The organism is Gardnerella sp. DNF01151 (assembly GCF_049244235.1).
Classification (GTDB): Bacteria; Actinomycetota; Actinomycetes; order Actinomycetales; family Bifidobacteriaceae; genus Bifidobacterium; species Bifidobacterium swidsinskii.
In genome coordinates, this window is sequence record NZ_CP058389.1 from 1,441,786 (window position 1) to 1,557,128 (window position 115,343).

The following is a 115,343-nucleotide window of genomic DNA, read 5'->3' on the forward strand; positions in this document are numbered from 1 at the left end:
CCACCATCTTTAATAGCGGTGAGCGGGATGGAAATATCCCAACCCATAGTCGTCGTAGTGCCATCAATGAATGGCTTGTTTGGAGCAGTCTGAGCTTTCTTCTCTACCTTGCTGGTGCTAACGTCGTTTTTTGGATAAATCTTTAAATTGTAAATCCAAGTATGAGTCTGCGTATCTGGAAGAGGAACCGTTACAAGGAATGGGTTAACTTGCTTAGTAACCTTAATAGGTTTCCCATCTTTCTTAGGCGCACTATTAGCCAAGTCTTCTTCTACCAAGTACAAGCCGTACGTAGCACCAAGATTGAATGTTGTAGAACCATCTGTACCAGTCTCTTGTTCTACAACGTCAGCTTTTGCTTCAGAAGCCTTCAATCCTGCATCTTGCAAAGCCTTAGCAGCAGTCTTATTCTCAACATTTAAATCTTTGATAGCTGTCCAACCAGTTGTCTTGGACAAATCAATCTTGTTGCCATTAGTATCAACAATTGGAGTAATCTTGAACTTCACGCCTGAAATTGGTTTTTGTGCATCTGGAATTTTCTGCTCTTTACCATTATTCCTAACAGAACCCTCAGGACCTTCATACTTGTAAATGGTAATAGAGGTAGCCTGACCAGATTTAATATTCGCGGTATTTTCACCTTGAGTAGGAGTATTAGAAGCCGACTCACCACCAGCCCACGCTATGGATCCAGCGATGCAGCAGGTACCGAGCGTGCAGGAGGCAGCTACGAGTGCCACGGCGCGTTTTAACTTTGAAGTCTGTAGACGCATATTTCCTCTCTTCAATAAGTAAACTAATCGTCTTACATCTTTATTTAGGCTCAACAGCAGGTTACAAGCTAAACAAAAGGTTATGACATACTGACAATTATGTCGTTATGACATACTGACAATTGCATTGACGACAGCATCAGTGCAAACACACAGATGCGAACGCAGAAATACAACTGCAAACTTTCATCATTTAGCTATTCTTCGCAAATTGTGCGATAACGCTCAACCGTGAGTACATATAATATTAATCGATATTTAGACGAAAAATGAGATGTAGTATAACACAGTCAAATGTTTATGTTTCTGAGCATCTACCCCCCCCCCGGTACAAAAATCGTTGAAAAACAACGGATTTGGGGGTGACAAATAACCAGCTCTTTTTGTTTTTTGCGTTTTTTATTTTTTCTCAAAACCCAAACCATCGGCGTGTCGCATTGCCCTTGCTTGAAGCTGCATTGCGTGCTTCAAGCAAGCTCAATGCGGTAGCGCTTGCTGAGGGTTGAAAGCACGGTGTGCTTTCAACGCAAGCGAGGTCTACCTTCGTCTCGATTGACGAAGGCAGGACAGGTTCGTGTGGCTGTGCTTTAGAAATTATGTTGTGCTTTACGCACAACCGCGCGCACGATTGTGCTTTCTTTATATTCCTAACGAAAAGTCAACCTGTCGGAATTTCCAACAAGTTCGTTTGGAAAGTACAAGGCAAGTTGAGCGCTAAATCGCAGCGCTAAAACACGTCAACGCGCATTCGGCACAAACTCAATCCTGCAAGTCGCATTCAAAGCATTTGCAATACGATTCAAAAGCGCAATAGTCGGATTCCTCGAACCATTTTCCAACCTGCTAATATCCGACTGACTTATACCCGTCTTCTCCGACAGCTCAGCCTGAGTCAAACCAGCCCTTTTTCTCGCCATCACAAGCGACATAGTCAAGTCTCTTTCCGGCTGAAGCGCATCATACTCTTTCTTGAACTCGGGATCCTTCATAAGCTCGTCCGTGAGTTCATGCAAATCATTCATTCGCGTTTCCTGCACTGCGCGCGTTTCCTGCACTGCGCGCATTCGCCGCAACTCTTGCTTTCTCTGCATTACTCGTGTTCCCCGCACTACGTGCATCTCCTGCACTGCGCACGATCGCAGCAACTCTTGCTTTCTCTGCATTACTCGCGTTCCTCGCACTACGCACGTTCCCTGCAACTCTTGCTTTTCCATCACAAGCCCATCTTTCTATTAAAATATTCAGCCCTTCTCTGCATAGCGACCTATATTTCACTACGCGGAGTTTTCTGCTGCTTTTTAACGAATCCGTTGGTGGCAACAATGATCTTATCCGCATCAAAAAAGTATAAAATACGCACTATGTTGCTACCTAAAATAGTGCGAAGCTCAAAAATATGGTTGCCAACATGCTTACTAAGCGGCTCCCTCGCATCGTTTCCCAACATCTCCAAGCGATGCAAATCAGAAACCACCTTCGCGCGCAACTTGACATCTAAACTTTTAATAAACTCGCGTACTGGCTTATCACCATCCTTATCACTGTAAAAAATCACATCAAACAATTCCACAACCCCCTGCTTATGTTATATATAGCATAATCGCTTGTATACATCTTGTCAAAACAAGCAACCAGCAACCCTAACGCAGAAACAGTACTGCGCCAGTGTCCCAAAACAAGCAAAATCAGACACTAACGCAGAAAACACGCGCTCTCTAATTTGCAGTAATTAAAAAGACGATAGATTTTCGCTTCTACCGCCTTTTAAAGTTCATACAACTTCCTACTTTGCTCTTTGTGTATTAAATTTTCAAATTCTTATTGTTTAACATTCCAGCAAACATTGTATGATACATATCCTTAGATGATTCTTCTATTTGAGTAATACTTGATATTTTATTTCCCGCATCCTTTGATGATGCTCCACAAAGATAAAAGACTTCATTTTCTGTCCCAAAATCTAGTGCAATATATCTATCGTGGTATTTTTTATCGGATACCTTCAGATTCAGGTCTATATTAGGATAATCTTTTCTAAAATCATCTAAAATATTTTTTGTAAGCATATCTTTATTTCTTACATTATCGCTAAAAACTATGATTTGTATGTTATCTCTTGCAGCCCTTAAAAGTTCCAAAGTTTTAAGCCCTATATAGTTATCTATAACATAAATGCTTTTCTTTGCTGACTTATATATTTTTGTATAGGCAACATCTGCTTCTATCTTATCTCCATTCAGCAAAAGAAAATGCTTGTAGGTGTTACTATCTATAAAATTATCCATTACCTTTTTCAAATCTTCTTTTGTTGCCAAGGTGCTAATTTTATCGTTTATATTTGCTATTTCTTTTGAATGCTGCATTATATCATTTGTATTTTGACTTGTTTGCAATAACAGTTGCGTCATTTCTTTTGAACTAAGAAAGTCTCTATTTTCAACAATGAAGTCTTTCATCTGCTTAAACATTCGTATTAAAGCCTTGCTCTGTTTAACTGCCAGTTCTCCCCTTAATACAGTCATAAGCATATAGATGCCCTGTTCCGTAAAGGCATAAGGTTTGTATTTAATATTACTGCCTCTGCCTTGCGCTTTGTTCAAGGTCGCAAAATGCGACCTTGAAAGTTCAGATACTTCCTCATCGGTTAATTGGAACATAAAATCGTCATCAAATTTTTCAATATTCCTTTTAACCTGTTCGTTAAATCTTTTTGTAGAATATCCATAAATCTCAGCTAAATCCGAATCAAGCATAACTTTTTGATTTCTTATATAGTAAATCTTACTTTTAAGTGTAGTTTCATCTATTATCACAATCTCTTTCTTCTCTTCTGCCATAATGCCCCCAACATTATCTAAATATCTTTCCCAATACGCCACGTACTGCGTAACTTTTACTGCGTAACTTTTTTAAATCAACTGCGCCAGCAACAAATAAACAACATCGTGCGTAGATTTATTAGTTTTTGAGCTGAATTAATAGGTAGGATGCATCTATGCTCTATTTCAGCGTCTCTTATCATACGTATCATTTCGTTGTTAGTTTTAGGCATACTACTGAAGTTATTTGAGAATACGATGAATAGACAATAAATTTATAACATTGTGGTTAAAAGGTGTTGTAGTACGATTCATGTGTTACTCATGCAGTAAGCCGACTGCGCCAGTGTCCGAAAGTAGGCAAAATCAGACACGCACGCAGAAACAGTACTGCACTAGTGTCCCAAAACAAGCAAAATCAGACACGCACGCAGTTAATGCTCGCGCAGATTGCGCGCTCGCTTGCGAAACTCGCGTTGAAAGCACACTGTGCTTTCAACTTAAGCGAGTTTCCGCTCCGAATTGCTTTCGCGCGCTACGCTCTATGCGCGAAAGCAGGTCGTCACGCTGCCCAGTAACGAAAAAACGGCATTATACGTTATTAACGCAGAAAGCATACTGTGCCAGTAACAAAATGGGGCTTCAAGCCCGAAAGCTTGAAGCCCCATTTTTATATCAGACTAGCGTCACTCAGCTTCGTCGCCGTAATCACCCTGACCACCCTGATCATCAAGGTAATCATCTGGATTAAAGTCGTCGCCGAGCTTCATGTCGCCAAAATCAATGTTGGAGAAGTCAACATCGCCCATATCGCTCTCACCGAAGTTCGAAGGCGTGCTATCTGCACCACCCAAACCAAAGTTCGGATAAATAGAGTCACGCACCTGAGGATCCGGCTCCACGTTAGCGTTGCGGTAACGCGCCAAACCGGTACCAGCTGGGATGAGCTTACCGATAATCACGTTCTCCTTCAAGCCCTTGAGGTCATCTTCCTTCTGGCTTAAGGCGGCCTCAGTAAGCACGCGCGTAGTCTCCTGGAACGATGCTGCAGAAAGCCAAGAATCCGTAGCCAAAGAAGCCTTGGTAATACCCATAAGCTCTGGTCGACCAGCAGCAGGCTTGCCACCGTTCTTAACGGCAGCCAAGTTTGCCTCACGGAACTTTGCCTGATCCACAAGCTCACCTGGAAGAAGATCCGTATCGCCAGAATCGATCACCGTAATACGGCGAAGCATCTGGTGCACAATAACTTCAATGTGCTTGTCGTGAATATCAACGCCCTGAGAACGGTAAACGTTGTGAACTTCTTCCACAATATTCACCTGAGCTGCGCGCGGACCAAGGATTCGCAAAATCTTCTTAGGATCCACAGAACCCTCAATCAGCTGCGTACCAACGTCAACATGCTCGCCATCCTTTACCAGCATTGGCGCACGACGCGTCACAGGGTAAACGATTGGCTCAACCGTAGTGTCGTCTGGAGTCAAAGTCACCTGACGACCATGGTCAGTATCCTCAACCTTCACAACGCCTGGGAACTCAGCGATTGGAGCCTCACCCTTAGGAGTACGAGCCTCGAAAAGCTCCGTAACACGAGGAAGACCCTGAGTAATATCAGAAGCCGAAGCGACGCCACCAGAGTGGAAGGAACGAAGCGTAAGCTGCGTACCAGGCTCACCAATGGACTGTGCTGCAACAATACCAACAGCCTCGCCAACATCCACGAGTCGGCTCGTAGCCAAGGACCATCCGTAGCACTTTGCGCAAACGCCGCGCTTAGATTCGCAAGTAAGCACAGAACGCGCCTTAACTTCCTCAACGCCGTGCGCAACCAAATCGCGCAAAACGTCCATAGAAAGCGCATCTCCGCACTTTGCCAAAACTGTAGTGCCGTCAGCAGGATCGAGCACGTCTGCAGCAAGCAAGCGCGAGTATGGACCGCCATCAGCAGCCTTAACAAGCGTCAAATTGCCGTTTTCGTCGCGATCAGCAATCTTCATCATAAGACCGCGCTTAGTGCCACAATCTTCTTCGCGAACGATTACTTCCTGCGAAACGTCCACAAGACGACGAGTCAAGTAGCCAGATTCTGCCGTACGAAGTGCGGTATCTGCCAGGCCCTTACGAGCGCCGTGCTGGGAGATGAAGTACTCCAACACAGACAAGCCGTCGCGGTAGTTTGACTTAACAGGTCGAGGAATAATCTCGCCCTTAGGGTTTGCCACGAGGCCTCGCATACCAGCAATCTGGCGAATCTGCATCCAGTTACCACGTGCGCCTGACTGAACCATGATGTTCACGTTGTTGTCGTCGTGGAAGTTTTCGCGCATTGCGTCTGCAACCTTGTCGGTGCATTCAGTCCACAAGTTAATCAACTCTTGACGACGTTCTTCGTCGGTAAGAAGACCCATATCGTACTGGGAGTTGATTTTTGCAGCCTGATCCTCGTAATCTTGCGCGATTTGTTCGCGATTTGGAGGAAGCACAATGTCGGAGAATGCCATCGTTACGCCAGACCAAGGAGCGCGAGTAAAGCCGAGATCCTTCAAAGCGTCGAGTGTTGCTGCAACTTGAGCTGTAGAATAGCGGGTTGCAATTTCGTCGACGATCTTAGAAAGTACGCCCTTTGGCACCTGCTCGTTTACGAACGGATAGTCGACTGGCAAAGTTCCGTTGAACAAAATGCGTCCGCAAGAAGTTGCAAACAGTACAGTTCCGTCCTTAAAACGCTCTTCGCGCACAACGTCCGGGCTGCCTGGCTCAGGGTCGACAACCTTAAGCTCAGCAGGCTCCCAATTCTTTGGCAATACGAAGTCTGCAGGAACTCGAATCAGCACCTTAGCTTGCATGTCAATCTCATGCTTGTCGAGAGCCATTTCAGCTTCAGCAAGCGAGGAGAAAATACGACCCTGACCCTTTGCTCCGTCAATTACGGTAGACAAGTAGTAAAGACCCAGAATCATATCCTGAGAAGGCATTGTAACGGTGTGACCGTCTGCTGGCTTCAAGATATTGTCGGAAGCCATCATCAAAGTGCGTGCTTCGGCTTGAGCTTCTGCAGAAAGCGGAAGATGCACTGCCATCTGGTCACCATCGAAGTCTGCGTTGAATGCTGCGCAGGCAAGTGGTGGCAGGTGGATTGCTTTACCTTCAACCAAAATTGGCTCAAATGCTTGAATACCCAAGCGGTGAAGTGTAGGTGCGCGGTTAAGAAGCACAGGATGCTCGGAAATAACTTCCTCCAAGACGCCCCAAACTTCGGAGTCGCCGCGGTCAACCAAACGCTTTGCGCTCTTCATATTCTGAGCAAAGCCCTGATCTACCAAACGCTTAATAACGAACGGCTTAAACAGCTCCAATGCCATTGGCTTTGGCAAACCGCACTGATGCATGCGAAGACTTGGACCAACGACGATTACGGAACGGCCGGAGTAATCAACACGCTTACCGAGCAAGTTCTGACGGAATCGACCTTGCTTACCCTTAAGCATGTCGGAAAGCGACTTTAATGGTCGGTTGGATGCGCCGGTTACTGGGCGTCCGCGGCGACCGTTGTCGAAGAGCGAATCGACTGCTTCCTGAAGCATGCGCTTTTCGTTATTAAGCATGATTTCAGGAGCGCCGAGCTCAATAAGTCGCTTCAAACGGTTGTTACGGTTGATTACGCGACGGTACAAATCGTTCAAATCGGAAGTTGCAAAACGACCACCATCGAGCTGAACCATTGGTCGCAAATCTGGTGGGATTACTGGAATTACGTCCAAAACCATAGCTTCTGGCTTGTTTCCAGTAGTCAAGAATGCGTTTACAACCTTCAGTCGCTTCAAAGCGCGAGCCTTGCGCTGACCGGTTCCGTTGTCGATTTCTGCGCGAAGCTCCTCTGCGGCAGACTTCAAATCGAAGTCCTGCAAACGCTTCTTAATAGCTTCAGCACCCATGCAGCCTTCGAAGTAGTCACCGTAGCGATCTTCCATCTCGCGCCACAAGTCAACGTCGCCTTCCATGTCTCCGGCACGCAAGCCCTTGAAGCGGTCGAACACGGCATTCAAACGCTGAATCTGCTCGTCGTAACGGGTGCGAATAGCAGACATTTCGCGTTCTGCACTAGCGCGCAGCTTAGATTTTGCAGCACCTTTGCTTTCGCCAGATTCTTCCAGCTCGTGCAAGTCTTCTTCAACTTTCTTTGCGCGCGCTTCAATTTCGTTATCGCGGCGCTTGCGAAGGTTGCCGATTTCGGTATCGAATTCGTCTTGCAAATCTGGAAGATCTTGATGACGCTGTTCTTCGTCGACTTTCGTAACCATGTAGGCTGCGAAGTAGATTACTTTTTCAAGATCCTTAGGTGCAATGTCGAGCAAGTAGCCCAAACGGCTTGGCACACCCTTGAAGAACCAAATGTGCGTTACCGGAGCTGCAAGCTCAATATGACCCATGCGTTCGCGGCGAACGCGGCTGCGGGTAACTTCCACGCCGCATCGCTCGCACACGATTCCCTTAAAGCGCACGCGCTTATACTTACCACACGCGCACTCCCAATCGCGAGTTGGACCGAAGATCTGCTCACCGAACAGACCGTCCTTCTCTGGCTTTAGGGTACGGTAATTAATGGTTTCTGGCTTCTTTACTTCGCCGTGGCTCCAGCTACGGATATCTTCGGCGGTGGCCAGTCCAATCCTCAGTTTGTCAAATGCGTTGACGTCCAGCACTCTTATCGTCCTGTCTCATGAAATTGTTTTCTAATGTTTCTTAATTTCTTAAAGTGTGTTCGTTACCGAATCACTGGTATTCAGGTTCAACAGCAATCTGATCTTCCTTGGCGGACGAATCTGGTCGAGCGCCAATATTGAAGCCAAGATCGTCGGAAGATGAAACTGGGTCGTCCTCTTCATCCTTCATGTCGATTGCAACGCCTTCAGCGTTCAACACTTCAACATTAAGGGAAAGCGACTGCATTTCCTTAAGCAACACCTTGAAGGATTCAGGAATGCCAGCTGGTGGCAGGTTATCGCCCTTGACGATAGCACCATACACGCGCACGCGACCGTCGACGTCATCAGACTTCGTAGTCATCATTTCGTGCAATGTGTAAGCAGCACCATAAGCCTCGAGCGCCCACACTTCCATTTCGCCGAAGCGCTGGCCGCCGAACTGAGCCTTACCACCCAACGGCTGCTGGGTAATCATGGAGTAAGGACCAGTGGAACGTGCGTGAATCTTATCATCAACCAAGTGATGCAGCTTCAAAATGTACATGTAGCCCACAGAAATTGGCTTCGGGAATGGTTCACCAGTACGACCGTCGAATAAGGTTGCCTTACCGTCGGAGCCAACAAGCTTGTCACCATCGCGATTTGCGAGTGTTGTAGAAAGCAAGCCCTTCAAAGTTTCTGGGCGCACACCGTCGAATACTGGTGTTGCAACTGGAGTGCATGGATCGCCATGCTCAGCACCTTGTGGCACGTACTTCTTCCAAGCTGCTTCCAAATCTGGATCCAAGTTAATATCCCAGCCAGCGTGAGCAATCCAGCCCAAGTGAAGCTCGAGCACCTGACCCAAGTTCATTCGAGAAGGCACGCCCAACGGGTTAAGCATGATGTCAACTGGAGTACCATCAGCCAAGAATGGCATATCTTCTTCTGGCAAAATGCGGGAAATAACACCCTTGTTGCCGTGACGACCGGAAAGCTTATCGCCTTGCGTAATCTTACGATGCTGAGCAATGTAAACGCGAATCATTTGGTTCACGCCGTTTGGAAGCTCGTCACCGTCATCTTCAGCGTCTTCACGAGTGATTTCCTTAACTGCAATCACAGTACCAGTCTCACCGTGTGGCACGCGCAAAGAAGTATCGCGCACTTCGCGGCTCTTTTCGCCGAAGATTGCGCGGAGCAAACGCTCTTCTGGAGTAAGCTCGGTTTCGCCCTTAGGAGTTACCTTACCAACCAAAATATCGCCAGCTTCGACTTCAGCGCCAATGCGAATAATGCCGCGCTCGTCAAGATTTGCAATCGCATCTTCACCAACGTTTGGCAAATCGCGAGTAATCTCTTCGGAACCAAGCTTGGTTTCACGAGCGTCGATTTCGTACTCTTCAATATGAATAGAAGAAAGCGTATCATCTTGCACAAGACGCTGGGAAATAATCACAGCATCCTCGTAGTTGTAACCGTTCCAAGGCATGAATGCAACGAGCAAATTCTTACCCAATGCAAGTTCGCCCTTTTCGGTTGCAGGACCGTCTGCCAAAACAGTACCAGCTTCAACACGCTCGCCATCTTTAATAAGCGGCACTTGGTTGTAGCAAGTAGTCTGGTTAGAACGCTGGAACTTTGAAAGCTTGTAGCTGGACTGAGTTCCATCGTCGTTCATAACGCGAATAATATCTGCAGAAACGTAAGTTACTACGCCCGGCTTTTCGGCTAAGATTACGTCGCCAGAATCAACTGCTGCACGCCATTCAGAGCCGGTACCAACAAGTGGTCGCTCCGACTTAATAAGCGGCACAGCCTGACGCTGCATGTTCGTACCCATCAATGCACGGTGACCTTCATCGTGCTCCAAGAATGGAATCAAGGAAGCACCAAGGGAAACCATCTGACGTGGGGAAACATCCATGTAATCTACAGTGCTTACAGGCACATCGACTGCTTCTTCTTCGTCCACGCGAGCAAGTGCTTGAGTGCCAACGAAGTTGCCGTTTTCGTCGAGTTCCTGGTTTGCTTGAGCAATAACGTGCTCGGCTTCGCGGTCTGCAGTCATGTATTCAACTTCGTTAGTTACGTGACCATTCACAACCTTGCGGTATGGGGTTTCGATGAAGCCGAATGGGTTGATGCGTCCGAAGGTTGCCAAAGAACCGATAAGACCGATGTTTGGACCTTCTGGGGATTCGATTGGGCACATACGTCCGAAGTGGGATGGGTGCACGTCTCGAACTTCCATAGAAGCGCGATCGCGAGAAAGACCACCAGGACCAAGTGCGGAAAGACGACGCTTGTTCGTAACTCCTGCCAAAGGATTGTTTTGATCCATAAACTGGCTGAGCTGGGAAGTTCCGAAGAATTCCTTAATAGTTGCGTTTACTGGACGAATGTTAATCAAGGACTGAGGAGTAATTGCCTCTGCATCCTGAGTTGTCATACGTTCGCGCACAACGCGCTCCATGCGGCTTAAGCCGGTACGAAGCTGATTCTGCACAAGCTCGCCAACCTGACGAATACGACGGTTGCCGAAATGATCGATATCGTCAACGTCAACGCGCAACTGCACGTCTTGACCGTCGCGCTTACCTGGGAAGGTTTTTTCGCCGGAATGCAACGTTACCAAGTACTTAATAGTTGCGATAATATCTTCGCGGTTCAAGCTACGATCGCTGTAATCTGCTTCAATGCCGAGCTTGCGGTTGATCTTATAGCGACCAACGCGAGCCAAATCGTAACGCTTTGTGTTGAAGTAGAAGGAATCGAGAAGGTTGCGACCAGCTTCTGGAGTTGCAGTATCTGCAGGGCGAATCTTACGGTACAAATCGGTAAGTGCATCGTCTTGCGTTTCGATAGGCTCTTTTGCGAGCGCATCCAAAACAAGTGGGTATCCTTGGAAAGCATCGGCAATTTCGTCTTTCGTCATGCCAATAGCCATAAGGAATACGATTGCAGACTGCTTACGCTTGCGGTCAACGCGAACGCCTAAAACGTCACGCTTGTCGATCTCAAATTCCAGCCATGCACCGCGGCTTGGAATAATCTTCGCACCGAAAACATCCTTGTCGGAAGTGCGATCCTGCGTGCGATCAAAATACACGCCTGGAGAGCGCACAAGCTGCGAAACAATTACTCGCTCGGTGCCGCCAATAATAAAAGTACCGTGTGGAGTTTGAAGTGGGAAATCACCCATGAAAACAGTTTGGCTCTTAATTTCACCAGTTTCGCCGTTTTCAAACTCAGCATTCACATAAAGTGGAGCAGAATAGGTGTAATCCTTTTCCTTGCACTCGAGCACAGTGTGGCGTGGCTCTTCAAAGTATGGATCAGAGAATGTGAGACTCATTGTCTCAGCAAAGTTCTCAATTGGGGAAATCTCCTGGAAGACTTCATCGAGACCAGAAACATGAGGCACGGTGTGAGTTCCGTTTGCTTCATCTTCTGCAACGCGCTTCTTCCAGCGTTCAGAGCCGATCAACCAATCAAAGCTGTCGGTTTGCACGCCGAGGAGGTATGGCACATCAATAGGCTCACAAATGGAGCCAAAATTCACACGATCTGACGCTTTATGCAACTTAATATCATGTTCGTCAGCACGTGCGATGACTTTCGTGGTGCTCGTCATAGCTTGTTCAGCAGCCAATGGACGTTCCTTTATCACTCGCTAGTTAACTATTTAATCTTTGAAAAACTAAAGAAAATCGCGGCAAACGAAACTGCCAAATAAGCAAGTTGCGATGCGCGGGCGCCTTCTTCGGTTCCATGAGCATGCCCGCTATATGACACACCTTACACAGAATCTCTACTTTACCAAAAACTAAAGACTTCCTTATTAATAAAAAAAGTCCGCTCTAGCGCTTGCAATTTCTGGGATGCTTAATATTCTCTACTTCAGTGGAACGAATATTCGTGTGGTGAGATTTGAGATTTTTCGCACTGAGCGAGGCGAACGTCAGAGCCGTAGGCTGCTGATTCGCCGAGTGAAGAAGAAAAATCGAAAAATCTCTGCGATAAGGCACGGTTATTAACGAATTAGCATGCAGAGTTTGGGGGATTTCTTTACGAGCACTAAAAGAGGACTGCGCATTGACTTGCCGGAGCGCTTAAAGCGTAGTGCGCGGAGGCACTTCAATGCGGAAACTCGCTTAAGTTGGAAGTCCAGTGGACTTCCAACGCGAGTTTCGCAAGCGAGCGTAATAAAACGCGAGCTTATCGTTAAAAAAGTTTAAGAATAGAGCGACGAAGGAACGCTCACGCGCAAAGCGCGCTCGCTACTGAGCTTGCGTTGAAAGCACACCGTGCTTTCAACTTGAGCAAGCTCACGCTCCGAGTTGCTTTCGCGCGCACAATGCTGCGCTCAAGCAGGTCGTAGCACATGCGAAGAGAGAAATCCCCCAAAACTCGCGCCACGGCAAACGATACAAGTTGCGAGTAAACTAAATACGTTACGATTACGAAGTTACGTAAAGATACTTAAAAAGCTAAGGAATAGCATGAATAACAGCGAGAATACGCAAGAAGCCGCAGCCAAAACCGAAAAGCAAACAGAAGCACACAAAGCAGCAGCAAGCCGCGTAGAGCAAATGTACGAGTACGGCTACCGCAAATCAAATTATGGCCCAGACGAGCTTGTAACCGACGCTCACGGAAATCCAATTAGCGTTATGGACGCAATGCTCAGCGCCGACGACGCAGCGCGCGCAGAAACGCACACTCCTCACCTTTGCTTCTACTCCCCTCGTATTCCAGGAAATACAGGTTCCGCAATTCGACTTTGCGCTGTAACTGGCACTATTTTGCACTTGGTTGAGCCGCTTGGTTTTAATTTGCACGATACTAAATTACGTCGCGCAGGCTTGGATTATCACGATATGGCTCACGTTGTTTTGCACCCAAATTTTGAGAATTTAGTTGAGTCAATGCCAAATTCGCGAATTATTGCGTTTACTGCGAATGCTACGAAACTTTACACTGAAATTGAATATAAGCCGAACGATATTCTGCTTTTTGGACCAGAACCAGGAGATATTCCTGATCCAATGGATGTTATGGCAGGCCCGCACGTGGCAGAGCAGGTGCGTCTTCCTATGCGCCCGTCACTTCGTAGTTTGAATCTTACAAATTGCGCTTCTATTGCAGTGTATGAAGCGTGGAGACAACTCGGTTTTACAGGCGGAAAGTAATCACAAAAGTATACGACGTTTACATAATTAAGCATGCAACAAGATTCACAATCTCTCCCCGAAGAACATCTCACCGAAGAAACTTCTCAGCCATTGCGCGAATTGGCAACACTTACGCGCGATAATGTTGCACTTTTTTGGCATAGTTGTGCACGCGATTTGCCTTGGAGGTTTGGGCACACTACCCCTTGGGGTGTGCTTGTGTGTGAAGTAATGAGCCAGCAAACGCAAATGAGCCGTGTTGTACCCTATTGGCTCACTTGGATGCAAACTTGGCCAGATGCACAATCACTAGCTCACGCTACGAGTGCTGAAATTATTACAGCTTGGGGTCGCCTCGGCTACCCTCGACGCGCGTTACGTTTACAATCTTGTGCTCAAGTTGTAGCAACAAGATATCGCAATAAGCTGCCATGCACCTATGAAGAACTTATTGCCTTGCCAGGTGTAGGCGATTACACAGCAAGTGCAATACTCAGCTTTGCTTATGGCAAGCACATTGCGGTGATTGATACAAATATTCGCCGCGTACTTATGCGCGCTTTTACTGGAACTGAATCGCATGGTGGCAGCACAACGCAATCTGACCGCGAGCTTGCTGCCGCAGTATTGCCAGAAGATAATCATGTTACTACTGCCACTGCTAACGCTACTAACACCACCAACACTACCTGCACTTCATCCGTTTGGAATCAGGCAATTATGGAAATTGGTGCTACCATTTGCACAGCACGATCTCCGCAATGCACTGCATGTCCTTTGCAAACATGGTGCCGTTTCAAAGCTGCTGGATTTCCAGGTCTTGGCCGCCATACCCGCCCCCAGCAGCATTTTGCCGGCACTAATCGGCAAGTGCGCGGCATTATTTTGCAGGCATTGCGTGAAGCACATAAAAAACAGCAGGTATTGCAACGTTGCGAGATCAACAATTTATGGTCGAATCAAACACAACTTGGCGAATGCATTGCTTCGCTCGATCATGACAGTCTTATCACTATATTGCCAGATGGCACTTTAACATTACCTTAAGTAACTAACTCATTACGCTGCTTTTGTAACTCTTTAATTAACAGCTTAATTACTTTGTATGAGAGTCTACCTTGTGTAGTGAGTACAGTTCATCTCATCGACTTATGTATTACAATGGTAAATATGTCAATGCCAACTACGTCACCACGTGAGTCGCATCGCAATGCGAGTGCAACATCGGTTCGCAACCCGATGCGCAAACCCGTGCGTAAGACCGTACGTAACATGAGCGCAGCAAAACGAAGAATGTATCGTCGTCGCAGAATTGTTGTCGGTATTGCTTTGTTGCTTTTGATTATGTTGGCAATATTTTGTGTTATTAGCTTGAGCAAGGGTATTGCCGCTATTAGTAAAGCGATTGCTGGTCATGAAGTTACCATTGTTCGTCATTCAGTGCCAGACCCCCGTCCTGTTGGATTAACACCTCATTGCACTGATAAAGATATTCGTCTTGAGCTTTCTACTAAGTCACAAACTGTTCCTATGGGCGGTAGTGTTGAGTTGACAGAACGATTTGTGCACGAAGGAAACTCTTCTTGCCTTATTGACGCATCGGATATGAATGCTGTTCTAACTATTAATAGTAGTGAAGAAGTTACGCAAGGTAAGCAAGAAACTAAAGATAATAAAAAGAAAGATAATAAAGACAACAAAGACTTTAAAGACGCAAGTAAGAGCGTTGACTACTTATCACATGCAGTATGGCGTTCTGATAGTTGTGACACTGCATTAAAGCCGCTGCTTATGGCGAAGGGTGATCATTTCGAAAAGAAAATCACTTGGAATACCAATACTACCGTCGGAAAAGGCTGTGTTGCAGATGACGATTTACCGAAGGTGGATCGCGGCACATACGTTGCGCGGCTTGAGCATAAGCGCGTGCCAGGGCTTCACAGCGAGCCAGTGATCATTAATGTGCAGTAGGATTTATGCGTGCGACGACCTGCCGAAGCGCTGCGCTCGTTTTTGTGGACTTATGTGGGGTGTAAGTCCCCAATTGCGCGCATGTTCTCCGGCATTTGCGCTGACGACTGCACCAGTAACGAAAAAACGGTGACGCTCGCGCGGGTAACGCGCTCGCTACGAAACTCGCGTTGGAAGTCCCCCGGACTTCCAACTTAAGCGAGTTTCCGCTTTGAAGGAGCTTGAAATCCTGTGATTTCAAGCTCGGTCAAAGCGCACGCTAATTCTTGAAGCTGTGTACTGGAGCAGGAATACGTCCACCGCGAGTTACGAAAGCTTCGCAGCTTGTTTGGTTTACTGGCATAATCGGCGCATATCCCATTAATCCGCCGAAGTTCGCCATTTCGCCTACACCTTTTCCAATTACTGGAATAATTCGCACAGCGGTAGTTTTTTGATTAATCATGCCGATTGCAGATTCATCCGCAATCATGCCAGAAATCGTTGCAGCGGAAGTGTTTCCAGGAATTGCAATCATGTCAAGACCGACTGAGCAAACGCAAGTCATTGCTTCAAGCTTTTCAATAGTCAAGCAGCCAGACTTCGCAGCAGCAATCATATTTGCATCTTCCGAAACGGGTATAAACGCTCCAGAAAGACCGCCAACATAGCTACTTGCCATAATGCCGCCCTTCTTAACTTGATCGTTCAGCATAGCGAGCGCTGCAGTTGTGCCGGGAGCACCAACCTGATCCAAACCGATTTTCTCAAGCACTTCGCCAACAGAATCGCCAACTGCAGGAGTTGGAGCAAGCGACAAGTCTATAATTCCAAACGGCACACCAAGCCTGCGAGAAGCCTCTTGCGCAACCAACTGACCTACGCGAGTAATTTTAAACGCAGTGCGTTTAATAGTTTCGCACAGAAAAGCAAAGTCTTTTCCTCTAGCAGCATCGAGTGCACTCGAAACAACGCCAGGACCAGACACGCCAACATTGATCACAGCATCGCCTTCAGTTACACCATGGAAGCCGCCTGCCATGAACGGATTGTCGTCCGGAGCATTGCAAAAAGCCACGAATTTAACGCAACCGTAAGAATCGTTTCCAGCTGTAGCTTCAGCAATCTTTTTAATCGTACGTCCGAGCAGCTCTACGCAATCCATGTCTATACCGGTTCGTGTTGAGCCAACATTCACAGACGAGCACACAATTTCCGTCTCGCTTAAGGCTTGCGGAAGCGACTCAATAAGCATGCGGTCTGCTGCAGTCATCGACTTTGCAGGAAGCGCAGAATACCCACCAATTAAATCAACTCCAACAGTGTGTGCTGCTCTGTCTAATGCGTGCGCAATTTGCACAAAATCTTCAGACTTTTTACAAGATGACGCTCCAACAAGCGAAATCGGAGTTACAGTAATTCGCTTGTTTACAATTGGAATTCCGTAGTCGCGCGAAATATCGTTACCGGTTTTTACTAAATCTTTCGCAAGACGTGTGATTTTTGCTTCAACTTTACAACAAACGTCCTGCACGTTTTCGCAAGCGCAATCTAGTAGGTTGATTCCCATGGTGATTGTGCGAACGTCGAGCTGTTCTTGCTCAATCATCGAATTAGTTTCGCTTACTTCCATCAGGTTGAGCATTATGTACTTCCTTACGTTTACTTAGATTGCTGCGGATTTTAGATTCTGTGCATTGCAGTGAAAATATTGCTACGCTGGCAGCGAATACGCACGCCAATTTCGTCTCCTAGCGTTTCTAATCCTGCAGCAAAATTGCCAAATTCGCAATCAACAGTAGACACGTCAACAATCATCATCATGTTGAAGAATCCGTCGACAATTGTTTGAGAAATATTCAAAATATTTACATTATGCTCGGCAGCATGTGAAGTAACTTTTGCAATAATACCAACGGTATCGCAGCCGACAACGGTAATAATCGCCCTGAAAGCATCAGATTGCAACGCTTCTTGCGATTCATTATTCTCTGCAACTGCTGTTGTGTTATTGGCGACCATATTTGCCTCCTGCCGTTTTGAACCCGCATGTTAATGCATAAAGTTTATGCATTAACGCAAATTATGCGGTTATTTGTTTCAATTTTACACATCATACGTTTTTATGCGCTTTATGCGCTTTTATACATTTTTTATGCGTAAATATTATGCTGCTTCATATCTTCCGGAAGTGCATTGCGAAGCGACACAAGCGATCCAGAGCGGAACACGGAACGAATGCCAGCAGCAAGAAGCGGCGCAATCGAAAGAACCGTCATATTATCAAGACGCTTCTCTTCAGGCACAGGAACTGTATCCGTCACAATAATCTCGCGAACTCCAGCAGCTTTCAAACGCTCAACAGCAGGTCCAGAAAGCAAAGCATGCGTTGCAACCAAAGTAACAGATTTTGCTCCAGCCTCACGCAAAGTACGTACAGCTTCGCAAATAGTGCCAGCAGTATCGATCATATCGTCTACAACAATGCAATCGCGTCCTTTAATCTCACCAATGATGCCGTGAGCTTCAGCATGGTTAGGGCGCGTAATATCGCGCGTTTTATGAATAAAAGCAAGAGGTAAATCTCCGAGTTTTGCAGCCCATTGCTCAGAGACTTTGATGCGACCAGCATCAGGAGACACAATAGTTGCATTATCGAGCTTCATAGAGTTTCGCACATAATCAATAAGCACAGGCATCGCAGTCAAATGGTCAACAGGCCCGTCAAAGAAACCCTGCTCCTGAGTTGCGTGCATGTCAACAGTCAAAATGCGCGTGGCACCAGCAGCGCGGAATAAGTCAAACATGAGTCGAGCAGTAATAGGCTCACGTCCCTGATGCTTCTTATCTTGGCGAGAATATCCAAAGAACGGTGCAACCACGTTAATACTGCGAGCAGATGCGCGTCGCAAAGAATCGACCATAAGCAGCTGTTCCATAATCCAATTGTTAATAGGATTCGTGTGTGCCTGAAGCACAAACACATCCGAACCACGAACAGGCTGAGTAAAGCGCACATACATTTCGCCATTCGCAAAATCGTAGGCAGTAGTCTCAAGCACATCAATACCAAGATACTGTGCAGTCTCATTAGCAAGTTCTGGGTATGCGCGACCCGTAACTAACATCATCTGCTTTTTTGGATTGCCTTCAAGAATTGTTGACATAATTGCCTTCCCGTTTGCAAACTGGTGTTGCGCGACATAGTCGCTTTCTATTTTAGCAGCTTGTGCGCCTCGTACGACACAACAAGCGTTTTATTTTAGCGCGTTACTTTAAAATCATTAAGAACTACGCTTGCAAAGCAAAATCATCATTACGAAAATAAGCCCGAATCCCACAAAATCTGCCCATGAAAAAACAGCTCCAGTAAACATAACAGCAGTAATTGCAGCAGTAACAGGCTCGCTAGCTCCAAGCAAAGTGCCACGAACAGAACCTACTCGCATAATGCCCTCTAAGAACAGCCAATATGCTCCAAAAGTTCCAGCAATAACGGTAAAAGCAAAAAGCAGCATAGCGCGCAAATCTAATGCAGGCATCGTTTCCCACGGTCGCACAAACGGGAGCATAATACAACCAGAAATAATAAACGTAATGCCATTAACAGTCAGATTTCCCCATTTTGCAATCAATTTCACAGGCATAATAGCAAGCGCCGCTGTAGACGCAGCATCTGCAAGCCCCCAAAGCAAACCCATAACAGGCAAAGACAGTGAAGAAAGATTACCACCTGTAGCCATTAAAGCAGTTCCTGCAAAAGCTAGCACAACTCCAATAGTTTCGCGCATAGTTGGCACGCGGCGAGTGTGGAAACACGCATAAACCAAAACAAACAGTAAGTTAAGGCTTTGAAGCACAGTAGCAGTGCCAGAATTAGTCCAATCAATAGTACATAAATACGAAACTTGCGTAAGAAGAACGCACACAATTCCCGTAATAGCCATTGAAATCCAAGTACGACCAGTTTTCACAGCACCACTTAACTGCTTAGGAGTGCAAGCTGCAGCAGTAATGACAAATAACATGCCAGCAGCAATTTGACGAACGCAAGCGATTTGCAAAGGAGATACGTGATACGTCGACATGAGGATTTTCGAAACTGTTGCGTTTGCACCCCAAAATGCGCCACCTAAAAGAGTTAAAAATATTCCTACAAGAATAGCGTTTGTAGAATGATTTAACGCTGGATTAGGTTTATTTGGAGTACCTTCGATTGCTTTTGTTGCAGATTTTGATGTGTCAAAAGTCTTTGAACCTGTTGATTGCAATTTTGAAGATTGTTGCTTTTTTGTTGAAGAGGAATCAATATTTGATGAATCCAAATCATGCGCACTGCTACGCCAAGAAAACTTAACCATTATTAGATTCACCTCGCATCCCCAAAACAAGCAAACATGCAGTAATTATTGCACATCTACTCAACTAATTTGCTGGTAAACAACACTTTAGAAAAACATACTCTACTTGCACACACGAAAGAAATGTATAGTATTAAAAAATTACAATTCAAAACGCGCGCATTAAACAATAAAATCAACGAAATAAACCAAAATAACAACGTGACTTAAGCCATAAACCAACGCACTAGTCATATGAAGGCGGAAACATGCACAACTACGCATCAAACAGTAATATTTTTCAACCACACCACATTTTAGTTACTGGCGGCGCAGGTTTTATTGGATCTAATTTTGTGCATTACATAGCTAAATATCATGTAACGGTTGCTGTTACGGTACTTGATTTGCTTACTTACGCTGGGAATATGGCAAATCTTTACGACTTACCTCAAGATTTTGCAAACAACCGATACGCTTTTATTCGCGGAGATATTCGAGACGAAAATATAGTTGATCAGCTATTAGATCCGCATAATCCAATTAAAACTGCAGAAGGAACAACACTTCCTGCTATAGACGCAATCGTAAATTTTGCTGCAGAATCACACAACGATAATGCAATCGAGTTTTCTGACCCGTTTATAAGCACAAATATTTTAGGAACGCATACACTCATTAAATTCGCACACAAATATAATATTCGCTTCCATCAAGTAAGCACCGATGAAATTTACGGAGATTTTCCTATTGACAGCGTGCTTAAATTCGACGAGTCAAGTCCATATTGTCCATCTAGTCCATATTCTGCAAGCAAAGCTGCAGGCGATCTCTTGGTAAAAGCATGGTGTAGAACTTACGGTTTGCGCGCAACTATTTCGAATAGCAGCAATAATTACGGGCCACGACAGCATATTGAAAAGTTTATTCCTCGCCAAATTACAAACATTATGTGCAATATGCCAGCAAAATTGTACGGCGTAGGAGATTCGATACGCGATTGGATCCACGTTGAAGATAATTGCGACGCAATATGGCATGTTCTAACGCGTGGAACAATCGGTGAAACATATAATATTGGCGCTAACTGTGAAATTAACAACATAAATATTTTGCGGATTTTGATGCAACTCATGGGCGTGCCAGAATCAAATATAACGTATGTAAATCCCAGAATAGGCGAGGATAGGCGTTACGCACTAGATACTACGAAAATTCGAACACAATTAAAATGGGAGCCTAAGCACGATAATTTGAAGCAAGAATTGCAAGAAACAATATCGTGGTACGACTCTCACACTGATTTATGGAAGCCTATTAAAGCGCAAGTCGAGCAGCATTACGCTGAATTAGGGCACTGAATTTGCGTGACGAAATTGCGCTCGACGACCTGCATGAGTGATTAGAGCGTAACATGCGCGACGTCGGGTAAGCGGCAATCGGGTTTTCGGCATGAAAAAAGGGCTTCTAGCGATTGGCTAGAAACCCTAGGCGCGGAGAATACGAGATTCGAACTCGTGAGGCTGTTACACCAACACGCTTTCCAAGCGTGCGCCATAGACCACTAGGCGAATTCTCCAAACTGCTAACTTAGCAATCAAACTGCTTGCCAAGCAAACAACTTAAATAGAATACCACGAATCGCGGATATTGCAAACTCGCGCGCGCCGACAACCTTTTTGGGAACACTCGCGCAGATCGCGTTCTGCATTAGGGCCGGATTTTGCTTGTTTTGGGACACTCGCGCAGTCAGCAAACTGCATCCGTGTCCCTGATTGCCGTTTTAGCGCGCGCTCAGGTTACGTGCTTTCAGGTTACGCGCGCGGCGGCTAATCGCAAGAACGCCCACCAAACCACCTAAGCCAGCAACGGCGCTACTTGAGATTCGTAAGCGCGCAAAGCCATGTCGATTACGTTGTGCATGTCGTAATAGCTGTAAGTTCCCAAGCGACCGCCGAAAACTGTGCGAGGCTCAGCCGCAGCAAGCTCCGCATAGCGCGCGTACAAGGCTTTATCTGCATCAGTATTCACAGGATAGTAAGGCTCATCGTCGCGAGTTGCAGCGCGAGAATACTCCTGCCACACTACAGTTTCCCCAGCTTTCACGCTTTTGCCCGGCACGAAAGTTGCGCAATCGTCAGCATCGCCACTAGCCTCTCCGCCAACTTCCTCGCGCTCTGGATTAAAGTTCTTAAACTCAATCGCGCGCGTAAACGGCACATCAGCATCCGAATAGTTCATAACTGGGCAGCCAAAGTGGTCACTCTCCTCGTAACGCACTTCCTTAAAGTCCACAGTCCTCCACTTCAACTCGCCAAGAGCGTAGTCAAAATACCTATCAACCGGACCGGTATAAACAACCGGCACTCCAGCTTCCGCCAGCGCGCGCTTATTAAACGGCTGAGATTCGTCGAAGAAGTCTACACCAAGCGAAACGTGAATACGCGGATCGTCAATCATGCGCTGCATCCAAGCCGTGTAGCCGTCCGTAGGCAAGCCTTCCCAAGTGTCCTTAAAGTAGCGATTATTATAGTTAAATCTCACAGGCAAGCGCTTAATAATTCCAGCAGGAAGCTCGGAAGGATCCGTCTGCCACTGCTTTGCCGTGTAGTTTTTAATAAACGCTTCATAAAGCGGACGACCAATTAAGCTAATGCCCTTATCGTTCAAATTTTGCGGATCTTTGCCAGCCAACTCCCCCGCTTGGCTTGCAATCAAAGCCTTTGCTTCCTCTGGCGTGTAGTGCGCGTGGAAGAACTGGTTAATTGTACCCAAGTTGATTGGCAGCGGATACACTTCGCCGTCGTGCGTTGCGTACACGCGATGTACGTAGTTAGTAAACGACGTAAAACGATTCACATAATCCCACACGCGCTTGTTGCTTGTGTGGAAAAGATGCGCTCCGTACTTGTGAATTTCGATTCCTGTGCGCTCGTCAAAATACGAGTAAGCGTTTCCACCGATGTGATTTCGAACGTCAATAATTTCAACGCGAGCGCCCGTATGCTCCACTGCTTGCTGAGCTACAGTTAAGCCGAACAATCCTGCTCCAACAACTACTAAATCTGGGTAAGTTGCTGATTTTGCTTTTTCGTACATTTTATTCCTTTATAAGATACGTCTATTTTGAAATTATGCTTTATATATTCCCGTTATTAAGCTATTCCAGTTATTAACCTAGCATTTCGCTTGTTGCGCTACTTATTTTTAGGAAAATCAACTTTTGGATTAAATCTAATCGCTTTTAGCATTTGACCAATCATTTTGCGGCGCAACTTTCTCTCAACATGCCCTCTTCGCATTTGACGAACTACATTTGCGCAGAAAAGCAAGTATTTTGCTTTACCTTCGTGATGCAAACGGTAAGATGCTTGATTACGCACGCCGTATGCGAATTTCCAAGCATTCTTTTTGTCAATCATTGTAAAGTTCACACCCTTGTTTGCTCCCATGTCATGCATAATTACACTATCGAGAACCTGCACGCCCGGGCATACACGCGTAATACGAAGTGTATATTCGGCATCATCGAACCAAATAAAGTATTCTTTAAATGGCAATCCGTACTTTTCTATAACCCAACGAGGAATAAGCACCGACACAAACGAACAGCTTGTAACCATAACGAGATTGTTAAATCCTTTAGCAATAAGCCTTCCCCAATCCCACGTTGGTACTGGATTGTTCATTTCGCAAATCGATCCGTCCACGAACTTCACCATTGAGCAAGCATACGGAACATCCGCACCAAGCTCACCTACGGCAGCATTAAATCCATCTAGAAGCTTTTCCAAAGCTTGTGGCTGAGGATAGCCATCGTCGTCAAAAATCCACACGAAATCTGCGCCAAGCTCGTACCCTTTACGCATACCAGCACTAAAACCGCCTGCACCGCCAACGTTTTCTGGCAAATTTACAACAGTAAGATTTACTCGATTCTCCAAATGACCATTCGCAAAATCGCGAGTGTACTCTTCCAAATATTTATCCGTGCCATCAGTTGAAGCATTGTTGACAATGATTAGTTGATTTGGAAGTCGCGTTTGAGATTCTAACGAAGCCAATACGGTTTTTAGTTTCTCTAACCTGTTAAAAGTTACTACAACAGCCGCAACATTAACGCTATCTTTTGATTTATTAGCATCCACTACTTGAGCATTTGACATTACTTGCTCCATTCTTCAAATAACTTAGTAAATAACGTTTCTGCAGATTCGAGTTTTGCAAAATTGCGCAATTTTTCAACTTCTTCTTTTAACAATAATGAACGATATGAATCATTCTCCATAATCTTAAACAATTCCTTTACAGACGCTTTAACAAAACTAGAAGTCATTCTTGGCAATAACGCACTTTTTGCTATAACAGTTTTTTGCGATCCAACATCCGATGAAATTACTGGAACTCCATTAGAAAGCGCTTCAATAGTTGTAAGCGTAATACCCTCGTTTACAGAGCTAATAAGTAGCACGTCCGCATCATCATACGTTTTTTGAGCTGGAATTTTCATAGATCTGCGCTCAATAACGTTTTCAAGACCATACCTAGATATAAGTTCTGAAACATATGTGTCTAATTCGCCATCTCCATGCAAAATGAAGTGGAATTTTCCTGGATATTTTTTGTTTAAAGCTTTTGCAACAAGAACAAACGCTTCTGGACGTTTTTGTCTTGCAATCCTTCCAACAAAAGCAACATTCAGAACATTTTTATTTTTTCTCGGCGATACGCAATCGTTTCCAATTCCAGCAGTAAGACCAATAAGTGGAGCGTCAACAATCTTGGAAGATTCAATACCATGCACATCATGCAACCAATTTTCAAGTTGTGGAGAAATAACATGGTGCAAATCAATCCACTTATCGTGTGTTACAGCTTCATGCGGATATCCTCCACAATTTATGTATTCAACAATATGCAGCGAATCAATAATATGTGTTTCTGGGAAGAATTGTTTAGCCCACCAAATATGGTCGTAAAGCCATTGGCAATGGTGTATTGCTATTGCTTTAATGTCAAATTGCTCAAACAAAGATCTTAAAAGTGGAACATCCGCCCAATATTCTCTAATTGGTGGAGTAAGTGGTAATACAAGAGCATCATCACAGAAATCTTTCGTAATCCACGGCTGGTGACCGTCTCTATCTGTGATAACAATTGGCACAAAACCAGCTTTTTTGGCAAGTTTTATTGTTTCTACAGCCCATCTTTCTGCACCACCAGCTTGCAGCCAATGCAAACCTATAATAATAGCTTTTTTAGCTCCTTCAACTCTTTTAGCAGGAGAAACACAGTCCAATCTAGCATCTTTTATATTTGATAAATCCCAATTTTCTTGTTTTGCAATTTCTCTTTGGTGAGCATTTGCAACATAATCAAACTTCTTTTTATTCCAAGGACAATACGCTTCAACAAGTTTCTTCGAATCACACTCGCGTTTTTTGCGCATTACTTCCCTAACAACATCAAACATAGAAGGTGCGTGTAATTCACACTCTTTGTAAATGTGCTGCTTTAACGTATCAGAAGCCCAGTGAGACATCACATCATCGTCGGTTGCATCATCTGGTGTCAGCAACAAATACCTAACGCCATTATCTTTAAACAGTTTGCCTTCATTCCAAAATTCTTTTGTGTATTCGCTATTAGTTTTAACAGTTGATTGTGCACTAAAAGTTGCGATTGGTTTCAATCCTTCGTTTTTTGTACAAGCACCGTCAAAAACTGAGAAATCAGCTAAACGAGGATACTGCCATTTTTGACCCATGTAAACTTGATATTGCAAAGTTCTAGACGGTGCAGTTAATGAATGATAGTTTATAGCGCCCACAATAAGCCTGCGTTGACGCTCGCTTAAAGAGTCTATATAAGTTTTTGCATTAACATCTAGATTAAAGAAATTCATTACTAAAACACCCTTATTTTTAGCCTTTAGCACATATAAAACCAGCAATAAATAAAGCTAGCATTTATAATGCTTTAAGCAAGTAAAAGTCATTGCATTGTCATTTAAGAGCGCATACTCACGGTTTTGACTATCTCTTACAGCAAACATGCACGAATTACTGTCGTTAGTAAACGCAACCATATCTGTTAATTCAGGATCAGTTTTGCTTCTAGTACGAAGAGAGGCAACAAGCTTAAATTCGCCATTATTTAAGATTTTAAGAGGCACTTCAAATTCAACTTTTTGTCTTCCTGTTCCTTCGAGCTCAATTTTATCTGCTCCAGAATCATACGTGATTCCTCCACGTTTTATGTCGTGCATTGCTACAGCTATAAAATATTTCCCAGGCTCATTGAATTCATATTCAATAGCAAAACGGAATTTTTCTTTACAATTGAGCAACTGCTTACTCAAAGGAACAATGCGCATAAATGGCACTCGCTCATTCAAGCCAACAGCATAACTATCTTCACTTTCTCCGCCATTTTGGCTAGAAAGATTTTCTAGAGTATAACGATTTGCAACATCGTCTTTATCTCCGTTAACAATCACTTCGCCATTCTTAATAAGAATAGCTTTATTGCAATAACGCTTTACTGCGTTCATATCGTGCGTAACGAGAATAACTGTTTTACTTACGTCTTTTTTAACCTTTGCAAAATATTCATCGCATTTTCTTTGAAAAGCTTCATCTCCAACTGCAAGAACTTCATCAAGTACTAGAATATCTCCCTGAGCTTGAATTGCAACTGAAAATGCAAGACGCACTTGCATACCAGAAGAGTAGTTTTTAAGTTTTTGATCCATAAACTCTTCAAGTTCTGCAAAATGCACTATATCGTCATACATGTTTTCAATTTGCGAGCGCGTAAAACCTAATAGTGCTCCATTTAAAAACACGTTTTCGCGACCGGTTAGTTCTGGGTTGAAGCCTACGCCAAGCTCAATGAATGGCACGAGTTTTCCGTTGACGTGTATGCGTCCGGAGTCTGGTACGTAGATTCCAGAGATGAGTTTGAGTAGGGTTGATTTGCCGCTTCCGTTGCGTCCTACGATGCCGAAGAAGTCGCCTTTGCGTACTTCAAAGTTGATATCACGCAGAACGTGCTGTTCTTTGTAGCCTTTGATACCACGCGTCCAATTAATAAACGCCTGTTTCAAACCGCTTGCTTGCTCAGTTGGTAGCTTAAAGTATTTGCCTACGTGTTCTACTGAAAGTACGACTGGTTGCAACTCTTCTTTTTCAGTATTTGTCAACTCAATCTCGCTCATTACATCACCTCAGCAAACTTACGATTGCACTTGCGGAACACTGCGACGCCGAGCACACACAAGATTACGGTTAATACTACCGGAACCATCATCAGCAAAGGAGACCCTACTAAATTCCACACAGTAGGCTGAGTAAGAGGTGCTACAAGATTGTGGCGCAAATCTTGAATACATTGTGCAATAGGGTTAAGTAACTGCACTTTTGCAATAACCGTTCCCCATCTTCCTAAAGAATTATTACCAATCACCATGCTTAGAGGGTAAATGATTGGCATTGCGTAAAACAGTACTTGTTGCGCCACGTCCCACAAGTGCGCAATGTCGCGAAAATACACGTACATAGTTGCTAGCAGCAGCGTTACGCCTAATGCTAATGCGTACAACTGTATACAATTCAAAGGAACTAATAGCACCCACCACGTAAATTGCACGCCTGAGCAGATGGCAAAAATGATTACTACCACAAGATTTATTGCAAAACTGATTAACGCGCCAACAGTTGCCGAAACCACCACAATATAGTTAGGAAAATGGATTTTACGCAGCAAATCTCCACGGTCTACCACCGCACGTAAACCAATCGAAGTAGCCTCGCCAAAGAACTGCCATGCGCTAATGCCAAGCAAAAGCACAACTGGATAGGTGGGCGTGCCATCCGACATTCGCAAAAACTTTGCAAACACTGCATACATTACGCAAAACAGCATAAGCGGTCGCAAAACCGACCACGCAACTCCCAAGAAAGACCCTTGGTAGCGCAATTTGAAATCAGTTTTCACCAGCTCTTTAAGAACCACCCACGAATAGTGGTATCTTGCGCGCAACTTATCTACAATGTTTTTCACAAGATATATAGTTTACCAGTTACTTACTCCATTTTGGATTGCGAATCCGTTTTGTGCACAGAACATACGCAATTGGCGACATGCTCCAAAGTTAGCGCAATTCGGTTGGAAATTGGTTTGATAACGAGATCTATTACAACTGCAACAACTGAAAGTGCTGCGTACGTACAAATTAAAGTAATTGCGTAAAGTAGCACTATGAGTGCGCTTGAGGAAGTTGTAGGAAGCATCCACGCCACGAACGTCCACAACGCTATGAAAATAAACATGTGCTCGTGAAGAAGGTACACTCCGAAAGTTGCTTTGGAAACGCGCAAAATTACAGTTCTTGCTAGTCCTTTAATTCGCAGCATATTTATTCGGTGTACGAGAATGAAAATACACATTGCAATAATCATTGGCAGTATTCCAATGCCGCCATGGATCTGCTGATCCCACGTAAGAACTCGCACAAACTTATTCCCGGATGAAGCAACATAGTCGAAAGCGAGCATAAGAACAGTAGATATTGCTACGCACGCACAAAGTCGCTTCGTAGTAAGTTTTTTTATTCCGCTACCGTACTGCGCAATAAAAGCTCCGGCTAAATATCCAAAAATTGCGTAAATAATATCGTTCCAAGTATAATTTTTGCCAAAATATAGCGGAATAAGTGAGATTGACGCAAGAAGTACCAGCAGCATAGCATGATTGCGCTGAGTCATGTGACTTATAAGAATGTTGATAAAAGGCATGAACATGAGCATGATTAAGTACGCGCTCATGAACCAATAGCTTCGGTAAGTAAATGGCGTCACATTCCATAACAGCGTGTAGACAAGTTCTTTTCCGTGAAGTAAGTTGCTCAAATTTTCCGGAAGTAAGCCAAAGCAGTCTGCTACGAAGGTTACTGCCAGCACGATAATGCAGTAGAAGAACATTTGCGCCCACGCTGCAAAAACGCGTCGGTAGCGGAAGGTTTTGCGACATAAAAAGTAGCCGGAAATAATAAAGAAGGTTGAGACACCAACTTGACCGTATTGTACGACTAAGAATTTAAGTGCTGAACGCAAGCCTGGAGCCGGCAAAAGTTCCATATTGAAACTGCGCTCGCGAATGTTCAAATGTATGATCATGTGGCAGGCCACAATCATAAGCATTGCAATAATTCGCAAGACTTCAACTTGCAGGTCTTTTTGCGTGCCATTTTGCAGGTCTTTGCTCGATTGTAATACCGCTTGAGCTTGTGCAGAAGACGCTACTTTTTGCGCTGATTGTTTCTGTTCTACTACCATATTTTCTTCTTCAAAATTTTTTTATTCAAATTATCTGAATTGTAATTTACTAATAGTAACCAAATTGCAACTGATTCGTCTGTTACGTAAGTGGCGAGAACCAGGATTCGATACTTCTGTATATACTCGGCCTAGTGCCTTGAAGGTCTGAGTATCGTCCGTTGGCAAGGAGGTTTAAGGAACACAAGCCCACGCTGGAAATCACCAGAATAATCAAAACTTTGTGCATTAACTTAAAGTTGGCTTTAGAAGGCGACTCCTCGCCTGTTTCGTTGACGCAACCAGAAGGAACGTCAACCATGTGCGCGCAAGACGAGACTTTGTCTACAAGACTTGCAATCACCATAATTGCACACAACGCTAGCAGCCAGCCAAAATCACTAAAGTACCTGCTGGAAATTCCTACTACTTCCGCATCTAATACCATAAGCAGTATCGACAATGTTAAGCCGAGCGTAAAGAATCCAGCAAGCTGCTTTTTGCGTAATTGTTGCTTTACTACCGGGTACAGTACTACGGCTGCGCATACAGGAGAGTAAGCGAGTAGGCCGCCAAAGAATGGCTCCATAATGATTTGCCCGTGGAACATTGACGGCAGCACGGATTGTTCCATAAACGGAAAAACTGGCGTAATAGTAATAGGCTGGAACAGGTACATCCATACTCCCCATGGGATTCGCGCCCAAGAGTAGGAGCGGTGAACCATGTCAAAACCGGTGAGATTGTAGGTTGCACCAAAATCGAGTGGAGAACCGAAACGCGCGTAGTTGTACCAGCAGGCGGCTAAGCCTATAAGAATCATTGGTGCGATTACGCATATAGTATTGATTACGCTGCTTCGTTTGAAGGCAAAAAATAGACGGTACTTTACGATTTCTTCCTTAAAAATTACGAAAGCAAACAGTGACGCCAGAATAAATTGCGGTCTACACCATAGGTTTAGTGCAATACATACTGCTCCCAGAATGAGTAGCGACTTCCGTAAGTACGGGGTTTCAGAAAGAGCATCTTGAGTAGTTCGCGCTTGTAGCCACAATCCCAGTCCTAAGCAGGTGAAACACAATGATGACAGCATAGGAAGCGAGTAGATTTGCGGCAGATACACCTGAATTAGCACTCCGCTGGACATGAGCATAACGAGATGCGACAGCACAAGGAAGCCGAAGGATCGCTTTGGGAAGAAGCGTCGAAGTAATTGCACCATAAGATAGATAGAAGCAATTGCGAAAGCGACAGCAAAGAAGGCGACGGCGTAATCTGTACGCAAATCGTGGCCGGTAAGTACTTTGAACGGCACAAAAAGTAACAGTGCAGGAAGTGCGCCGAAGTAAGTAAAGTAGTGGCTTCCGTGGAACGCATAATCCCAGTAAGTTGGTTGACCAGTTTTTATCGACATGGCGTAGCGCGCGCCTGCATCGTAAGGGTTGCTCATATTCGGCAGCCAGTCAGGAACCGGCAGATCCAAGTACAGGTGACCTTTGAGCAGACTGTTGGCGAGGTGATTGTACTGGTTGGCGTCACATATAAAGCCGCCGTTATTACACACACCAGCTGTAAACATGTGTTGAGTACCAGTAACTTTCGTTACTCCAATAAGTATTGCGCACTGCACTAGCATTAACGCAACAAGCCACAACTGCTGCTTGCGCACACGCAAATCAAGTGCTTCTTTATAAATGCGCGAACGCGGAGCCAACGCGTATATCGCGTAAGCAATCAGCAACAACATCACGACACGAATAAGTGAAATATGTAACGGTCTACGCTGGTTCAACGCAAGATTAGCAATTGTAAAAGAATCGCCTTTCTGAAGCTTCGTGCTCAAACGCAAGCCCGCAACTTTATCAACCGCATGCACGCGCACATACTTCGTATCGTTCACATTCGACGTAACTGGCTGAGACGCAACTTGAATATAGGAAGTACTATTGCCGCCATCCAACACATACACAGCAATATCGAGTGTGCGAGTGTGAGGCGAGCGCGTATCGACGTAAATGTTATTTATTTGAGAAGGCTGAGCGTAATGCAATTGTATGTATTGATCGTTTTTGCCGGTAACTGTATACACGTCGCCGTGACGCGTCAAACCTGCACCGGTTGAAACTCTCTGAACAGGAGTTGGCTTGAATCCTGACGATTCGATTGCCGGAAAGTTGAACCATACAAGTTCCAGCAGAAGCACAATAATAAGCGGCATAATTAGCGATATGCGTCGTAAAACAGAACGCGTAGCGCGAGCACAATCGCGACTGCACTGTATCGCACTGCTTATTGCACCACTTATTGTGCTACTTACTGCACTACCCGCCATCGTTACGTTTCTTTCTGCCGCCACATCATTTACAGCAGTCGCATTACCGTTACTATTGCTCGTATCGCCCATATGCACACCTGTTAATTCCTTCGTACTATTGCCATTCTTAACGTTACTGTTTTGTAGAGTTACCGTTTTGTAGCGTTACATAACTCACTCAAGTCTGCCACAATCGATCGCATACGGATTTGAACGAATATCCTGCTCGATTACATCGTCAGCATGGCTGCTATGCAACGATTCACAGTCGACATGACGGAAGTGCGTAATAATATCCGACGGCAGCTGATAAATATCACCATACACGCGTTCCAAAATATCTTCCGATAACTGCGGTATAGCAACAGAAAAATCTTCAAAAGTTGCCATTTTTACTGGAAACATTTCGGCACATCGTGCAATATACAAATTCTCAGCATCAACATTATCCAAACCGTACACCACGTTGCGCGCGCAAGACTTACTCACCACAAGCCCCTGGTTTACAGCCTTCTTTTGGAAACTCTGAAAAATCTGTTCAATCTCCGCAGTATATTCGCCGCCCTGCTCAACATAACCGCGGTCAAGCCATGTGTTGAAAAAAGTCTGCGAACGCAACTCTTGCTGCAAATCCTTACGCAAAGACACAAAACTCTGCTGCTGTTCAGGCGTCAAATCAGGCGCGTAATCGTAGAAGAAAATATCCAAAAAACAAGGATTACTATTATTCGCGTAACGGAACCGCAACTGACGGCAGCACACGTACGGATCGTACACGAGCACCGCACGGTAGCGCGCGCACAACGCGGCATCCTCGCGCAACATCGTTAGCAGCTTATCAATATCCTCTCGCATCATACCCAAGTCAACATCGTCATCCCAAGGTATAAACCCACGATGACGCACGCAACCGAGCAGCGTACCAAAATCAGCCCAATACTGAAGATTATGCTGCTGCGCAATCTGCGCAAACTCGCTCAGCAGCGACGCGCAACCACGTTGTATAACGCGCATAGAACCTGTAGCTTTCGGCAAACTAAGGAAGAAACGCTTATGTGCATCCACGCTACTTTCGCCATCTTTCCTATAGTTTGACCAAGCCATAATCGAAGACTGCTCACGATTCGTCAAAATCTCCGCACGCAACGACTTCTCAACGTTATACTGCCCAACCTCAAGATGAGCGCAGCGAGCGTCGACACATTCTTGCAATCGAGAAATTTGCGTTTGAATAGCACTCAGCTGCTCGCGCACTTCCACAATAGAGCGTTTTGACGAAGGGAGTCTGCCTATTATCCAACTCACTATGCGACGTAACTGCGAAACCATAAGTTCATTACTCCCTCATTATTTAAAAACATACTTGCTATAGCGTACTGCTATAAACTGTTGCCACAATGCAATACAGGTTTATCATACTCCGTTGCGATTATTTTTCGGAAGCCACCACTACCGTCCCCGCAATTATCACCACGCAACAAACCCACGCAATAAGCGGCGGAATCGTTTGAGAAAGTAACGCTGCTGCAATCATGCTCCACGCCGCGTACGTAATATTTCCAGCCATAGCGCGCGTCGCACCAACCTGAGCAATACCGCGGTAGTAGCACAAGTAGGAAGCAGCACCAAGTAACGCTATAAATATAGCTAACGCAATAAAGCCGGCTGATTGCATAATCTTTACGCTAAAAACCGGCAGTATCGTACACAACGGCACAATGAGTAAGGCGTACGACAGTGCGGAAACAGTTTCGCGCACGTGCAGCATTACTTCGTCGTCCACGCTTTGCTTTCTGGTAGCCCACGCGCAAGCAACGGCTTCACTTCCCCAACCAATAACACTGAAAATAGCCGCAATCAAACCTAAGACTATGCTGCCCGGAGAGAAGACAGTTGCGGTTGAAGATTCCGCGCAAGAACAGTAGCCAAGCACTCCTACCGCAATAAGCGTTACAGCAAAAGCACAATATTTCAACGCACTTAAGCGTTCGCGCAACACAATAGAAGAAAGTACTATGCCAAAAGCCGGGTACAGTGCGGAAATCGCAGCAGCGTAACCGGCACCAATATTGCTTGCCGCAATAGCGTAACCGGTCATACCAATTGGGCCTCCAAGAAGCGAACTCAACACAATAGGCACAATCAATTTCGTACGTTTGCAAAGAGCAACAGTTTCGCGCAACTTTGAACGACAAGCCATATAAATCCACAATATTACAGCACACACAACATCGTGAACGCAAGCGCCCACAACGCCCACATACCATACTGCAGAAGGTGTTAAACCATGAACAGATAACGCAACCAATACCGCAAGCAAAGCAGTATCAAGTCCCCAAAACAGTCCGCTTATTAAGGAATATTTCATAAATCACACCTTTACTACAGAGCCTGCAGACCCGTCACAACCAGCAGATTCAGAGGATTCAGCGGATACGGCACCATATTCGCTCGAAGCGCGGTCGACATAACGTTTCGCATAACGGTAATACAAATAACGACAGTCACCTACAGGCTCCCCCTCAGCCTCTTTTACCAACGACCACAAATACCAACACCACCCCGCAAAACCAACGTACGCCATGCAATGACGACGCTCAGCACAAGTAGGATTGCGCTCAAAATACTCCGCTAGAACCGCGTCAAATTCCTGCTCATTAAGCGCGTCAGACACGCACAACGTACCCAAATCCTGCGCATAATCCGACATCCCCGCATACTCCCAATCAATCAGATGGTAGCGTCCAGCAACATCCACAAGCACATTCGCACCCAATATATCGTTGTGCGCCAAGCAAATTTTTTGACAAGCATCTTTACTCACGCACTCATGCAAACAATCAACCTTATGAAGCAAAGCGTCAGCACCCTCAGGCAACGCAACACGGCGAGCGCGCAAATCGCGCAAATAACGCTGAGATTCCTCATAAAAATCGAAGCATCTACTCACCGTAGCACCACTGTTGTGAAGCTTACGAATCAGACACATACCTTCGCGCAAATCGCAAGAATCGTGAAAATCAGCGGTACGACAACCTTTCAAAAAATGCGAAATTTTCCAGCCGTATTTCGGATCATCCGCAACCAACGTACCGTCCAAACCAAGGCGCTGCGCCGCACGCAAAGCCTCATCCTCAGCCTGGCGATTCACCAACACATCCGTGCCAACCCCCGGATGACGGTACACATACTCGTTAGAACCAACCATAAAATGGCAAGAAAGATTCGTCAAACCATTTTTCAACGGGTAAACGTCGCGAATATCCGACTTTTTGCAACCAAGCACCTTAACGATGCGGTCAAAAACTTCACTGTCAACATTTTCCAAAAACAGCGGATCAAACTCGCGAAGCTCATCTAACGAATCGAACTCGTGAATAATCGGCGCATCGTAGCGGCGCATGCGCATATCAAGCTCGTCTAAATGCTCAATCAAAATGTCTTCCCACAACTTGCCAGCAGTCTGCGGCAAATCATATTCCGCACGCAAAATTCGCACAAACTTAGCCGAAAATTCGCTGTCAAAATACACGTGACCAATCATGTACCACGCATCACTGCCACCAATAGTTACCGAAGTAATGCGATCGTGCGCACCTACACTCATACACCACTCTTTAGTGCGGCCCCGCTGATATTGCGCAGAATAGTAAGCCTTCCACACGTATGGTTCAAAAGGATTTTCGTCGAAATAATTGTCAGAAGAACAAATATACGTGTTACTTAAAAGGTGAGCAACAGCCATGATTGAACTGTTGTTGTTACGCTCACGATATTCCTTATTTGGCACGATTTTTACGCAAAAATCGCCTTTAGTAAACTTGTCTTCCAAATAGAAGAAACGTTCCTGCTTGTAGCCAACCACCACGCTAATATCTTTAATTCCTGCCGCTTGTAATTGACGAATTTGTCGTTCAATAAGCACTTCGCCGCGCACAGTGAGTAAACCTTTTGGCAATTCGTAAGAAATCGGGGAAAAGCGGGAGGAAAGGCCAGCTGCCATGATCACCGCATTGTGGACGCGATGCGGTTCGAGTGCGGTAAGACCTTTTGATGTAACTTCACCATTAACAACAAACCCATGCTGAATAGCATCGCGTAACGCACTATTTACTGTGCCTAATGAAAGCTTCGTATGCTCAGCTATAGTACGTTGATTACTTCCTGGCAAACGTTGCAATGCTGATATTACAGCAAATTCGTTATGAGTTAATGCTGAATATGCTTCCATAACAGTGTCTCCATGCACTAGTCGAGGTGCATAATGATGACTCTATACATTTTGTTGCATTAGTATAGTATGCACAAAGGTGTTCAAAAAATAATTATTATTAGTTTATTTTGAACATTTGACACTGTTTGCAGCATACACTTTTATACGTATTGCATGCCACCATAACTATTCTTAATACTCACATTCATTACATAACTTGAAAAAATTACATAACACTTGCCACGCAGTATAGCAGACTATATGCGCAAGTACTACGCACAGTACTGCACACTGCCACATAAACGCAAATAGATTGTTGCACTACAATCCACAACAATAGGTAAGATAACAGTGATATGCACATAGTATAAGAACATTACTGCTCATTCCATGCGCACCATTCGCCATTATGAAGGGACATATTATGACTTCTGTCGCAGTGCTGCTGCCGTGCTATAACGAGGCAATCACCATTGGAAAAGTTGTTAAAGACTTTAAGGCGGCACTTCCAGAAGCAACGATATACGTGTACGACAACAACTCAACGGACAATACTGCAAAAATAGCCAAAGAAGCAGGTGCTGTGGTTCGTAAAGAGCCAAGACAAGGCAAAGGCAATGTGATTCGTGCAATGTTCCAAGACATAGACGCAGATGTTTACGTAATGGCAGACGGCGACGACACATATCCTGCTGAAGCGGCACCAGATATGGTTGCAAAAATCGTTGAAGGCTACGACATGGTTATTGGCGACCGTCTAAGTTCTACGTATTTCCAAGAGAATAAGCGACCATTCCACAATTTTGGAAATCGTTTAGTTAGAGGCGCAATTAACACGCTTTTCCACGCAAAAGTAACTGATATTATGACAGGCTACCGTGCTTTTTCTTTTTCATTCGTAAAGACTTATCCTGTACTTTCGCGCGGATTTGAAGTTGAAACAGAAATGACAATTCATTCGCTTAACAACAATATAAAACTGTACGAAATGCCAATTCAGTATCGTGACCGCCCAGAAGGATCAGTTAGCAAGCTAGACACAGTTGGAGACGGTATTCGAGTGCTTTCAACCATTTTTCACATGATTCGCGAATACAAACCAATGCCTTTCTTTGGAACACTTGGCGTAATAATAACACTGTGCGGAGTAGGAGCATGCATGCTTCCATTCATAGAATTTTGGCGCACACACCTAGTAACACGCTTCCCTACTCTAATTGGTGCTGTAATGCTAATTATTACAGGATTACTATTCTTTATTTCCGGAATTATTCTTGAGATTTTAGCCAAAAATGAGCGCAAACGTTTTATAGAACAAGTAAACCTTTTTGATTACATAAAAAGAAATAGAAAGTAGCAACCTGTGCGAGCCGTCATAAAAAACAATCTTAAACTAAAAACTTATTTGCCATATATAGTGTGCTTTGTTATAAGCGGACTAATAACACTAATGTTTTTTAGTAACTTATTTCAAGCATCCGAATTAGGATTTAAAACACAAAGCATAAATTTAAGCACAGTAAAAGAACTAAAAGCTGAACAAGCAGAAGACTCTACAAACGCAAGCCGTGATGAAATATATGCAAAATACAAAAATGACGGCGTACATATATCTAAAAATGGCGCAGATGTAGAATTCACAAACTTAAACACGTACAGCAAAACATTAGAGATTTCGCTACAACAAACAAAACCAGTTTATTACGTAACTGGAAGCGTAGAATTAGAAGACTTTGGTGTAGCTCCTGGATACGCTTTAGCTAGCCAATTTAAAATAACAACAGGAAAATTTAATACGACTAAAGTACGTTTAGAAAGTCACGGAAAACTAAACAAAATAAAATTACACTTTAATGAAACGCCAAACGGAATCGTTGTTAAAAATATAACAATTAATCCAAAATACAAGTTGCACATAAACTATGGAAAATGGGCTATATTATTCGTTTTTGGATCCGCGATTATAACTATACGTAAGAAAAAATGGCACAAAATAGCCTATATTCAAGGAGATCGAGCTCAAACCATAATTTTTTGGGCTTTGTGCGCAATAGTAACCGGATTCTCACTGTATATTTGGCTCCGATTAAACACTTATAATCGAATACGCGTTCCACTCTCCTACGATAAATACGATTTTATAGACGGAAACCCATATACAGAGCAGTTAAAAGCCTGGAAACAAGGATCGCTATCTTTGCTACAAGACCCACCAAATGGCTTATTGCATTCAACAAACCCATTTAGCATTGGCAAAAGAATGCAATTAGTGCGCGAGGGAACTCCTGCAATATGGGATGTTGTGCTGCATAATGGCAAATATTATTGCTACTTTGGAATAGTACCGTTTATTTTAACTTATTTGCCGTTTAACGCTTTGTTCCCAGCTTGGATGCCGAGCGCAATAATGGTCACAACATTATTTGCAGCAATTACAATACCAGCATTATTTGCATTGTGGAAAGAAATAATAACATTCTTTGAAATACGAATAAACTACTGCTCAATGCTGCTTATAGGAGCAGCCTTACCATTTGGATGCCTTGTTTTTTATCTGCAAGCATCTGCATCGATTTACTACATTCCTATGGTAAGCGCTATATTTTTCGGAACATTATTTGTTTACGCATCACTGAAAGCCGTAAGGCTTAAGACTAAATTTACTCAGTATGCATTATTTGCTTTAGCTGGATTAAGCTTAGCTTTGCAATGCGGTTGTAGACCAAATTCTTGCATTTCCACAGTTGCGTTTATAGCTCCACTGTTTATTGCTTTACTGCTTAACAACTCCAGAAGCGTAGTAAATAAAGTATCTGCAGCTTTAAGCTTCCTAACTCCTGCAATAGCTGGGTTTGCCGGAATCTTAGTATATAACTACTTGCGTTTTGGTTCATTCTTTAACTTTGGTAACAAAGAACAATTAACAAATTTTGACTTGCGATTTAATCGTATAGCATTTGACCCTCTAAAAATCAAAGACCTGTTAATAAACTTCTTTATAAAGCCACCAAGCATAGATACGGAATTCCCGTATATTACAATAACCAGCTCAAACATTTCGGATTATGGAAATAGTTTCTTTAATCACATGACATTTGGTCTGCTATCAATACCACTTATTTGGGGCATTTTCTTAATAAGACGCAAGTACATGCAAAAAATCGAATACATAATGTGCTTAAGCGGAATAACATTCTCGATTATGTTAATCTACGTAAACTACTGCTTAGGCGGCAGCCTTTACCGTTATTATTGCGATTCAATAATAATTCTTATGATTATTGCATCTATTGGTTTTGCTAGAAGAAATTGCTCAGCTAATCAAGATGCGCAGTTGCAATTAGATAAAGAAAATGCATGCAACAATATCGAATTGAATAGGAACCAAATGTCTACTCAAACTCTAATCGTTGCATGCACTACATTAACGATAGTATTAGGATTCTTGCTTGTATTTGCAAATCACACAGAAGCTGCGAATGAAATACAATACACGAATCCAGATGCTTTTATTGCATGGAGCCAAATGCTATCAGTGGGCTTCTAACACAACATTCTGGCACTTTTGATGCCATAAGCCATTGCCATCATTGTGTTCATCTTCAATAGGCGCGCCGAGCTTCTTAAAGTCACCGCGCGCATAATAATCCTTGCGAAGATTGAACATGATAACGAACTTCTTGTCTGTGCCATGCGTCCAAACATCACCATTCTGGCAACGCTGACGCCACCAGCCAGCACCCAAATTCTCCTCATCAGCAACAGGAGCACCAAGCCAACCAGCACCGCGATGCCTATAGTAAGAATCACGAAGAGCAAACATGATAACAAACTTCTTATCCTTACCATGCGTCCAAACATCACCATTCTGGCAACGCTGACGCCACCAGCCAGCACCCAAATTCTCCTCATCAGCAACAGGAGCACCAAGCCAACCAGCACCGCGATGCCTATAGTAAGAATCACGAAGAGCAAACATGATAACAAACTTCTTATCCTTACCATGCGTCCAAACATCACCATTCTGACAACGCTGACGCCACCAGCCACCGCCCATGTTTTCCTCTTCGGCAACAGGAGCACCAAGCCAAGCAGCACCACGATGTCCTTGGTAAGAGTCGCGTAACTCAAACTGAATCACGTACTTAATGTCTCTGCCATGCGTCCAGACGTCGCCGTGCTGGCAGTGCTGACGCCACCAGCCGCCACCCATGTTTTCCTCGTCGGAAATAGGCGAGCCAAGTCGCGAATAGCTTCCGTGCTTGTAGTAGGAGTCGCGCAATTCGTACTGGATTACGTACTTCTTATCTCGGCCTTGCGTAAACACATCGCCGTGCTGGCAGTGCTGACGCCACCAGCCAGCACCCAAATTCTCCTCATCAGCAACAGGAGCACCAAGACGACCAGGACCGCCATGAGCATAATATGAATCGCGAAGCTCGTACTGGAGCACAAACTTCTTGTCTCCATTAGTCCATACTTCACGACGACCAGAACTCTTTACAGTCCAGCTACCATAGTTGCGCGTTTCTCCAGAAGGCTTAGAAGAATTAGGCTTAGTAATAGTGCTACCAAACTCAGAAACACCATTGATTTCGCCGCCACCAGCCATGCCGAATGCGTTCAAATCGACGCGACCATCAATTCCGTCAACGCTGCCGTCGGAAGTGTACTGCCATCCGCGCAATGCTGTAGAAATAGGGAAGCCTACGCGAGAACCGTAGCTAGCAACCCAGCTTGTACGCTCGTGAATATACTGAGAATTTAATGGTCCTCTCAAATAATTTGCATAAGAGTAAACGCCGAGCTTATGGTAGCCTGCAGAAACTAACTGATTCCACCAGGAAGCAACAATATCCTGGTAAACGTATGGTGATGTTGGTGGTTTATGACCACTCCAGCTCCACTTTTCCAAATCATAATAAACAGGATACGTTAAATCTTGAGGACTTACTCCAGCACCCTGCAAAAGATTTACAATGTCGGCACCTTCAGCAGCACCATCTTCAGCTTTTTCAGCATAGGAATACATGTAAATGCCGAATGGAATACCAAGACGCTTGCATTCGCTAATATTGCGCAAAGCTTGCTTGTCATATCCATTATCCCAGCCATAGCTAATACGAATAATCGCACCATCTACTCCAGAAGCTTTTACAGCATCCCAATCAATTTCTTTTTGATGCTCAGAAACATCAATAACCGCCTTAGCGTTATTAACGAACACATCATCATTTCCATCAATAAAAGCCGTAGTGCCATCAGCATCGCTCCAATGCGCACCATACTCATTATCAATAAACGAGCTTTGATACACAGTGCCAGAATGTGATTGAATAATAGGTTTAACAACACTTTTAGTATGCACATTGGTATACACATTAGCACGCACATTTGCATGCACATGTTCAATCGATGAAGATTTTTGCGGCGCAACGACATTCATAGTGAAAGCAGTAGCAGCCGACACTAATCCAGCTAATACACGTACGATAATCTGTCCCACGAGTCCTCCAGACATGTTTTTTACGTGTCTCTCCGCTATTACCATAGCAATAGCACCCTAATAGCAAGCATAAATTCAATGAAAATGTGAAAACAATATGCAAAACATGTGATTTTCACAAAAAACTGAAATAAATAAACCATTAAAAAGAAAATTGCAAAACGTAAAGCAAAAATAAAAAATGGAGCGGACGACGGGAATCGAACCCGCGTAATCAGTTTGGAAGACTGAGACTCTACCATTGAGCTACGTCCGCAACTACGCACCATATTTGCACGAAATATTCACGCACAAATATCGACTCGTTCAAGTATACAGATGCTTGTGACATCGACACAAGTGCACAAAACATATTTTTCTTATAATGTAGCTTTTCTTATAAGACTTCAAGCATTACAACAGCTGATGCAAAAGCTGAATTATCGTCTAATAATCCGTCATGACTAAGCGAAATATGCCAACGAATATTATCTATGTACTCACTACTATCTACACACTCGCTGGACGCACTGAAAAGCGATTTTACAAGTTGCGAATGCACATCTGAGCTGAGAATAATGCGTGGGCAACCATGGGAATCGTTAAGAATCTCAATACTCGCCCATGGCATGTTATCCAGAGTATATGGATAAGGGTTATTTATTGTGCATAATACCTCGGACCACGCTTTAATCACAGCTTCTTTGCCAGCCCAGCGTGCTGCAATATGTAAAGCTCTCTCATCATTCTTCACTTGCGCACGAAGATCACATTGTCGAAGCTCTCGCACAGAAAACAGCGCACGCCAACCATTGCCATCCTGCATCTGCTCAGCAAACTGCGCAACGTTTACCAAGTCGTGCCCTATTCCTGCAATCATACACACCTACTTTTAACACACATACCTACTTTTTTATGTTCTACGCAAAAATACTATATAAAATCTTATATAAAATATATTTAAATCAACAATCACTTACGCGCTTTTACTGCAGTAGCAAACGCCGAAAAATCACCGGCAAATGTTTTCCAAAACTACAAAAACGACAGCAAACGCCAGAAAATTACGCACGCTACGACCTGCTTAAGCATGTGCACAAGAAACGCTACAAGCGTGATTAATTCATATACGAATAAATTACTATAAAACGATAAACTTTTAGATAATTTTAAATAATTCGTCGTTATGACAATATTTTATACATAGAGCACCCCCCCCCGGCAGGAAATTTTACAGTTATGGAATACTTAACAATAAAAAAATTACGACAAAATAGCAAAAATACGATATAATATTATGCAGCATGTGTATAAGCGTACTTATTGTCTACCGTTGCTTTATGTAAACACAGAATTAGTATTTGAAGAAGAACTAGACACACGTTTATATACGACGCACATTAGGGAACGCTAAATTAAAAAGCACAAGAATAAAGGATTACAGATTATTATGGCAAATAACACTCGCAAAAAGCACGCACACGAGCAAGTTGAGAGCTCGTTTAAAAACGTTGATTCATCTTCTGCGTATGCAACCATGCGAAAGGTGTCATTGAGCACACTTGCCACAGTTCTTACTGCAGCCACTTGCTTGGGCGGTCAGCCAATCCTCGCATCCTCTAATATTCTTCTTCCTCCAACTACAGCGGCTTTTGCGCAAGAAGTGCGTAACGCAGACCCTACTCCTTGGCTACATACGCCAAACATTCTTGAGTTCCAAAGGTATCGCTTTGCTAACAGCAATGGAACAATCGGTCAAATAGGATCCGACGGTTTGGGTGATTACAGTAATGTTACTAAAAAGTCGGATATGTATGCACACCTTGAAGAAAACAACGGTGCTAAGTATTTAGTCTTCGATGTGTTCTTTAACAACGACGGTAAAGATATGACTGGCGCTTCCAAACAACAACAGTATGTTTGGCAAATTCCTTTTGCAGTTGCTGACTTAAATAATGGTTATTACAATGGAGACACATTAAGTGATTTAAGCTTTGATTTTTATAAACGAAATGGCACTAGTCCACAAACAACAAACGCTGTTCTTTCACGCGATTTTTCATTATTCACTAAAGAAAATAGCCAGTCAAAAAATCTTAATGATCCCTTGAAAGATGATCAGCACCTTGGAAACTCTTTATACAAAATAACCTTAGGCATAAGAGGAGGAAACAGCAACAAGCAAGATTTGAGTGATACTTTCCACAATAATGCAGGCGACGGGGTTATTAGCAATGCTACAACATTGAGAGGCGTATATAGCGGCAAGAGCTACGGCATCGGCTTAAGAACTACAAACGTCGACTATGCAGTACACATGCATTGCAAAGTAAAGTTACGTCAAGGAGTCACTCTTGACGACATCCAAGATGCTTATACATGGGCAAATACAAGTACTTATGGTAGAACGACTAACTCAGCATACACCTTTATTTCTGGTCGCGAGCGCTGGACTGAACAAAATCTTAAGCGCACAAAAAGCGATAAAATCCCTCCAAAGCTGTATTTAAACGGCAAGGAGATTGACGACTCCAACAACAGCATTACCGTGTATCAGGGAGATATTCCTACAATCACTTTCGGCACATCAGATGACAGCGGAAAGGTTAATAGCTTCTCAGTTAAGGGTCTTCCTAACGGTAATGGAGATGCCACTGAAAACAGTAATGGCATGGAAGCAACTGAAGCTAAGCATCACAACCATGTTGTTAATAGAGTTAAGTTTGAATATAAGAACGGCAACACGCCAGCAAATACTGACTACACGGTTACTGTCTCTGCAACCGACGCTTCTGGAAACAAAGTAGAAAAGAAAGTTACAGTACATCTTAAAAATCTGAACCAGAAGTACAAGGCTCCAACCACTACACCGATTACTGTTGATTGGGGACATAAGGCAACTAATGAAGAATTAAAGAAACATGTTTCTAATATTGAAGGCGGTGGACAACTAGATTTCAATACTTTCCCAGAGACTAAACTACCAGATATAGCTTTTAATGGGAAAGATACTGCTACAACATCCACATCAGCAAAAGTAATATATTCAGACAATTCGTACCATATTGTTACGATTCCTGTAATTGTCAGAAAGCCGCTCGCATTGCAACACAAAAGCGAGCTGAAAGATCACGAAGTTAAAGTAAATGTTGGCGACACTCTTACTAAAACAGAAAACAAGGTTGACGCTAAGGAATATCTTGGTATAACCGATAAGAAGGTTAAAGATAACATCAAGAGTGCAGAGTGGGTTAATGGCGAGCCTTCCACAGACGTTGCAGGAAAGAGAACTTACACTGCTAAAGTCACGTTTAATGACGGCAGCACAGCGGAAGAAAAGGTTACTTTCACGGTTCGCCCTCAAAAGCCTAAGATTGAAACTGATTTGACTGGTGTTGCAGGCGTAAAGGGCAAGGAAGTTGTAGTTAATGCAGGCCCTGGCACAGCTGGAAGCACTGTAACTCTTAAGGATAACGGTAAGAATGCAATCGGCACTGGAAAAGTTGGAGCCGATGGCAAAGTTACGATTACTGTTAAAGACGGCATTCCTGCTGGAAATGTAACTGCCGTAACGTCTACAAATCCTGCAGATCCAACTAAGGAGCAGTCGGTCCAGTCGCCAGTAAGCGACCCTAAGAATGCTACTAAGGATGACAAAGCGCCAACATTAACTGGTCCTGATAGTGTTACCGTAAAAGTTGGCGAAGATCTGAAGATTCAGCTTACTGCAAAAGATGATGTAAAGATTGAGTCTATTGACACAGCAACAGCAACGATGGCTTTTGCTCGAAATGATTTCAGTAAGATGATGGCTGTCGCAGCGCGTGCAAAAACTGATTACACGAAGAATAGTGATAAGGAAAAGGTTTTCACTTATAGCTTCTCCGGCTTTAAGCCTGAAGAAGTTGGCACTTATACTCTTACGTTCTCCGCAACTGATGCTGCTGGTCACAAAACAGAAAAAACTGTGACTGTAAAAGTGGAGAAAAAAGAAGACATTAAGTCAAAGAATATTGCTGTTGACTTAGGTCACAAGCTCACCGAAAAAGACGCCGAAAAAGCTATTGCCAACGGAAGAAAGCTTAAAAAAGCAGGCGCAACCTTCAAGTGGAGCACTGAAACTGGCGGAACTCCAGACACTTCCACTGTTGGCAAGGAAAAGACTGGAAAAGTTATTGTAACTATTCCTACTAACGATCCAAAGAATCCGCGCGTTGAAACTGTTGACGTTAAGGTAACTGTTAAGGATCATAAAGAGCCTGAAGTTACGATTAAGCAAAAAGGCAATGATGGCAACTATAACAATGTTCCGATTACTGTTGATAGTTCACAAAAAGTCGTTACTAAAACAGCAACTATTACTACATACCGCGGTGATAAGAACGATATTAAGATTACTGCAACAGACAACAGTGGCAACGTTACAACTCTTACTTTAACGCCTAAAACTCCAGGAGAAACAGAAAAAGCTCCTACCGGAACTGGCACAACTACAGATCCTAAGACTTTGACGCTTGATGGCACTACTCCGCTCAACACTAAGCCTGGCGAGTATACGCGTACCTTAAAAGCGGTGGATCCTTCGGGCAATCTTAATGAAGTAACTGTTAAGTTTATTGTTAAGCCGCAATCCGACAAATATGGTGATGTTAAAGGCAGGCCTGTTACGTACAACATGGGCAGCGGCACAAAGCATCCAGATCCTAAGAGCGGTATTAATGCAGATGATCTAAAGAAACTACCTAGCGACGCTACCTACTCTTGGGCTAAGGAACCAGATTGGAATAAGCCTGGCGAGCAGAAAGATGCTAAAGTTCGCATAACATTTAAGGACGGTTCAACTAAAGACGTTACTACAACCGTTACCGTTAAGGACGATATCGCGCCTGTTATTAACACACCTAGTACCAATAAGGCAAAGAGAGCAGATACCGATAAAACACCTGAGTACTACCAGTTCAAGGTACATAATGGCAAACCGTTCAGCATTGATATCAACGCTTATGACAACAGCGGAAAGATTAAGAGTGCAACAATAGCAACATTCCCAGGTCATGACGGAAAAATCACTATTGACAATCAAAACGGGAATTCTGCAGAAAAGCCTGCGACTATTCATATTAAAGGCACTGCTCAGCGAGATGCGAATATAACCAATTCGTCAGACAATAAGTGGTCTCGTGAGCTTGTTGTTACAGACGAAGCTGGCAACGAGTCTAAGCTTAAGGTTCAGATTTCCGTATACACGGATGCTGAAGAGCATAATGCTGCTCCTAATGCTACACCAAAGAATCCTGACCAAAACGCAATTACCAACGCAATTACTATTACCAAGAAGGATGACCCGAAGAAGACCCCAATTGATAAGAAAGATTTGACTTTCACAGTTGGAAATATTCCTCAAGATGATGGTGTTCACACTGTTCCTGTAACAATTACATACCCGGATCATTCAACTACAATAGTTAATGTTCCTGTGTTGATTCATAAGGATGCTAAGGATTATGATCCAAAGGGTCAAACAGTTGAAGTTCCATGGAACACTAAGCCAGAAGAATTGACTAAGAAAATTAAGTCGTTTGGCAGTGGCAATGGCTTGAAGTGGAACGGCAACTCTCCAAAGCAAGATCCAACAGTAGAAATCGTCAACACGAAAGACGTTCCAAGCACCGATAAGCCTGGCGAGAGACAAGTACAAGTTAAAGTTACGTATAAGGATGGCTCTAGTGACGTTGCAACAGTAACTGTTAAAGTGCTGAAGCCACAAAGCGAAACTTATACGCCAGAAGGTCAAACAATTAACATTGACTACAATAAGACGCCGAATACTACCATTGAAAACAAGATTACTGGAATTGGAAACGGCAATGGCATTAAGCTAAAGCAGGGAGATAAAGAACTTACTTCTCTTCCAGAAGGCGCAAGTATTGCTATTGACGACAAAGCTAAGACTGTTCCAGATGGCACTCAGCCTGGTACTTTCGATATTCCTGTAACCATTACATATAAGGATGGTTCTAAAGATCACGCAACAGTAAAGGTTACTGTAGGAAAGCCTCAGAGTGAAACTCATACGCCAAAGGTTGACGGCGGAATCACTAAGAAGTATGGAGAAAGTGGTCCTTCTGACAGTGACATCATTACTAAAGTCACTGTTCCAAACCAACCAGACGGTACAAGAATTACGGTTGATAAAGGTCAAACACCTATCGACACTAAGACTCCTGGAACCGTAAACGTTAAGGTTACTGTTAAGTATCCTGACGGTTCTGAGGATCACGTGGAAGTTCCTGTAACAGTTGGCAATCCAGATAACGAAACCTACAAACCAGGCGCAGAAGCTATCAACAAGAAGCGTAACGAGAAAGCTCCTGATGCTGATGAAATCAAGAAGGCTGTAAAGACTTCTACAGTTAAGGACAAGACTGCTCCAAAGGAAACAAAAGTAGAACTTGTAGATCCAAAAACTCCTCTACCAACTACAGATAAGACTGGCACAACTAACGTACCTGTTAAGGTAACATACCCAGATGGTTCCAGCACTGTTGTGCAAGTGCCTGTAGTAGTTACAGACACTGATGCCACTGCGAACACTCCTGCAGTTGACCCTGTGGAAGAGCCGTATGGCACTGGTAAAGAAAAGACCAAGGAAGCTGTTAAGAAGGCTGTAACTGTTCCTGATTTTAAGCCAAAGAAGGACGGCGATAAGCCAACAGTCGCCATTACAAGCGACGATAAGGATATTCCAGACGGCACAAAGCCTGGCACTTATCACGTTAAGGTTAAGGTCACGTACCCAGATAACACAACTGATGAAGTTACTGTTGATGTGACTATTAAGAACAAGCAGTCGGATACTTTCGAGCCAAAGGTAACACCTGTTGTTAAGCCGTTTGGCAAGCAGGTTACATCTGATGATGTAACAGGCAATGTAACTGTTCCTAATTGGTCAAAAGATTCAAAGGAACAACCAAAGATTGAGTTGAACGAGCCTAACACAAAGCTTCCAGATGGTAAGACTCCTGGAAACTCTACTGTTAAGGTTAAAGTCACCTACCCAGATGGCACGACTGACATTGTTGACGTGCCAGTAACTATTAGCGATAAGCAGTCTGAACTTTACCCACCTAAGGCAGATAATCTTGAAAAAGATAATGGTCAAAAGCCTTCGGACGACGAAATTATCGGCAAAGTAAGTGTTCCTACCTGGCCAACGAACGAAACAAATAAGCCAACTTACTCTATTGCTGAGGGAGATAAGTCTAAGATCCCTACTGGAGATAAGGCTGGCAAGTTTGAAGTGCCTGTAACAGTTACGTATCCGGATGGATCAACAACTGTTATTAACGTACCTGTAACTATCAAGGCTCCGACTCCAAAACCGCAAGTTGTGACTGTGCCAAAGGGCGTGGAGCCTAAGCCAGAGGACAGCATTGCCAATAAGGATAAGTTCCCTAATGGCACTAAGTTCGAGTGGGATAACAACGGAAAACCAGACACATCTAAGGAAGGTAACAGCGTAAAAGGCAAAGTAAAGATTACTATTCCTGGATCTGATACTCCTCAAGAAGTTGAAGTAACGGTTAACGTTGTTGACCCAAGTGCATCTGAAGTCAACGTGCCACAGGGCAAGGATTTGCCAGAAGCTAAGGATGTTATTAAGGATTCTCACGATACTAGTAAGTTCCATAATGGCACTACGTTCGAGTGGAAACCTGAAGATAAACCAGATACTAACAATCCTGGCGCAAAGAATGGCAAGATTATTGTTACCCTCCCAGGTCAATCCCCTGTAGAAGTGCCTGTAACAGTGAACGTTTTGCCAAAGCCAGAAGCGAATGTTGTGAACGTGAAGGTTGGCGACAACCTTCCAGACGCATCGAAGGGTATCGCTAATAAAGATAAGTTCCCTGAGGGAACCACATTCGAGTGGAAGAAAGATGCTGCTCCAAAGACCGACAAGCCAGGCACCACTAACGGCACTGTGCTCGTTCATATTCCAGGTGTGAAAGATCCAGCGGAAGTCATAGTTACTGTGAACGTAAATCCTGCGCCTATCGCGAAGGAAACCACCGTCCCACAGAACAGCAATCCTGATCCTAAGAACAGCATTGATAACAACAACAAACTCCCTAAGGGAACCACATTCGAGTGGAAGAAAGATGCTGCTCCAAAGACCGACAAGCCAGGCACCACTAACGGCACTGTGATTGTAAAGATTCCAGGGCAAGATCCTCAAGAAGTGCCTGTAACAATTACTGTTACAGCATCGCCTGAAGGAAATGACGTAACTGTGCTGCAAAAGACTGACGGCAAGGACAACACTCCTCAGCCAAAGGATGTTATTAAGAATAACGGAGATTTGCCTGAGAATGCCAAGACTTCTTGGAAGAAGAAGCCTGATACGTCAAAGACTGGCAACCAACCAGGAATTGTGACTGTTACAGTGCCAGGCGAGCCAGATGTTGACATTCCAGTCAACGTGCTCGTTGTGCCAAATCCAGCCGGTAAAACGGTGAGCGTGCATGTTGGTGATTCTCCAAGTGCCGAAAACAGCATTGCCAATAAGGATGAGTTACCTAACGGAACCAAGTTTGCTTGGGCAACTAACGGTACGCCAGATACCAAGACAGCTGGAAACAATAAGAACGGCACTGTCGTGGTAACTATTCCAGGTATCGCAAATCCTGTGAACGTACCAGTAATAGTAAACGTTGTGGAACAGAACAAGCCATTTATTAATGGTGGCAAAGCAGAAAACACACCAGATAAGTCTGATAAGACAACTATTACTGGTAAAACTCAGCCAGGAAACACAGTAACTGTCAAAGACAATGACGGTAATACTGTTGGTACTGGAGATGCCAACAAAGACGGAAACTTCACTATCGAAATCGATAAGAAGGATCCTGGCACAACACTCAAGCTTGTTCCAAGCAAGGGTGGAGTTGATGGTGACGCAACTACTGTAACCGTCACAGCTAAGCCACAAAAGCCAACGATTACGGTACCAACCGACAACCAGAAGAACGACGGAAACGTAACTGTAACTCCGCCAACTGATGACACAACGGTTGTGAAAATTGAAATCAATGCTAAGCCAAATTCAATCAATGGTCCAGAACAGCCAGTTCGCACAATTATTACTAAGAAGGATAACGATGGTAAGTGGAAGATTGACGGAGACGCTCCAGAAGGCGTAATCGTTAATCCAGATACTGGCGTTGTTACTATTCCAACAAAGAATTTGGAAGACGGTAGCACTATTACTGCAGTATCTAAGAACAAGACGGACAAACCATCTGATCCTGCTACTGCTGTAACTGGCTTTAAGACTCCACAGATTAGTGAGCAAACGCTAAAAGACAATCCAGATGATTCTACTAAACAAATCATCACTGGAAAGACTCTTCCGGGCGCAACAGTAACTGTTACCGACAAAGATAGAAAGCAAATCGGAACTGGTACTGCAGATGCTCATGGCGACTTCACTATTACTATCGACAAGCAAAAGCCTGGTGCCATCGTCACCCTCACACCAACCAACGGTAAGGGTGATGGTGCAAAGACAGGCGATAGCGTAAATATTACTGTCAGCGGAAATATAACTAAGCCAAAGATTGACACTCCAGCCGAGGGTGGCGCTAGCGTGACGCCTGATCTCACGGATACGCGTGTGAACAAGGTTGTAGTTACTTACACTCCAGAAGGCAGTGAAACAACCGCAACGATTACTGTTGTTGCTGAAGGCGACAAGCATGAGTGGAAGATTGACGGAGACGCTCCAGAAGGCGTAACCGTTAATCCGCAAACTGGCGTTGTTACGATTCCAGCAAACAAGATTAAGCGCGGTAGCACTATTACTGCGCAATCAGAAGACAGTAGCGATAAGACTGGCAAGAGCAAGTCAGAAGTGGTAACTGCTAAAGTTGGCGAAAAGGAGCAGCCTGCACCAGAACCAGAACCAGAACCAACACCAACGCCTGCGGGTGAGCCGACTATACTCACGCCACAAGATGGTGTTGAGCAAGGTTCCGCAACTGTTACCCCACCAGCAGATGCTGATACTCTAGAAATCACGTATACTCCAGAAGGCGATACAACGACTCCTGTAACAATTACCGTGAAGAAAGATAAGAATGGTAACTGGACTATTGACGGTAACACTCCAACCGGCGTGACTGTTGATCCTAAGACTGGTAAAGTCACCATCCCTGCAACCCAAATCAAGGATGGTAGTACGATTACCGCGCAAGCCAAGAAGAATGGTCAACCATCCAACACGGCAAACGGTAAAGTCGGAAACAACCCAACCAAGAAACCAGAACCAACACCTGCACCGACCCCTGCTCCAACCCCAGAACATGAATCTGGTTCTCATGATTCTGATGAACACACTGGCAACAGTGAAAACAACAGGAATAAGAGCAATAACACTCAGTTACAAGCTCCTAAGTCTCCTGCACGTCACTCCTCCGGCCAGGTTGCGCAATCAAAGTTAACCAATACAGGCTCTGCAATTGCTGCAGCAGGCGCTGTTGCTGCACTCGCAGCCGCAATAGGTGCTGCACTCGCAGTCATTATTCGCAGGAAGAAGCGCGACTAAACGTTGGTGTTGCAACAAATATTAAAATTGAATAAATAATATACATATGCTCCGTGATAAAAGGGTTCGCGAAATTTACGACAACTCTTCAACCACGGAGCATTGTTATATCTGTAAAGCTATAGAACTGTAGGCTACAGAGGTATAAGCTACAGAGATATAGGTGCGACAAATAGATGCCGTTAAATGATCTGGGTACTGATAGCGGGTACTGGTAGCGAAATAGCATACCACTGCGATAATGACAGCGTACTACTGGCATTAGGTAATATCAGGCGACATACGCAATGCTACACGTACTAAATATGGCATACTGAACTACAGAGCTACTTACGTGATTGTTAACGCAACTCCAATCGCCTTACATTTTCCCGGCAAATGTGGTCAAATAAAGCCAGAGCGAAAACAAATGCCGTGGAATAACACAGCAAATGTTTCCACATAACGCCAAAACGACTACAAACGCCGGAGAAAATTCCCCGGCGTTTGTAAGTCAAAACCAGCTAAAGCAGCAGCTTGGCAGTAGCAGCAACTCAGCAGTAGTATCCGTTCGCGTTAAGGCGAGCTTCAGGATTAAGCAGCATCGCCTTTTCTGCTTCGTGATCGTCGTAGCGAGTGCCATCCGGAAGGCGCGTGCCATCCTTCAGCAAGTGACGATTCTCAACAGGCTCGAACAGTACAGATCGACCCATCATGCCTTCCTCAAATCGCCTCTGACCCGCAGCCAAACGCGCATTCGCCTTGGTACGCCAATTCTTAAGCACATTAACACCTGCGCTAGCAGCTACAGCAGCCTCAAAAGCACCAGGATGAACCAATGCCACAAATCCGCTAACATGACCGAAGCCGAGCGAAGTTGCGAGAGCAGCCTTCACTGCACAAGAACCTGCACCATCGCCAATGCGCATCGACTCACGCAACCAAACCATGTGGTCGTCGCGCGCAAGCTTAGGATCCACGCAGTCAAGTGATGCGTTTCCAGGGATTACGCCACTTCTAAACAGTTGAGTCAAACCGTTGATTTGGAAGATGCACGCGCCGCCCTTTGCATGTCCAGTCAGCGTCTTTTGGCTGATTACGAACAGCGGATTTCCGTCCGTGCGTCCGATTGCGTGCGCAAGAGTATTGTGCAGCTCAGATTCGTTCGGATCGTTTGCATTCGTAGACGTATCATGCTTAGAAACCACAGCAATATCGTCCGGAGTAACGCCGAGAGCTGCCAAATCACGCACGAGCTTAGACTTAGCTCCACCCATGCCCGCAGCCAAAGCACCCAAGCCCGGAGCAGGAATAGAAGTGTGAATGCCATCAGCGTAGGAGTGAATGAAACCAACCACACCAGCAACAGGCAAGCCAAGCTTCAAAGCAATATCGCCGCGCGTAACCAAAATCGTACCGCCGCCTTGTGCTTCAAGGAAGCCTCCACGTCTGCGATCGTTTGCGCGAGAGAAGAATCGTGGATTGATGCCCTTCGCATACATTTCTTCGCTATTGGCAGTTGCGTTCATATTGCCGAAGCCAACTACGGATTCCACGCCGATATCGTCAATTGCGCCAGTTACTACGAAATCAGCTTTGCCGAGAGCAATCTTGTCGACGCCTTCTTCGAGCGAAACCGCCGCAGTTGCGCATGCCGACACCGGCTGAACCATATTTCCGTAGCCGCCGATATAGGTTTGCATTACGTGAGCTGCAACAACGTTTGGAAGCGCCTCTTGCAATACGTCCGTAGGAATTTCGTGGTTAAGGAAGCGATCCAAATACAGTTTTCGCATTGAACTCATGCCGCCGAAACCGGTTCCTTGCGTGGAAGCAACCATTGACGGATGCACAGATTGCAAAATCTCCGAAGGCGTGAAACCAGCAGAAATATAAGCGTCTACAGTTGTGACAATATTCCACAGCGCAATCGTGTCAACACTTCCAACCATTGAAGCTGGAATACCCCACTTCAGCGGATCGAAGCCCTTAGGGAATTGTCCACCGACGGTTCTGGTCATTGCAGCCCTACGCGGCACGCGAATCATAGAACCTGCCTTGCGCGTAACAGTCCATTCGCCAGATTCTGCATCGCGAGCAATCTCAGTATGCGATTCGTCAAGTGCCACGTATTCGCGCGCAATTGTTTCTGTTGGAACGCTGAAACTCACGTCGTGATCGAGGAAGATTTCTGCTTCTTCTTCGTTTGCTCCATCCTTGTAATCGCCGCCCATACCGGTTTCGAATGGTCGAATACCGGAACGTGCTACTACTTCATCGCGATATTTCTCTGCAATATCTTCTTCTGGAACAAGCGTGCCGTCCGCATCATACCAGCCTGGCTTTGGCGAATCCTGCCAAGTAAGCAAGCCCATATTCCAAGCCAATTCCAGTACTGCTCCTGCAGAAAGCTCCACGGAACCGTCTTCACGAATTCCAAGTTCTGCTTCGAAACGAGTACGTCCGGAACCCCATGGTCCAAGCTCGCCAACGGAGACGATCACAATTTCGTCTTCTGGACGCGCTGTTACGTTCTTCCAATCAGCCAAGTTGACTCGCGGCTGAGTTGGCACGTAAGGAGTTGGAAGTGCTTTGTTGGTTGATTTAGCAGAAGATTCTGCAGCTTCTTCTACAGCTTCCACCGCTTCTTCCGCAACTTCAGCACGCTTCTGATCTTCCAACGCTTCTGCACGAAGCGCGTTCAAATCAAGAGGCTCCTTGCCTAATCCGCCCGTAAAATCAACATCCAAAGGCGCAATTGCTGCCTGCTCTCGCGCTTCCTTCGTGCACAAATCGAGCAAACGATCTGCCATTTCTTGCGTAGAGTAGGTAGTTAATCCGTGACGCTCAACTACAGCCACAAGCGGATCATTTCCGCCCATTAAGCCGGTTCCACGCACCCATCCAATCTTAGGATGCGCGAAAGTCACGCGATCCGACCACACGCTTTCCGCATGCGCACGGTTCACAATCGCGTCGAAAGCACTCTTGACTTCGCCGTAAGCACCGTCGCCGCCGAACATACCTCGGTTTGGAGAGCCAGGTAACACAACGTGCATACGATGTTGTACATCTGTATCTGCTCCAATCTGCGCAAATCCAGCGATTGCACGCTCCACTCCCCACAGCATTAAGCGCGATTGCGATTCAAAAAGCGAACCAGAATCAGACAAAGTACCGTGAACTGGAGGAGCTGCAAACGGGAAGAACATGCTCGGCTCATAAGCAGGCTTCAAAATAGTAGTAGTTGCGCCACTTACTTTCTTTGAAACCGTGCCAACCCACTTTACAAGCGCATCGACATCGCGATAACTAGACAAGTTTGCTGGCACAAGCCACAACTTTGCGCCCATTTGAGCGTTTTCGCGATACGCTTTCTTCGCCCAAGACTTAACGCTCGGCTTGAAACTGTGCGAAGTTGCAATAACCGTAGCTCCACCCTTAAGCAAACCCGTTACTACGCGAGCAGCAATCGAGTTAGGAGCAACGCCTGTAACTACTGCAACTTCTCCTGCAAAACGAGTTGCTTGAGCAGTATCGGCGTTGTTTTGTGCAAGTTTAGTGCGAGAATCGCGAGCAATACCATTAAATATTGTTGCAAGATTGTTTAATTCGCGAGATTTAGAAAGACTTGCAAACCACTCAGCTTCCGAAGCTACTGCTTCCCCGGCACCGAGGAAACTACCAAAATCATTTAAGATTTCAGAAACTTCATTTACCTGAATATCAACATTCTTTCCGGCATACTTGTAGTACAAGCGAGCAACGTCTTCGCGAGCCGAAGCCCAGCGGTCGTCGAAAAGAATCGCTTTTCGCTCATCAAATCGAGGAGCCACTTGCTTTGGCCAATCCGCACCTAATTCTGCTTCAACAGCAGCTACAACAGCAGCATTTTCGTCACTTTCAGTTTCTGCTTTAGGAGCTTCAACACCAAGCTTTGCTAGCACAAACTTAGCAGTTGCAGCAAGTACGCCGTCTGCGCCAACAACTTGCTGCGCAAAAGCGTCAAGAGCTGCAGAATCAACAACAGCACCACCGGCTGCGCCAGCAGCGCCAGGCCGAGAAACGCTAACGCCGTGAGCTTGTGCAACTTGCGCAATTGCTGCGTCGATTAAAGCGTCAGCTGCAGCAGTATTCTTTGCAGGATCAGTTGAAAGTTGCGCAAGATTTTCACCGCGCACGCTAGCACCTTCACGCGTTTGCAAAACCAAAGCCGCAAGCACGTGCGCACGCCAGCCTTCGCCAAGCTGCCAGACTTCCGAAATACGCTTGTCAATTTGCGCTGGCTTCACACCTGCTGCACCGAAAAGTGCACGCAAACGTTCGCGCACAATATCGGAAAGCACTGCACCAAAAGCCTTATAGCGCGGAGCAACCGAATCAACTAACTTTTTAAGCGCACTCATTGGAGCTTCTGCAGCACCGTCCACGCTAGCCACGCCAAGCTCGGAACTAATATCCATAAGAAGCTGGTTTCTGCGCGAAGATACGCCGTTTGTAAGCGTATCAGTTGTGTCAGTGTCGCCGATTTGGTCAAGACGGATTTTTGCACTATACGCAATCAGCATTGAGATTGCGTCGGATGCTTTGAATGGCAAGTCTGCTACAGGTCCGCTTGCTGCTGCGTTAGCAACTTGAGCAGAAGGAGCAGCCGCAGGAGCAGCAGAGACAACATTTGCGGCAGGAGCTGCAGGAGCAGCAGCTGCATCAGCAGTGCTACTTACTTCTTGACTATCTTCCTCAGTAAACACTTCAGGCACAAGCGAATCCGTGTCAGTCATATAAACGCGACCTTCGTCACGACCAACGTTGTAAACAGTCACTTTTTCGCCACTAAACTCCGGCAAAGCAAGAGTTTTAGCGCCAAGATTTGCCAAAGTTGGCGCGTTTCCTAAACCAACTTCAACGTACTCTTCAACGCCAAGACCGCCGCGAGCGCGATCGGCAAACATAAGAGCCTGCGTTTCAATCCAGCGAACTGGAGAAGCAAATTGCCATGAAAGAAGCTCCGTAAGAAGCAATCTACCGAGCTTTTGCTCATCCTCTGCATAAGATTTCCATGTAGTTTCATCTTCCAAAGCTGCTTCAATGCGCTCAGATGGCACAACATCCAAAATCTTTTGCGCAAATTCTCGCGTAAGCTCAAACGGGCAAGCCACGAGGTTTGGAATGTAACGGTCTACAAGCACAGAGTAATCAATATGCTTCGGCAGCAGCGAATCGAGCTTGTCGCGGAATTCCGGCACTCCCTTTCGAAGAATTCGAGAGTGGAACGGCACGTCAATTCCTGGAACAAACATGAATGGAGGCTTGCCGCCATACTCCTTAGCGCGCTTAGAAGCGTCTGCAGCCAATGCCTTCAAACCTTTAATAGTTCCAGCAATTGCGTACTGCTGACCTGCCAAGTTGTAGTTTACAATTTGCAAGAATTCGCCAGTAGCCTTGGAAATGCCCTCAACGTAAGCATTCACGCCTTCGTCTGACACTCCAAACTGGTTTGGTCGAAGCGCACCCATGCGGTAGTTCGAGCGACCTTGTGCATCGCGCTCAATCAAGTGATGCATTGTAGATCCGCGGTGGAACACCAATTCAAGCACAGTTTCGAGTGGAATAATTTGCGCGAAGGAGCTCAAAGCATTGTATTCGCCAAGCGAGTGTCCTGCAAAGTAAGCAGGCCAAATATCGCATCCTGCTTCACGCAAACGCGCGGTTTGCGCAAAGGCAACTGTTGCGAGCGCAACTTGCGTAAATTGTGTTAAGTTAAGCAATCCTTCAGGATGGTGATAAGTTACGCCGTGAGCAGTAAGCTCCTTTGGATTATCGCGCACGACTGCGAGGATTGAGAATCCAAGCTTTTCGCGAGTAAGCTTGTCTGCTCGCTCCCAAGTATCGCGCACAGCAGGCGACTTTGCGCGCTCATCCAGCGACATTCCTTGCTTTTGGATACCCTGACCTGGGTATACGAATGCTGCACGTGGAGCGCGTGTAAGCGCGCTTGCTTTAGACACGATTTGCCCATCAACTCTGCACGTAACTTCCAAAGCAAGTCCGCCGCGACGAACTTTTCCAACGCGCTCAACTGTGATTTCTACTTCGTCATCAAGCTGAACCATGCCGTACATGTTGTAGGACCAGCCAATGAGCTCGTAGCGAGCACCTTTTTCATCAACTGCTTGAGCCACATGTTGAGCTGTTGCAGAAAGCCACATACCGTGTACCAAAGGAGCAGAAAGACCGGAAATTGCAGCACCTCGCTTAGAAGTGTGGATTGGGTTGAAATCTCCAGAAGTACGCGCAAAAGCGGTCATATCGTGAGGAGCGCGAACTACTACTCTGCGCAAAGCTCTGCGAGGCGTGTCTTCAATTTCATATCCATGCAATCCTGCAGCTTCGCCATATTGCGCAGCTGGAGCAGGAAGCGCGTTGCTGAAGCTTCGTCCACGAATAGCGAAACGCTCAGTTTCGTGCGCAAGTCGCGTGCCGTCAGCTGCAGTGTGCACAACGTGAATAGTTACCACGCGTCCGGAAGCAGATTCTGCATACGGCTCAGCCCAGCCGAGCAAATTAATTCGCTTGTCGACGTACTTTTTAAAATCTTCAGCATCGACGTCAAGCTCTACTAAATGATCTAGGTGAACAGCGTTAAGCAGACCCTCAATAATCGGGTAGCCATCAACCATTACGGAACCCAAAGCTGAGTAAATAGTTGGCCAAGCAGGACCTACTAACGCGTCTGGCACAATGCGAGAAGCAAGCAATCCATCTGGAAGTCTTCCAGCAGTAGCAGACTCGTGGTCAATTCCAAGATTTCTTGAGAAAGTATAGGAAGAATGAACCAATCCAAACGGGAAATCTCTATAACCTTCTGCAAGCAAATCTTCCGGCAATTTTGCCAAACTGCCATCTTCTTTTACTGTTTCAACCTTAGGCATAGCATCAAGCACATCGCCAGTAATCGCAGTATTTCCAATACCTGCGGTTGCTGCAAGCATTTCGTACACGTGCTTTGGCAAACGTTCGCGGTCAACTACTGGTATGATTCCAGCTTGACTTGCATCAACAGTTAGCGGAATTACAATATCTCGTACCGCGTGCTTGCGTTTTGGCGAGTTTGCAGCGTTTTTTGTAGAGTGTTTTGCTTCCTGATTTTCTTGATTATCCCAGAATGTATCTAGCTTAATATCTAAATCAAGCGAAATTACGTCATTATTACTAGAAGTTACTGTAATTACGTAATTTTCGTCTCCTAAAGACGTTCCGTAAGCAGGGTTTGCAGTTACATGACCAACCCAAGAAATATTCGGGCATGCGCGCACGTAAGCTTCAACGTTTTTAGCATCAGCAATCTGACTAAAAGCAGATTTTGAAGACTTGCTCGCCGCATTTTCCTTATTTTCTGCTTCTACTCCAGTTTCCGAGCCAGATTCTGCACGATTGAGCATAGCTGCTTCAAAACGTCCCAGAATATCGGCAATCGGCTCATCCATAGTCGTAATTCCAGCCACGGAAATCGGTCCTGGAATTACACGCACAGCGTCTGCCGAGTAACGCGAATCTTCCGACTGCCAAAGCTGATCTTGACCCCACCAACGCAACAAATCGTTGTCAATAACTGGCACGAATGGCATTGGCTTAGGGTATTCGCGCACCAAAGTTGGGAACCAAGCGGCATCCATTGGCACAACGTTCATCTCGCGAGCTTGAGGCAACGCGTCAATCAGCGTATATAAAGCAGCTTGAGGGTGCTTAGAAACTTCTTCGATAGAAGGCAGAATAGAAGTAAATTCGCCTGAATCTTGATTAATTAAACGCGCTTCAATACGCTGCAACAAATGCATGTAGCGATCTACGTAAGTCGGATCCACCCAAGGGTATGCCAAATCTAGGAAACGTTGAGCAAATTGTGCGTAAGTCATGCTTTCTACGTCACCAAAATATGGTTTTGCAGTAGAGTTAAGTGCTTCGATTACTTCATCGCGACGCGCTTCAAGCTCTTCAGGATGTTTCATCATATGAACGAGCAATCGACCGCAGCGAGCAGAAGCGTTTTCTAACTCGTAAATATCTGCGTGCAAATGGCTTAAACCACTCGTCACACCGCCAATCACTTTGCCAGAAGGCACCCAACGCTCACCCAAAGGTGCGAACGAATCCTCATCAAAACCTTCAATGCTAGAAGATTTCGGCATCGCAATACCCGGAGTTTCCACAAGCATACGCTTTACTTCAGGACTTGTATGTGCTTCCTTAGCTGTCATTGCAGCTGTGCCAATCATTACAGCATCAACTGGCATATTTGGCAAACCGTATTCATTCGCCCATTCGCCAGAAATGTAGTCTGCAGCACGCTCAGGAGTGCCAATACCACCGCCTGCAACAAGCACCAAATTTTCGCACTCGCGCACTTGCGCGTAAGTTGTCATAAGCAAATCGTCAAGAGATTCCCACGAATGGTGACCACCTGCAGCACCGCCCTCAACCTGTACAATAATCGTGGCTGGAGCAACAGCCTTAGCAATTCGCACAACTTGACGAATTTGGTCAACTGTTCCAGGCTTAAACGTTACGTAAGGGAATCCATCAGCTTGTAAAGATGCTACTAATTCCTTGGCTTCGTCAAGTTCTGGAATGCCAGCAGAAATAACTACACCATCAATAGGAGCTCCCGACTGCCTCTTTTTTGGCACGATTCGCTTCGAACCAAATTGCAAATTCCACAGATAGCGATCCATAAACATGGCGTTAAATTCGATAGTTGCGCCTTCGCGAAGCTGATTTTCAAGCGACTTCATATGACGATCGAAAACTTCTGCAGTTACTTGACCGCCGCCAGCAAGCTCAGCCCAGTAGCCTGCATTTGCTGCTGCAGCAACGATTTCCGGCTCTACTGTCGTTGGTGTCATTCCTGCAAGAAGCACAGGAGCTTTGCCTGTAAGCTTGCTAAATTTGGTAAGCACTTTGCGTCCTGCAGGCGTGTTGATTACTCGAGGCGCAAAATCAGCCCAGCAGCCTGTACGCTCTGGTTCAGAAGCTGAGTCAGCTGTTGAAAGCTCAGCGCGAGAGCGCAATGTAGCAGCCTCTACGATTCCAGCGCCGGTTCCTTGCACAAGCACTCCAGTAAGCTTTCCGAGCACCTCGCTAGGACCCATGTCTAAAATCCAAAGCGAGCGCGCGTCGTTCTGCTCCAAAACTTCGCCAATTTGCGCAGCCCAATCAACAGGAGTTACAAGCACTGCATCCGCCAATTCGCGAGCAACTGTAGTGTTCAAGCCAGCCTCGCTCGCCCACTCTACTACCTGCTCAACTGCAGATTGAAGCATTGGCGAATGGAATGGCACTGTAACATCCAAATATTCAGCAACTGGCGCAAATACAGCTCCACCGCGAACTTTCATTTCGCGCAATTTTTTCGAACGCTTTGTTTCTTTTTGCGCTTCGTTTGCAACAGCTTCCATATCTTCCGGGTATCCTGCAATAACCACGTGATTGTAAGCGTTTTTAACAGCAATTGACACTTCACCGCGCGTGCGCTCTACGCGTGAAATTAACGCTTCTGCCTGCTTTTTAGTAACTCCTTTAAGTGACAGCATTGGCGTGTGCTCGCCGTCACCAGTAATTTCAAGCATTCGAGATTCACGATCTCCTGCAGCTCCAATTAAGTAGGCAATTGCAAGTAATTCTTCGATTTGCGCGCGAGCTTTTTGCCAAGACTTTGCTTTTATGCGAGCTTTTACCATTTCTGCTGCGATTACGCCTTGAGAATGACCCAAAACTGCGCACGGCTTGTTTACTTCAAAGTTGTATCCAAGATTTGTTAAGTCGCGCACTGCACCGAACTGTGCAAGCGTAATTCCAGGCACACTAAGAAGCGCGTTTGCAGCGTTAATATGCTTATTTTCTAGCGCGTCAAACACGTTTATGTCGCCGCCTGCATTTGCTAAAAGCTCAGAATAAATTGGCGATAGCAAAGCTTTTGCGCCTACTTCGTACTCGTGAAGTTCTGCGTTTAATTCTTCGTCTGAACCAAGCTCGCGCAAAGCTTCAACCCACGGAGTTGACTGACCTGCAAACACGAGTGCGTGCGGATTATTAGCGAGTTGGTCGAAAAAGTATGTTGTCATGATGTTTCCTTCTCGTTGATTTGGATAAGTTTTATAAATTCTGTAAGTTTTGTAAGGTTTATAAGTTTTGTAAGTTCTATAGTTTTTAGTTATAAGTTTGATAATTCCTATAATTTTTATAAATCACTTACATTGGCTGATTTCCGTGATGCTTTCCAGTTCTGGAAACTCGCTTTTTACTGCGCAAAAGTTTCAATGAGCCAGCAATCATATCGCGAGTCTGCTCCGGGTCAATCATTGCGTCAATCTGACCAGTTTCCAACGAAAGATTTGCGTTAACAGTAGTCACCTCATACTCGTCAACCAGCTGTTTTCTAAGAGCCGCAACGTCTTGTCCACGCTCTTTAGCTTTTTGCAAATCTTTACGATGAATAATATTTACGGCACCTTGCGCACCCAAAACCGCAATCTGGCTGGTTGGCCACGCGTAATTTACGTCCGCGCCCATCGACTTGGAACCCATAACGATATAAGCTCCACCGAAAGCTTTGCGCAAAATCACCGTAACCAGCGGAACTTGCGCGTTCGCGTACGCATAAATCACTTTCGCACCTCGGCGAATAATTCCTGCGTGCTCTTGATCTGAACCAGGCTTATAACCAGGAGTATCCACTAGAGTCACCACAGGCAAATTAAACGCGTCGCACAATCGCACAAATCGCGCGACTTTTTCGGAAGAATTTACATCCAAAATACCAGCGTTCACCTTCGGCTGATTTGCTACGATTCCAACAGGATGACCCTCAATGCAAGCAAAACCAACCACTGCAGAAGCAGCATACAATTCCTGCACTTGCACGAACTCACCGTAGTCAACTATTCTGCGAATCACGTCGAGCACATCGTAAGGCTGACGGTCGTTATCCGGCACAATATTCGCCAACTCGCGCGCAGTTTCGCGATCCGCGCGCGTTGCAGCGTAGGCAAAAGTTGGAGGATCTACTTCGCAGCTAGATGGCAAATAAGCCAAAACTGTGCGCGCGTAGTCGATTGCGTCAGCTTCATCCTCTCCCAAATAGTGAGCGACACCGGAAGTTGCGTTATGCACAAGACCGCCGCCCAAATCGTCCATGCTAATAGCCTCGCCGGTTGCAGCTTTAACAACATCCGGACCAGTTACGAACATATTTGAGTGCTCGCGAGTCATAATAATCAAATCCGTCAATGCAGGGCAATACACAGCACCGCCAGCGCAAGGACCCAGAATAATTGAGATTTGCGGAATCAAGCCGCTTGCTTCGCAAGTTTTTTTGAAGATACGCCCGTATTGCATAAGCGCGCTCACGCCTTCTTGAATGCGAGCGCCGCCGGAATCAATTACGGCAACAACTGGCACGCGAAGTTCAACAGCCATATCTAAAAGATGGCAGATTTTCTCGCCCTCAGCTTTGCCTAAAGTTCCACCGCGCACAGAAAAGTCTTGTGCGTAAACTGCAACTTTTCTGCCATAGACTTCGCCAAAACCGGTGATTACAGCGCATCCTGCAACGTCGTTATTTATGTCACCGCCGTTAAAACGTCCGATTTCCACGAACGATCCGGTGTCAAAAAGCAAGTCAAGACGCTCTCTTGCAGTTGACTTTCCTTTTGCGTGCTGACGTTCTAAAGCTTTTTGTTCTGCGTCACGAGCAAGTTGTGCTGCGTGCTGAACTGCAGCTTTTCCGCGACGAGGCTGCAAGTTTGTATCGTCAGCAGAGCTATTAACAGAAGAGTTATTAACTATTTTCGCTGAAGTTTCAGAGATTTCAGACTTTTCTTTTACTAAAGCGCTCATTTCTGCTCTCCTTCCGGCTTTTCGGAAGACTTTTCAGAAGATTCAGAAGACTTATCTGCGCTCTTATCCGCGCTTTTATCTCCAGCAAGATCAATCGTCACAAGCTTTGCACCCGATTCCACACCGTCACCAGGACCCACAAAGATTCCAGTAACAGTACCAGCTGCAGGAGCGTAAACGTAATTTTCCATTTTCATAGACTCAAGCACCACAAGCAAATCACCCTTGGCAACCTGCTGACCTTCAGCCACATTCACGCGCGTAATAACAGCTTGCATAGGCGCTGCGATTACGCCAGGAATCTGCTTTTGTTCTTCAGATTTGTGAGTACTTCCGCGAAGCGAACGTCCACGCAAAGGCTGCGAAGCTCTAGAAACGCTACGAACTCGCGCAGAGCCGGTCAAATTGTCAACAATATCTTGCGGAATCGTAAGCTTTACGCGCTTATTATCAACCTCAATAATGAAGGATTCCATTGCAGGCTGCTTATTTTCGGATTCATCCGCAGACTTTCCAGAAACAAGCGAAGCCGGCTGGCCACCCAAAGAAGCTGCAGGAACGCGGTTCAAATACTTTCGTTCCATCCACTTAGTAGACACGTCAAAACTGTGATTTTCCGCAGTAAACTCAGGGTCGTTAAAAATCTGCTCAAAAAGTTTTGCTGGAGTTGGCACGCCCTCAATACAAAGTTCCTTCAAAGCGCGACGCACACGAGCGACAGCAGTTTCACGACTTTGCGCAGTAATAATAAGTTTGCCCATCATCGAATCGAATTTTGGCGAAATATTATCGCCAACTTCAACGCCAAAATCGACGCGAATACCAGGACCGGAAGGCCACTTTATTTTCGTCAAAGTGCCGGAACTTGGAGTCAAATTCGTAGCAGGATCTTCCGAAGTAATGCGAAGCTCGAAGCTGTGTCCGCGAGGTTCTGGATCCTTAATCAACTCGCCGCCGTCAGCAATATTGAGCTGTTCTCGCACTAAATCAAGTCCACTAACTTCCTCACTAACCGTGTGCTCAACTTGCAATCGCGGATTAACTTCCAAGAAGTAGACTTTATGCTGAGAAGTCACCATATATTCGCACGTGCCAAGACCAACGTAATCAACAGCTTCAAATAGGTTACGAGAATATCGGTAAAGCTGATCCTTTTCATCGTCAGTCAAGAACGGTGCAGGAGCTTCCTCAACCAGCTTTTGGTTTCGGCGCTGCACCGAGCAATCGCGTGTGGAATATACGGTGAAATTTCCGTGAGCGTCGCGGCCGCACTGCGTTTCTACGTGGCGAGCTTTATCAATAAAACGCTCAATAAAATATTCGTCTAAGTCGCCGCCCTGAAGAGCGTCGTGATTCATATAAAAGCCTCGCAACTCGTCATCGTTACGAACGACTGTAATTCCGCGTCCGCCGCCGCCATCCGTGCGCTTCATCATCACTGGATAGCCGTGAGTTTGCGCAAAAGTTAAAAGTTCTCGAATATCTTTTACAGGCTCCGAAATTCCTGGAACTGGCGGCACTTTCGCACGAACTGCCACGCGACGAGCCGTAATCTTATCTCCCAAATCAATAAGCGCTTCCGGACGAGGACCAATCCAAATAACTCCAGCATCGTTGACTTTTTTCGCAAAAGACGCAACTTCCGAAAGGAAACCGTAACCCGGATGCACAGCATCCGTGCCGCTTCTTTTAATAATGTCAAGAATCGCATCTTCGTTTAAATAAGTATCGCGATATGTGTCTCCGGAAAGTGCGTACGCTTCGTCTGCCATTTCTACAAACTGCGCGTTGCGATCAGTCGGTGCGTAAATAGCAACGGTAGAAATGCCCATTTCGTGAGCCGTGCGAATAACTCGCAAGGCAATTTCACCGCGGTTTGCGATGAGGATTTTTTTGATATTCGTAACCATACGTTACAAGATATTAGAAAAGTTGCGTTTACGGATGAGTCGACATACACAAAAGCTAGAGCAAAATTTTGTACACTTCTCCAATGCACATGATTTTTATAACACGTAATGTGATTAGCGAAACGGAAAACAACCGGCAAAACCGTTTAATTGACAACCTATTAGCTGCAAACGGCAAACCGGAAATAACCAAAAGAAGGTTTTCATGACTAACATAAATCAAAATAATGCAACAACAGCATCAGCAAATTCAAACGTTGCGAATAAGTTGAAAGTAGCTGCAGCATGGCTTGCAAAGCCAGCGCTTCTCACTGTGCTTTTGGCTCTTTCTACTATGGCAGGCGCAATTTATCTTCCTATTACTCCTGTGCCTATTACGTTGCAAACTCTTGTTTTGTGCATTATTGGTTTAACGTTGAGCTGGCGCGAAGGCGTAGCTTCTGTGGTTATGTATCTTGCTGTTGGCGCAGCAGGTTTGCCTGTGTTTGCTGGCTTTAAGGGCGGCTGGGCTGTTTTTGTTGGCCCTACTGCAGGATTCTTAGCCGGTTTCATTTTTGGCGTTGCTGCAACCGCAGCTTTGAAGCGCGTATTTGACGTAGCTCTTGACGCAATGATGCCAGAAAACTCCTTCAAGAAGACTTTCGCACGCTTCTGCACTTACTCTGTAGCTTCTATAATCGGCACGATCGTGATTTACGCATTCGGCATTTTCGGCCAAAGCTACCTAACTGGCATGCCACTTTCAACTGCCGCCGCAACCTTGATTATCTTCATGATTGGCGATTTGATTAAGGCTTTTGTTGCGAGCGCAGCTTGCTCCGGCTTGTACAACGCACTTAACAAAAAGCGCGCGTAACAACTAAACCTAAATGCTCTAAACGGGAACATTTGTCGGAAAATTTCCGGCAAATGTTTCCACAAAACACAAAAACGACAACAAACGCCGGGAATTTTCCCGGCGTTTGTTGTCGCTCGCTTTCTTTAAATCTCACTCTTCATACGAAACGGCCTGCACATCGCCGCTTTTTACCACAATCTCCTCGCCAGATGCCTCACGAATCGTAAGCGACGCATCTTCTCCAAGCCGCACAGCAGTTCCTGTCACCACGCTTCCGTCAACTGGATGCACGTTAACTTCGCGCCCAAGAGTCCAACACACACCATTTACTTCTTGAAGCAAATCTGCAGCGTTGCTTGGATAATCGCGCATAAAATCACCAAGTCTAGAACGCAATCCAGTAACGATTTTCGCAGCAATCGTATCACGCAATTCTTTAGCTTCCGGCAAATCAGTCATATGCATTTGCAGCGAAGTTGCCATTTTAATTGGCAGCACTTCTTTAGGCACACACAAGTTCAATCCGATTCCAAAAATTACTCCAACAACATCATCCTTGCTTGGATCAGCTACAATTTCTGTTAATATTCCGCCTTCTTTACAATCGTGCAAAAACACGTCGTTAGGCCATTTAAGTTTTATCGCGCAAGCATCACCGTGCATCGGCGAGCTTCCGCACTCTTTAAACGTTTCTAGAAGTGCGTCACGCGCTGCAAGCCCTGCAATAATAGGCAGCCACCCATTGTGACTTGCGTCCATAACAATTGACTTCGGCAGCAACGTTACGAATGAAACTAAAAAGCTTTCTCCCGCACGACTTACCCACGCACGCCCTAATCGTCCTCTTCCTGCTGTTTGCTCGTCTGCCACAATCGCAACTATTGCTGGCTTTCCGTCATCTCGCGCGATTATTTCGCCTTTTTGTATCATTTCTCGCGCAATATTTTGCGTAGAATCTGTAATTGCGAAATATTCTACCAAATCTGCTACTTCTGATGTCTGCGGCATCAATGCCACACTTTGCGAAGAAAAAATACTCATATGTATAATTTACATCAGATTATATTTTTGCGCGCGTCATTGCATGTTTTGCGCGCAATAGCAAACAAAATAGCTAGGCATCAATTAAGCAGGTGTTAACACATGGAGCGCATACGTCGCAAAACGCAGTACGAAAAGCCGCGCAAATTGCGTGCAGTTGTAGCACGTTTTTTAGATTACACTCTTGCTGCTTTGTTATGCTTTGTACTTGCTTTTTGCACTAGCTTGGGACCAATTTTCCGCAGTCAAGATATTAAAGTTCATTTAGGATCAATCGCTGATTTTTCGTTGGTTAATGCTTTTATTTTCGTTGCTGCCTTCATAATATACGCATTAATACTGACTGCGCTTATTTACTACGGTAAAAATAAAAAGTTTTTGCCTAAATATCAACGTTTTACGAAATTAATAAAGTCAATTGCGTTAAGAAAAAATAGCGAAAATAAAAAACAGTCAAAATTACAAAAATTTACTACTAAACACACTATTTTCCGCAATATTTCGCATTTTCTTTTAAAATTTGCAAAACTATTTTTTAATTGCGCTAAATGGTTCATTAACCACTCCACTCGCAACAGAAGAAACCTACTTCTTACTTTTTTCGTGGGCTGGATTTGGGTTCCAGCTACGTTACTTGCCGCATACGGTGCAGATATATGCTCGCAAATTCGCGAGTACAGTTGGACTTGGAATAAAATTACAGGCTTAGATCAGCCTTATATCGGCTTCTTTAGCTTTGTCCCAATGGATATTTACCCAACTGCGCACTACTTGTGGCCAACTTATCCAACTTATTTAACAGATCAGCACAACATTGTTCTAACTGTTATTTATGGCGCAACAACAGCAGTCTCCAGATACTTTACCGACTCAAACGACGCTGGAATTGCACTTCTTGCCTTTGCACAATTTGTATTTGCAGCATGGTGCGTTTCTGCAACAGCACACCGCTTCTTAAACAAACCTTGGCTTGATGCAGAATCTAGCTCAACAAATTGCAGCACAACAACTTTTGCAAGATTCGTTATTCTGCTTATGTTTTTACTTAATCCGCTTGTGTTGTGCTCAACTATTGCGCTTACAAAATCTCCGCTTTTTGCATTCGCTTTTGTTTGGTGGTTTGGTATAAATTACGAGTTAACTAATTGCTATCATGCGAAGGACACTAAAAATACACTTAGCACAAAGCCAAATGCGCAAAAGCCTAGACTTCACACTGTTTTGGAATTAATTGTTTCAGTGTGCGTAATGCTTATTGCTGCAAAATACGCTTGGTATATTCTGGTTGTTCAATTCGTGCTTTTGATTATTTTTGAGCGCAAACGCTGGCGTTTGTGGGTTTGCGGAATTTTGCTTCCAATCGTTGTGATTCACGGCTCGTTAATTATGCTTATTTCGAGCGGTGCTATTATTAGCGGCGATCCTATTGAGAGTCGCGGCATTCAGTTACAACAAATTGCACGTATAGCTAAGCTCGATCCGCATAGCATACCGCGTAGTGCAAAGCGCATTATTGCACCAATTTTTAATCTGGATCAAACTGCAGAAGCATACAAACCTTATGACGCAGACCCTGTGAAATCTTCCGGATTGCAGTCTAAAAAAGTGAGTTATCGTTGGCGATACGTTACTAAAGATAATATTCGTAAATTAGATTTCGCTTGGTGGCAAATGATTACGCATAGTCCACTCGTTGCAACTGACGCTTTTCTTGCGAAGACTTACGGATACTTTGATATTTTTGACCGCCCGTATGTTGGGCCAGAATATTACATAGACACTGACAGCATACACAAATCTGATTGGATTAAATATTGGAATCCTAAGTGGCGAACTAAATTTGCAGAAGATATTAGCACGTTTAGTGATATTCCTGTTTTAAGTTGGCCAATTCACGGAAATACTTTCGTTATTTTTACACTACTTATTGGTGTTGCAGAAATTATTCTTCGCCGTTGGCGCACATTGTTATGGCACATTCCACTTGCCTTGCTGGTTGGAGTTATGATTCTTGCTCCAGCTAATAATTTTGAGCGACACATGCTACCGTTAGCTTTTGTTTTCTGCTTTGTAGCACTTACTTTTTGGCGAGATACTTTTACTCAATCGCGCTATAATAGTAGAGAATGTTAGGATCAAAGGCATAAGATGGACGAGAAGAATACACCTCAGTTTGCGCAAGATAGCAGCGCTGCTTCTTCTGTTATGTCCGAAGAAAATTATGAAGATAAACTTGCAGGAAACAGCTTACTTAGTAACGATTTTCTTTCGATACTAGCAAGCGTACAGGCAGCAGAAAAGCACGCGGAGGATTCTAATATTGCCAATTCTCTTGAAAATCAACAGTTAAACAAAACGCAAGTAAACGCTGTATCAAATGATCAAGAAAGCTCTTCTACAGCAAAGCAATCTAAAGCAGAGCAAGAAAACGAAGAAAAGCACAAACACCACTTGTGGCATCGTCTTTCATCAAATCAAAGTCGTTCGAGTCATTCAAGTCAATCTTCTGAAAATACTAAAGGTAATAATTCACCGAGTTTTACTCCATTGCCCAGCGCGCAAAAATCAACTAGCTCGGAACCGCTTAGAATTTTCGACAATCGTGATGGCCAAGTTTTTGACGCGGCGATGCGCTTGCAATTACACTCGATTATTGCCACGTGTTTAATGAATGGTATTGCAGACGCTCGTATTGACGCTTTCATGCATTTACTTCAATGGTCAGATTCGCCAAAAGTTATTGTTATTGCAGGAACTTTCGGCACTGCAATTAAGCCAGATGACGGACCAAATCGCAAGCCAGCACCAGATATTCCACCTGATAACACTGACACTTTGCGTCGAAATATTTGGCCACAGCTTGGTAGTTGCAATGCGTATGATGCAATAGTTGAGCGCACACAAAGTAGTGCTTTGCAGCGCATTACGGGAGCTTGGCAAAAAACGCAAGCACTGATATCAGCATCTACGAAAAATTCTTCTACTTTTGCAGCGCCTTCTCATATTATTCTGCTTGCTGTGCGCGAAAATCCTAGCGATCAGGCTTTAGAGAAGCTGTGCAAAGTTTTTGAGAATTCTCATAAGACGATTTGTGTTAGCAGCATGGTTGAGGGCGTTGAGCAAATTTCTTCCGCTCTTACTGCTACTCTTGCCGCGATTGCTGTTGCTCCAGCAGTAAAGCATTTGCCGCAAATCATTCACACGGATGATTTGCTTCCAGAACGAGCGCTCATTGGCGATGCCACAGCTTTTGATACTCTTTACAACAAGGTGTATCAAAGTTTGGCTCCTTACAATCATGACGATCCGACTCTGGAAACTATTGACATGTTCTTGCGCTTTGGTGGAGCTCTTGACCAAACAGCACACGAACTTAATGTGCATCCAAATACTGTTCGTTACCGTTTACGTAAAGTTGCGCAAACTACAGGATGGGATGCTACGGATCCGCGCGCCGCTTATGTACTGCAAACAGCTATAACAATTGGCAGAATTCGTGATTCGCACTAAAACGAAGTGCACGACAATAAAGACGCGCGGCCTAAACTACTCGCGCGCGTGATGTTTAGACCGGATTTTCTTGCGTAGGCGACCTAAACTACTCACCGCTGAGTCGTTTTGGTCACATCGCAACAACAAGCAGTACTCACACCACAGCAAACAGACACATACGAAGAAAGGGCTTGGAGACTGATGCCCCTAGTAGCACCAAACCCAAGCCCTTTAACAAAACCGACTCGTTTCCCTAACAAACAAGCCAGCCAAACACTCAACAGTCACGCCATCGAAAACCAGCGCACAACACTACCGTGAAGAAAGAGATTTGGCAAAACAGTAGAATCATGCAAAAGCCCGAAAGCAAACCCGCCACAAAAACACTAAACAGCATTCGCAGCACGTTGAGTGAAAGATTTAACAAGTGAGCGCACCATACTCACATACGGCACGCTCACAAATCATTAAACAATCAGCACACTTAATGTGCTAACAGCTTAGTGACGGATCTTGCGAAGAGCAGCACCCATGCCAGCAAGCACGGAAGCAGCAACAGCAGCCAAAGCTACAGCAGCACCGGTCTTAGCCAATGGAGCAGCAGCCTTCTTACCAGCCTTCTTACCAGCCTTCTTATCAGACTCCTTTACAGCGGCCGTATCATCAACATTCTGACCATGACGCTTGAGGTAGTCAGCGACAGCTTTGCACTCGAGAGAATCTTCACCGTAAAGCTTCACACACTTCTTGTAATCCGTGTCCATATTGCCAAATGGAGTATGCTCATACTTATCTTTCTCGTCAGCCGCAACCTTAGCAGCCTTCTCAGCATTCAAACGATCAGCAAGAGCACCAGGGTCCTCAGTCTCATATTGCCAATTATCATCCTTCTCATCCTGAGCAGCAGGCTTATTCTCTGCAGGCTTATTCTCTGCAGGCTTATTCGCTGCAGGAGGGTTCTGTGCACCAGCACCTGGTTCTTCTGCCATTGCTGGGGCGGCGAAAGCCAAGCCGGAAACGAGGGTGGCGCCAGCAGCGAGTGCGGCGATAGCCTTCTTATTCAACATAATATTTTCCTTTCTTCTTCTCCTTCACGCCAAACGCGCGAAGAAAAAATTAACATTCACAACTTAAGTTTTGTGAATAACTACCAGCGCAGAATATCCAGCCGGAAGCTGTTATTAACATACCCCCCCCCGTTCGAAAAAGTCAAGAGCAGACGCACAACTCATTAACAGAAAACATTTATATTTTTACGGAAATATTTCAGTCAAACTATTTTTAAAAGTAAAAAATACAGTATTACGCATTATTTTTCGTAAAAATGTCAATTTCAAGGTTTTTAAAGATTTTTCTCAGAAAACTCTCAGAAAACTCCTGAATACTCCCCCAACCAGCCGCAAAACCGTTGCAATATAGCCACTCTTGCGCGACACGCCGCGCACGACCACGCGCCCTCAACCTCTCCAGTCACCTATTCATTACCAACACAGTTTGCGTACTGCACCAGCAACGCTAATCGCAATTACTCGTTACTAACGCAGAAACGCAGTAACAAAAAACGCTGAAAACATGACTCAAAAGAGCACATTTTCAGCGTTTATAAGTTTTAAACTTAATTTACTACGTACCAGCCATGCTTTCGCATAAGCTACGCAAGCAATAAATCAGGCAGCAATGCTGGCGATATCAACTGGAACACCAGGAGCCATCGTAGAAGTCACAGTTACCTTAGTAATGTAACGACCTTTGATGGTGCTTGGCTTCAAGCGGCGGATTTCGTCTGCGACAGCCTTGAAGTTCTCTTCAAGAGCCTTAGCATCGAAGGAGAGCTTGCCGAAGAGGAAGGACAGGTTGCCCTGGCGATCCACGCGGAACTCAATCTTACCGCCCTTAATGTCAGCAACAGCCTTGGCTACATCCATAGTCACGGTGCCAGTCTTTGGGTTTGGCATCAAGCTACGAGGACCGAGAACACGACCCAAGCGGCCAACCTTACCCATCATGTCTGGGGTTGCAACAACTGCATCGAAGTCAAGGAAGCCACCGGCAACCTTTTCGATCAATTCGTCATCACCAACGATGTCGGCGCCAGCTTCCTGAGCCTCAGTAGCCTTTGGGCCACGAGCAAACACCAAAACCTTAGCGGTTTTACCGGTGCCGTTTGGCAAGTTCACAACGCCACGAACCAACTGATCAGCCTTGCGAGGATCCACATTAAGGCGCATAACAGCCTCAACGGACTCGTCGAAAGCGTGCTTTGGCATGCTCTGCAACAAAGCAATTGCTTCAGCTGGGGTGTACAGGTTATTGCGGTCGATCTTCTCAGCCGCTTCACGATACTTCTTAGAACGCTTAGCCATTTCTACACTCCCTTTCAGTCGGTAACGGTAATACCCATCGAGCGAGCGGTGCCCGCGATGATCTTCATACCGGCCTCGACGTCACGTGCGGAGAGGTCAGGCATCTTAATTTCGGCGATTTCGCGCACCTGAGCCTTGGTCACAGAACCAACCTTGTGAGTCAATGGATTCTCGGTGCCCTTCTGAATGCCAGCAGCCTTAAGCAACAAAGCAGCGGCTGGTGGGGTCTTCAAAATGAAGGTGAAGGAACGATCTTCATAAACGGTGATCTCTACTGGGACAATCTGCCCCATCTTGTCCTTCGTCTGGTCGTTATAGGCCTTGCAGAAGTCCATGATGTTCACGCCGTGGGAGCCTAATGCTGGACCCAGTGGTGGGGCTGGATTTGCCTTACCAGCCTGAATCTCGAGCTTAATAAGCGCGGAGACTTTCTTTTTCGGAGCCATAATATGGTTCTTCTTTCTTGTACAAGCGGTTCAAACGGTTGTTGCAAACGCTGATATAGTCGCTTCTTACAGAAGTAAAGCACTTACGAAACGTTGCTATAAAGCTGTTTTGCAGCTTCCTCCCGCATCTTGTATTGCTGTGCTGTGCTAGCGGATTCCTCCTCCAGTCACAAGCCTTCCTATTATGCCACATCTTCGCGACACGCTGCATTACGAAATCTGCAACTATTTTTACGCAGCTACTTTTGCGCAACTATCTTTGCGCAGCTATCTCAGTAGACAATTCGTTAAGTATAGCGTTTCTAGTCCACGCACTCACAGTCATTTTTCTGCGCTTTGCATCGGCTTCGATTAAATGCCAAACGGTATCACTTAACCTAACAGTACGCGGTTTCAACGGCTGAGTTTCATCTTCCTAAGCTCTTCCAGCAAACTCTGTAATAGTGGCACCAGGAAAATTATCTTCTGCCTCCTCAGCCCACTTATCAACAATATCGTCAGTAATAACGAACCCATTTTCCGCAGTATACGTATTCTTACTCATCTCGCATCCCTTATCTCTTGTAAAAATCCCTTTGTAAGACGATTCGCATGAATTATAAGTATTGCGTTGTTTTCAAGCTACCATATCATGCTTTACTTCTATGCTCTTAATACAAACTCCACAAATCTCGAGCAACGCTATAACTAACTCAGAGCAAATAAGAGAACAAGAGAATATCACATTTACTTAAGCAAATTATGAACTGAATAGTACTCTTTCAAAGAATCCTTAGTAATTTTTTGAACGCATATTGCCGAACTATTAGTAGCATCATAAGCATTCTTCCATGGATCCTCACGATGTGTCATAGCACTCAAATCACTACCAGAACACTCAGCAAACTTTTTGCACACTTTTTCCACAAGAAGCTTTTGACCATCTGTTAAAGAATCATCATTCAACTTATCAGTGCTAGGAAGCACAAACTCCCCTTTACGAATCAAAAACTTACCGCGATGCAATGCGAATAATTCTGGGCAAACAGGACCATTTCTCCATGCCTGAAAATCCTCGTTAAATAATGGATATCCAGTAGTAGCCAAAGAATACGCTTGCGAATAGTAAGCTAACTTCTGAAGCTTCATAGTAGTAATAGTTCCAGCAATATCAAGGATGTACGATGCCACGTTAAAGATTGTTGTCATACGCACCTCCCTTTGCGCAACTACATTTGCGCAACAGCAAAAGTTGGAAGTCTACTTCCAAGTTGAGCGCAAAACACTAGAACATTATAAAATGTTAAAACTCTAACTCAGGATTCTTTAACAACTCATCAAACATCGCATGATACAAGCGCAAATTCAAAGACTCTATTCGCGTAATAGTCGAAATTTTGCCGCCAGCATCTTTCGACGAAGCGCCACAAACGTAAACAGCCTCATCATCCGTTCCATAATCTATAACCACATACCTATCGTGATACTTTCTGCCAGCAGTCTTAAACTTCAAATCAACACCAGGACAATCGCTTACAAAATCACCCAACATGCTTTCCGTAAGCATATTCTTGCTCCTAGCGTTATCACTAAAAACTACGATTTCAACCCCTTCACCAGCAAACCGTAATAGTTCCAATGTTTTAAGACCAATATAATTATCAACAACGTAAATGCTTTTCTTAGCTGATTTATATATTTTGCAATACGCAAGATCCGCTTCTATTTTATTGCCGTCCATAAGAAGAAAATGTTTATACGAATCTGGATTAATAAAATTATCCATTACCTTATTAAAATCTTCCTTCGTTGCCATTTGAGATTTTATTTCCGCTATATCATTAGTATTCTGATTCGTTTGAATCGCAAGCTTAGCTAATTCCTTCGCGCCAATAAAATCCTTATTTTCAACAATATAATCCTTCATTTGCTTAAAGGTTCTAATAAGCGCTTTCGACTGAATTATGGCAAGTTCGCCTCTTAACACAGTCATGAGCATATAAATACCCTGCTCCGTAAAAGCATATGGAAGCTTTCTGCGACCACCCCAACTTGATGTAGAATTTTTCGACATCAAGTTTTTGAACTCATCAGCAGTTAGCTGAAACATAAAGTCATCATCAAACTTTTCTATGTTATTTTTTACCTGCTCGTTGAATCTTGCCGTAGTATACCCATATATTTCAGCAAGCTCAAAATCAAGCATGACTTTTTGATTACGAATGTTGTAGATTTTCTCTTTTATTGTTTCAGCGTCTATTATCATTCCAACAGACGCGTTTTTAGAGTCAGCGATAATTAGATTTTTATTCCCCTCTACCATAAGATCACTCCTAAAAAATGTGCGTAAAACCTAGCGCTGTACAACAAAAACTACATTTCTAACACAAAACCCATGAATCGCAAGCAATCAGGGTTATTCCCAAAAATCAATCACAAGCCATAAAACATCTAACAACTAGCAAAACTAGCATGCATCAGCGCATAAATATAATTCTATAAGATTCCACAAATAAAAAGCAACAAAAAAATCGGTTTTAATACAAACGCACAGCACATTTATGTAGTGCGCTTGTACCTGATTTACGGCATGTCATGCCAAATCAGCCAAACGGCTAAGCCGTGAGGAATAAGTGCACTACATAGCAGCGCGAAGGCAGGTCGGAACGCTACACCAATCCACACATATAAAGTGGTAATATTACGAGATTCAAATCTTTTCTAACGCTAAGCTGTTTAGGAGCAAATACATAACTAGTTCCAATTCTTTTTGAAAACTTGTTCTTAAATTTATCAAGAGAAACTGTTTTAAACACATTCCCAGATTTAACTTCAATAGGAGATATACGCATTTTGCCAGCAGAATCCTGAAAAGCTTTAGAAATCAAAAAATCTATTTCCATAGTATTTTCCGAATTTTCTTTGTCTCTATTTGAATAGAAGAATAGGCGATGTCCAGATGCTATTAGCTGTTGCGCAACAACGTTTTCAACTAGCATTCCTTCATTAATTGAGATTTTTCCAAATAAAATTTCTTTATACAGATCATTAGACGCAATACTACTATCTGAAAGTATCATAGAAGTCAACAAACCGGTATCAGCCATATAACATTTTACTAACGCATCATCTGCATTAAGATTCAATCCCACATTTGGATCTGTAGATTTGTAGCAATTATTTGTAATACTCGCATCCGAAAGCCAAAAAAACGCATCCTTATAGTCACGCATACGAGCATTCTTACCTAAGGAAGTAATCCTATATCTTTTTTCATGTCTGGAAAGCTGTGCTGGTATTCCATCAAACACAGACATAACTTTCATTTCATAACCTTTTGCAAACTTTGCAGCATCCTGCCTATAGAGCGAAAGAATACGACGCTTAACCCTATCTACTCGAGCAAAATCTCTCGAATCAACATATTCATTTACAGACTGCGGCATGCCACCAACTAGCATATATTCTCTAAAAAGTCGCATCGCTTTTTTATGTAAAACATCTGGCAAAGGATTTAACTCATCAAATGAATCTTTAATAACTTTCGATAGATTTTCTTCTCCAAAAGCCCACAAAAATTCTTCAAAATCAAGAGGATACATGCGTTCTTCTTGTTCTTCAGATGGAATCAATATTGTTTCAACATTGTGTTTAATAGACAATAACGAGCCAGTCTCTATATAGTCGTATCTGCCATCTGCAACTAGTTGTTTTACAAATTCTCTAGCCTGTGGGAAAAATTGCACTTCGTCAAAAACCATTACCGATTCACGGTTATAAAGTTTCACACCATATAGTGCAGATATGTATGTAAAGAAAGTGCTTAAATCTGAACGATAATCTTCAAATAGCCGAAGCGCATCTTTTGATGCTTGCGAAAAATCAATAAGAATATAAGACTTGTATTCGTTTCTTGCAAACTCTTCAACTATAGTACTTTTCCCAACTCTTCGAGCACCTGTTACTAAAAGCGCTGTTGAACCGCGATCAGCATTCTTCCAATCGAGCATTTTTTGATAAAATTTTCGCCTTAACATATAACACCACTCTTAATTACCACAAAACCGTTGAAAATACTATTGTTTTATAGTATATATTTCACGAAAATCAATGTCAATTTATGCTAAATTTTCACGAAATCAGGGGTAAATATATGCCGAATTTTCACGAAAATCAAGGTGTTATTTCTCTAAATCTTCGCGACACGCTGCATTACAGCAATTCTAAGCAGTTATATGTTTGGCATGAGCAAGTGAAGCAGCACGGCGGTGGCGCTTGCGAACCGCGGCAATAATCATCGTCGTAAGAATCACAGCGCAACCAATAAGCGCGAGCACAAACATCGTCATCCAAAGCGGCCACTGCAACTTATCGCCCGGCGCGGAAACAGGATCCGGCAGCACGCGATAGCCTGTCACCAGCAATCTCTGCGTATTAACACCATACGGCGTACACGTAAGCAGCGTCGCCAGATCACGCCCATTCTCGCGTTGAAGCAACCTAATATCATGCGGATCGACCACGCTAATGCGGAATACCCTGTAACGCAGCGTCTCCCCCTGCACGTCAAAGTAGAAGAAATCACCCTTCTTCAACTCCACTAAATCATCAAACATGGTCGCATTTGGCAAACCCGTATGCGCCGTCACAACAGCGTGACGCGTTTTACCCCCAACCGGCAAATCTGTGCCATACAAGTGTCCAGCGCCATACGCCAAAACCTCCTGCGAACTACCGTGGTAAATCGGCAGCTTAACGCCAATCTTCGGGATTTTCACAATACCCATAATCCCCATCGGCTCATCCAGCTGCTTCGCATACTCCTTATACTCCGGCGTCTTCATATAATCCGTCGTGCCATCGTACGGATCAGCCGTAATAATCGACTTGTGGCGCGCATTATAACGACGAGCCGCGTTCAAAATCTTCTCTCTAGCGCTCGCAGTCTGCTTACGACTCAGCCGATCATAAGCTACAGAAATCTCCTTCGACACCTTGTTATTCCACAACGTTGACGCAACCGGGTACGTGAAGCACAAAATTGCTGCAAGTGCGAGGGCAATTGGCTCGAGAGTGCGGCGGAGTTTGGATTTGGGTTTTTTAGCGGGTTTTGTTGCAGTTGCGGAGGCTGCGGTTTGCGCTGCTGTGGAGGCTGGTGTTGTTTCGGTTGCGGAAGCGACGGGTTTTGCTTTGAGTTGCTTGAAGAAAGCATATACTTTAACAACAGCGTCGTTTAATTTCATGCTTCTTCCTTGTAACGTTTATACACGTAAATTTTGTTTCAAATTACGCGTGAAAACACACGTTTTTAGAGCAAGTGAGTCTAGGATTTTAGTTCAGTAAACCCTAGACTCACACTTTGCTATTAGACTACAAGACCAGCTTTAGAAAGCGGATCAGGCGTTCTGCTGCTGTTCCTCTTCTTTGCGATTGCGCATGTAGAGGAACACGCTTGCTGCAATCAAGCCTATGCCAGCAAGCGCAAACAGAATCACGCCAGCAGCACCAGTTGCAGGAAGATTGAACCAGAACTTGTTACCGCCTTTTTCACCATGCAATGGAATGTTAGGGAATTCCAAAGTATCAGGATTATCGTTGGTAGTTGTATCCTTAACAGTTATTTCCTTAACCACAGGAGACAAAGCAAATCCTTCAGGAGCCTTAACCTCAACAACATACAGCGTTGAACCAGCTTCAGCCTTGTAAGGATTAGAGAATTTACCGCCTTCAACAGTAGTTTCATCAAATGCAGAAGCGGCCTTGCAAGGACTATCTTCCGCATCTACTGCTGTATTTTCCTTAAGAGACTTGGTGCACAAATCTGCTTTATTTTTGTCGGTAAATATCTTGAATTCAGCACCAGAAAGCTTTTTACTCTCATCTTCAGAATTGTACTTATCAACCTGCAAATAACCAAACTTGACTGTAGGCTTACTGCCATCAACATTAGGAATTATAGGATTCGGTGCAGTAGTACCCTCATCATGAGCTGGGAAGAAGCCAGACTTATTAGTAATAGTCTTATCTGTAGTAGAATCCTTGAAGGCTTTACTTATGTCAAACGCAAGCTCAACCTCAACTTGAGGAGCCTCAGATCCAGCAGCAACGTTATTCAACTTAGAAGCAATTTTCTTCAAACCTGCTTCAGTGAACTTCACAAGAATGCGAGTGTGACCAGCAGCAAGACCTTTAGTATCTCCAGCTGTAGTAATCTCAGCATTATCAGAATTAGCCATTGCAGTAACGGTGTAGTCGTTGTTCTCACCCTTAGTAAAGGTAGAATCACTACCTGTACCGAACTTTACAGACTGCACAGCAGCATCAAGTCCCTGATTATTAGGTTCTGTAAACGCTGAGGTTGGAGCATCATCGAATATCGCGTAATCCGTGAGATTCTTCTCAGTCAAATCCTTGTCAATCTTAGTCTTGTTCACCTTCGCGGTAATTGTGTAGTAAATTTTATCTTTTACACCAGCAAAAATGTGAGATTTATCAACATTCTTCTTAATTGCAGAAGAAAGATCAATATTCTTTGGCTTAACTACAGGATTATACTCATACACAGTTGTGGTCTTGCCATTATCAGTCTTCTGTTCAATCAAAGGCAAAGTCATGTAGAAACTACTGAAATCGTAAGCACCATAACCATCAGGAACCTTCTCAACAATCTTATACAAACCAACAGCAAGATTATTAAGTGTAGACTTACCATCCTTGTCTGTAGCAGTCATATTGTGCACATCAGTTCTAGTTCCAAGAGTTACAACTCCAGCTTCTTCCGGATGAGCGTTTAGCTTAGAAACAATACCAGCAATCTTCTGCCAAGAATCATACTGAGCAAGATTCAAAGTAACATCATTAGTTCCTTCCTTAATGGATGCAACTTTAGTTACAGTGAAACTAACATCTTTAAGAGGTTCAAAACCAGCAGGGCAAGATGTATCTTGCGTTTTGCCTGTCTCATTAGATGCGGACGCATTAGCAGTACTAGACGAAGCAACGGTAGTAGTAGTTGTAGAGACATCCTTTTTCTTGCACTTAACAATAGTTAAACTACCGGTTGTCGGAGCTTCACTCTCCCATGGAGCCTTAGGACCCATTTTAACAGAAGGTTGTGGAACACCCGGCTTACTACTAGCCCACGCAACTCCAGCCACAGTTACAGCGCCGGCGACGCACAGCGTGCCAGCCATCGCAAGCGACGCAACCGCCGCCACGAATTTATTAGTGAACTTTTTCATGTTCACTCCTTTCGTATGCCGTTTTACGGCAAGTAGAGAATTAGTTTGCATTGATAATGCTCTTGACGAGTAGAGTTTTAAAATTTTTGGCATTTACTTTGTGTTATCACGCTCCCGAATCCCGAAAGACTGCGCAATAAAACAATACGCAATAAAACAATGCGCGAAACAGGAAGGCTTGATGCGCAAATGCGTACGTAGTCGCCTTATGCGAAGCACGGCGAGTAAATGCATATACAACTGCTTCATACGTGATTGCATAAGCCTCGCCGCCTTCCAAAAATTAATTTGCGAGCGCACTCACTTTGACTTACCACGAAGCCAGCCGCCAGCAGATTTACCAACAGAGCAGCAAGAATACCAAACTGCAAATTCCAACTCTGACCGCCCGTATTCGGCAAAGTAAAATTACTCGCCAAGTGAATATTGAACGTAAAAGCAGCAAACTCCTTCTTTTCTTTAAAAGCAGTAGGAGTTGCAGAAGTTAGCGCAGATTTTATTGAATCAGGAGTTAAGGTACCTGTTAAAGCATCAAACTTATTTAGAGCTTCAGGCTTCAGCGCGTATACAACACAACTGTAATCGCCAACCTTAGTCGGCTTTATGCTCACTTCCATAGAAGCTTGAGACGCAATCTTATCCGCAGTACATTCGTTATCGCCTTTTCCTGCTTTATTGCATCTAGTTTGATCCTTATCCCCAGGCACACTCAACCCAAGCTCGTCAAGATTTCTGCTCCAAGTATTGTATTCAAGAGACTTATTCTTCTTCTCGCCCTTCGAGCACAGCACGCGCAACGTAATCTTATTCGTGCTATCCGCCGCAGAAGTAGCATCAACAAACGGCTTAAGACTCATGCCGAGTATCGCAGAAATATTGTTATTGCTGCTAGACAATGCCGCCGGCAACGAACCATCGCTGGTTTTAAACGGATACACTTTCAGCGTAAGATCATTATCACTAATTTTTGGCTTTGGCTTATCTCCAAACTGGATTATTACAGTCTTATAATCCCAGTCAACGCCTTTCGCAATAGATGTTTTATTGTCCCACTTATCTTCAACAATGTTTCGTTCTGGATTATCGAACAATAACTTCATATCTGTATTAGTTTTGACTCTTTTGCCAAACTCTTCTGCCAATTTAGACGATTGTGGCTTTTTATGAGTTGATAAGTCTTGTTTTAAGTCAACATCCTTAATAGCAAACACTTTGCACTCAAAAGTGCCAGCCTCTTTAGGCGTGCCACTAATCCAGCTTTGAGAGCGCTCAGTATAATCATCATTCTCATACACAGCAGAATTCTCTGCATTTTTATCAGGTCGATTCTGATTTTCCATATGCTTGAACTGAGTCTGCGTAACTAAACTCAAATCATTAACACGGTCTGACGTATAATTATCGCTACCATTTTCATGGCAAATCATACGGTGATAGATAGAACCAGGCTTATCTGTCGATTTCGATTCAATAAAAAGCTTATTAATAGGATCGTAAACGTCTTTATTATCATCACTGACGACAGTACCTACGCTAGGAGTTGAACCCTTAGACTTTGGTTTTATAATAATTTTATTACCACTTACCGCAACACCATCCTGCGCATTCCCAAAATCGTATAAGCTCAGCGATAAATCATCGGGCTGAGCCTTAGGCAAATCATCCTTAGCAAATATCGCTTTAATCCTAGTGCTGGATTTAGAACCACCTGGATAATGTATTACAACATAAAACCTATATGTATTAGCTACTAACCATTTGCTCGCAAAAAAACGTATAGAACCATCGCTATTTTTCGTAGATTTAGCAGTGTAGCTATCATTCTCACCCTTGAAAAAAGCATACTTTACGGAATCATTATTTCCACTATACTTTTCCAACCCAAGCCACACGCCAGCAGGTAATGTTTGCTGCACTTTACCTGCAACTTTTATTGTTGGAGTAAGAATCTGAGGAACCCTATTATAAGGCTCGCCATTCTTACTTTTAATGTTTATTGTTTTATTACCATAAGTAATGCTGTAGCATTTTTCAGGAGTATTATACCTTCTATTATTCTTGCACGCTTCCGGAAGTTCAGGCTTTTCATTCGCGCCTCTGTCAGTGCCTTTAACAGCTTCCGCAGAATCAATGTCTTTCTTTTTAACGCTTTTCTTTACAGCAGTCTCAGCTAACTTAGCCTTATCAACACCATTGTTACTATCAGACTTCTGCCGCTTAACAGACTGCGATTCCTTATTATCTTTATTTAAAGTACTTGAAGTATCAGTATTTTTCTTATTAGGCTCAGTAGTATTATTAGATTCACTCTGCTCAGACTGCTTATTCGATTCACCATCGTTTTTAGTAGAACCAGCCTTCGCACCCTCAGCCTTCTCAGTAGAAGTAGCACTTTCGCCAGCACTCAACGCATAAGTTGGAGCAATCACAAAAGTAGCAAGCAATATTGCAATCGCCACAAAAAAAGCAAATAACGAACGGCGAATTGAGCGCACTAGTCGAAGGAAACGGCTAAATATATGCGAATTAAACATATACACCTACCTTCTAATTCGCCCTCTTATATCATAATGTCGTTATTACAACGGCACTGAAAAACTCGAATTCTCGCTAAAATTCTCTGCTAAAAACGCTCTTCCCAAACACTCAGCACTATACCCCCCCCCCACGCCTATTTGCAAGCCAAACTAAATATTTGGAAATATTTATTATTTATATTGATAAAAGCACTGTAATTGCAAGAAAATTTAGGATTATTTCCCCATTTTACGGCGTGTCGTAGTAAATAAGCGAACTAACTAAAACGAAAAACCAAGCAAAACCAAAAAAACTAAACTAAACAAAAACTAAACAAAAAACCGGAGTGCAATACGCACCCCGGTTTGTAAAATCTACAAAAGCTAGCTACAAAAGCCTAGGCTTTCAGCTCAAACAATCGGCTCAACTTGGTTAAACCCAAGCTCCACAGGAGTTTCACGTCCAAAGATGGAAACCAACACCGTAAGCTTCTGAGTTGTAGGCTCCACGTCCGAAACCACAGCTGCCATCGTTGAGAATGGACCGTCGGTAACTGTTACCTGATCGCCAACCTTGTAAGCAACCTCAACCTTACGCTTACGTGCCGCAGCCGGCTTATCGCCAGCATTCTTCAAAGCTTCGGAAGCAATCATCGGAGCCATCATTGACACAACTTCCTTGCGGCTCAATGGTGCAGGCTCTCTAGAAGGACCAACGAAACCAGTCACACCCTCAGTCTCGCGCACAATGCGGCGAGCGTTCTCATCCGGCCACATGCGAATCAACACATATCCTGGCACACGCACGCGGGTAATAACCTTCTTACCCTTTTCCGTATGCTTCTCGACTTCTTCCATAGGAACTTCAATCTGGAAAATCTTATCTTCCAAACCAAAGTTCTGCACGCGGGATTCGACGTTAGTTTTCACGCGCTTTTCGTAACCAGAATACGTGTGAAGAACGTACCACTTGCCTTCCAAAGTGCGAAGTTTCTTAGAAAATTCTGCTACAGCGATTGCGCCGGCATCAGTTGGGTCAGCTTCGTTCGCATCGTCAGCATCAGTAGTTTCATCAGCATCGCTAGTTTCGTCAGTTTCGTTAGAAACATCAGCAACACTGTCAGCAGCAGCGCCATCAGCTACATCAGCTGCAACATCAGCAGATTCCTCATCCACATCAGCTTCAACAGACTCGCTAGAAGCAGCAGCTTCATCATTCACAGCTGACTCGTTTGCTTCGTCAGCATCATGAGAAGCAAAAGCCTCATCAGCTTCACTCGCTTCTTCGAAATTGAATTCATCAGTCATCTTGCATACACCTTCAAAATTTCAACTCAGCCAATTTCAACTCAGCCGAACAGCCACATTACGGACTTACCCAAACCGAAGTCCATGCAGGTGACGAAAGCCATCAAAAATACAACAAATATGAAAACTGCAGACGACCAAGCAAACAACTCTTTGCCATGAGGTGCAATAACCTTGCGCGTCTCGTCAATAGTTTGCTTAACGAACATGCCAATACGCACGAACAAGTTATGCTTTACTGCTTTCTTAGTACTGCGTGCCTGCGCCATGCTTGAATCCTTCGTGTAAAAACTTGAACAAAAAACTGGCAGGGACGGCGGGACTCGAACCCACAACCTACGGTTTTGGAGACCGTTGCGCTACCAATTGCGCCACATCCCTAAGGTGAACTTGCTCATCATACCCCAAAAGGAACGAAATAGCAAACCGCCAGATAGACATACTATCTCATGGGCATGATTTCGTTATATCGTCGCACAAAAAGCGAGTGTCGCATTGTGCAACGGCAAGCAAGTTCTTATTTTGCAATAAATACTTGCTTAAGCTTCAACCCACTTCTTCATGCGACGCATGCCCTCAGCAAGCTGGTCGTCAGCAAGAGCGCAAGAGAATCGCAAATAGCCAGGAGCACCAAAAGCTTCTCCCGGAACCGCAGCAACATGCGCTTCGTCAAGCAACATTTCAGCAAATCGAGAAGAAGTATGCGGCAGTTCGCATTTCTCGCCAAGCGGACGCTCAAGCAACGCCTCAATGTTAGCAAACGCGTAAAAAGCGCCGTGAGGAAGAGGGCAAGTAACGCCGTCAATATTGTTCAACGCTCCCACAATTGCTTTGCGTCTAGCATCAAAAGCCTCACGCATAGTGGCGACCACATCCAGCGAACCGCCGACTGCAGCAATTGCTGCGCGCTGCGAAATATTAGAAACATTAGAAGTCATATGGCTTTGAAGCTTAATTGCAGCTTTAGCAACATCTTCTGGTGCCACCATCCAGCCAACACGCCAGCCAGGCATGGCGTAAGTTTTAGCAACACCATTCAAAATCAGCAGCTGCTCGCGAATTTCCGGCACCTCGACGCCAATATACGAAGTCGAAATGCCGTCGTAATGCAAGTGCTCGTAAATCTCATCAGAAATAACCCAAATATGGTGTTTTACAGCCCACTCGCCGATTGCGCGAATAGTTTGCGCGCTCCAAATAGCGCCTGTAGGATTCGAAGGCGAAGTTACGATAATTGCGCGCGTGCGTGAAGTGCGAGCGGACTCAATTGCCTCAATATCTGGCTCAAAACCGCAATCTGCACCTGCCAAAACCGGCACAGGCACGCCGCCTGCAAGCTTCACAGCCTCCGGATAACTCGTCCAATACGGAGCTGGAATAATAACTTCGTCGCCATCATTTAAGAGGATTTGGCAAGCCTCATACACAGCTTGCTTTCCGCCGTTTGTAACTACAACTTGATTTGAGGAAACTTCGTAGCCGGAATCTCGCTGCACTTTGCGCGCAATCACCTCCCTAAGCTCCGGTAAACCTGCCGTAGCAGTATAACGATAGTTGCGCGGGTCTTTACACGCTTGTGTTGCAGCATCAACAATGTAAGAGGGAGTAGGAAAATCTGGCTCGCCTGCGCCAAAGCTTACGACGTCAATGCCGTCAGCTTTCATAGCTTTTGCCTTGCCGTCTACTGCTAAAGTTGCACTCGGAGCGACCCGGTTAATACGCTCGCTTAATACGCGCCAATTTTCTGAGGATGAAGTTTCTGCAATATTCTCTGCCATGATTTACAGTGTAACCTTAAGCCGCGAAACGAGCGAAACAAGCGAAACTGTCGAAAACACAAAACCATTTGGTGAAATCGACAAAACACGAGCCACTAGTAATTACACAAGCACGAGATTGTCGCGGTGCACAACCGGATGCGCATACTGACGGCCGAGTGATTCTTCAAGCTCATCGCTCGTACGCCCCATAATCTCCGGAATTTCCTCCGCGTCAAAAGCAACCAAACCCTTAGCCAAATGGTTACCCTGCTCATCGTCAATCCACACAGGATCCGTCGCCGAAAACTCACCGCGCACGCCAACAATACCAGCCGCAAGCAAGCTCGCGCGACCTCCGCGAACCGCCTTCGCAGCACCATCGTCAACTACCAAAACTCCGTGCGGATGCGAAGCAAAACCAATCCAAAGTCGCCTTGAAGAATCGCGCGTATGCACCGGCGCAAACACAGTACCAACAGCATCTCCAGCCAGTGCCGGACCGGCATTTCCAGCGCAAGTTAGCACAGTTGGAATTCCCGAAACTGCAGCAACATGCGCAGCTTCCATCTTCGTCACCATACCACCGGTACCTACGCCCGAAACACTTGCGCCAACTTTCACTTCTTCAATCGCGCGCGTCACATCTGGCACAAAACTCACACGTTTAGCACCCGGTTCACTAGGCGGTGCAGTATAAAGAGAATCCACATCCGTAAGCAACACAAGAGCTTCCGCTCGCACAATATTTGCTACAAGAGCCGCCAAACGGTCGTTATCACCAAATCGAATTTCGTTGCTAGAAAGCGCATCATTTTCGTTTACGATTGGAATTACGCCAAGTTCAAGAAGCCGCAGCATTGTGCGCTGAGCGTTACGGTAGCGAGACGGCGAAATAGTAACGTCCGCAGTAAGAAGCATTTGCCCGACTCTGAAACCAAATTGCGAAAATGCTGCTTCGTATTGAGCCATAAGCAATCCTTGACCAACTGAAGCTGTTGCCTGCTGAGTTGGCACATCTTTAGGACGCTCATTAAAGCCGAGCAAACCAAATCCAGCTGCAATTGCACCAGAAGACACAAGCACAATGCGAGCACCTTGCATTTGCGCGTGACTTATTGCAGTCACAAGAGCGCGCAACTTTTGCACATCCAGCTGCCCAGACGCGCTCGTAAGTGAGCTTGAGCCAACTTTTACAACGATTGTGCGCGCCTCACGAATTGAACACCGAACCCCATCTTCGGTAAGCTCAATTTCTGGATTATTCATAAGATTCCCCTTGACCTTGATTCTTCTAGTTTTCTTGCTCTTCGCCACGGCCAAACAAGCTATTTTCATCATGGCGATCGTCATCCACAGAAGGATCCGCCCAGTGACCCGACTTTCGCTCAGCCATCATCGCGTCTCGAACTGCGCTCTTTGCATCCATCATGCTGTGATAATCTCGTCTACGCTCAGCATTCGTGCGCCTTGCTCCGCGAGGATCGTTCGCTTCGATTCGCAAATCCTTGCCACGCGCACCCAAGTTAGCGCCGTCCAATCCTTCTGCACCGGCAGCGATACTTGGATCCCAGTCGAAGCAAACCATATGATTCCCAGTGCCAATACGAATTTCGTCTCCTGGACGCGCGCCCTTCTTGCGCAATTCATCCTCAACGCCAAGCTTTGCCAAGCGATCCGCCAAATAACCAACGGCTTCGTCGTTGTCGAAATTCGTTTGTATAACCCAGCGCTCAGGTTTTGCGCCAGTAACAGTGAACCAAAAATCACCATTCCTGTCTTCCTCGCGCTTAATTTCAAAGTCTGCACTATTTCCACGTCCATCATCGCGGCGACGACGCAAAGCTGAAGTCTGCTGCTCAAGAGGCTGAATGACAACACGCTCTTCTTCACGCGCTGCTTCCTCGGCAGCGAGCTTCTCGCGCATCTTTTCAACCAATCGTCCAAGCGCAAAACCGAGCTCTTTCAAGCCTTCGTGAGACGCGGTAGAAATCTCAAATACAGTCAATCCCATTTTCTCAAATTCACCGCGTACAAAATCAGCCAATTCTTTAGCTTCAGGCACATCGACCTTATTTAGCACAATAATGCGCGGACGCTCAGGAATTGGAATCGCACCCAACGGAAGCTCAAGCTTATCAGCGTATTGCGCAAGCTCATGCTCAAGAGCGTGGTAATCGCTAATTGGATCGCGATTTGGCTCCAGCGTTGCGCAATCAATTACGTGCGCAATAATCTCTGTGCGCTCAATATGACGCAAAAACTCAAGACCTAAGCCTTTTCCTTCGGAAGCTCCTGGAATTAAGCCTGGAACGTCTGCAATTGTGTAGCGATAGTTGCCGAAGCTTACAACACCTAGGTTTGGCACCAAAGTAGTAAACGGATAGTCAGCAATTTTCGGCTTAGCTGCACTAATTGAAGCAACTAAGCTTGATTTTCCTGCAGAAGGGAATCCAACTAAAGCTACGTCTGCAATAGACTTGAGTTCCAAAATTACGTCGCGTTCTTCACCAGGCTCGCCTAAAAGCGCGAATCCTGGGGCACGACGAGTTTTGTTTGCGAGTGCTGCGTTGCCAAGACCGCCAGCACCCCCCTGCGCCACAACGAATTTGTCTCCAACATGTTGCAAATCCGCCAAAACTTCGCCTGGTCGCTTTTGAGAGTCTACAGCACCGCGTGCAGTAAAAACAACAGTTCCAACAGGCACAGGAAGTACTAAGTCTGCACCTTTTGAACCGTCTTTAGTGTCACCTAAGCCCATCGTACCGTTTTCTGCAGTGCGGTGAGGCATGAAGCGGTAGTCAAGTAAGCTGTTTGCGTTACGATCAGCTACAAAAATAACGGAACCACCGTCACCGCCATTACCGCCATTTGGACCTGCTAATGGCTTGTACTTTTCGCGACGAACTCCGGCAGATCCGTTTCCACCATCTCCGCCTTTTACATGCACTGTTACGCGGTCTACAAAATCACTCATACTGCTACCTTACTCGAAGATAAACACTTAAATTCTCGGGAACATGCGAGAACAAAAAAGCCGCACCGAACGGGGGTGCGGCTTAAACGTTTTATTGTCGACTTATTGTCGAATCTGTTTAGGCTTAGCTAAGATTCAGGCGGTAACAACGTCAACAACCTTGCGGTCGCGACGAATACCGAACTTCACATTGCCGTCCACCAAAGCGTACAGCGTGTGATCCTTGCCCAAAGCAACGTTCTGACCTGCGTGGAACTTAGTGCCGCGCTGACGAACGATAATGTTGCCAGCCACTACAGCTTCACCGCCAAACTTCTTAACACCAAGATATTGCGCTTGTGAGTCGCGACCGTTGCGCGAGCTAGACGCACCCTTCTTATGTGCCATCTCACTGTCCTTTCAGGTTTATAACACCGTCAATCAGGCGATGGCCGTGATCTTGACGAGAGTCAACTTCTGACGATGACCCTTGCGACGAGCCACACCAGTCTTGTTCTTATACTTCATAATGCTAATCTTTGGACCTTTGGCTTCGTCGTTCAAGACTTCTGCCTTCACCGTAATCTTAGCAAGATCCTTGGCACTCAAGGTTACCTTAGCACCGTCAACAACGAGCGCGACCGGGAATTCCACGGTATCGCCCTTCTTTGCATCGAGACGGTTCACGAGAATGGCGTCGCCAACCTCGACCTTCTCTTGATGGCCACCGGCCTTCACAATCGCGTACATAATTCGTTCCTTAGCTCAATTGAAAGCTTACTTTTGCCTTGCGCACAGCAAAACGCGCGCGGCAAGACACCGACTATCAAAAATACACCTACCCATGTACTAACGTCAAGTCGCTAGATTCATGAGTCAATGCAGACAATATTCAATATTGTACTCAAGGCATATACTTAGTCACTATTCAGAGGCTCAATCATCACTTTCTGTAGTTTCTTGCATAATTTCCTGCGTATTATCTTGCGCAGTTTCCTGCATAGTTTCTTGCGTAGGTTGCTCCGCAGTATACTCAGCAATCTCTTGCGTAGTATCCTCTAAATTATTTTCAACTAATTCTTCAGAAGTTTTATCCGCTTCACTAGTTTCCGCGGTTTCGCCAGCATCCGCAACTTCGCTAGTTTCATCCGCCTTAGAAGATACAGACTCTTCATCAGAATTCAAAAAATTACTATACTGCGTTTCTTCTTCAGATTTATGAGCTGCGTCAGTAATTACAGACGCGGCAGCTATACGCGCTAACTTAGCTCTCACTTCCGCACTAGAACCCTGCTGCTTAACAGGCGCAGGCTGTTCCGTTGCGCTTCCGTGACCATACTTGTTCGTTTTAACAAAAGGATCTCCGCCCTTAAGCGCGTAAGGATCTGCATATTCCGAAGAAACAGTAGGCTCATCGTGCAAAATAAACCCACGTCCCTTGCACGTTGGACACTCTTCAGAGAACGCTTCAACTAAGCCTTGACCAACGCGTTTACGCGTCATTTGCACAAGACCAAGAGACGTAACTTCAGCAACTTGATGCTTCGTGCGATCCCTAGCCAAGCATTCCAAAAGCCTACGCAAAACTAAATCGCGGTTCGCTGGCATAACCATATCGACATAATCGATCATGACCATGCCACCAATATCGCGCAAACGAAGCTGGCGCGCAATCTCTTCAGAAGCCTCCAAATTACAACGAGTAACCGTTTCTTCCAAAGACTTACCACGCCCAATAAATCGTCCAGTATTCACATCGATCGTAGTCATTGCTTCCGTACGGTCAATCACGATAGAGCCACCAGCCGGCAAATAAACCTGACGCTCCATACCCTTACGAAGTTGACTATCAATCTGCCACTTATCGAAAACGTCCTTGCCTTCATGCTCAGCAGGATCCCAATATTCAACCTTGCTGCGCAAATCTGGAGCCATCATCTCAAGATATTCATCAATTCGCTGACGCACTCCCTCGCCTTCAACAATAAGCTTTTGGAAGTCATCGTTGAAAATATCGCGCACAACACGAATTGCCACATCAGGCTCACCCTGTAACAGCTTAGGGCGCTTTCCATGCAAGTATTCTTCGCGCTTAGCTTCAATGCGCTCCCACTGCTTAACAAGCGAATCTAAATCTTTTTCAATCGACTCCTCGCTTGCGCCGTCAGCAGCAGTACGAATAATAACGCCCATATCTTTTGGTGCAATCTTCGACACAATAGCACGCAAACGCGAGCGCTCTCGATCCGAAAGCTTGCGACTCACACCGGTCATGCCGCCAGATGGCACAAGCACTAAGAAACGCCCTGCAAGAGTTACTTGCGAAGTCAATCGAGCACCCTTATGCCCAATTGGATCCTTAGTAACCTGCACAAGCACAGGATCACCAGACTTAAACGCAAGCTCAATCCTACGAGGCTGACCTTCAAGACGAGCCATATCCCAATTAACTTCGCCTGCATAAAGCACGCCATTCCTGGCTTGACCAATATCTACAAATGCCGCTTCCATGCTTGGAAGCACGTTTTGAATGCGCCCAAGATAAATATTTCCAACAGTAGCAACTTCTTGAATATCAGAAACATAATGTTCTACAAGAATATTGTCTTCAATAACAGAAATTTGCGTGTGGCGATCGCGCTCACGAACAACCATTAATCGTTCAACATTTTCGCGACGAGCAAGGAAATCTTGCTCCATAAGAAGGTTTTGACGGCTACGCTCACGCCTATTATCTCTACGGCGTTGGCGCTTTGCTTCAAGTCGCGTAGAGCCTTCAATATCCGTAATTTCGTCTATATACTGCTGCTTGCGCGAGCGGCGAGAAGTCAAGTCGTCTTCGTTCGCATTAGTGTAGTCGGATGACTCTTCCTGAGAAGACGCGGAATTTGCGTCATCGGAGGATTTAGAACGGCGGCGACGACGGCGACGCGTATAAAGAGTTTCTTCCTCATCTTGCTCACGAAGTTCTTCTGGATCTGGAATTAAATCGCGATCTTCTTGAGAAACTTCATCTATTCTCGTGCGTTTTGTGCGAGAATTTGCGTCATCGTCAAGATCGTTAGAAATATCGATGTCAAAATCGCGACTTTCGTTGCGACTTTCATTTCGATCAGTGCGAGAGCTACGACGGCGACGACGGCGACGCGTAATCATTATTTCATCGTCATCGTTGCCATTATTTGCATTATAATCGTCGTTTATACCTCTGTTATCGCCTTCGTCACTGCTATTGCGGCTATCTCTGTTATCTCTGCTATTGCTACCGCCTCTGCTGTCTACTGCACCATTTTCATTTCGAACGTCATCATCATTAGAAATGTTATTCGACATATTGCGACGATTAGAACGCCTATTTGAAGTATTTTCCGCAGATAAAATATCGCTAACATCAAGAGTTTCATCGATGCGCGTATCAATGGGAGCATAAACAATATTGTCGTATGCAAGATCCTCTTCAATTTGCTCAACTTCAGCTGCAGCACGTCGCTCAACAGCATTCAATCTGCGAGAACGGCGAGAACGCTGGCTTTTGCGAGTTTTTTCATCGCGATCATCTTGCGAATCCTGAAAATTCTTAGCGTACTCAGAATCTTGAGAATACATAGAATGACTTGTTTCACGCGATGTTTCACGACTATTCCCTCTGCCACTATCACGCTTTATTTCGCTTGAATTCTCACGTCTTTCAGAACGTGACTTGCGTTCGCTACTATCACGGCTATCATGACTATCGCGACTATCGCGACTATCACGGCTATCGCGGCCGTTGCGGCTGTTGCGCCTTCCGCGAGAAATATCACGTAAATCATCACGCAAATCATCATTCAAGACATCACGCGAGTTGTCACGCAAGTCATTACGAGAACTGCTGCTTTCTTCACTACGATTGTTCACTACCTTAGGAAGAACTGGCTCCTGGAATAGGAGCGAAGTTATCGGGCGCGATTTAACAACATGCGGCTCAGAATCCTTCGTACTAGAATCCTCAACTTTTAGTTCCATTGCTTCTCCAGCCGCACCGGCACCACGAGTAACTCGTCGACCGCGACGGCGACGCGTAACGCCAGAGCTTTGCTGCAAAGTATCGCCGGCAGCTATATTACTTTTCGCAAAATCTGTAGATTGCATTATTCCGGACATTTCCGCAGAAGTAGCGGTTTTAGACACAGTTCTACTATTTTCAGCTTCAAATTCATTGAAGCGTTCTCTTATTATTCTGGGCACTATGCTCCTCACGAGACGCTGCATCGTCTCGCATCCCTGGCTTTAAGTTGAGCACGCACGTGCGCGAGCCACCCCAAAGCTCTTTACAAAGTCTAGCTGCGCGACAGCGGACGCCAGCCTCGGAAAACGCTCACGAGGGGATCGACGCCATCGATTGCCTGGCGGCTTGCAGTGCCACCGCTCTCTAGTATGCCATATTGCCGAGTCAAATATATGACTCGTTGAATATTAAAATTTGCATCGCTGTTTTAAGCCAATTAGCAGTTACTAAAAATTCCAATAATTTCAAACTCATCCATAACGCACATAAAAGTTGCGTATCTCTCCTATAGTTACAGCATAGGTTCGCACGCATGCAATTTGCGTGCAATTAACGAATTTTGGAGGCAAGAAATGGGCTTAATCAGCGCAATGCAAGGCTTTTGCGTAATTGGCATTGTTATTGCTGCAGGCTACGTTACTGCTCGCATGCGCGTTGGCGGTTCACAGGCTCAAATGGTCCTAAATCGCGTAAGTTTTTTCGTTTCCAGCCCTTGCTTAATGTTTGCAATACTTTCTAAAGAGCCTATTTTTGAGATTTTTCACTCTTCGATTTTTGTTGCATTCTTTTCTGCAATGATTGTTGGAGTTGCGTTCGTGCTGCTTAATCGCTTTTGCTTCCATCTTCCTGCAGCCGACTGCACTATAGGTGCTCTCAATTCTCTTTATTTAAATTCAAACAATATTGGCTTGCCGATTGCGACTTATATTTTGGGAAATCCTGCGCTTGTTGCTCCGATTTTAGTTATGCAACAGGCTGTATTTACTCCTGTTGGTTTGACGGTTCTCGACATTACAACTACTGGAAAATGTTCGCTTAAGCGCATCGCTCAGCAGCCTTTAAAACAGCCACTTTTAATTGGTTCGCTTGGTGGAATTATTATTTCTGCAATTTCCGCAAAAGTTGGCTACTTCCCTGTTCCTAATTTTCTTTACGATCCAATTAAGATGATTGGCGATTCTGCAGTTCCAATGATTTTAATGGCTTTTGGAATGTCGCTTTACGGAAGCAAACCTTTACGAAAAGATTCCAATCGCGCTGCTATTGCCACGGTTGCTGTGCTAAAAAATCTTATTATGCCTGCAATTGCATTTTTGCTAGCTTATTTTGTTATGGGTTTTCGCGGGGCGACTTTGTATGCGTGCGTTGTGCTGGCGGCACTTCCGACTGGTCAAAACGTTTACAATTATGCTGCGCGCTACAACGTCGGCTTAAGTTTTGCGCGCGACGGCATACTGTTTTCTACGGTTACCAGCCCAATCTGTATAGCAGTAATCGCCGCTATTTTGGGGTGATTAATCCGCGCGCAATCGTAGAACTTTGTAATCACAACACTTTGTAATCACAACACTTTGTAATCATCTTGCTTTTTGAGCAAGAAGCAGTTTGCATGCTTCTCGCACAACGTCCCCAACTTTCACACCCTGCTTATCTGCAGAAGCTTTTAGAGCATCAGCATCTTCAGCAGATATACGAAAAGTTATAGGCAACATAGCTTCTTTGTAAAGAGGCGGTCTGCCGAGCGGCTTTTTAATACGCAAATTACCAGCTTTACCGTGATAGATACCTTTTTCAGCATCACTTTCCCATTTATCAAGCATTTCATCAGTGACATCAATGCCACCTTCACCACGAAAATTAGCCATAATCACTCCTACCTATCTTCTACCAAAAATTTGTCTAATTTCTTCTTGACTAAATCCCATTTCAGCAAGAAACTTTTTAGTTGCAGGCACTACACGAAAAATAATCCATTCCCCATCTTCGCCCTTATATGCAATAAGTTCCGTAATAACTCCGCGAGAATCCCAAGCAAGTGAAAGCATCTGACTAGGCTCATATTCACCTTGCCTGGGAAGCTCTCTACAAGATGAGTTCCACATATTTATTACTTCAGTTTCGCTAAACCAAGGTCGTTTTCGAATAACTCTAGGATGCACTAAAACCTTCATAAATATTATCTCCCAACTCTCAATACTTTCGTATACGAAATATTATCACATTGTGCCAGAGATTATCAAAATATGGCTAATCGAACTAATCAAAGCATGCAAAAAGCCTAATGCAAATTGGCAAAAGTTGGAAGTCTGCTTTCAGATTCCGCAAAACTAACTCATACTTGGAAGTCTACTTCCAAATTGAAGCTAACTTTGCGCAACTACCTTTGCACAGCTAACGAGTCGAGGCAAGAGAATCAAGACACGCGCGGAAACTGTACTGCACACGTACCAGAAGACGAGGTAAATATCAGCATTAAGTGCAGAATTAAAAAGTGATTAAACTCAACTTTTTAACACGGAATCCAAACTCTTTATTCCAGAATTATTCAAATTCTCAAGAGATAAAATCTGCGCTCGCGCCAAATTTCTAAGTTCCACCATTCAATCTTCCTGTGGTAAACCCTTAGAAATCAAAACAGCGTTATAGCTTTCCATATTCGCCAATACCAGAAGTTCATTAATACTCACCTCGTCTCGAATGTTGCCTTTTGACTTAGGATTTGCGTCTCTCCATTGCTTAGCAGTCTTATTAAACAATGCAACATTTAACAAATCTGCTTCATTTGCATACTTATACATCAACTGCTCAGAAGTCAAATCCTTCAACAAATATTCTTTAATAGCATCCGTATGAATCTTGTAATTAATCTTCGAAATCTCACGGTTCAAATTCCAATTCAACGAAAGCTTGGAACCCTCATCAGATTTAAGTCTTTGATAATCTTTGATAATATATAGTTCAAATTCTGCTGAGATCCAAGCCGCAAACTTAAATGCTATATCTTTATGAGCGTAAGTTCCGCCATTCTTACCAGATTTGGAAACTATGCCAATAGCATTTGTTGATTCTACCCATCTTTTAGGAGATAAAGTAAAAGCATTAGAACCAGCCTCATTCTTAAAGGAGTCGAATTCGACCCCTTTAAAATTAGGATTGTTAATACTCTCCCACAATCCCAAGAACTCAATAGTATTCTTCACTCTCAGCCAGTTTTTAACAACATCTTTAGGCTCTTCTTTGTTTTTATATCTCGCAATATCGGTTAAACTAACGTAATCATTCCTAAAATCTTCCGTATAAACCTGAATTGTAAAGCCTTTTGCTGTAATAATATCTTTTTTAATATTTGATGCATTAGACATAATTGCCCCCTAATATTTACGCAAATTTACGCAATTAGTTGCTTTATTTGATTTGTTTACTCTATTTCTATGCGCTTAACACAAAACCCATGAATCACAAGCAAAATTACAAAATCAAGCACAAGCCACAAAACATCTAACAACTAGCAGAAAACTAGCATGCACCAGCGCATAAGTAGTATTTTATAAGATTTCATAGATTAAAAGCAACGCAAACACGTAGATAAAATAAAAAAGTTAATTCCCAAAACAATACTCTAAATAAAATTTCGCAAGTTGGAAGTCTACTTCCAAATTGAAGCTAACTTTGCGCAACTACCTTTGCTCAACTAGCGAATCGAGGCAAGAGAATCGAGACGAGCGCGGAATGACGGCCAATCCGTGCGCATTGCCGTAAGCAGCTTCAGCTTAGGCACGTCGTCAATCGGCACCCACTTAATTTCCATACTCTCGTCGTCGTGCGCGCAAGGATTCACACTATGCCCCGGCTTTTCAAACGCAAAAACCGTTGTATAACACCAATTTCCATGATCTTCGCGGTAAGCTCCAACAACTTCAATATCTCCCGAAGTGATATTTGCTTCCTCGAAAGACTCACGCAACGCGCCCTCAATCGCGCTTTCTCCGTCGGAAATTGCGCCACCAGGGATGCCCCAAGTGCCACCTTCAGCGCTCCAAAGAGCACGATGTTGCATCACAACGTGCGTCACGCGACCAGTTTCAGCATCTCGCCTAGCAAGCAGCACTCCAGCAGCTCCGTTATGACCCCAATGTCTGCGGCCACAATCGCAATGCACCCAGCCATCTCCCGGCTGATGCACATTTTCTTTAGGCACTTCCGTGGAAGTCGGATCATTCTTTTCGCCAGTTTCTTCCAAGCTTTCCTTATTCCACAAATCCGGCCAAGCGTATCCAAGCTCCGAAACCATTTGTCTCAGCAGCGGCAAGCTGATTCCAAGAACACCGTGAGGATCTCCATTAATGCTTTCAATAAAAGCTCCGCCAAAACCTTCTAGCGTAAAGGATCCTGCCACTTCCAGAGGCTCACCAGTTGCTACATACGCGCGAATTTCCGCGCCATTCATTTGCGCAAAAGTTACGCTTGCATGACTTGTTTTGCAAATAGTTTTGCCGGTTTTTGCGTCGATTAAGCAGTGACCAGTCCACAATTGTCCTGTTTTTCCACTCATCTGCTTGATTCTCTCAAATGCCACTTCAGGAGTATGCGGCTTTCCGTAGCACTCACCATCGAGTAAGAACATGGAATCGCAGCCAACAATCAGCACACCGCTACAATCATGAGAAGATTTACTCGTATATGCAAAATCGTGAATATCGAAAGTTTTTGTAGGAACAGTAACGCCTGAAAAATCGCGAGTTTGCGCCGTATCTACGTTATGCGTTACGTCTGATTGCGAATCGCTTGCTAAAGCATTACCAGCAGATTCAGAAGATTCAGATCCCGCAGGTTCAGCTTCCAGCGGATACCCCACAACTAAATCACCACTAGCTGAAGCGGCTGCATCCGCCACAAGTTTCCACGCATGGTACACAGCTTGAGCTTTTGCACGAGCCAAAATAGAAACTCGCTGCTCAACGTTCAACTGCTCAACGCTCGTACCTCGCTCACTAGCGGCATCACGCAAAGCCGCCAGCTCATCCACTTCGCTTACGTGAATTACCGGAATCACGCCAGCTGCCGCCAAAACCGCTCTACGCGAAGGAGACTGCGAGGCTAAAATCAACGAAACTGTCATACCTTACTCTTCCTTTTTATCCTTCACACAGTCTATTTTCTGGTTACTGCAATACTGCCTGTAGCTGGCATTGTTCATTATGCATCTGAGCATCTCTCAAAATCAAAGACTGTAAATACTTGCTTTTATTTGGCATGCCATCTCTTTTAGCAGCGCGAGAAATATATTCACTCCAAGATTTAGGTACACGAAAACGCTCTTGAACACTGCTTTCGCGCCTTTCTTTTGAATTTGGTCTTCCTGGTCCAGATAAGGATGCAAATATTTCAGTTGCATCAGAATCTTCAGAAAGCAAAGTTTGCATAATTTTTGCAGCTTCTTCGCCAGAAAATTGCATTACAGGAGGATTATTTGGAACAGACACATTTTCATCAGCTAAATTCTCATACATATCCATTTCACTCACCTCATTTGCCCCATCTTTTCCAATATTTAAACCATTTATCAGTCAGATGCTCTACGTGAAACACCAAAAAATCTTTACCTTGAGGTCTTGCAAGCACTTCAATTAAATCATCCTTCCACGCACCTGGATGCCTTAAACATATGACTAGCGCAACGAATGTTCCGTTTGAACTAGGCGGATTTGACACATCATTAGGATTAACTAAAGCAAACCATATAGGTTCAGCCATAGCTTTTCGTATCTCTTCCTCATTTAGATGATCTTCATCAAAATGTTTGTATGCAGATTTGGGATCAAATCTAATAACCATTAACTAATTGTACCACAATTTATTGACTTGTTGCTTCATTACAACTTCACATAGGTTATTCGCGAGTTATTGCAACGCCAATAGAATCAACCTGCACATGCAAAACACGCCAGCCAGCACGCGAAAGCCACGGCTCAGCAATTGAGTCGATTTTTTGAGCTGCACTCTTGTTGCACTCAGCGTCTCCTGCATAAAATACAGCAACGCACGATCCTGCTCCCGAAATCGCTGCAGCAAAACCATGCTCGCGCAACGTTTCCACTAGCTTCCATGAATCTTTCATAAGATTTGCGCGATACGGTTGATGAAGAGCATCTTGAGTTGCTGCAAAAAGTAACGCATTTCTCGAAATATCAGATTTTACTGTGCCTAATTTATTTTCAGAATCGCTATTTAACTCACCAAAAGCAACCGGTAGCATTGCAGTTCGCGACACGTTAAATATTGCGTCACCATACGGCACTTTTGCTGGAAGCGCGCGCCTAGCAAGCTCTGTAGAAAGCTCGAAATCAGGAACGAATACAGACACGGAAATATCTTGCGAAACTTTGTATCGTACAGTATGAAAACCGGTAGAAAGCGGAGCTTCGCAATCTCCAGCCACGCGCACAGAGCCTTTGCCTTCCCCAGCATCAAGCTTCCAGCTCATCGTCAAACCGCCAAAAACTGCAGGAGCAACATTGTCTGGATGACCTTCAATTGCGGCCGCGATTTCGAAAATTGCTTCGCGGTTAAGATCACCTTCGTGCGCAAAGGCCCAAGCAGCAGCAACTGCAGCAACAATCGCTTCTGCAGAAGAGCCCATACCGCGCGCTTGCGGAATCCGATTATGCGCTTCTAACGTAAATCGCAAGTTTGGCAGACCAAATATTTTACAAGCTTTGCGAAAAGTCGCTACAACTAGATGCGTTTCATCTTTTGGAAGCGTATCCTCGCCTTCGCCGTGAATAATTACGCGCACGTTTCCAGCATAATCGAGCGAATCAAGCGAATTTTTAGAATGATTATCATCCAGAGTAAAAACTAAAGAATCCGCATAATCAAGCGCAATACCGGCTGTATCAAAACCAGAACCAAGATTTGCGCTAGTCGCTGGCACGCGCACGGAAACACTGTTACACACTGGCTTCATACGATCACCTGCAGCTTCTCTACTGTATAACGCGCAAAACTAGCGGCTTTCCACACACAACATCCAACTTCTGCAAATCCTCACAAATAGCTTGAACTGCAGCTTCCGAACATTCGCGCACAAGCACGCGCACACTGCCAGGTCCACCAAGACCGCACTGTGGGCAATCCGAATCAGCTTCAGTTTGCGCATACTTAGCTTGGCACGCCGAAGCCAAACGTTCAGCTGCAACGCCATGATCTACAAAAACATCCATAACTTCGCTGCACAAAGCCAAAGAAGTATCTTCCATATTGCAACGAATCACAAAATCCGCTCTAGTCTGCTCGCTAGAAGCCGGCACATACTTGTTGTACATTGGCACGCCAAAACCTGCGCATCCACGCACAAGATTTCGAGCAGCACTAACAACATCTCCAACAACAGCACTTGCAGTTGGAGCGCCGCCGGCACCGCGTCCGTAGAACATCAAATCGTCTGCAGCCTGCGCCTTCACAAACACAGCATTAAAACTGCCGTGAACCGACGCCAAAGGGTGCTCCGCACCAACAAGCGCCGGATACACATTAACGCTTACTCCGCCATCCGATTTTGACTTACCGTCGCAATGCCTTTCGACTGCTGCAAGTAGCTTAATTACACGCTTTTCCGCGCTCGCTGCAGCAATATCTTCAGCAGTAATCGCGCTAATTCCTTCAACGGATACGTCGTCAATACTTACTGGCATTTGGAATGCAAGAGTTGCAAGAATCGCAGCTTTATTTGCAGCATCGAAACCTTCAACATCTCCGGTCGGATCTGCCTCAGCATAACCCTTTTCTTGAGCTGCGTGCAAAGCCAAATCAAAATCAAGTCCGCGCACAGTCATTTCGTCAAGAATATAGTTGGTAGTTCCGTTTACAATTCCGAAAATTTGCGTAATTTTGTCACCAATAAGCGACTCTCGAAGCGGTCGAACAATAGGAATCGCTCCTGCTGCAGCCGCCTCAAAGTACAAGTCAACTCCGTGACTTTCTGCACACTCGTATAATTCCGGACCAAACTTCGCAAGCAACGCTTTATTTGCAGTAACAACAGATTTTCCGTGGCATAGCGCACTTTTTACAAAAGTATGAGCCGGCTCAAGTCCGCCAATAAGCTCGACTATAATATCAATGTCTTCGCGAGCGCACAAAGAGGCAGTGTCTGTAGTTAGCAAATCACGCTTAATCCAAGGCGCATCAACTTCTTCCGGGCGTAAGCATGCAACTGCTGCAAGCTCAATTTCAGCGCCAGTTCGCTTCTTAAGCTCATTGAACTGTTCAACTATTAGTCGCGCTGTTTGAGACCCAACAGTTCCAGCCCCAAGTAGGCCTACGCGAATAGTTTTAGTCGACTGATTGCTTTGCATAACTTTCGCCTCCTTCGTTGATTTATTTTATATTTTATTTTTATGCGATTATTTTTTACTCGCTTTTACACAAATAACATTAGCAAATTAAGAAGTATTGAAATAATCAAAAATGCTATTACTCCAACAGTTCCGTACAATGCTTTGTTGCCAGCTTTATTCGGAAGTTCTTGCGGAGCATTGAAGAATACAAGATACTTGCGGCGGCGAACTAGCAAAACCACGCCTACTATAAGCATGGCAATCATAAACATCCCATAAATTCCAGCTAGAATAAAACCGGTTGGCAGTCTAGTTAATTCCTGACGAGACATCTTTTCTACGTCAATCATATTTCCGCTTGCATCAACCAGCTGCTTTTCCAACCACATTGCAACTATGCTTCCTTGGAAATTCACAATCATATGAAGGAATATGCTGTAGCTCAACTTGGACGTACGAATATAAATGTAGCCAAAAACAAGTCCAAGTCCAAATGCGTAGAAGAATTGGAAAATGTTCATATGGAAAAGCGCGAAAGCAAGTGCAGAAAATACAATAGCTCGCTTTTCTCCGTACGCGCGCAAACGAGAAAGCAGCTGTTTTCTAAAAAGCCATTCTTCCACAATTGGCGCAAGAATTACCACGAATATGAAGGTTTCCCACATATTTCCCGCTGCAATAGTGTCTGATACGCGATTTTCTGCTTTGCCACCGCTAAGAACTGTTGCTAGGAAAACGCCAACTATATTACCAATGTACATAATCGGTATGCACACAGCAAAGAATCCGCCAAATTGGCTAAATTTCATAGAGAATTGTCGGGTTTTTGCCGCAGGAACAGTGCGCATAATAAGCATTGCGATTGGTAAAGCGACTAAACACTGCGAAATATCCGACACAAGTAATGTGTTAAGAGAGTCGCTTAGCATGCTCTTAGGCACAAACTGTGAAGAAAGAACTCCAAGAACATAGGCAACAGCAATCCAAACTACGAGGAATACGCATAAAGACATGCCAATAGTTCCTTGACGTTTGCGCGCTAACAAATAAGTGTCGTCGCGCCATGAATTTTGCAAATCTTGCATACTTATTCCTTTTTATTGCTGCTTTTTGTTTCTGCTTTACAGTTGATTAAATTATTTCAAAACGCCTTCAATAAGCTTTGTGATTAAATCGTTGTAGCTTATTCCAGTTGCTTCCCAAGCTTTTGGATACATGGAGATTGGCGTAAATCCAGGCATCGTGTTGATTTCGTTAAGAATTACGCGACCATCTTTAGTTACAAAAGAATCTACGCGACTTAGTCCCCGCCCATCTGCCGCTTTGAACGCTGCAAGCGCCGTTTTGCGAACGCGCTCTAAAGTTTCCGCTGGCAAGTTTGCTGGAACTTCAACGTGCGAAGCTGCGGAATCCATGTATTTGCTGTCAAAATCGTAGAACTGGTCTTCACCAGCCTCGCGCTTGTCTAGCACAACTTCTCCAGGCCAGCTTGCTTTCGGTTCTTCGCCGTCGCGAGCTGCAAGAACCGCGCACTCAATTTCTCGTGCATCAATTCCCTGCTCTACCAACACTCGCCAATCGTGCTCTGAAGCCTCAAAAATAGCTTCTGCTAAGGCTTTAGCATCGCGCGATTCAACTTTTGTAACTCCAAAACTGGAACCTGCGCGGCTTGGCTTTACAAAAAGCGGATACTCGAGTTTTGCTGCTTCAACTTGAGTAAGAATTTCTTCTGCGTATGCATCAAAGCGATTTTCCGCGTCGCTTGCAAACTTGCGCGCATCAAGTGCAATTCCAGGAGCAACATTAATTCCGGCAGCTTTAAACAGTTGCTTTGCATAGTATTTATCCATGCACGCAGCCGAAGCCAATACTCCACAACCAACGTATGGAACTTGCATCATTTCTAGCAAGCCTTGCAAAGTGCCATCTTCACCGTTCGGACCGTGAAGAACTGGGAAAACAGCGTCAATATGACCCAAACTTGTAAGTGTACCGTCATTTTCGCGGGCTAAAAATCCGTCTGCGCCTTTGGCAGGGTCTAGCACAACATCGCGCGTTCCAGCAGTTTTTGTTATTACCGGAAGCTCTCCTTCTTCCATACGGAAGTTTCGCGGATCTTCGCCGCCAACAATCCATTCGCCTTGTTTTGTGATTGCGATCCGCACAATGTCAAAACGATTTTCGTCTACAGCACTGAGCACTCCAGCAGCAGATATGCAAGAAATCGAATGTTCGTCTGCCTTACCGCCATACAAGAACACTACACGCTTTTTCGTCATTTTTTTCCTTTATATATTTTGAATTATTCTAATTATTTTGGACTAGTTTTGATTATTTTCGCAAACGCTACTTACTCTTCGCAAACGTCGTCGTCGAAAAGCATTGCGAGCATTTCTTGGCAGGAAATTCCTTCTTCAAGCACGCGAGCCATTGCACTTGCAAGCGGAGTTGCAACACCCAAACGCTTGCCCATTGCAACTACTGCGCTTGTGGTTGGCACGCCTTCTGCAACACCATTGCTCACGGCAGTTGCTTCTTCAACGCTCATGCCTTTTCCAAGATTTGCACCGAAAGTATAGTTGCGGCTTAGAGGAGATCCACAAGTTGCAACTAAATCACCAAAGCCAGCAAGACCTGAAAAAGTGCGCGAATCCGCGCCTTCTGCTACGCCCAATGCCGTCAATTCTGCCAAACCGCGCGTTTCAATCATAGCCGCCGTGTTTTCGCCATATCCTGCACCTCGAGCCATACCAACTGCGAGCGCAACCACGTTTTTAAGCGAGCCACACATTTCTACGCCGATTACGTCTGTTGACACAAATGCTTTAAAGTAGCTGTTTGAGCATGCTTTTGCAACTACTTCTGCCTGAGATTTTTCTGCGCAAGCAACTACTGCTGCAGCCGGGTGGCGAGATGCAACTTCCTTGCTCAAGTTTGGTCCGGAAAGTGCAGCAAAACGGTTACGCGGTAAGTTCAAAGCTTCGCACACAACTTCATCCATACGTTTGCCGGTTGTGCGCTCAATGCCTTTCATCAGCGAAACAACGATCGCATTTTGTGGAATCAAACCCACAAAACCTTCCAACGCAACGCGAGCAAACTGTGCCGCAATCGCCACGACTACAATATCCGCATTTGCAACAGCCTCTGCTCGGTCCCCAGTTGCAGTCATGTTTTCTGGAAGTTTTTCTACGCTAGGCAGACGCACGCCATTATGATGATGATCGCGAATTCCTTCAACAATTTCTGGCTCTATTGCCCACATTGTCACTTGATTTCCTGCATCCGCAAGTACTTGTCCAAACGCAGTTCCCCAAGCACCAGCACCCAACACCGTAATGTTCATGTTTTACGTCCTGCCTTTCGGTTGTGAGTTTTATAAGCTACTGTATAGCTATTTATTTGTAATCACACTATTACATAATTCTACACATGCCGCTTTACGGGATTTTTAAAAGATACTTTATTTTATTCTTCTGTATATTTTTTATTCTTCCGTAACGCGTTTCATCTGCCTGTAATCAAAGTATCCTGCAGGAGATTTTTCTCCACGAATTTCTTCCATAATCTGCGTCATACGCACACGCACGCGACGAGCCAACTCTTCAGCAGATTCAAGAGGAGGTAGCTCTCCCCAATTTTCACTCCCCTTTAGCAAGTCAGCATAATCAAGTTGAGTATCGTAGCACATTACAACATTTTTCTTTGGCCATGGCCACCAGTGGTTAATGCTTGCCGCGCCCCATGTAACCGCGCAAAATAGCGGAATCTGATGTCCGAGTCTGCGCGATGCTTCGAGAGCAATTATACCAATTCCGGGCTTCATGCTCATAGGCCATTTTTTAGGATCGCGCGTAACTGTTCCTTCAGGCCATACACTTAAAGGTCTGCCATTGGTGAGGATTTTAATAGATTCTTCTTCTATTTCTCGCGCTTTTCCGCTTCTGCGAGGAACCGGCTGCATGCCTACAAGCTGGAACCATTTGCCTAAGATTGGCCAGTGAGCGAGTTCCGCTTTTGCCATGTAGCGCGGACGACGACCTTGGTGGAATAGTGCAGTCATAGGTATGAAAACATCAAACATCGTCACGTGTGTGCAAGCGGTAATAAACACGCCTTCTTCTGGCACGTTTTCTAATCCCCACGCCTTTACTTTGCAACGCGAACGCAATACGCGCGACGTTCCTTCGAGCAACCTTTCTGCGGCTTTAGGATTTTGCGCGTCAATTTCTGCCTGGTTTGGCTTACGTTTTCCTGTTGGATAGTAATACGTTGGATCAACTAAATTGTGTTTACTTGCTAAAAGCTTTACTTGCTCATCACTGAGTGGTTTTACTGCACTTCTTGGCGAAGGTTTTCCTTTTGATACCATACGTCTATTGTGCCGCACGCTATAAACCTACGCTACGACCCACTTTTGCAATCAACCCATGTTTAGGAGAGCACGCCCAAGCGAGCACGAATAAAGCGGTTGCTACGAGCACAATTGTTCCGCCTGTTGCTGTATCAAAGCTCCACGAAATATACATTCCAACAATCGAAGAAACGCACCCAATAACAGGAGCTAAAATCATCATTCTTGGCAGCCTATCCGTAAGCAGTCGCGCAGTTGCAGCAGGAATCACAAGCAGAGCAAGCACAAGCACGTTTCCAATAATTTGCACGGAAACAACTACAGCGATAGCCACTAACACGTACAACATTCCATCTAACCATGCAACTGGCAATCCCATTGCGCGCGAAGTTTCTCGATCCATCGATACGCACACAAGCTCTTTGTGGAACATGCATAATATAGCCAAAATAATCAAACCAGTAAAAGCAACAACAGCAATATCTGAATCAGGAATACCTGTAATCGAGCCAAACAAGAAGGATTCCAAAGAGCCGGCGTAGCCAGATGCTTTAGAAATAATCACAATTCCAAGAGCAAAAGCAGATACGAAAAATACGCCAATAAATGAGTCTTCGCGAAGCCTGCGATTTTGGCTAAAAATAGATACGATTAGCGCGGTTGCAACTCCTGCGAGCGCTCCTCCAAATAGCAGATTTCCTTGCAATACGAAGGCTATAGCAAGTCCTGGGAATACTGAGTGAGCTACAGCATCTCCAATAAACGCCATTCCTCTAAGTACTACGTAGCATCCAACTACACCGCAAATTACGCTAGAAAGGCACGCTACAATAAGCGCTTTTAGCAAAAACCAAAGGTTTGGATTTGTTAAATCTTGTATAAATTCTATTGGAGATAACATTACTCTTTCACCACACTTTCCTTACCAATTACGCGCTCAACTGCTTTAATAAGCGGATTTTGCGGAGCTACGTGGAAGGTTCGTACCCACTGTTTTGTTTGCAAATGTTGCGGCTCATCGTCGCCCACAATAGTGCCATCAAATAGCATTATTCTCGAGCATGAGTTAATTGAACCAATAATATCGTGCGAGCTCATGAGAATTGCTTCACCAGAAGCAGACAATTTTAAGAACAAATCGGTAAGCAGCTCCTGAGTAGGCATATCAAGTCCAGTAAACGGTTCGTCTAGCAAAAGTAAACGCGGCTCTCCAGCCAATGCTCGCGCAACAAGAACGCGTTGCCGCTGACCTCCAGAAAGTTCACCAATCGTGCGATCTTGGAAATCAGCCATTCCTGTGCGTTCAAGCGAGTTTAATGCGATCTCGTAATCTTCTTTTTTAGCGCGACGAACGTAACCAATATGACGAATCCTACCCATCATCACTACATCTAAAACAGAAAGTGGGAAATCCCACGCAATATCGTGACGTTGAGGCACGTATCCAACGTAAGATACGCGAGAATTAAGTTTCGCACCTTCCATATGAGGAGCACGCACTTCGAGTTTTCCAGTATGTGGAATCAAACCCATAATTGCACGAAATAGCGTCGTTTTACCAGCACCGTTTGCGCCAAGTAATCCCACGAATTCGCCACTATTAATGGTAAAAGAAACGTCTTTTACTACAGCGCGATTCCCGTACGAAATATTCAAATTGTGTGCGCAAATTACTGCATTTTCTTCCATATTTACTACCTTTAACACTTTCACTTCAAACATTTCGCTAAAGAATTCGCGTTAGCTCGCATCATATCCGCGTAAGTTCGCACATTCACGTCGAAAGCGTCACCATAAATTGGGCAAACTTTCACATGCGCTTCAGACGCAAGCTCTTTAAGCACAGACGAGCGAGAAATTAAATTCGGCTCTAAAAACACTGCAGGGATTTCCAAGTCGCGCAAAATTTGCGAAAGTCTGCGCCTATCTTGCACGCTCGGCTCACTTGAAGGGTTGATTGTTACAAATCCTGCGATATTTACGCCATAAGCTTTACCTAAGTATGCAAAAGCGTCATGCGTTGTAACCAAGTTGCGACGCTCTTTTGGAATTGACGCCACTTTCTGCCTCATATACGCGTCTACATCTAACAGCTTGTTAATGTATCGGTCCGCATTTGCGCGATATTTGCGAGCATTTTTAGGGTCGACTTCGCACAAGCGGTCAGCTATTGTGCGCACATAAGCAATTCCGTTTTTCACTGACTGCCATAAATGCGGATCAATATCTCCGTGAACATGTTTTCCAAGAACAGCTTGTGGAAGTTGATAGATTTTCTGCCGCGCAAATCCAAGGAATCTATAGCCTTGTTCAGCTGGAATTTCTTTTAAAGCATTAGTCGGCACTTCTACTACTACATCTCGCGGCTCATAATACACGCGCTTTGGCGCAACCGACCGCTTTTCTTGCAAAGTGTCAACTCTGTACAAAAATCCGCGTTTAGCTAAATCGTAAGCCAAATCTGCATGGCCTTGATTCAAAACTACGCTAGCTCCACGCTTTTTCGCTAATTTCTGCGCGTTAATGCCGACAGCAAAACGCATAGTTGCGTTTCCTAAACTTGCAACTCTTTCGTTTTGAGCATTGAGCATATCTGCATGAAAGTCGAGAGTGTATTCTCCTGGCTTACTAAAAGCCCAACTTAAATGCGTGTGCGCGTCCGCAGGCAAATCTACATGATCTTCATCGTTAATTCCGTTTGCTGAATTAACGTAAGTTTCTACACTTCCAAAAGTGCCAGTAAGGTAAGCGAAAAGCGAACCAGGACCAGTTACTTTAGTTGCAGTTAAGCGGATCCTGTCCGAACGCTTCATGTTGTATGCTTTTGGCTTTATTACAGTAGCGCGTCCTTCTTTCGTTACAGTGGAAGGCGCGTTTGATTGCGAAGATTGAGAAACCTGAGAAGACTGCGACTTATCAGGTTTCTCTTGAGATTTTTGTTGCTCTTTAGCATCTTTAGCTTCCTCAACCGTCTGCGAAGTTTGGCGTTCTGTAGCAAGACCAAGCCAAATAGTGTCCAACGACACATCTTCGACCATTGGAATAATATCCGCCGCATGTTTCACGCTTTCTTCAGCAAGTTGCACATTTGGCACGCCTTTTCGCAAATTTGCGTCTAAAGCAGTAATAACACCATGCTCCTCAAGCATCATGTAATTACTAAAAGCCACATCCGCATACACAACGTCTCGAATTGAACGCAATCGTGGCTCGTAAGAGTGCGGATCTGCATTATCAGGTACGATTGAACTCACATTTGCAGCATCCCCTGCTACATTCGCCACCATATCACGCAAAACGCCTGTAGTTGTAACTACATTAATGCGACCATCGCGATGTCCTGCACGATTCCCGTTAACACTACCACAAGCAGAAAGCGGCAAAATAAGCGCGACGACTGCAATTGCACCAATCGAAGAAAACAAAGTTTGCTTTACTCTTCTGGGCCTATGAATCACCCTCACACACTCCTACTACTAATAGCGCAACAGCCAGTTGAAGTTAATAAGTCCGCGATTGTAGAGATACCAAATCCCTGCACCCAAAACGCCAAGCACAGCAATAATTCCACCAGCAAGAAGCGAATAAGCAAGTAAAGGATTTCGCTTAAATAATCCTGTTACACCTTTTGCTTCAGACTTCGCAACATCGTCATTATCGTTCAATTTCTGCCGGTACAAACTTTTAGCGAGCCTCTTGTTACTAATTTTTGAAACAAGACCTTTATGCTTTTTAGCTTTTCTTGGCAATTGTTTTCCAGAGTGTGAATTGTTCAATCCTAAACCACGACCACCAACAAAAGGATTTCCGCCACTACCATTATTGCCGCTAGGACGAAGCAACTTATTAGGTTCTGCTGGACTATAAGGTGCAGGAGGACCAACTTTTTTGCCTTGTGTATCTTTTTTCCCCTTGCTTGGCCCGCCGTCAGCATACCCCATTGGCGTTTCTTGTGGATCAACACCAACAGCAACATGAATATTGCGAGTTACTGTAGAATTTCCGTCAGAAGCTTGGAATTGCAATGTGTAATATCCCGGTTCGTCGAAATCCCAATTCGCATGAGCATGCGTATTCGCAGGTATCGTATAATCTGTTGCTCCTTGAGTGGAGAAAATCTCTTGATCTCCACCGCCCAAGCCGCCGAACATCCAAACGCGTACGTTTCCAGGACCTTCAACTCCTGTTAGGCTCAATTGAGTTGGCTTATGCGGATTCATAGACTGATTATTCCAACCCATCCATGGCACACCATCAATTTGAGTTTGAGGTATACGATACACGCCGTTAGTTTTGCCAGCATCACCAACTGCGAACACAACTGTATCTGTGTCTCTAAATACGTGACTTCCTGTCACATCTTCTTGCACAGCCATATCAACTTTATTTGAATCGCCAGTATATACAGCAATATCAACATGACCGTGGTCTATAACGAGTTTGTCACCCTTGATGTCTTTGAACTTTGTCGCAGCAGATTGCTGACTTTGAGAATCTTGCTTTCCGCTTTTCGCGTTATGTTCCCCATGAATAAGACCACCGTTATTACTCCCAAAAAGTCCTTGTTGTTGCATTTTTGCTCCAGACCATGGAGTCACATACACAGTGTTGTTGTTACCGTTAATGAAGAAAGATCCGTTACTTTGTTGCACATTAATGCTGTGATCCTCACCTTGAGAATCATCATTATCATCTGAATCTTCTTCGTCATCTTCACCATCTTCATCACCGTCATCACCGTCAAAAGATACGCCATCATAATCAGCAAAATCCCCAGCTGTTACATCATGATTAGTGACGTGGAATGTATAGACTTGCTCAGAACTTTGCTCCTCGTCACCAACGGTAGTAGTAGCCTTCATTTTTAACTTGTACACACCAGGACGGTTAAAAGACCAATACATGTGCGAATGCTTGCCACCAGTCTCAGTGATGTCAACATCTTTCGGCCATCCGTCAACAGAACCAAGCATTTTCTCATAATCGTCACCGCTGCGAGTGTACATAAAAACTTCGCCGTTGTGGGGTGCTTCGATACCAGTTAGCGACAATTTAACTGTTGGATTAACTTTTGTTGTAGAACCAGCTCCCTTATATAACGGTCTAGTATCTAAACCAGGCCATAATGCACCAGTATTTCCAGCTCCAGATTGATCAAAGAACCAGACTACACCTTCGCGAGTTGTTGCGTAGATTTCTTTTATTATCGGATCGTTCTCATCTTTGGAAAACTGCATGATATTTTTAGAGCCGACTTCAAAAATAAGTCGATTCGTATCATACCGAGTGCCATTATGATCTTCACTTTCAAACGCATCGCCCAAGGTACCTAATACCATGCGCTTGCTTGTAGCATCAAAGAAAGTTGCAAAAACGTCAGTATGACCTTTATACGCGTGGCACATTGTAGCTTTACTATCAGCCGCAGGTTGTGAAGCAGTTTTATCTAATCTAGCAGCAGTACACGCTGCAAAATTGGCTTTTTTTATGGCAGTAAAATCTTTAGAAGATTTCTTTCCGCTTACAACAGTTGCTTCACTGCCATTGTCAGCAAAAGCCGTGGGAGTTCCCATCATCATGCCACACAAGCACACGCCCACCAACAAAGCGCGAGATAATTTCTTTATACTATTACGAACCATTTTCGTCACACCATTATTTCCACTGAGTGCCATCAGATTGCACATTGTCTGATTGAGAATATTGAGAATTATTAATTGGTGACATTACTGTCGTTTCTTGATCACGCACTAGATTTGGCAAGGTATTGTCACCATTTGCATTATTCACAGAATTTGCATTATTTGCATACTGTTGATTAGCTTGTGCAGAAACTTGCTTAGCAAGCGCAAGATTTCGTGCTTTCTTGCTTTTAACTACAGCTATTAGTACAAAAATCACAATAATTACGGCAATAATAGCCACAAAAATACCTACAATTTGAAGAACTAAAGCTGTATCGTCACTTTTTTCAGATACTTTGTGAGAATGCTTATGCTTGTTGTGAAGGAGTTCGTGATGATGATTAGCTTCATCTTTTTCGGATTCATCGTTATCTTCTTCATCTTGACCCTCTTCGTCGCCCTCGTTGCCACTTGCTCCAGCAGCACCCGCACCTAAAGCAGCATTAGGATCGGTATTATCTCCAACTGCAAAATTAAGAACACGCGTATCGCTTACTGCGCGTCCATTTTTAAGCTTTCCTGAAAAAGTAAGCTTCACATGATAAATTCCAGGCTTAGAAAACACCCAATTCACGTGAGTATGAGCGTTGGCTTCAATCCAGCTGTTTTGCGGATATCCTTTAGTACTATCCCAAAGTTGCTGTGGATTGTTGTTGCCATTTTCTAAGTAAACATGCAGTTTACCCGGGCCGCTTACTCCTTCAAGAGAAAGGTTTGCACCGCGATCGAGCTCGTTAAGCACGCCACCTTCCTGCGTATTCCAACCAAGCCACGGCACATCAGGATTTTGAGTTTGTGGAATTACGTAAAGCTTGGTTCCAGGCTTTTCGCCAATAAAACTGTAGGCAGCATCATCAGGCATAGGAATTATTGAATTGCCACCTAATTTAAATACCACATTTTCTGGGTCTCGCCACACTGGTTCGTCACCAGTATCATCACGAATCTTCAATTTCCATTTGCCGTCGATTAGCGTTGGTCCAAAATCAGCATGACCTGCTTGAATCATAACTGGCTGATTGCCTTCATTAGCATAAGCAGTTTCCTGCATTGGATTTGGTGCGCATAAAGATGCAACCAAAGTTACTAAAGAAAATATGAGCGCAAGCAACGCAGTAGAATATACATGCTTTCGTTTTACTTGCAATGTTTCATTTTGTTTGTAATTCATTATTTAAACTTTCTAGTAATAATACGAATACCATTTACAACAATTTCAATTTAGAACGTATCAATGCTCCGCATGCGCCAGTTATTGTGCATAAGCCGACGCTCGCACCTGAAGCTGCAACCGCAACCCACTTAGTCGAGGAACCATCACCTTTTGTATCATCTGAATCATCTTCATACGCTTCATCAGATTCTTCGTTGTATTGCCTTGCACCTTGCAAAGCATGACGTTCAGTATTCTTAACAAAATCAGAGTTATTGACAGAACTATTTTTAGACTTATTGCCAGAATTATTATCTGTTCTTACGAAATTACGAATAGTCTGTCCACTTTTCTTAGAGCTCTTGTTCTTAGTATGAGTTCCGCCAGAAGTTCGTCGCGATGAATTATGTAACGATGTTCCGCTTGAATTTTCTGTTCTTGTAAAAGAACTAGAACCAGAACTAGCACCACTTTGCGTATTATTTTTAGAATTATTCTTACGATTAGTGCGGTTAGTCTTATTGCGATTCTTCTTTGTGCGCTTGAATTTTCTGTTGGATTTCTTAAAGAAATTAGATTCGAATTGGAATCCACCATTAGAACTAGATCCAAATAGTCCCGAATTTGCAGTGCCGCCGAATACACCTTTCAAAAAGTTCTTTCCACCAACAAAATGCTTAGTCTTATTTTTGCGCTTATTACGATGCTTCTCATGGTGCTTTTTCCCGTGAGGGTTCTCATCATCTTCAGAATCAGAACCACTTTGATCATCATCGCCATCATGGTTATGAGAGTGAGGAACACCTTTCATCTCAATAACATAATCGCAAAACTCATCAAACATTTTATTACGGTAAAGTTCACCGTTCTTTAAAACTAAGGAAGGACGAATCGTTGCACCTTGCATTGACGCATCAAGTTTTAGCTCCAACTTGCTGTTCACGGCACCAGGAATGCGCTTAAATTCGCTTTCTCCTTCCTTTTTTATCAACCAAACATAATCTTTAACAATGGAAGTTACTGGACTTGTCGGATCGTCAATTGGCGTACCGGTAACACCGTCGGTTGCAACATGAGGGTTAAGCAATACTGTTTTCGCGTGTAAAGTATCCCCTGGTTTGAAACGCTTATAAGGAGCAATTGCTTTTACTACAGGATGTCCGTCAGCACCGTGATCTTCAACGGCGATGGTTGCAGACGCAGTATCTTTGCCAACTTGCGTTTCACCTTCAGTTGCGTGAGCATACACTTTCATCTTGTTCATTGCAGGCTCAGCTGGAAGCTGCAATCTCTCAGCAAAAAGAGTGGTTCCATACGCGTCAGGACCTTCGTCAGCACGCACATATCTCCACTCAATACGAGCACCCTTTGGTTTGTTAACTACTTTTAAGTCTAAACCGCCATAACCTTCGTATGAATGATAATGTGGATGAGGTCCGGAATCACGAATATTGCCGATGCGCATATCTCCGCCATCGTCTTCATCTGTGTCTTTATGATCTTTGGAAGCTTCGTGCGCTTCTTCATCATCGTCAGGATTAATAAAATCACCGCGACGGTGCAAATCAAGCGTTTCTGTAATGCCAGAAGCAGGTACTTCGCCCGAATATGTATCTTCTACTTCAAAAGTGTATTCTGCAGGTTCGGTTGTGATCTGCTTTTTAGTGTTTTTATTTGTAATAGTTGCTGCCACTTTTAGTTTGTAAATGCCAGGTTGAGTAAATCCCCAGTTTGCATGCACGTGGCCAGCCGTATGTTGGTGAATTACGCCAGGTAACATAAATCGACTGCCATCAGTATCAGGTTCGTCGTCTAAATCATTCTCTTCAAATGATAATTTCTTCGAATTTTTTCCAATGCCATCGGTAGTCCAAAGCAGAATGCGCCCGTTCATTGGTCCAGTAACTTGCTGAATTGCAATATCTGCTGTTGCATCATCTGCGTGAGATGCGCCAACTAAAGATGCAGCATAACCTGTGTCCCAACCCGGGAAAAGAGGGTTTCCTTTTTGATTTCCGGAACTATCGAGATAGTAGTATTCAGTAGCGAGAGCAGGAAGTTGCGATTTTGTAGTGTACGTGCTTTTAGCTACGCGCAAAGTAGTGTTTTCAGGCTTTAAGAAAGTAGCAGCGTCTTTTTCGACGGCCATAATGAATTTACCATTGTATTGAATTGGGTAAAACACGTCTGTATGGCCATGACTTAGCACTTCCTTTTTTGTAGGATTGTATTTTTCGCCAGGATTACTATTTTCTAATGCAACTGCCGGTAAAGCTGCACTAAATCCTGATGCAAGCACCGCAAACGCAAGCACCACAACGCCGCACATCGCGAACGCGCGTTTTACCATATTCTT

Annotated in this window: 73 protein-coding genes, 3 tRNA genes and 1 pseudogene (2 of these 77 only partly in view); 12 read left to right on the plus strand and 65 right to left on the minus strand. The window is 44.6% G+C overall.

Annotation, left to right across the window (positions count from 1 at the left end):
* Positions 1 to 776: the 5' portion of a SpaH/EbpB family LPXTG-anchored major pilin gene (locus HXT37_RS05960; RefSeq protein ID WP_421779437.1), read on the minus strand. It extends 985 nt beyond the left edge of the window; the window shows 776 of its 1,761 coding nt (coding positions 1–776); the start codon lies at positions 774 to 776; its stop codon lies beyond the left edge, outside the window.
* Between the two features lie 362 nt (positions 777 to 1,138).
* Between HXT37_RS05960 and HXT37_RS05965 the strand changes: the two genes are divergently transcribed.
* Complete coding sequence (locus HXT37_RS05965) at positions 1,139 to 1,282, plus strand: hypothetical protein (RefSeq protein WP_158245251.1); 144 nt, start codon at positions 1,139 to 1,141, stop codon at positions 1,280 to 1,282.
* Between the two features lie 231 nt (positions 1,283 to 1,513).
* Here the strand turns inward: HXT37_RS05965 and HXT37_RS05970 are convergent, their stop codons facing one another.
* From HXT37_RS05970 to rpoB, 5 genes are all read right to left on the minus strand, one after another.
* Complete coding sequence (locus HXT37_RS05970) at positions 1,514 to 1,867, minus strand: helix-turn-helix domain-containing protein (protein ID WP_254597186.1); 354 nt, start codon at positions 1,865 to 1,867, stop codon at positions 1,514 to 1,516.
* A 173-nt stretch (positions 1,868 to 2,040) separates the two neighbouring features.
* Positions 2,041 to 2,346, minus strand: a complete 306-nt coding sequence (locus HXT37_RS05975) for a type II toxin-antitoxin system RelE/ParE family toxin (RefSeq protein ID WP_346432491.1) — start codon at positions 2,344 to 2,346, stop codon at positions 2,041 to 2,043.
* 232 nt (positions 2,347 to 2,578) lie between these two features.
* Positions 2,579 to 3,613, minus strand: a complete 1,035-nt coding sequence (locus HXT37_RS05980; RefSeq protein ID WP_421779440.1) for an ORF6N domain-containing protein — start codon at positions 3,611 to 3,613, stop codon at positions 2,579 to 2,581.
* A gap of 668 nt (positions 3,614 to 4,281) precedes the next feature.
* Positions 4,282 to 8,301 carry a DNA-directed RNA polymerase subunit beta' gene (locus tag HXT37_RS05985; protein WP_103013812.1) on the minus strand — a complete coding sequence of 1,340 codons (4,020 nt, stop codon included), beginning with the start codon at positions 8,299 to 8,301 and terminating at the stop codon, positions 4,282 to 4,284.
* A gap of 70 nt (positions 8,302 to 8,371) precedes the next feature.
* Entirely contained in the window at positions 8,372 to 11,920 is a 3,549-nt protein-coding gene (gene rpoB, locus HXT37_RS05990; RefSeq protein WP_033888523.1) for a DNA-directed RNA polymerase subunit beta, read from the minus strand.
* Positions 11,921 to 12,788: 868 nt separating this feature from the next.
* Here rpoB and HXT37_RS05995 point away from each other — a divergent pair.
* The 3 genes from HXT37_RS05995 to HXT37_RS06005 all read left to right on the plus strand — a co-directional run bounded on the left by HXT37_RS05995 (position 12,789) and on the right by HXT37_RS06005 (position 15,431).
* A complete protein-coding gene (locus HXT37_RS05995) occupies positions 12,789 to 13,478 on the plus strand; it encodes a tRNA (cytidine(34)-2'-O)-methyltransferase (protein ID WP_012914445.1) in 690 nt (229 codons plus the stop codon).
* Positions 13,479 to 13,511: 33 nt separating this feature from the next.
* Positions 13,512 to 14,507, plus strand: coding sequence for an A/G-specific adenine glycosylase (locus tag HXT37_RS06000; RefSeq protein WP_103013911.1), 996 nt, complete (start codon positions 13,512 to 13,514; stop codon positions 14,505 to 14,507).
* Positions 14,508 to 14,636: 129 nt separating this feature from the next.
* The gene (locus tag HXT37_RS06005) at positions 14,637 to 15,431 is read left to right on the plus strand and encodes a peptide ABC transporter permease (RefSeq protein ID WP_421779803.1); all 795 of its coding nucleotides are present in this window, start codon (positions 14,637 to 14,639) and stop codon (positions 15,429 to 15,431) included.
* Positions 15,432 to 15,690: 259 nt separating this feature from the next.
* Here the strand turns inward: HXT37_RS06005 and HXT37_RS06010 are convergent, their stop codons facing one another.
* The 4 genes from HXT37_RS06010 to HXT37_RS06025 all read right to left on the minus strand — a co-directional run bounded on the left by HXT37_RS06010 (position 15,691) and on the right by HXT37_RS06025 (position 19,771).
* Positions 15,691 to 17,055, minus strand: a complete 1,365-nt coding sequence (locus HXT37_RS06010; RefSeq protein WP_103013910.1) for a PFL family protein — start codon at positions 17,053 to 17,055, stop codon at positions 15,691 to 15,693.
* A 38-nt stretch (positions 17,056 to 17,093) separates the two neighbouring features.
* Positions 17,094 to 17,432, minus strand: coding sequence for an ACT domain-containing protein (locus HXT37_RS06015; protein WP_102155642.1), 339 nt, complete (start codon positions 17,430 to 17,432; stop codon positions 17,094 to 17,096).
* Between the two features lie 131 nt (positions 17,433 to 17,563).
* Positions 17,564 to 18,577: a ribose-phosphate diphosphokinase gene (locus HXT37_RS06020; protein WP_012914450.1), complete on the minus strand. Its 1,014-nt coding sequence runs from the start codon at positions 18,575 to 18,577 to the stop codon at positions 17,564 to 17,566.
* A 117-nt stretch (positions 18,578 to 18,694) separates the two neighbouring features.
* Entirely contained in the window at positions 18,695 to 19,771 is a 1,077-nt protein-coding gene (locus tag HXT37_RS06025) for a DMT family transporter (RefSeq protein WP_217430568.1), read from the minus strand.
* 248 nt (positions 19,772 to 20,019) lie between these two features.
* On the opposite strand from HXT37_RS06025, the gene rfbB reads away from it, so the two are divergent.
* Positions 20,020 to 21,111, plus strand: coding sequence for a dTDP-glucose 4,6-dehydratase (rfbB, locus tag HXT37_RS06030; RefSeq protein WP_102703245.1), 1,092 nt, complete (start codon positions 20,020 to 20,022; stop codon positions 21,109 to 21,111).
* A gap of 133 nt (positions 21,112 to 21,244) precedes the next feature.
* Here the strand turns inward: rfbB and HXT37_RS06035 are convergent.
* The 11 genes from HXT37_RS06035 to HXT37_RS06085 form a co-directional block, all read right to left on the minus strand.
* A tRNA-Ser gene (locus HXT37_RS06035) sits at positions 21,245 to 21,329 on the minus strand.
* A 278-nt stretch (positions 21,330 to 21,607) separates the two neighbouring features.
* On the minus strand, positions 21,608 to 22,849 hold the full coding sequence (locus HXT37_RS06040) for a UDP-galactopyranose/dTDP-fucopyranose mutase family protein (RefSeq protein ID WP_076003055.1): 1,242 nt from the start codon (positions 22,847 to 22,849) through the stop codon (positions 21,608 to 21,610).
* Positions 22,850 to 22,947: 98 nt separating this feature from the next.
* Positions 22,948 to 23,916: a glycosyltransferase family 2 protein gene (locus HXT37_RS06045; protein ID WP_064621478.1), complete on the minus strand. Its 969-nt coding sequence runs from the start codon at positions 23,914 to 23,916 to the stop codon at positions 22,948 to 22,950.
* Positions 23,916 to 25,655, minus strand: coding sequence for a glycosyltransferase (locus HXT37_RS06050; RefSeq protein ID WP_421779443.1), 1,740 nt, complete (start codon positions 25,653 to 25,655; stop codon positions 23,916 to 23,918). Before HXT37_RS06050 ends, HXT37_RS06045 begins: the two co-directional genes overlap by 1 nt.
* Before the next feature lie 57 nt (positions 25,656 to 25,712).
* The gene (locus HXT37_RS06055) at positions 25,713 to 26,969 is read right to left on the minus strand and encodes an ABC transporter ATP-binding protein (protein ID WP_102155635.1); all 1,257 of its coding nucleotides are present in this window, start codon (positions 26,967 to 26,969) and stop codon (positions 25,713 to 25,715) included.
* A complete protein-coding gene (locus HXT37_RS06060; RefSeq protein WP_004109231.1) occupies positions 26,969 to 27,814 on the minus strand; it encodes an ABC transporter permease in 846 nt (281 codons plus the stop codon). The genes HXT37_RS06055 and HXT37_RS06060 overlap by 1 nt, the downstream gene beginning before the upstream one ends.
* 23 nt (positions 27,815 to 27,837) lie before the next feature.
* Positions 27,838 to 29,088, minus strand: coding sequence for an acyltransferase family protein (locus HXT37_RS06065; RefSeq protein ID WP_421779445.1), 1,251 nt, complete (start codon positions 29,086 to 29,088; stop codon positions 27,838 to 27,840).
* Between the two features lie 82 nt (positions 29,089 to 29,170).
* Complete coding sequence (locus HXT37_RS06070) at positions 29,171 to 31,474, minus strand: hypothetical protein (RefSeq protein ID WP_103013907.1); 2,304 nt, start codon at positions 31,472 to 31,474, stop codon at positions 29,171 to 29,173.
* 84 nt (positions 31,475 to 31,558) lie between these two features.
* Entirely contained in the window at positions 31,559 to 32,713 is a 1,155-nt protein-coding gene (locus HXT37_RS06075) for a LicD family protein (RefSeq protein WP_033888482.1), read from the minus strand.
* Between the two features lie 100 nt (positions 32,714 to 32,813).
* Positions 32,814 to 33,752 carry a DMT family transporter gene (locus HXT37_RS06080; protein ID WP_103013906.1) on the minus strand — a complete coding sequence of 313 codons (939 nt, stop codon included), beginning with the start codon at positions 33,750 to 33,752 and terminating at the stop codon, positions 32,814 to 32,816.
* Between the two features lie 3 nt (positions 33,753 to 33,755).
* Positions 33,756 to 35,615 carry a phosphotransferase gene (locus HXT37_RS06085; protein ID WP_116431544.1) on the minus strand — a complete coding sequence of 620 codons (1,860 nt, stop codon included), beginning with the start codon at positions 35,613 to 35,615 and terminating at the stop codon, positions 33,756 to 33,758.
* 406 nt (positions 35,616 to 36,021) lie between these two features.
* Here HXT37_RS06085 and HXT37_RS06090 point away from each other — a divergent pair, with 406 nt between their 5' ends.
* Complete coding sequence (locus tag HXT37_RS06090) at positions 36,022 to 36,954, plus strand: glycosyltransferase family 2 protein (protein ID WP_410309312.1); 933 nt, start codon at positions 36,022 to 36,024, stop codon at positions 36,952 to 36,954.
* A gap of 93 nt (positions 36,955 to 37,047) precedes the next feature.
* On the plus strand, positions 37,048 to 39,144 hold the full coding sequence (locus HXT37_RS06095) for a hypothetical protein (RefSeq protein ID WP_421779448.1): 2,097 nt from the start codon (positions 37,048 to 37,050) through the stop codon (positions 39,142 to 39,144).
* Here the strand turns inward: HXT37_RS06095 and HXT37_RS06100 are convergent.
* From HXT37_RS06100 to HXT37_RS06110, 3 genes are all read right to left on the minus strand, one after another.
* A complete protein-coding gene (locus HXT37_RS06100) occupies positions 39,130 to 41,148 on the minus strand; it encodes a GH25 family lysozyme (RefSeq protein WP_421779450.1) in 2,019 nt (672 codons plus the stop codon). The genes HXT37_RS06095 and HXT37_RS06100 overlap by 15 nt on opposite strands.
* Positions 41,149 to 41,285: 137 nt before the next feature.
* Positions 41,286 to 41,359: transfer RNA gene (locus HXT37_RS06105), tRNA-Gly, on the minus strand.
* Positions 41,360 to 41,479: 120 nt separating this feature from the next.
* A complete protein-coding gene (locus tag HXT37_RS06110; protein WP_421779451.1) occupies positions 41,480 to 41,962 on the minus strand; it encodes a holo-ACP synthase in 483 nt (160 codons plus the stop codon).
* Between the two features lie 570 nt (positions 41,963 to 42,532).
* Here HXT37_RS06110 and HXT37_RS06115 point away from each other — a divergent pair.
* Positions 42,533 to 51,688, plus strand: a complete 9,156-nt coding sequence (locus HXT37_RS06115) for a Rib/alpha-like domain-containing protein (RefSeq protein ID WP_421779453.1) — start codon at positions 42,533 to 42,535, stop codon at positions 51,686 to 51,688.
* 533 nt (positions 51,689 to 52,221) lie between these two features.
* On the opposite strand, the gene HXT37_RS06120 is transcribed toward HXT37_RS06115, so the two are convergent.
* From HXT37_RS06120 to HXT37_RS06130, 3 genes are all read right to left on the minus strand, one after another.
* On the minus strand, positions 52,222 to 61,788 hold the full coding sequence (locus tag HXT37_RS06120; RefSeq protein WP_421779455.1) for a fatty acid synthase subunit beta domain-containing protein: 9,567 nt from the start codon (positions 61,786 to 61,788) through the stop codon (positions 52,222 to 52,224).
* Between the two features lie 127 nt (positions 61,789 to 61,915).
* Entirely contained in the window at positions 61,916 to 63,562 is a 1,647-nt protein-coding gene (locus tag HXT37_RS06125) for an acyl-CoA carboxylase subunit beta (RefSeq protein WP_421779457.1), read from the minus strand.
* Positions 63,559 to 65,472 carry a biotin carboxylase N-terminal domain-containing protein gene (locus HXT37_RS06130; protein ID WP_004109191.1) on the minus strand — a complete coding sequence of 638 codons (1,914 nt, stop codon included), beginning with the start codon at positions 65,470 to 65,472 and terminating at the stop codon, positions 63,559 to 63,561. Before HXT37_RS06130 ends, HXT37_RS06125 begins: the two co-directional genes overlap by 4 nt.
* Before the next feature lie 205 nt (positions 65,473 to 65,677).
* Here HXT37_RS06130 and HXT37_RS06135 point away from each other — a divergent pair, with 205 nt between their 5' ends.
* Positions 65,678 to 66,328: a biotin transporter BioY gene (locus tag HXT37_RS06135; RefSeq protein ID WP_004109189.1), complete on the plus strand. Its 651-nt coding sequence runs from the start codon at positions 65,678 to 65,680 to the stop codon at positions 66,326 to 66,328.
* A 132-nt stretch (positions 66,329 to 66,460) separates the two neighbouring features.
* Here the strand turns inward: HXT37_RS06135 and HXT37_RS06140 are convergent, their stop codons facing one another.
* On the minus strand, positions 66,461 to 67,351 hold the full coding sequence (locus tag HXT37_RS06140) for a biotin--[acetyl-CoA-carboxylase] ligase (RefSeq protein WP_421779459.1): 891 nt from the start codon (positions 67,349 to 67,351) through the stop codon (positions 66,461 to 66,463).
* A gap of 102 nt (positions 67,352 to 67,453) precedes the next feature.
* Between HXT37_RS06140 and HXT37_RS06145 the strand changes: the two genes are divergently transcribed.
* A complete protein-coding gene (locus HXT37_RS06145) occupies positions 67,454 to 69,484 on the plus strand; it encodes a DUF6020 family protein (RefSeq protein ID WP_102703253.1) in 2,031 nt (676 codons plus the stop codon).
* A 15-nt stretch (positions 69,485 to 69,499) separates the two neighbouring features.
* Positions 69,500 to 70,861 (plus strand): PucR family transcriptional regulator, encoded by a 1,362-nt coding sequence (locus HXT37_RS06150; RefSeq protein WP_004109186.1) that lies wholly within the window; start codon positions 69,500 to 69,502, stop codon positions 70,859 to 70,861.
* A 482-nt stretch (positions 70,862 to 71,343) separates the two neighbouring features.
* Here the strand turns inward: HXT37_RS06150 and HXT37_RS06155 are convergent, their stop codons facing one another.
* The 19 genes from HXT37_RS06155 to HXT37_RS06245 form a co-directional block, all read right to left on the minus strand.
* Positions 71,344 to 71,910 carry a peptidase gene (locus HXT37_RS06155; RefSeq protein WP_102703254.1) on the minus strand — a complete coding sequence of 189 codons (567 nt, stop codon included), beginning with the start codon at positions 71,908 to 71,910 and terminating at the stop codon, positions 71,344 to 71,346.
* A gap of 600 nt (positions 71,911 to 72,510) precedes the next feature.
* Complete coding sequence (gene rplA, locus HXT37_RS06160) at positions 72,511 to 73,206, minus strand: 50S ribosomal protein L1 (RefSeq protein ID WP_004106273.1); 696 nt, start codon at positions 73,204 to 73,206, stop codon at positions 72,511 to 72,513.
* 14 nt (positions 73,207 to 73,220) lie between these two features.
* On the minus strand, positions 73,221 to 73,652 hold the full coding sequence (rplK, locus tag HXT37_RS06165) for a 50S ribosomal protein L11 (protein WP_004118588.1): 432 nt from the start codon (positions 73,650 to 73,652) through the stop codon (positions 73,221 to 73,223).
* Positions 73,653 to 74,067: 415 nt separating this feature from the next.
* Positions 74,068 to 74,196: a hypothetical protein gene (locus HXT37_RS06170; protein ID WP_004109178.1), complete on the minus strand. Its 129-nt coding sequence runs from the start codon at positions 74,194 to 74,196 to the stop codon at positions 74,068 to 74,070.
* A gap of 182 nt (positions 74,197 to 74,378) precedes the next feature.
* The gene (locus HXT37_RS06175; protein ID WP_012914475.1) at positions 74,379 to 74,840 is read right to left on the minus strand and encodes a Panacea domain-containing protein; all 462 of its coding nucleotides are present in this window, start codon (positions 74,838 to 74,840) and stop codon (positions 74,379 to 74,381) included.
* A gap of 94 nt (positions 74,841 to 74,934) precedes the next feature.
* The gene (locus HXT37_RS06180) at positions 74,935 to 75,954 is read right to left on the minus strand and encodes an ORF6N domain-containing protein (protein WP_012914476.1); all 1,020 of its coding nucleotides are present in this window, start codon (positions 75,952 to 75,954) and stop codon (positions 74,935 to 74,937) included.
* Between the two features lie 346 nt (positions 75,955 to 76,300).
* Positions 76,301 to 77,668, minus strand: coding sequence for an ATP-binding protein (locus HXT37_RS06185; RefSeq protein ID WP_033888488.1), 1,368 nt, complete (start codon positions 77,666 to 77,668; stop codon positions 76,301 to 76,303).
* 186 nt (positions 77,669 to 77,854) lie between these two features.
* The gene (locus HXT37_RS06190) at positions 77,855 to 78,874 is read right to left on the minus strand and encodes a class C sortase (RefSeq protein ID WP_421779462.1); all 1,020 of its coding nucleotides are present in this window, start codon (positions 78,872 to 78,874) and stop codon (positions 77,855 to 77,857) included.
* A gap of 153 nt (positions 78,875 to 79,027) precedes the next feature.
* Positions 79,028 to 80,872, minus strand: a complete 1,845-nt coding sequence (locus HXT37_RS06195) for a SpaH/EbpB family LPXTG-anchored major pilin (protein WP_033888489.1) — start codon at positions 80,870 to 80,872, stop codon at positions 79,028 to 79,030.
* A 245-nt stretch (positions 80,873 to 81,117) separates the two neighbouring features.
* A complete protein-coding gene (locus tag HXT37_RS06200) occupies positions 81,118 to 83,406 on the minus strand; it encodes a hypothetical protein (RefSeq protein ID WP_119522626.1) in 2,289 nt (762 codons plus the stop codon).
* A 393-nt stretch (positions 83,407 to 83,799) separates the two neighbouring features.
* On the minus strand, positions 83,800 to 84,696 hold the full coding sequence (gene nusG / locus HXT37_RS06205; RefSeq protein WP_004109157.1) for a transcription termination/antitermination protein NusG: 897 nt from the start codon (positions 84,694 to 84,696) through the stop codon (positions 83,800 to 83,802).
* 41 nt (positions 84,697 to 84,737) lie between these two features.
* The gene (secE, locus tag HXT37_RS06210) at positions 84,738 to 84,965 is read right to left on the minus strand and encodes a preprotein translocase subunit SecE (RefSeq protein ID WP_004106254.1); all 228 of its coding nucleotides are present in this window, start codon (positions 84,963 to 84,965) and stop codon (positions 84,738 to 84,740) included.
* Between the two features lie 36 nt (positions 84,966 to 85,001).
* Positions 85,002 to 85,077, minus strand: a tRNA-Trp gene (locus tag HXT37_RS06215).
* A gap of 158 nt (positions 85,078 to 85,235) precedes the next feature.
* The gene (locus HXT37_RS06220) at positions 85,236 to 86,474 is read right to left on the minus strand and encodes a pyridoxal phosphate-dependent aminotransferase (protein WP_410311054.1); all 1,239 of its coding nucleotides are present in this window, start codon (positions 86,472 to 86,474) and stop codon (positions 85,236 to 85,238) included.
* A gap of 102 nt (positions 86,475 to 86,576) precedes the next feature.
* The gene (gene proB / locus HXT37_RS06225; RefSeq protein WP_410309325.1) at positions 86,577 to 87,722 is read right to left on the minus strand and encodes a glutamate 5-kinase; all 1,146 of its coding nucleotides are present in this window, start codon (positions 87,720 to 87,722) and stop codon (positions 86,577 to 86,579) included.
* A 25-nt stretch (positions 87,723 to 87,747) separates the two neighbouring features.
* The gene (gene obgE, locus HXT37_RS06230) at positions 87,748 to 89,430 is read right to left on the minus strand and encodes a GTPase ObgE (RefSeq protein WP_116994983.1); all 1,683 of its coding nucleotides are present in this window, start codon (positions 89,428 to 89,430) and stop codon (positions 87,748 to 87,750) included.
* 135 nt (positions 89,431 to 89,565) lie between these two features.
* The gene (gene rpmA, locus HXT37_RS06235) at positions 89,566 to 89,817 is read right to left on the minus strand and encodes a 50S ribosomal protein L27 (RefSeq protein WP_004106248.1); all 252 of its coding nucleotides are present in this window, start codon (positions 89,815 to 89,817) and stop codon (positions 89,566 to 89,568) included.
* 33 nt (positions 89,818 to 89,850) lie between these two features.
* On the minus strand, positions 89,851 to 90,159 hold the full coding sequence (gene rplU / locus HXT37_RS06240) for a 50S ribosomal protein L21 (protein ID WP_004111933.1): 309 nt from the start codon (positions 90,157 to 90,159) through the stop codon (positions 89,851 to 89,853).
* A 186-nt stretch (positions 90,160 to 90,345) separates the two neighbouring features.
* Entirely contained in the window at positions 90,346 to 93,636 is a 3,291-nt protein-coding gene (locus HXT37_RS06245; protein WP_410309326.1) for an Rne/Rng family ribonuclease, read from the minus strand.
* Between the two features lie 393 nt (positions 93,637 to 94,029).
* On the opposite strand from HXT37_RS06245, the gene HXT37_RS06250 reads away from it, so the two are divergent.
* Complete coding sequence (locus HXT37_RS06250; protein WP_102703262.1) at positions 94,030 to 94,971, plus strand: AEC family transporter; 942 nt, start codon at positions 94,030 to 94,032, stop codon at positions 94,969 to 94,971.
* A gap of 63 nt (positions 94,972 to 95,034) precedes the next feature.
* Here HXT37_RS06250 and HXT37_RS06255 read toward each other — a convergent pair whose 3' ends face one another.
* The 18 genes and pseudogenes from HXT37_RS06255 to HXT37_RS06340 all read right to left on the minus strand — a co-directional run.
* Positions 95,035 to 95,322, minus strand: coding sequence for a toxin-antitoxin system antitoxin subunit (locus tag HXT37_RS06255; protein WP_116773632.1), 288 nt, complete (start codon positions 95,320 to 95,322; stop codon positions 95,035 to 95,037).
* Between the two features lie 12 nt (positions 95,323 to 95,334).
* Positions 95,335 to 95,628, minus strand: a complete 294-nt coding sequence (locus HXT37_RS06260) for a hypothetical protein (RefSeq protein WP_116773631.1) — start codon at positions 95,626 to 95,628, stop codon at positions 95,335 to 95,337.
* A 330-nt stretch (positions 95,629 to 95,958) separates the two neighbouring features.
* Positions 95,959 to 96,819, minus strand: a pseudogene (locus HXT37_RS06265) (KilA-N domain-containing protein).
* Between the two features lie 329 nt (positions 96,820 to 97,148).
* Complete coding sequence (locus HXT37_RS06270) at positions 97,149 to 98,576, minus strand: Maf family nucleotide pyrophosphatase (protein WP_415707535.1); 1,428 nt, start codon at positions 98,574 to 98,576, stop codon at positions 97,149 to 97,151.
* Between the two features lie 43 nt (positions 98,577 to 98,619).
* The gene (locus HXT37_RS06275) at positions 98,620 to 98,973 is read right to left on the minus strand and encodes a hypothetical protein (protein WP_064621518.1); all 354 of its coding nucleotides are present in this window, start codon (positions 98,971 to 98,973) and stop codon (positions 98,620 to 98,622) included.
* 10 nt (positions 98,974 to 98,983) lie between these two features.
* Positions 98,984 to 99,211 carry a hypothetical protein gene (locus HXT37_RS06280; RefSeq protein WP_233186355.1) on the minus strand — a complete coding sequence of 76 codons (228 nt, stop codon included), beginning with the start codon at positions 99,209 to 99,211 and terminating at the stop codon, positions 98,984 to 98,986.
* A gap of 136 nt (positions 99,212 to 99,347) precedes the next feature.
* Positions 99,348 to 100,424: a homoserine kinase gene (gene thrB, locus HXT37_RS06285; RefSeq protein ID WP_102703266.1), complete on the minus strand. Its 1,077-nt coding sequence runs from the start codon at positions 100,422 to 100,424 to the stop codon at positions 99,348 to 99,350.
* 19 nt (positions 100,425 to 100,443) lie between these two features.
* Positions 100,444 to 101,814 carry a homoserine dehydrogenase gene (locus tag HXT37_RS06290; protein ID WP_415693479.1) on the minus strand — a complete coding sequence of 457 codons (1,371 nt, stop codon included), beginning with the start codon at positions 101,812 to 101,814 and terminating at the stop codon, positions 100,444 to 100,446.
* Between the two features lie 65 nt (positions 101,815 to 101,879).
* Positions 101,880 to 102,881 (minus strand): CPBP family intramembrane glutamic endopeptidase, encoded by a 1,002-nt coding sequence (locus tag HXT37_RS06295; RefSeq protein ID WP_102703268.1) that lies wholly within the window; start codon positions 102,879 to 102,881, stop codon positions 101,880 to 101,882.
* 51 nt (positions 102,882 to 102,932) lie between these two features.
* Entirely contained in the window at positions 102,933 to 104,075 is a 1,143-nt protein-coding gene (locus HXT37_RS06300; protein WP_116440651.1) for a D-alanine--D-alanine ligase family protein, read from the minus strand.
* Between the two features lie 71 nt (positions 104,076 to 104,146).
* Positions 104,147 to 105,142, minus strand: a complete 996-nt coding sequence (locus HXT37_RS06305; RefSeq protein WP_248893538.1) for an NAD(P)H-dependent glycerol-3-phosphate dehydrogenase — start codon at positions 105,140 to 105,142, stop codon at positions 104,147 to 104,149.
* 141 nt (positions 105,143 to 105,283) lie between these two features.
* Entirely contained in the window at positions 105,284 to 106,168 is an 885-nt protein-coding gene (locus HXT37_RS06310; RefSeq protein ID WP_116431517.1) for a lysophospholipid acyltransferase family protein, read from the minus strand.
* A gap of 19 nt (positions 106,169 to 106,187) precedes the next feature.
* Complete coding sequence (locus HXT37_RS06315) at positions 106,188 to 107,051, minus strand: anchored repeat-type ABC transporter permease subunit (protein WP_421779468.1); 864 nt, start codon at positions 107,049 to 107,051, stop codon at positions 106,188 to 106,190.
* On the minus strand, positions 107,051 to 107,839 hold the full coding sequence (locus HXT37_RS06320; protein WP_162863108.1) for an anchored repeat-type ABC transporter ATP-binding subunit: 789 nt from the start codon (positions 107,837 to 107,839) through the stop codon (positions 107,051 to 107,053). The genes HXT37_RS06315 and HXT37_RS06320 overlap by 1 nt, the downstream gene beginning before the upstream one ends.
* A 20-nt stretch (positions 107,840 to 107,859) precedes the next feature.
* Positions 107,860 to 109,575 carry an anchored repeat ABC transporter, substrate-binding protein gene (locus tag HXT37_RS06325; protein ID WP_421779470.1) on the minus strand — a complete coding sequence of 572 codons (1,716 nt, stop codon included), beginning with the start codon at positions 109,573 to 109,575 and terminating at the stop codon, positions 107,860 to 107,862.
* Positions 109,576 to 109,626: 51 nt separating this feature from the next.
* Complete coding sequence (locus HXT37_RS06330; RefSeq protein WP_421779805.1) at positions 109,627 to 111,792, minus strand: choice-of-anchor M domain-containing protein; 2,166 nt, start codon at positions 111,790 to 111,792, stop codon at positions 109,627 to 109,629.
* A 13-nt stretch (positions 111,793 to 111,805) separates the two neighbouring features.
* Positions 111,806 to 113,005 carry a choice-of-anchor M domain-containing protein gene (locus HXT37_RS06335; RefSeq protein ID WP_004109103.1) on the minus strand — a complete coding sequence of 400 codons (1,200 nt, stop codon included), beginning with the start codon at positions 113,003 to 113,005 and terminating at the stop codon, positions 111,806 to 111,808.
* Positions 113,006 to 113,039: 34 nt separating this feature from the next.
* On the minus strand, positions 113,040 to 115,343 hold the 3' portion of the coding sequence (locus HXT37_RS06340; RefSeq protein ID WP_248893542.1) for a choice-of-anchor M domain-containing protein. It continues 15 nt past the right edge of the window; only the last 2,304 of its 2,319 coding nucleotides appear in the window; the start codon falls outside the window, past its right edge; it ends in the stop codon at positions 113,040 to 113,042.

Bases quoted from the DNA above. Each gene is read 5' to 3' on its own strand.
- HXT37_RS05970 (WP_254597186.1), bottom strand. From the start codon at position 1,867: ATGCAGAGAAAGCAAGAGTTGCGGCGAATGCGCGCAGTGCAGGAAACG.
- HXT37_RS05980 (WP_421779440.1), bottom strand. From the start codon at position 3,613: ATGGCAGAAGAGAAGAAAGAGATTGTGATAATAGATGAAACTACACTT.
- rpoB (WP_033888523.1), bottom strand. From the start codon at position 11,920: ATGACGAGCACCACGAAAGTCATCGCACGTGCTGACGAACATGATATT.
- HXT37_RS05995 (WP_012914445.1), top strand. From the start codon at position 12,789: ATGAATAACAGCGAGAATACGCAAGAAGCCGCAGCCAAAACCGAAAAG.
- HXT37_RS06000 (WP_103013911.1), top strand. From the start codon at position 13,512: ATGCAACAAGATTCACAATCTCTCCCCGAAGAACATCTCACCGAAGAA.
- HXT37_RS06005 (WP_421779803.1), top strand. From the start codon at position 14,637: ATGCCAACTACGTCACCACGTGAGTCGCATCGCAATGCGAGTGCAACA.
- HXT37_RS06010 (WP_103013910.1), bottom strand. From the start codon at position 17,055: ATGCTCAACCTGATGGAAGTAAGCGAAACTAATTCGATGATTGAGCAA.
- HXT37_RS06015 (WP_102155642.1), bottom strand. From the start codon at position 17,432: ATGGTCGCCAATAACACAACAGCAGTTGCAGAGAATAATGAATCGCAA.
- HXT37_RS06020 (WP_012914450.1), bottom strand. From the start codon at position 18,577: ATGTCAACAATTCTTGAAGGCAATCCAAAAAAGCAGATGATGTTAGTT.
- HXT37_RS06025 (WP_217430568.1), bottom strand. From the start codon at position 19,771: ATGGTTAAGTTTTCTTGGCGTAGCAGTGCGCATGATTTGGATTCATCA.
- rfbB (WP_102703245.1), top strand. From the start codon at position 20,020: ATGCACAACTACGCATCAAACAGTAATATTTTTCAACCACACCACATT.
- HXT37_RS06040 (WP_076003055.1), bottom strand. From the start codon at position 22,849: ATGTACGAAAAAGCAAAATCAGCAACTTACCCAGATTTAGTAGTTGTT.
- HXT37_RS06045 (WP_064621478.1), bottom strand. From the start codon at position 23,916: ATGTCAAATGCTCAAGTAGTGGATGCTAATAAATCAAAAGATAGCGTT.
- HXT37_RS06050 (WP_421779443.1), bottom strand. From the start codon at position 25,655: ATGAATTTCTTTAATCTAGATGTTAATGCAAAAACTTATATAGACTCT.
- HXT37_RS06055 (WP_102155635.1), bottom strand. From the start codon at position 26,969: ATGAGCGAGATTGAGTTGACAAATACTGAAAAAGAAGAGTTGCAACCA.
- HXT37_RS06065 (WP_421779445.1), bottom strand. From the start codon at position 29,088: ATGGTAGTAGAACAGAAACAATCAGCGCAAAAAGTAGCGTCTTCTGCA.
- HXT37_RS06070 (WP_103013907.1), bottom strand. From the start codon at position 31,474: ATGGGCGATACGAGCAATAGTAACGGTAATGCGACTGCTGTAAATGAT.
- HXT37_RS06075 (WP_033888482.1), bottom strand. From the start codon at position 32,713: ATGGTTTCGCAGTTACGTCGCATAGTGAGTTGGATAATAGGCAGACTC.
- HXT37_RS06080 (WP_103013906.1), bottom strand. From the start codon at position 33,752: ATGAAATATTCCTTAATAAGCGGACTGTTTTGGGGACTTGATACTGCT.
- HXT37_RS06085 (WP_116431544.1), bottom strand. From the start codon at position 35,615: ATGGAAGCATATTCAGCATTAACTCATAACGAATTTGCTGTAATATCA.
- HXT37_RS06090 (WP_410309312.1), top strand. From the start codon at position 36,022: ATGACTTCTGTCGCAGTGCTGCTGCCGTGCTATAACGAGGCAATCACC.
- HXT37_RS06095 (WP_421779448.1), top strand. From the start codon at position 37,048: ATGTTTTTTAGTAACTTATTTCAAGCATCCGAATTAGGATTTAAAACA.
- HXT37_RS06100 (WP_421779450.1), bottom strand. From the start codon at position 41,148: ATGGTAATAGCGGAGAGACACGTAAAAAACATGTCTGGAGGACTCGTG.
- HXT37_RS06110 (WP_421779451.1), bottom strand. From the start codon at position 41,962: ATGATTGCAGGAATAGGGCACGACTTGGTAAACGTTGCGCAGTTTGCT.
- HXT37_RS06115 (WP_421779453.1), top strand. From the start codon at position 42,533: ATGGCAAATAACACTCGCAAAAAGCACGCACACGAGCAAGTTGAGAGC.
- HXT37_RS06120 (WP_421779455.1), bottom strand. From the start codon at position 61,788: ATGACAACATACTTTTTCGACCAACTCGCTAATAATCCGCACGCACTC.
- HXT37_RS06125 (WP_421779457.1), bottom strand. From the start codon at position 63,562: ATGAGCGCTTTAGTAAAAGAAAAGTCTGAAATCTCTGAAACTTCAGCG.
- HXT37_RS06130 (WP_004109191.1), bottom strand. From the start codon at position 65,472: ATGGTTACGAATATCAAAAAAATCCTCATCGCAAACCGCGGTGAAATT.
- HXT37_RS06135 (WP_004109189.1), top strand. From the start codon at position 65,678: ATGACTAACATAAATCAAAATAATGCAACAACAGCATCAGCAAATTCA.
- HXT37_RS06140 (WP_421779459.1), bottom strand. From the start codon at position 67,351: ATGAGTATTTTTTCTTCGCAAAGTGTGGCATTGATGCCGCAGACATCA.
- HXT37_RS06145 (WP_102703253.1), top strand. From the start codon at position 67,454: ATGGAGCGCATACGTCGCAAAACGCAGTACGAAAAGCCGCGCAAATTG.
- HXT37_RS06150 (WP_004109186.1), top strand. From the start codon at position 69,500: ATGGACGAGAAGAATACACCTCAGTTTGCGCAAGATAGCAGCGCTGCT.
- HXT37_RS06155 (WP_102703254.1), bottom strand. From the start codon at position 71,910: ATGTTGAATAAGAAGGCTATCGCCGCACTCGCTGCTGGCGCCACCCTC.
- rplA (WP_004106273.1), bottom strand. From the start codon at position 73,206: ATGGCTAAGCGTTCTAAGAAGTATCGTGAAGCGGCTGAGAAGATCGAC.
- rplK (WP_004118588.1), bottom strand. From the start codon at position 73,652: ATGGCTCCGAAAAAGAAAGTCTCCGCGCTTATTAAGCTCGAGATTCAG.
- HXT37_RS06170 (WP_004109178.1), bottom strand. From the start codon at position 74,196: ATGAGTAAGAATACGTATACTGCGGAAAATGGGTTCGTTATTACTGAC.
- HXT37_RS06175 (WP_012914475.1), bottom strand. From the start codon at position 74,840: ATGACAACAATCTTTAACGTGGCATCGTACATCCTTGATATTGCTGGA.
- HXT37_RS06180 (WP_012914476.1), bottom strand. From the start codon at position 75,954: ATGGTAGAGGGGAATAAAAATCTAATTATCGCTGACTCTAAAAACGCG.
- HXT37_RS06185 (WP_033888488.1), bottom strand. From the start codon at position 77,668: ATGTTAAGGCGAAAATTTTATCAAAAAATGCTCGATTGGAAGAATGCT.
- HXT37_RS06190 (WP_421779462.1), bottom strand. From the start codon at position 78,874: ATGAAATTAAACGACGCTGTTGTTAAAGTATATGCTTTCTTCAAGCAA.
- HXT37_RS06195 (WP_033888489.1), bottom strand. From the start codon at position 80,872: ATGAAAAAGTTCACTAATAAATTCGTGGCGGCGGTTGCGTCGCTTGCG.
- HXT37_RS06200 (WP_119522626.1), bottom strand. From the start codon at position 83,406: ATGTTTAATTCGCATATATTTAGCCGTTTCCTTCGACTAGTGCGCTCA.
- nusG (WP_004109157.1), bottom strand. From the start codon at position 84,696: ATGACTGATGAATTCAATTTCGAAGAAGCGAGTGAAGCTGATGAGGCT.
- secE (WP_004106254.1), bottom strand. From the start codon at position 84,965: ATGGCGCAGGCACGCAGTACTAAGAAAGCAGTAAAGCATAACTTGTTC.
- HXT37_RS06220 (WP_410311054.1), bottom strand. From the start codon at position 86,474: ATGGCAGAGAATATTGCAGAAACTTCATCCTCAGAAAATTGGCGCGTA.
- proB (WP_410309325.1), bottom strand. From the start codon at position 87,722: ATGAATAATCCAGAAATTGAGCTTACCGAAGATGGGGTTCGGTGTTCA.
- obgE (WP_116994983.1), bottom strand. From the start codon at position 89,430: ATGAGTGATTTTGTAGACCGCGTAACAGTGCATGTAAAAGGCGGAGAT.
- rpmA (WP_004106248.1), bottom strand. From the start codon at position 89,817: ATGGCACATAAGAAGGGTGCGTCTAGCTCGCGCAACGGTCGCGACTCA.
- rplU (WP_004111933.1), bottom strand. From the start codon at position 90,159: ATGTACGCGATTGTGAAGGCCGGTGGCCATCAAGAGAAGGTCGAGGTT.
- HXT37_RS06250 (WP_102703262.1), top strand. From the start codon at position 94,030: ATGGGCTTAATCAGCGCAATGCAAGGCTTTTGCGTAATTGGCATTGTT.
- HXT37_RS06255 (WP_116773632.1), bottom strand. From the start codon at position 95,322: ATGGCTAATTTTCGTGGTGAAGGTGGCATTGATGTCACTGATGAAATG.
- HXT37_RS06260 (WP_116773631.1), bottom strand. From the start codon at position 95,628: ATGAAGGTTTTAGTGCATCCTAGAGTTATTCGAAAACGACCTTGGTTT.
- HXT37_RS06270 (WP_415707535.1), bottom strand. From the start codon at position 98,576: ATGACAGTTTCGTTGATTTTAGCCTCGCAGTCTCCTTCGCGTAGAGCG.
- HXT37_RS06275 (WP_064621518.1), bottom strand. From the start codon at position 98,973: ATGGATATGTATGAGAATTTAGCTGATGAAAATGTGTCTGTTCCAAAT.
- HXT37_RS06280 (WP_233186355.1), bottom strand. From the start codon at position 99,211: ATGGCTGAACCTATATGGTTTGCTTTAGTTAATCCTAATGATGTGTCA.
- thrB (WP_102703266.1), bottom strand. From the start codon at position 100,424: ATGAAGCCAGTGTGTAACAGTGTTTCCGTGCGCGTGCCAGCGACTAGC.
- HXT37_RS06290 (WP_415693479.1), bottom strand. From the start codon at position 101,814: ATGCAAAGCAATCAGTCGACTAAAACTATTCGCGTAGGCCTACTTGGG.
- HXT37_RS06295 (WP_102703268.1), bottom strand. From the start codon at position 102,881: ATGCAAGATTTGCAAAATTCATGGCGCGACGACACTTATTTGTTAGCG.
- HXT37_RS06300 (WP_116440651.1), bottom strand. From the start codon at position 104,075: ATGACGAAAAAGCGTGTAGTGTTCTTGTATGGCGGTAAGGCAGACGAA.
- HXT37_RS06305 (WP_248893538.1), bottom strand. From the start codon at position 105,142: ATGAACATTACGGTGTTGGGTGCTGGTGCTTGGGGAACTGCGTTTGGA.
- HXT37_RS06310 (WP_116431517.1), bottom strand. From the start codon at position 106,168: ATGGTATCAAAAGGAAAACCTTCGCCAAGAAGTGCAGTAAAACCACTC.
- HXT37_RS06315 (WP_421779468.1), bottom strand. From the start codon at position 107,051: ATGTTATCTCCAATAGAATTTATACAAGATTTAACAAATCCAAACCTT.
- HXT37_RS06320 (WP_162863108.1), bottom strand. From the start codon at position 107,839: ATGGAAGAAAATGCAGTAATTTGCGCACACAATTTGAATATTTCGTAC.
- HXT37_RS06330 (WP_421779805.1), bottom strand. From the start codon at position 111,792: ATGGTTCGTAATAGTATAAAGAAATTATCTCGCGCTTTGTTGGTGGGC.
- HXT37_RS06335 (WP_004109103.1), bottom strand. From the start codon at position 113,005: ATGAATTACAAACAAAATGAAACATTGCAAGTAAAACGAAAGCATGTA.